Consider the following 112,601-nt stretch of genomic DNA (forward strand, 5'->3'; position numbering starts at 1 on the left):
GTTCCCGGTGATCACGTGGCTGCCGGCCAGCGGCCGGCACTACCCATCGCTAGGTTGGCCAATGTCGACGCCTACTGGGCGTACGGCGACCGGTCGGATTGCCGCTCGGTAGAGCCGGCCGCTGGCCGGCTTCCGCAGGGTGTTCCCAGTGATCACGTGGCTGCCGGCCAGCGGCCGGCACTACCCATCGCTAGGTTGGCCAATGTCGACGCCTACCGGGCGTACGGCGACCGGTCGGTTGCCGCTTGGTAGAGCCGGCCGCTGGCCGGCTTTCGCAGGGTGTCCCCGGTGATCGCGTGGTTGCCGGCCAGCGGCCGGCACTACCCATCGTCAGGTTGGCCAATGCCGACGCCTACCGGGTGTACGGCGACCGGTCGGATTGCCGCCTGGTAGAGCCGGCCGCTGGCCGGCTTCGTTGCCGGCCAGCGGCCGGCACTACCCACCGTTGGGTTGGCTGCGTCACGCCACCGGCAACCACAAGGTTGCACGCAATCCCGGCTGTGCATTCTCCAGCGCCAGGCGCCCGCCATAACTGGCGGCGATGTCCCCCACGATCGCCAACCCCAATCCACTGCTGCCCTCGCGCTCATCCAGCCGCACGCCGCGCTGGGTGACCTGTTCCAGGGCGTCTGCAGCCAGGCCGGGACCGTCGTCGCGCACTTCGATGCGTAGCTGCCCTTCGCTGGTTTCCGCTTCGACAGTGACCTGCTGTTGCGCCCAGCGCCCGGCGTTGTCCAACAGGTTGCCCAGCATCTCCTCCAGATCCGCACTGGCACCGGCGAATTGCAACGCCGGGTCGATGCCTTCCGCCGTGAACGCAATGCTGCGCTCGCCATGCACGCGTGCCATCAATTGGCACAGCGCCTGCGCGACAGCGGCCACGTCGGCGCGCTGGCGATGGTCGGCGGCCAGTCCTGCAGCCAGGTAACGGTCGACACTGGCCTGCATGCGTGCGCTCTGCTCGCGCACGGTGGCGCGCCAGTGCGTACCGTCGCCGTCGGCCTCGGTGGCCAATACGCTCAGTGGTGTCTTCAGCGCATGCGCCAGATCCTGTGCACTGGTGCGCGCACGCGCGACCATGCGCTGCTGGTGGTCCAGCAGCGCGTTGAGTTCTTCACCCAGCGGTGCGACCTCCGCGCCCAGTCCCTGCGTATCGATGCGCTGCGCATCGCCGCGCCGTACCTGTTCCAGCTGCGCACCGAGGCGATGCAGCGGGCGCAGGCCGAAGCGCACCTGGCTGCCCAGCACCGCCAGCCACGCCGCGACCAGCAGGCCCAGGGCGATGGCGGTGCGCTTGCGGAACGCGGCGACATCGGCATCCAGCGCGCTGCGATCGGTGGCGACCACGGCTACGAACGGTTCGCTGGCGCGTGGCAGGCGCACCTGCTGCACGCGTGCGCGCAGGGATTGCTGCAACGGTCCGGGCAGGTTGCGCGTGGCCGGACCGGCAGCCGGTGTCGGTAGGCATTCATCCCACAGCGAGCGTGACTGCAGCAGCACGCGGCCATCGGCACCGGCGATCTGCCAGTAGGCACCGGAGAACACGCGCTGGAAGCGTGCGTCATTGGGTTCCTGGCGCAGGCGCAGCTGCCCGTCCGCATCCACTTCGGCCTGTGCCAGCAGGGTCAGCATGTCCTGCTGCAGTTCGTGGTCGAGGCGGTCGCGCGCACTGCGCTTGAACAGCTCGCCCAACAGCGCGCTGGCCAGCAGCGAGACCAGCAGCAGGCCGACGCCGCCGGCCAGCAGCAGGCGCCGTCGCAGCGACGGTTGCCGCTTCATGGCGCGGCCAGCCGCCAGCCCTGGCCGCGCACGGTCTGGATCAGGTCGATGCCGAGCTTGCGGCGAACTCGTCCGAGCAGCACGTCCAAGGCGTTGGAGTCCGGGTCATGGCCGCCGTCGAACACCTGTTCGCCCAAGCGGTCGCGGCCGATCACCTGCCCACTGTGGTGGATGAAATAGCTGAGCAGACGGAACTCCTGCGGGCTGAGGGGCAGCGCCTGCCCATCCAGTTCAAAGCGGCCGGCATTGACGTCCAGCTGCAGCGGGCCGCAGTGCAGGCGCGGGCTGGCGTGGCCATGGCTGCGGCGGATCAGGGCGCGCAGGCGCAGCACCAGTTCGTCGGCCTGGAATGGCTTGGTGAGGTAATCGTCGGCACCGGCGTCGAAGCCGGCCAGTTTGTCGTGCCAGCGCCCGCGCGCGGTCAGTACCAGCACCGGAAAGCTGCGGCCATTGCCGCGCCAGCGCTCGATCACGCTCAGTCCGTCCAGCCCGGGCAGACCGAGGTCGACGATGGCGGCCTGCAGGTCTTCGATCTGGCCGATCTCCTCGGCCTGGCGACCATCGGCAACCACCTCCACCACATAACCAGCCTGCTCCAGCAGCGGCACCAACCGTTGTGCCAGTGCGGCATCGTCTTCGGCCAACAGGATGCGCATCAGTCGTCGAGCTCCGTCTTCAGCAGCTTTCCGCTGCGCGCATCATAGTCCAGCTCCACCACCACGCCGTCGCCGCGCAGGATCTCCACTTCGTAGACGCCGTCGTCCAGCTCCACTTCCAGCAGCTGGCCCGGGTAGCGCTTGAGCGCATCGCGCACCACGCTTTCCAGCGGCACGTAGCGGCCCTGCTGCACGGCGCGGCGCGCGACCTGCTGCGCCGGGTCCTGCACGGGCGCGGCGGCGGTCGGGGCGTTGGCCAGGGCCAGCAGCAGGGGCAGGGTGGCGAGCATGCGGGTACGTAAGGAAAGAGGGGTACAGGCGCGAGTGTGGCGCGGATGACTAACAGCCGGCTAACAGCCACGGCTAAGGCGCTGTTAGCCGTGGCATGCATCGTGGCGTTGCCGGGATGGTCCGGCCACGAATACGAACAGGAGAACCCCCATGTTGAAGTCGCTCACCCTCGCCACCGTTGCCCTGCTGGCCATTGCACCGGCCGCACAGGCCGCACCGCTGGGCATGGCCCAGGTCGAACAGACCCTGCGCAAAGCCGGCTACACCCAGATCCACGAGATCGAACGCGATGACGGCCTGTGGGAGGCCGACGTGAGCCGTGCCGATGGCCGCTTCAGCGAGGTCTACGTGGACCCGAAGACCGGCGAGATCTTCGATGAGCACAGCGGCCGTACGCTGCTGACCACCGAGCAGGTACTGGCACGCGCACAGGCGCATGGCCTGCGCGAGATCCATTCGCTGGAGCGCGACGGGGCGACCTGGTCGCTGGAAGCCCGCAATGCCCGCAACCAGAAGGTGGAAGTGCGCCTGAGCGGCTACGACGGCCGCATCCTGCACAGCGAGCGCGATGGCTGGCTGGATTGATTCGCGCGCGGGAAGGGGCCGGCCGCAGGCCGGCACGGCACATGCAAGGTCGACACCTACCAAGCGTACGCAGCGGTAGCAGCCGACCTTGGTCGGCCCAGGCCTGGCGCGGGGCTTACCAGCCGTACGGCGGCGGGTAATCCCAGCCCGGGCCGCGGCCGTAGTAGCCGCCATACGGGCCGAAGAAGCCCGGGCCCTTGCCCTCACTCACGTGGATGTTGAGGTTGACCCCATGGGTCTTGCCCTCATCGGTGGTGTAGTTCTTGCTCAGGTTCAGCGTGGCCGCGTTGTAGTGGCTGTTGCCACCGTTCTTCGAATAGCCGATGCCGGTGGTGAAGCTGCCGGACACCTTGACCTTGTCGTCGGTCACGTCGGCGATCTTCGCATCGTCGTGTACGCGCGGGCCGCTCTTGTCACCGTAATAGGTGCCGGGCGGGTCCTGCTGCAGGGCCGGGTCGTTGAGGTAGCGCATCGGCGCCTGCGGCAGCGTCAGGTCCAGGCCAGCGGCCTGCGGCGCAGTGGCGCCAGCGGCGGACTGGGCCAGCACGGTTCCCGGCAGGGCCAGGCACAGCAGCAGGGTCAGGGGGCGGATCATGACGGCGCTCCAGCGGACAGGTGGCCACGCAACACGCGGCGGTACAGGCCGACGCTAGCAGGGGTTGCTTGAATGATGCCTGTCGGCGCCGGATTGGGGTAGAGCCGGCCGCGGCCGGCTGCAGGTCACAACCGCCCGAACCCGAACAGCCCTTCCAGCGCATGCCTGCGCCGCTCGATCCGGGCCCGCAGCAGCTGGGCGCCGATCATCGAATAAGTGATGCCGTTGCCGCCGTAGGCCATGGCGAAATGGACCCGCGGCCCCCACTGCGCGTGCGGGCCGAAGAAGGGCAGGCCGTCGGCGGTTTCGGCGAAGGTGCCGGCCCAGGAAAAGGCGGGCACCGGGTCCAGGCGCGGGAACCAGTGCAGGAGCTGATCCATCAGCTTGTCGGCCTTGCGCTGCACGCGCCGGTCGCGCCGCGCCGGGATATCGATGGCGTCGTCCAGGCCACCCACCAGCAGGCGGCGGTCACCGGTGACGCGCAGGTACAGGTACGGGCGTGCGCTCTCCCACACCATCGCGCGCTGCAGCCGGCCCAGTACGTCCGCATCGATCGGATCGGTGATGAAGGCATAGCTGCTGCGGTTGCGCGCGACCCGCTGTTCCAGCCAGCGCTGGTTGGCGTAGCCCATGGCCAGGACCACGTGGCGGGCACGGACCGTGGCGCCGGCCTCGGTCATCGCGGTTACGCCCTGAGCGCCGGGCTTGAGCGTGTGCAGCACGGTGCGGTCGTGCACGTGGCCACCGCGGCGACGCAGCCGCTGGAGCAGGCCGTAGGTGAGGCGGTAGGGGTCGACCCGGGCCGCCTGGCGGGTCAGCAGGGCGCCGCCCGCATCCACGTCGAAGCGTTCGCGCAGCGCCTCCCGGTCCAGCCAGCGGGCGTCCAGTCCGATATCACGGCGCGCAGCACCCTCGGCCATCAGGCGCGGCACGTCGCGCCGCCGGCTGGCCAGGTACAGGCTGTCCATCTGCCGGAAATCCACGTCCTTCAGCCCACGCGCCACTTCACCCAGTGCCGGGATTGCATCGGCACAGGCCAGGTAGGCCAGGGCGGCAGCGTCCTTGCCATAGCGCTGGGCCAGTTCCAGCAGGTGGGTGTCGATCTCGTACTGCAGCAGCGCGGTGCTCGCGGCCGTGCTGCCCCAGCCGATGTCGCGCTGCTCGATCACGGCCACCTCGTGGCCGTGGTGGGACAGCGCGTCGGCGATCAGCGCACCGGTGATGCCGCCACCGACCACCAGCACGTCGCAGCGCAGATCCTGCTCCAGCGGGGGAAAGGCCTGCAGCAGCCCGTTGCGTACCGCCCACCAGGGGTAGCCACTTTTCAGGTCCATGCGACAGGTGCTCAGGCGGTGGGGTGGCCGGTGTGCGGGGTCTGGATCAGTTCGGACAGATCGAAGCCCTGCAGGCGCGCTGCGGCCAGATAATGGTCCTGCACGGTCGCATCCAGGCGCGGCTCGCGCGCCAGCAGCCACAGGTACTTGCGGTCCGGGCTGCCGACCAGCGACACGCTGTAGTCCGGGGCGACCTGGATCACCCAGTAGTCGCCCTTGGCGAACGGCAGCCAGCGCAGGCCCTTGGGCAGGAAGCTGACCTCCAGCCGCGCGCTGTCGTTGTCGACGGCACAGGCCTCGCCGGTAGCTTCTTCGATCTCGCCATCCATGCGGCAGCGGTTGGTGACGCCGACATTGCCGTTGTCGAGCAGGGTGTAGTGCGCCGATACGTCGGTGCAGCCTTCCGGCTCGTGGCGCATCGGCAGGCGTGCGATCTCGTACCAGGTGCCCAGGTAGCGCGGCAGCTTGAGGTCGGCGACGGTCTTCAGCGGCGGGTGGTCGGTCATCGGCAGTCGGGGCGGGGGTGGGCCTCCACGATGCCGATGGCCCTGCCATGGGCGGGTGAAGCCGGGGCGATGGCCACGTCCAGAACGTTGCGTCGCCCCGGCGGCGTGCACGTTGTCACCGGCGCGGCGGTATCCTGCCGCCAGCGCCGTGTTTCCCTGATCCAACCGAGGTGGAGGTGCCGATGTACCAGGTGATCCTGTTGAAGAGTGAATCCGCGTTCGCGCGCGAACAGTGGCCGCAGGTCGATGACCTGGTCGACTACGAGGGCGTCAGCTACAGCCTGCGTGCCGGCCCGCGCCAGCCATTGCCGACCGATCATGACTGGCATCCGGTGGCGGTGTATGCGCCCGATGAGATCACCGAGGAGGAGTTCCAGGACTGGTATGCGCTGCAACAGCCGACGGTGGAAGAGCTGCGCCTGAAGTACTGAGGACTGCCGATGGGGCGGTCGAGCGGCCCGAGGCCGCTGCTGCCGCGCATCCGTCCTTTACCGCCTCTGCCGTATAGTCGCGCGCAGGCGCGGTGGTCCGCGCGAACCGGTGTGTCTGGCGTGTCTTTCTTCCTGCGATCGATCCGTGCACGGGGGCCCTGGTGGGTCCTGCTGCTGTGCACTGCCTTCCTGCTGTCCGCACCCGTACTGGCGCAGGATGAGGACCCTACGCCGAAGCAGCAGCTGGCGGACATCGATGCGAGCCTGAAGGACGTCGAGCGCAAGCGTGGCGATGCGGAAGCCACCGAGACACTGGCGATGCTGTCCGAGAATGCCTCGCAGGCACGGCGCGACGCCGAGGCGCTGGAAAAGGCACTGCAGCCACAGCTGGACCGCCTCAACGAGCAGTTGGTGCAGCTGGGCACGCCGGCCGAGGGGGCCACTGAGCCGCCGGAGCTGGCGGCGCAACGGCGCAGCCTCACCAAGCAACGCGACGGCCTGGCCGCTTCGGTGGTGCAGGCCAAGGCCACTGCCGTGCGCGCGCAGCAGTTGGCCACCGATATCGAGCAGCAGCGCACCGCGCAACGTACTGAAGAGCTGGGCCAGAAGGTCGCCTCGCCGCTGTCGCCGGCGTTGTGGAGCAAGGTGGCCGAGCGCCTGCCGATCGATATCGCCCGCGTTGCGCCGTTGGCCCAGCAGGGACGCGATGCGCTGGCCGCCGGCATCCGCAGCCATGGATGGGGCACGCCGCTGCTGGGCCTGCTGGCTGCGCTGGTGATGATGTTCCCGCTGCGGCTGTGGCTGCGCGCGCTGGGGCGGCGGTTTGCCGCGTCCGAGCGCGCCCCTGACGGCCGCCTGCGCCGCTCCGGCCTGGCCATGTGGCTGTTGCTGGTGGGCACGCTGCTGCCGGGCTATGCCGTGGTGGTGCTGATGGCGGCACTGGATGCCATCGACGGGATCGCGCCACGGTTGCAGGTGGTGGCGGACGGCCTGGAGACCGCCACCTTCCGCGCGGCCTTCATTGCCGCGCTCAGTGCCTGCATGCTGGTGCCCAAGCGCCCGTCATGGCGGCTGTTGAACCTGGATGACACCGCCGCGCTGAAGCTGCGCAAGTACGCCTGGGGCGCGGCGGCGCTGGCCTGGCTGAGTACGGTGCTGGTCGCGCTCGATCAGGCCACGCGCACCAGCGACGTCACCACCGTTGCGCTGGACGGCCTGATTGCCCTGACCTACCTCGGCCTGATCATGGCCATGCTGGTGACCCTGGCGCGCCTGCACCGCCGGCAGACCGCCGAGGCCGAAGCCAAGCTGGAGGCGCAGGCCGACGGCCTCGGGGCAAGCACGCCGGTGCGGCGCAGCAGCTGGCTGGTGCTGGCGCGGGTGGCGGGCAACATCGCGGTGGTGGCGGCCATCGTCGCGACCCTGCTGGGCTACCTGAATCTTGCCAAGTTCGTGAACCAGCAGCTGATCGGCGGCAGCATCGTGGTGCTGGCCGCGACCCTGCTGTTCAAGTTCGTCGATGACCTGAGCACCTGGATGCTCAACGCCGACAGCAAGGTCGGCCAGACCATCCTGCTCAGCACCGGCCTGAGCGTGTCGCGGCTGGAACAGGCCGGCGTGCTGCTGTCGGCCGCGCTGCGCACGATCGTGGTGCTGCTGGCACTGCTGGCGCTGGTGGCGCCGTTCGGCAACATCGGTGCGGTGGTCGAGCGCTTCTTTTCGCTGTTCACCTCGGGATTCGATGTCGGTGGCACCAAACTGGAGCCAGTGCGGATCGTGCTGGCGGTGCTGGTGCTGCTGGCCGGCCTGGCCATCACCCAGCTGGTCCAGCGCTGGCTGACCGACACCTACCTGCCCAAGACCGAGCTGGACCTGGGTGCACGCAATTCGGTGAGTACCGTTGCCCGTTACGTGGGCATCATCATCGCGGTGATCTGGGCGCTGTCGGCCATGGGCCTGCAGCTGAGCAAGCTCGCGTTGCTGGTCAGCGCGCTGTCGGTGGGTATTGGTTTCGGCCTGCAGGTGATCACCCAGAACTTCGTCTCCGGCCTGATCCTGCTGGCCGAGCGGCCGGTGAAGATCGGTGATTGGGTGAAGCTGGGCGACCAGGAGGGCGACATCCGCCGCATCAGCCTGCGTTCGACCGAGATCCAGGTGGGCGACAAGTCGACGTTGATCGTGCCCAACTCCGAGCTGGTCACCAAGACCGTGCGCAACATGACGATGGGCAACAACCAGGGCCGCATCCAGATCCAGTTCGCGGTGCCGCCCAGTACCGATGTCGGCTCCCTGCGCGAGGCGCTGCTGGAGGCCTACGGCGCACATACCAATGTGCTGAAGCAGCCCGCGCCGACGGTGTACATCGACAGCATCGGCGGGGGCCAGATCACCATCAACAGCTTCGCCTACGTGGCCAGCCCGCGACAGGTCTATGCCACCCGCAGCGATCTGTACTTCAGCCTGCTGCAGATCCTGGCCGAGCGGAACATCCCGTTGTCGACGCCGACCGATATCCACATCACCCGCGACCCGCAGTAGTGCCGGCCGCTGGCCGGCAAGCTCAGCAGCAACAGTGTGCTGGGGTCAGATCCGTTTGCCTCCGGAAAACGGATCTGACCCCACGAGCATCCGGCAGATCGCGGAACGCTGTCGAGGGCGGGGTGGGTCCGGAGCGTGCCGGCCAGCGGCCGGCACTACCGCGGGTGCAGGGCGCAGCCCTGCCAGGAACCCTTACCCCCGTGGTCGGCTGCGCGACGGCACCAGGGCGAACGTATCCACTGCCAGCTTCTCGGCATGGTTCAGCCACGCGCGGATTTCCAGATCATCCACTTCGTGGTCCAGCCCGAAGGAGACGTTGATCTTGCCGTTGGCATCAGGCTGCACCCACTGCTGGGCCAGCACCACCTTGCGCTGCGAGGACACCGCTTCGATCCAGAAACCACGATCCGGGCGCGTGCTCGCCACCAGCTGCAGCATGTACTGGCCGGCGCGGGTGCGGCGCCCCTTCTGGGTAATCATGTGCGCCTGGCGCACGCTCGGGCGCGGGCCCTGGAATGCATCAAGCGGTGCATCCACCGCGATGCCACCGCGCAGGTCGTCGTCGCGGTACAGCTTGATGCCGTTGTCGCGGTTGACGAGCAGCGCACACCAGTCGCCGTCGGCCGAGCCGTCCTCGAACGCGGTGCAGCGATCAACATAGGCCAGCGTGTTGTCCGGATCCGCGTCATCGAACTGGCGCGAGGTATTTTCCAGATATACCGACTTCAGCCCCCAGTCCTTGTCGTACTCCAGCAGCACCGGTGGCTGCACGTGCTGCAGGCCAACCACGACCTGGTCATCGCCATCGATCTTCAGTTCGCGGGTCGGTTCGCCCAGCCACAGCGAACGGGCGAACGCCAGGTACTGCGGGTAGTCGCGGCCGCCGTCGCGGCGCGCGGCCACGCTGGCACTCGGCGCGCGCGTTTCATCCAGCAGCGAGCGGCCAAAGCCCATGGTCCGCAGTTTCGGGTCCAGCAGGCTGAGCAGGGTGGCGCCGGAATCCAGTGTCGAACCGTCGTCCACCGCCAGCTGGCGCGGCGCCACGCCCTCGCCGAGGAACAGCAGCAGGTTCTCGCGCTTCTGCTTGGCCAGCACGTGGCTGAGGTCGTTGGGCATCGCCAGGTGGTCGGAGGCGATCACGATCAGCGTGTCCTTGCCATACGGACTGGCCTGGATGCGCTCGACCAGCTGCGAGATCAGCCGGTCGGTGCACTTGAGTGCATTGAGCAGGCCGATGTTGCCGTAGCCGCTCTGGTAGCGCTCGCCCTTGCACGATACCGGCAGGTGTCCCGCCGGATGGTGGGTGTCCATGGTCAGCGTGGTCAGCATGAACGGAGAACCGGCACGCGAGAGCTGCTCGAAGCGCTGGTAGGCGGTATCGAGCAGCACGTCGTCGTGCACGCCCCAGGCCGAGTAGTGGATGCGGCCGATCTTCTTCTGCTGCTTGAACCACGCCAGGTCATGCACTTCGTCGAAGCCATGGCTGGCCAGGAACTGGCCCTTGCCGGCGAACTGGCCGTTGGCGCCGCCCAGATAATGGTTGGTGTAGCCCTGTTGCTTCAGGTAGTCGCCCAGGCACACCGCCTTGGGCAGGAAACTGCCCATGCGGTCCATGCTGTTTTCATCGCCCTGCGAAGTGGTCAGCGGCACGCCGCACATCGATGAGACCAGGCCGGCGATGGTCCAGCCACTGCCTTCGGCCGAGGCCAGGCCCCGCACATCCAGCGACTGGCTGGCGAGGCGGTGGAGGTTGGGCATCAGCCCGGGAAACACGGCTTCGTCCAGGTAGGTGCGTTCCAGGCTTTCACCGTAGATCCAGACGATGTTGCGCGGGTGCTGCAGCGGCTGCGTCGGCACCTGGTACTCGGGGGCGATGCGGGCGAAATCGACCGGGCGCAGCTGCTGGTAGAGGCGCTGGCCATCGCGGGCCAGTGGGCTGATCAGGATCGTTGCGATCCAGACAACGGCGAAGCCGGCAAACCAGCCGCCACCGTGGCCCGGCCGGCGCCAGCGCTTCACCCGCGTGGCAAACAGCGGCAGCAGCGAGACCAGCGCAAGCACCACGAAGCCGGCGATGTAGCCCTTGAAGTCTGCGATACCGGCGCCTTCCATGTCGGCGCCGAGGTGGTACAGGGTGGCGGCGTTGAGCCCGTCACCGGACAGCTTGTCGATCAGCCACCACGCGCTGAGCAGGAGCAGCAGCAGCGAAAACGCACCGGCCTTCCACCACACCCACCGGTCGGAGGCGAGGAACAACCAGCACAGCAGCAACAACGACAGCAGCAGTATCCAGAGCATAGGCAGCTTCGGCAGTGACGGGGTGGTGGTGATGGACGTCGTACCGACGCGTGTCCATCCGACCGGCGCTGCCGCAAGCACATGCAGATGACAGGCCGATGACCCGATAGTGCATGCACGAACCTGACTGAAATGTTTGTTGAAATGACGCGCGCGCAATGGCGCTCACAAGGTAAAACGAGCGTGAAATGCTGCGTTGGATTGCATTAAAAAACGCATGAATACGGCTGTTTCGCCAATACACTAGCGGTGCCCGCGCTCCTCGCGTGCGCGTGCACGACGATCAAACAGCAATGCACTGGTCACGATGCCCAGGCCCAGCACCACGCCGATCATCAGCAGCACCAGCGCGATGAGGGGATAGCCGAACAGGTGCCAGCCCGTGTCGATCTTCATCATCAGCGCGGCGGCCATGATCAGTGCTGCGCTGATGATGCCGGCCGCCACGCGGTTGGCGATCTTCTGCAGGTTTTCCATCAGCCGTGATTCTTCCAGCCCGGTCACCTTCATCTGCAGGCGGTTCTCGGCCAGCAGCGCCATGATGTCCGACAGCTTGCGGGGGCCATCGCGCAGCAGCTGCTGCATTTCCATCGCTTCGCTGGCGATGTTGGCCGCGGACAGCGACTTCTTCAGGCGCGCGCGCATCACGTGCTGCAGCTGGCGCTCGACGATGCGGCGGGTATCCAGCTCCGGTGCCAGCAGCCGGCACACCGTTTCCAGGTTGAGCAGTGCTTTGCCCAGCAGGCTCAATTCCGGCGGGGTGCGCAGGCCGCAGGCCGTGGCGATGCGCACCATGTCCAGCACCACGCGGCCTTCGGAGAAGCTGCCACTGGCCGCATAGCGCGCGATCAGCTGGCCGGTTTCGCGCAGGTAGCGCTCTTCATCGAAGGCCTCCAGCCGCGTGCTGATGCTGATCAGGTCATCGGCCACTTCCTCGCCACGGCCGTCGACCGCCGCGAACAGGATCTTCAGCAGACGCTCGCGCAGGCGCGGTGGCATGTGCGCGACCATGCCCAGGTCGAAGATCGCCAGCCGGCCATCGGGCATCACCCGCAGGTTGCCCGGGTGCGGGTCTGCATGGATCTCGCCATGCACGAAGATCTGGTCCAGGTAGCCGCGGATCAGCGCGGCCGCCAACGGGTCCATGTCCTGCTCGGTGCGGCGTACGCCGGAGATCGCATCCACGCGCACGCCGGTGGCAAGCTCCATCGTCAGCACGCGCTGGCTGCTGTAGTCCCAGATCGGCTGCGGCACCCACAGCCGGCGGAACGGCCGCAGGTGCCGTCCGAAGCGCGCCAGGTTTTCGGCCTCGGCGTGGTAATCCAGCTCCTGCATCAGGGTCTTGGCGAACTCGTTGAGCCAGTCGCGCAACCGCACGCGGCGGCCGACCTGGGTCAAGTGGTCGGCGGCCAGCGCGAAGCTGCGCAGTGCCTCCAGGTCCGAGCGCAGCTGCGCGGCCACTTCGGGCTTCTGCACTTTCACCGCCACCTGGCGGCCATCGTGCAGCACCGCGCGATGCACCTGCGCGATCGACGCACAGCCCAACGGCTCGGGATCGAACGAGGCAAACAGCTTGTTCACCCCTACGCCCAGTTCCTGCTCGATGATCGCGTGGATGCGCTCGACGGGGATTGGCGCCACCTTCTCCTGCATGCGCTCCAGCGCCGTGGCGAACTCCACCGGCACCATGTCCGGCCGCGTGGACAGCATCTGGCCCAGCTTGACGAAGGTCGGCCCCAGGGCTTCCAGGTCGCTGACGAACTGCTCCGGATTGCCGTCGGCGGGCACGTCGGCCTGGCTGCTTGCCGCATCCAGGTTCATGCCCGAGAACACGCCCGAGTGGCGATAGCGCATCAGCAGGCGCAGGATCTGGCTGCGCCGGTTCATGCCCTTGACCAGCGGGGGATTGCCATTGGCGGCGGACGGATTGCTCAAGCGGGACTCCCATGCGACGAAGACAGGTAGCGCCAGCCGTTGGCCGGCAATGTCCGAAACTGTGCGGCAGCCGGCCAGCGGCAGGTACTACCGGGTTTCCCAGTGTCGCCGGGCGGCGGTGGGCATGCGGTGAATCCGGCGTCTTCCGCAGTCCACACCGGATCGGTCAGAATCCGCTCATCCCCTTTCTTGGACGCCCCATGGCCGGTGCCAGCCTGTTCGCCCTGCTCGACGACATCGCCACCCTGCTCGACGATGTCTCGGTCCTGACCAAGGTCGCGGCGAAAAAGACCGCCGGCGTGCTCGGCGACGATCTGGCGCTGAACGCGCAGCAGGTCACCGGGGTCAATGCCAACCGCGAACTGCCGGTGGTGTGGGCGGTGGCCAAGGGCTCGCTGCTCAACAAGGTGATCCTGGTGCCGGCGGCACTGGCGATCAGTGCGCTGGAAGCCTGGCTGCACGGCCGTGGCTGGAACGTGCCGCTGATCGTGCCGCTGATGATGATCGGCGGTGCTTTCCTGTGCTTTGAGGGCGTGGAGAAGCTGGCGCATCGTTTCCTGCATTCCTCCGAGGACGATGCCGAGCGCCTGGCCGAGCGGCGCAAGGCGCTGGCCGACGCGCAGGTGGACATGGTCGCGTGGGAGAAGGACAAGGTGAAGGGCGCGATCCGCACCGACTTCATCCTGTCGGCCGAGATCATCGTGCTGACCCTGGGCGTGGTCGCCACCGCTCCGTTCACCAACCAGGTGATCACCCTGGCCGTGGTGGCGCTGGCGATGACGGTGTTCGTCTACGGACTGGTGGCCGGCATCGTCAAGCTCGACGACGTCGGCCTGTACCTGTCGCGCAAAGGCGGCGCCATCGCCGCCTTCGGTCGTGGTCTGGTGGCCTCGGCACCGTGGCTGATGAAGTTCCTGTCGGTGGCCGGCACCATCGCCATGTTCCTGGTCGGCGGCGGCATCCTGGTCCACAACGTGCCGGCGCTGCACCACGCGGTGCAGGCGCTGGGCGGCCAGGGCCAGTGGGGCTGGCTGGTCAGTGCGGTCGGCAACATGGTGGTGGGCATCATCGCCGGTGCCATCGTGCTGGCGGCAGTGACCGGCTTCCAGAAGCTGCGCGGTAAGTAAGCCCGTGGACCCTCGGGGTCAGATGCCTTTTCCGTTGGGAAAGGGATCTGGCTCCATTCCACGATCACCCTGCCTGCACGCGGTTCTTGCCCTGTCGCTTGGCCGCATACAACGCGTCATCCGCACGCCGCAGCAGGGCCTCGGCATCATCGCCGGGCTGCCATTGCGACAGGCCGGCGCTGAAGTGCACCGGCACGCGGCGGTCCTGCACGGTCAGCACGCGATGGGCCAGCGAGCGCTGCAGGCGCTGCACGGTGGCCATGCTGTCGGCCGCCTGGGTTTCCGGCAGTACCAGCACGAACTCGTCGCCGCCCAGCCGTGCGATGCCATCGGTCGCCCGCAGCAGCAGCTTGCACACGGCCACCAGGTGCTGCAGCAGCGCGTCGCCACCGGCATGGCCGTGTGCATCGTTGGTCTGGTGGAAATCGTCCAGGTCGATCACCGCCACGCCCAGGGGGGCGTTGTTGCGTGCGGCACGGGCCAGCTCGCGCTGCAGCAGTTCATCCAGGCCACGGCGGTTCAGCGCCTGGGTCAGTGGATCGATGCGCGCCAGGTCACCCGCAGCCCGCAGCTCCTGCTCCAGCTCGGCAATGCGCTGCTCTGCACGTTCCACCTCCAGCCGCGCGTTGGCCAGATGATCGCGGGCCTGTGCGGCCTGCTGCTGCACCTTGCCGGTGTCGCGCATCACGTCCTGCAGCAGCTGGTTGAGGTCGGCGATGCTGCGTGCCTCGCGCAGCTGCAGCGCGTAGCTGCCGATGCGGTCATGGTATTCGCCGGTACTGGTGGCCATGCCATCCATGCGCTCGATGAACTCGCCCATCAACCCGCGCATGGCCGCCTTCGAATCGTCGATGCCCTGGCGCAGCAGGCCCTGCTTGTAGATCACTTCGCGCAGTTCGGCGCGGGTGCGCTCGACCGCTTCGGCTTCCAACGGCCCGTCCAGCAGTTGCTGTACTGCGGCGATCTGGCCCTGCAGCCAGCTGCGGTCATCCAGCAGCTCGCTCACGTTCTCCAGCAGCAGCGCGAACAGCTCCAGCAGCAGCGCCTGCTGCTCCTGCCAGCTCTCGGCGCGCACGCCGACCTGGTGGCCAAGCTCGCGCACCCCCTGCTCGATCGGCTCCAGGGCGGTACCCGGTTGCCACTGGCGCAGGCGCACGGCCAGCGCCTGTGCCTGCTCGCGCAGGTCCGGGTCATGCTGCAGCAGCGCCACCACCGCGCCGCCCAACAGCAGCCGCAGCTGCTCGGACAGGCGCAGGCTTTCCGGCTGCCCGTCCGGGGAATGCTGCTCGATGGTGCGGATGTACTTGTCGATCAGCTGCCGCATCGCGCGCCCGTAACGCGGCCAATCGGCACTGGCCTGCGCCGATTGCAGGCGGTCACCCATGTCGCCCAGTTCGCCGGGCAGGGTGGCCATGCCGTTGGCGAACGCGGCCAGCAGGGGCTCCGGCGCGTCGGCCCCGGCGAACAGCTGCTGCAGCGCCACGCCACCGCCGCCCTGCAGCACCACACGATCACCCCGGCCGTCGTCCGCCGCCGCGCGCACGCGTGCCGGCGGCCCAAGGCCGGTGCCGGGTGCAGGGCGGGGATCGGGCTGGTCCGTCATCGAGCGAATCCTGGGGCTGGCAGGGTCTGGTTCCAGCATATCGGCGCGGCCGCCGAGGGCTTGAACGGCTAGGATGGGCGACAGGATGCCGTAGTGGAGGTGGGGATGCGCGTGATGCTGCTGGGGGCGACCGGCCTGGTCGGTGGGCAGGTCCTGCCGATGTTGCTGGATGACCCGCGCTGCCGCGCCGTCGTGGCGCCCACCCGACGGCCGCTGGCGCTGCGTGATCCGAAGCTGCACGCGCCGGTGCTGCAGTTCGATGCGCTGCCCGATGCACCGGCGTGGGCCCGCGTGGACGCGGTGATCTGCGCGCTGGGCAGTACCCTGGCCCAGGCCGGCAGCCGGGAAGCCTTCCGTCGCATCGACCACGGCTACCCGATGGCGTTTGCCCGTCTTGCCCGGGCCGAGGGCGCCCGCGCCTTCGCACTGAATTCCGCCGCCGGTGCCAATCCGCAGTCACTGATCTTCTACAGCCGGGTCAAGGGCGAGCTGGAACGTGATCTGCGTGCGCTGGGTTTTGCCTCTTTGACCCTGGTCCGGCCGGGCTTGATCGGCGGCGAACGCAACGAAGTCCGGCGCGGAGAGCGATGGGCGCTGTCGGTGCTGGGCGCGCTGGGACCAGTGCTGCCGCGGTCATGGCGGATCAATCCGGCGGGTGAGATCGCCCGGGCGCTGGTCGAGGCCGCACTGGCCCCGCATCCGGGCGAACACGTGGTGGCATCCCGCGCGCTGGTCGGCTGATGTCGCGTGCGCTCCGCCTGAACCAGCTGCAGCAGCTGCTGCGCCGCCATCGGCGACCAGTGGCGGGGCAGGCGCTGGCCGATGCGCTGGGTATCAGCCTGCGCACGCTGTACCGCGATATCGAAACCCTGCGCGAGCAGGGCGCCGACCTGCGCGGCGAGGCCGGCGTCGGTTACCTGCTGGCCCCCAGCGATACCCTGCCGCCGATGACCCTGCCACCGGCCGAGATCGACGCGCTGGTGCTGGGACTGCGTTGGGTCGCGGCGCGCACCGAGCCGGCGCTGGCCGAGGCTGCACGTGACGCCCTGGCGCGCATCGCGCACGTATTGCCCGTGGCGCGCCGCGAGGCCCTGCGTGACAGCGGCCTGCGCGTTGGCCCATCGCGTGCTGCGGCCAAGGTGCCGGCTGCACGCCTGCAGGCCGTGCGCGAAGCCGTGGGTGCGCAGCAGCGCCTGCAGTTCGGCTACCAGGACGCGCAGGGCCAGCGCAGCGAACGGATCGTCTGGCCGTTCGCGCTGGGCTACTTCGATGAAGTGCCGATGCTGGCGGCCTGGTGTGAGCGCCGCGAGGATTTCCGCCACTTCCGGCTGGACCGCATCCGCCAGGTGCGGGTGCTGGAGGAGCACTATCGGGTGCCGCGTGCCACCCTGCTGCGGCGCTGGCAGAAGGCACAGGGCATCGCGCCGGACTGGCTGGATCGTTCGTAGCATCGGGCCCGCTCGACTGCTTCTGCGTTCAGCTTCCTGCCTCTGGGGGAGGGCGGCCTTCGCACTTTGCTCCTGGTAGGGGTCGAGCTTGCTCGGCCGCCTTTGATCTTCGCGAGCAGCAGTCGAGCACGCTCGACGCTGCTGACAGAATCTGCCAGCAGGGCCGTACCACCATGATCGCTCCCAACAACGGAGCTTCCCCATGTTCAAGCCCAGCACCCTACTGCAGTACGTGCGCGACGTTACCGCCAGCGCCACTTTCTACAGCGGCATCCTCGGCAAGCCGCCGGTGGAGCAGTCGCCCGGCTTTGCCCTGTTCCTGCTCGGCGATGGCGCCGCACTCGGCCTGTGGCAACGCGATGACGTGCAACCGCCGGTGTCCGCGCAGGCCGGTGCCGCCGAACTGGCGATGGTTGTGCCCAACCCGGAGGTCGTGCAGCAGCTGCACGATGCGTGGCGTGCACTCGGCGTGGAGATCCTGCAGGCGCCGGTGACATTGGAATTCGGCCACACTTTCGTCGGGGCAGACCCGGATGGGCACCGCCTGCGTGTGTACAGCCGCGCCGAGGGCATGGTCGCGCGCGATTGATCGCATGCATTCTGTAGAGCGGGCATAAAAAAACGCCGGGCAATGCCCGGCGTTCGTGTTTCACAGGTGGTGGCCGATCAGCTGGCCAGCGCCAGGTCGTCCATCATCGCGCGCAGGAAGCGGGCGGCTTCACCGCCGGTGGCTGCGCGGTGGTCGAAGGTGACCGACAGCGGGATCACCTTGTGCGCTTCCACGCCGCCCATCACCGGGGTCATCTGGTGGCGGGCACGGCCGGCACCGACGATGGCCACGCACGGCGGCACCACGACCGGGGTCGCGTAGCGGCCGGCGAACATGCCGAAGTTGGACAGCGAGATGGTGTAGCCGCTCAGTTCCGAGGCGGCGATCGAACGCGATTCCACCTGCTCGCGCAGGCGGTTGACGCCTTCGCGGATGCCGCGTGCATCGAGCATGTCGGCATTGCGCAGGGCCGGCACGAACAGGCCGTCGTCGGTGTCCACGGCGATGCCGATGTCCACCTGCGCGTGCAGGGTGCGGGTCAGTGCTTCGCCGTCGAACCAGGCGTTCATCGCCGGCACCTTCTGTGCGGCAACGACGATGGCGCGCACCAGGCGGGCGGTGACGTCGTTGCCGGGCAGCCAGGCGTGGATGTCGGCGTCGTCGTTCAGCGTGGTCGGCACGACCTTGCTGTGCGCATCGGCCATCACGCGGGCCATGTTGCGGCGCACGCCCTTCAGCGGTTCCGGCTGGCCCTTGGCGACCACGCCCGGCGGCTGGGTGCGCATCGGCTTGCCGGCGGCAGACAGCGGGGTACGGGCTTCGCTCTGCACCGGGGCGGACACCTGCGCGGGGACCGGCGCGGCATACGCGGCGGCGGCAACCGGCGCCGGAGCAGCGCCGAGCTTGGCGGTGCCGTTGGCGGCGGCCTGCTTGACGTCGGTCATGGTCACCGCGCCATCGGTGCCGGTGGCGGCCACGCGGCTCAGGTCCACGCCCAGCTTGCGCGCCATCGCACGCACGGCCGGCACGGCCTTGACGCCACCGACGGCCAGCGCCTGTTCGGCATGCACGGCATTGGAGCTCTGCATGGCGCCGACCACGGTGCCGGCGTCATCACGCTCGGCCGCGGCGGGCTTGGCGTCCTCGGCGGCAACCGGAGCGGCCGCAGCCGGCAGCGGCGGCGGGGTCGGTGCGGCCGTCGGCGCGGCCGGTGCTGCGTGGCCATGGCTGTGGCCGGTGTCCTGGCCATCGGCGCGCTGCGGCAGGTTCGGGTCCAGCTCGAAGCTGGCCAGCACCGAGCCGGTCGGGATGATGTCGCCGGCACCGCCGGACAGCTTCAGCACCTTGCCGGAGAACGGCGAGGGCACTTCCACCACGGCCTTGGCGGTCTCCATCGAGACCAGCGGCTCGTCCAGCTTGATCACATCGCCTTCCTTGACGAACCACTCGACGATGGTCGCGTCCGGCAGGCCTTCGCCCAGGTCGGGCAGGTTGAAGTTCTTGATCTGGCTCATTTGCAGTTCTCTTCCAGCAGTTCCAGTTCGCGGGCCGGCAGCCAACCCGTCGCGCCATTGGCGCGCTCGGACCACCACCACCCGCCGTGTTCGTGATGAAGCTTCACCATCTCGCCGCTTTCCACATCCAGCTCGCGGGCGTCGTAGTCGCACAGGGCTTCGGCGCGACCCTCGTCCAGCAGCTGCAACCAGGCGATGGGCGCCCATCCAGCGCGCCCATCGTTGGTGCGTACCCAGGCAAACGCCGGCCATTCCTCGTCACGGACACCTACTTCGACGATCTGGCCGGTGTGGAACCGGAGCGGGTTGGGATACTGGCTGCGGTAAGCCCCCAGAAGGCGGGCCCGCATGTCAGCCGGCCGCCACCGCGCGCTTGGCCGCAGCCACGATCCGCTCGACGCTCGGCAGGTACTTCATTTCCAGGCGGAACAGCGGAATGTGGGTGTCGTAGCCAGTGACGCGCTCGACCGGGGCCAGCAGGTCGTAGATCGATTCCTCGGCCAGGCGCGCGGCGATCTCGGCGCCGAAGCCCGCCGTCTTCGGGGCCTCCTGCACGATCACGCAGCGGCCGGTCTTGGCCACCGACTCGGCAATGGTGGCGAAGTCCAGCGGACGCAGCGTGGCCACGTCGATGACTTCGGCACTGATGCCTTCGCCGGCCAGCTTGTCGGCCGCTTCCAGCGCTTCCTTCACCTGCGCGCCCCAGGTCACCAGGGTCACGTCGGTGCCGTCGCGCAGCACGAAGCAGACGTCCAGCGGCAGGGCTTCACCGTCGTTGACGACCACTTCCTTGTACTGGCGGTAGATGCGCTTGGGCTCCATGTAGATCACCGGATCCGGTTCGCGGATCGCGGCCAGCAGCAGGCCGTAGGCGCGCTGCGGCGACGACGGCAGCACCACGCGCAGGCCCGGCACGTTGGTGAAGATCGCCTCGTTGGCTTCGCTGTGGTGTTCCGGCGCGCGGATGCCGCCGCCCCACGGCACGCGCAGCACCATCGGGCAGTGCAGGCGGCCACGGGTGCGGTAGCGCAGGCGCGCGGCGTGGCAGACGATATGGTCGACCATCGGGTACATGAAGCCGTCGAACTGGGCTTCGGCCACCGGCTTCATTCCCTGTGCGGCCAGGCCGATGGTCAGGCCGGCGATGGTGGTCTCGTCCAGCGGGGTGTCGAGGATGCGGTCCGAGCCGAAGCGCTGCTGCAGACCGGCGGTGGCGCGGAACACGCCGCCGTTGACGCCCACGTCTTCGCCCAGCACCAGCACCGACGGGTCATGTTCCAGCTCCCAGGCCAGCGCTTGGGTGATGGCTTCGATGAGGGTGATCGGGGTGGTGGTCATGCTGTCATCTCCGCGCGCGACAGCAGCGCTGTCGGCGGCGTTGGTGTGCGCGCCGGGCGCGTTGTTCTTGATCTCATCCATGGCGCTTCTCCAGGGCGATCGCCTGGGCACGCTGGGCCAGCAGGTCCGGCGGCGGATCGGCATACAGGAAGTCGAACATCGCCTCGACCGGCTGCACCGGCGTATTGAGGTACAGGTTCACTTCCTCGTCCACGCGCGCGCCGCACTCGGCGGTCCAGGTGGCTTCTTCTTCCTCGCTCCACACGCCGGCGTTGATCAGGTACTTGCGCAGGCGCAGCATCGGCTCGCGCTGCCAGGCATCCTTCACTTCGGCGTCGTCGCGGTAGCGGCGCGCGTCGTCGGCGGTGGTGTGGTCGGACAGGCGGTAGGTCATCAGTTCCAGCACCGTGCCACCGTCGCCGGCCAGCGCACGCTCGCGCGCCTGCTCCATCGCCGCCAGCACGGCGATCAGGTCGTTGCCGTCCACCTGCAGGCAGTGCAGGCCGCCGGCCAGGCCCTTCTGTGCCAGCGTCTCGGCACCGGTCTGGGCCGAACGCGGGACCGAGATGGCCCAGCCGTTGTTGACGATGCACAGGATCAGCGGGAGCTTGTAGGCGCCGGCCGAATTCAGTGCCGCGTAGAAGTCGGTCTTGGAGCTGCCGCCATCGCCACACACGGCCACGGCGATCTGCGGTTCCTTGTTGAGCTTGAACTTCAGCGCGGCACCGGCGGCATGCAGGCACTGGGTGGAAATCGGCACGCAGAACGGGAAGTCCTTGGCCGCGTTGCCGCCGTAATCGTTGCCGCGTTCGTCGCCGCCCCAGTACATCAGCACGTCGTGCGGGCGCACGCCCCGCATGAACATCGCGCCATACTCGCGGTACGAAGGCGCGAACACGTCGTCCTTCTGCATCGCCGCGCCGATGCCCACGTGCGCGGCTTCATGGCCCAGGCAGGCGGCATAGGTGCCCAGCTTGCCGGTGCGCTGCAGCGCGATGGACTTGCTGTCGAACGTGCGTACGAACAGCATCTGCTTGAACAGCGGTACCAGGACCTTGGGGTCGCGCAGCGACGCGGGCAGGTCATCGCGGACGAGCTTGCCGTCCGCGTCCAGATACTGCAGGTATTCGATCTTGAATTCAGCGGCAACCGTCATTGCGTACTGCACCTTCGACAGAGAAGTTACAAATGATATGAATCGCCATGTTAAGGAACGCGTACGGAATAGCCTTCCTGCGCCGCAACACGGCAACGCCCTGTTTTACCCCTGCCGGCGGGTGGGGGGCCAATAACAACAACGTATTCAGTCGTTGCTGCAAAGCATCAGAATACGCCTCTGGCTGACCGCCGGCGCAACGGCCCGATCGGTTCCACGCGCAGGCCCCGCATCGGCCAATGCTCCACGGGGCACCGCACGCCCCGGTATGGACGGCGCGGCTGCCCGCGCGGCTGGCAACGCGCTACCCTTGCCGCCCCCGATCTGGCCGCACCCATGTCCGTCGACAACAACCAACGCGATCTCGAAGCCGGCATCCACACCGACCTGCAGGGCCGCCTGACCTATGGTGGTTACCTGCGGCTGGACCAGCTGCTCAGCGCGCAGCAGCCGTTGTCCAGTCCGCCGCATCACGACGAGATGCTCTTCATCATCCAGCACCAGACCTCGGAGCTGTGGCTGAAGCTGCTGGGCCACGAACTGCGTGCGGCGATCGGCTTCCTGCAGCGCGATGAGGTGTGGCAGTGCCGCAAGGTGCTGGCCCGCAGCAAGCAGGTGCTGCGCCAGCTCACCGAGCAATGGTCGGTGCTGGAAACGCTGACCCCGTCCGAGTACATGGGCTTCCGCGACGTGCTGGGCCCGTCCTCGGGCTTCCAGTCGCTGCAGTACCGCTACATCGAGTTCCTGCTGGGCAACAAGAACGCGCAGATGCTGCAGGTGTTCGAGCACGATCCGGCCGGGCAGGCGCAGCTGCGCACCGTGCTGGAGGCACCGAGCCTGTACGAGGAGTTCCTGAAGTACCTGGCGCGCTTCGGTCATGCCGTCCCGGCGGTGTACGAGGCCCATGACTGGACCCAGCCGCATGTGGCCGACGACGCCCTGCAGCCGGTCTTCGAGCGCATCTACCAGGACACCGACCGCTACTGGCGCGAGTACGCGCTGTGCGAGGACCTGGTGGACCTGGAGACCGCCTTCCAGCTGTGGCGATTCCGGCACATGCGCACGGTGATGCGGGTGATCGGCTTCAAGCGCGGCACCGGCGGCTCGTCCGGCGTAGGCTTCCTGGCCAAGGCGCTGGAGCTGACCTTCTTCCCCGAACTGTTCCAGGTACGCACCAGCCTGCAGGCCGCGCCCCCCTCAGCGCTGGGCTGATCCCCATTCAGCTTGGCGCCGGCCGCTGGCTGGATCGTTTCAGATGCAAGTTCAGCGAGCAGGCCGGCACCTGCCTCAAACGGCGTGTATTTGACGTGAACGCCAGAAGTCGGTGATCCTCGCGCGTTGCTCCAACTGCACAGCGGACGTGCTCGTCATCCACCGAACCAGGAAATCCGCATGAGCCTAAACGCCACTGCGAACACCCCAGAGCCGGCGCTGCCGGACTTCAAGACCACGCTGGGCCACCCGCGCCCGTTGTGGATGCTGTTCATGACCGAGTTCTGGGAGCGCTTTGCGTTCTATGGCATCCGCTGGGCCTTGGTGCTGTACATCGTCGCCCAGTTCTACAACGGCAGCGCTGCCGGTGAAGGCGACGCCAGCCGCATCTATGGCGCCTACCTGGCCCTGGTGTACGCCGCGGCGATCTTCGGTGGCTACGTGGCTGACCGGGTCCTGGGCTACCAGCGCTCGATCCTGACCGGCGCGATCATCATGGCCGCCGGCCTGTTCATGATCTCGCTGCCGCAGGAGCACATCTTCAAGCTAGGCCTGGCCACGATCATCGTCGGCAACGGCCTGTTCAAGCCGAACATCTCGACCATGGTCGGCAAGCTGTACGGCCTGAAGGACGAGCGCCGCGACTCGGGCTTCACCATCTTCTACATGGGCATCAACATCGGCGCGATGATCGCCCCGGTGCTGACCGAGTACCTGGCCCGCAAGGTGTTCGGTACCGATGCGATGCCGTCCTACAAGGTCGTGTTCATCGCTTCGGGCGTGGGCATGCTGATCTCGCTGGTGTGGTTCTACATCGGTCGTGCCGGCCTGAAGGGCATCGGCGCGCCGCCGGCCGGCGCTGAAGGCTTCGGCCGCATCATCATGGTGCTCGCCGGTGCCGTGGTCGCCATCCCGGTGGCGTACTTCCTGCTGGCCACCGGCGCCACCGCGCTGGCCTGGATCCTGGGCGCGATGTTCACCGCCCTGGCCGTGCTGCTGCTGGTCGAGGGCGTCCGCGAGGGCAAGGTGCAGCGCGACCGCGTGATCGCCATGCTGATCATCTTCGCCTTCAACGTGATGTTCTGGATGTTCTTCGAACAGGCCGGCAGCTCGTTCACCTTCCTGGCCGAGAACATCGTCAACCGCCAGTTCGGCAGCTGGACCTTCCCCACTGCATGGTTCCAGTCGGTCAACTCGGTGGCGATCATCACCCTGGCGCCGGTCATCGCCTGGATCTGGGTGGCCATGGGCCGTGCCAATCCGTCCATTCCGCGCAAGTTCGGCCTGGGCCTGCTGTTCAACGGCGCCGCCTTCGCCCTGCTGATGTTCGCCCTGTCGCAGATGGTCGTGGACGGCAAGATTCCGTTCTGGACCCTGTTCATGGTCTACGTCATCCAGTCGGTCGGTGAGCTGTGCCTGTCGCCGATCGGCCTGTCGATGGTGACCAAGCTGGCCCCGGTGCGCCTGGTCGGCTTCGGCATGGGTGGCTGGTTCCTGTCCACCGGCATCGGCAACAACCTGTCGGGCATCTTCGCTGGCGTGGTCAGTGGTGAAGGCGGCATGACGGTCGAGTCGGCCCTGAAGGGGTATACCTTCGGGTTCTGGGCCCTGATCGGCTCCGGCGTGGTGCTGTTCCTGATCGCCCCGCTGATCAACAAGCTGATGCACGGCGTCAAATGATGATGAGAGGGTAGAAGGCATGCGTAGCAAGCTCGGTACTGCGGTAGTGGTGGTCTGTGCGGCGCTGATCGGCGCCTGTTCGCAATCGCAACCGCCTGCCGCCGCCGAGCCCACGCAGCCGCTGGATACCCGCCCCACCGAGCCACCGGTCGCTGACCCCAGCGAACCGGTGGCCTCGGGCAATACCCCGGTGGCGGCGGACATCGCCGCCATCGCCGGGCTCGGCGCGCAGTTCGACCCGGCGCGCGACCCCGCCGATGACCTGGCCACCGCCAAGGTGGAAGCCCAGCGCGGCAAGAAGCGCATCCTGCTCGAGGTCGGCAACGCCGCCTGTGAGCGCTGCCGGGCGCTGGACGACGTGGTGGAAGGCAACGGCGACCTGCGTCGCTTCCGCGATGCCCACTACGTGTGGGTGAAGGTCAACGCCAGCGACGAGCAGCCCAACAGCGCCTTCCTTGCCCAGTTTCCGGTGATGGAGCGCGACTACCCGCACCTGCTGGTGCTGGACGCCGATGGCGGCCTGCTGGTGTCGCAGGCCACTGCTGAGCTGCGCAAGGGCGAAGCCTTCCAGCCCGCGCGGGTGGACGCCTTCCTCAAGCAGTGGGCACCGGACAAACCGGAGTAGGGTAGTGCCGGCCGCTGGCCGGCAGCTGCGGTAGGGGTCGACCGTGGGTCGGCACTGAGGCGCATCCACGCCTTGCGCGGATCTACTGCGCGCCCCGTCACACTCTCTGAATCCGTGTCTCAACTTCACCGTGAGCACGCCGTTACCGGCAAGGACCTCAGTCGACGCCCCGTCGACGCAACCTACCGGAACGCCCATGCACAGCGACCACGCCGAACGATTGCCCGACCCTGCCGGTGCGCTGGCCGACGGTGGGGCAGGCGAAGGTGTGACCCTGCCCGCGCAGGAGGCCCTGCTGGATGACGCCGGTACCGGCGAGGACAGCGTCGACCTGGCACCGCCACGCCACCGCCTGCCGCAGATCGCGCTGCCCGGCAACGTGGTGCTGAAGGGCGCGGTGCAGAAACTGGTCGAACAGAAGGCGCGCCTTGATGCGCTGGCCGCCGAAGGCCAGCTGGCGGGGTTGCTGCCGCCCGAATGGCAAGGCCATGGCGCGCGCGCGATCGAGCTGTCCACATTCATCCAGGGCGTGCTGCCCTTCCTGCAGACCGGCGAGCGTGGCGAGACCGCCCCCGCGCGACTGCCGGTGCGCCACGTACTGGGCGATGACAGCCGCTGGGGCCTGGAAGATGTTGCCGAACCCAAGTCGCTGGCCTGGTACCTGGCCAGTGACGAGCGCGCCACGGCCGGCAGCAAGGACGTCGCCGAGGCGTATCTGGTGGGCGCATTGGGCCTGGCGTGGATGCAGGAAGGCCGCAGCCGCCCCGGCTTCCTGCGCGCGATGGGCCAGGAGAGCCTGGCAGCGCGGGTGACCATGCTCGGCTACCCGCCGGCCAACGAACTGGCGCTGTACAGCGTCACCGCGCACGGCCAGCCGCAGATCTGGTGCGTGCACGGACGCCGCCGCATGCGTCCGCTGGTGGCGCCGTGGTTGAGCGTGCCGCTGCTTACCGCCTACGGCGTGCCGGCGCCGGTGGCGTGGCCGTCCAGCTTCCCGCCGGTGGAGGCGGTGGCCGAGCTGCTGGCGACCGCCCGCCTGGGGCGCGCGCTGCCGGAGGTGGACCTGGCCAAGGCGGTGGCGAAGATCGCCGAGGACGCCGCCTCCGACGCCTGGCAGCCGGTCAGCCTGCTGCAGCTCAACACCTGGTCGCCGCGCTGGCACTTCTTCCTGGGTACCTTCGTCGGCCTGCCTTCGTTGCTGTTGGTGGCGGCGGCGCTGGCGCTGCCGGGGGTGGTCGAAGCAGCCACGGTGGCCGCTTCGCTGGGCTTCGCTGGTGGTGCCATCGCGGCGCTCGCGGTGCCGTGGATCCATGCCCGCCGCAAGCACCTGAGCTGAAGCATGAACGCCATCCGCGCGTGGCGTGGATCTACGGGAGGCCGGGCGCCGCGGTCTGCAGCTGTTGCCGCGCCCGCTCCATGGCAGTCTGTAATCTTCGCTTCAGGACCTCACGGGAGGGCAGCGTGGTCAGGTACTCCGCAACATGGATGCCTGAGCGATCCAGCTCCAGCAGTTCAATCTGGCCCGCCTTCTTCCCTGTACAGAGGATGATGCCCAACGGCGCCTGCTCGCCGTCCTCACGTTCGTAGCGGTCCAGCCAGCGCAGATAGAGTTCCATTTGTCCCTTGTAGGCCGGCTTGAACTCGCCGATCTTCAACTCGATGGCAATGAGTCTTCGCAGGCGCCGGTTGTAGAACAGCAGGTCCAGGTGGAAGTCATCGCAGTCGATCTGGATGCGCTTCTGGCGGGCGACGAAACTGAAGCCGGTACCAAGTTCAAGCAGGAAGCCCTGCATCTCGCGAAGGATCGCGGTTTCAAGGTCCTGCTCGTCCCAGCTGTCCTTGAGGCCAAGAAAGTCCAGTACGTAGGGATCACGCAGTACCAGCCCTGGAGACAGCTGCTGGTTGCCGCGCAGTGCCGCCAACTCTTCGGCGATGGTCTGCTCTGGCTGGCTGGAGAGTGCCGTGCGCTCATACAGCATCGAATCGATGCGCTGGCGCAGCGTGCGTACACTCCAGCCCTCGGTGGCGGCCATCTGGGCATAGAAATCGCGCTTGAGTGGATCCGCCAGTGGGATCAGCGCGATGAAATGGGTCCAGCTCAATTGTCGTATCAGCGATACGACAATCTGCTCGTCTGCAAATGCGATGGAGAACTGCACCATCCGGCGCAGGCTCTTCTCACCGAAGGACGTGCCGAACTCGGCAGACAGCGCCTTGGCGATCCGGGTGAAGAGAGCCTCGCCGTAACGCGCACGCTGCCCCGCCATCTGGTCAACATGGATGCGACGACCGATTCGCCAGTACAGCAGCGTCAACTCGGCGTTGATGGACCTGTGCATCCTGCTGCGCGCTGCGCGGATCAGCTCTCTGAGATCGGCCAGCAAATCCTGGCCATGCGGCGACGTTGAACGCGAGTCATCCATGACGGGGCCGTTCGATGTGGATGGCCGGGCTGATGCCCGTTGAACGCGTACCGTCCGGCCGCACGCACCGACAGTCCAATAAGAGAACTCATTGGATCAGCCCGTTTCGATACACCAGCTTCGCGGAAACGGGTCGTATCGGGCCAATGCGGAAATGCCGACGGGCGAGGGCGACACTTCATGACGGATTCCGCGGGAAGTGAATGCGTGCAATGTCATCGCTTGTGGTCGGCCCACAGCCCGTACAAGAGCGGGTCCCGGCGGATCAAAGGGGGGCGGACGACAATCGCCCAGCCACTGTTCCGCTGCCGGCCAGGGTCGGCACCCGCGCCCTGGTGCCCAAAGCGACTTAATCCCCTCCGTCCCCTTTTTTCTTTCAGACCCCTTGGCCCATCCGCTCCAGGCCTTCGCCGGCCAGGCGCAGTATCAGCTTCTCCAGCACCTGCTCTTCCTCCTCGCTCAGCACCGACATCAGCTTGCGGGTGATCTCGATCACCATCGGTGCGATGGTCTCGTAGACCTCGAAGCCGGCCGCCGACAGCGCCAGCACCGAGCGGCGGCGGTCGTCGCCGTGGGTCTCGCGCTTGATGAAGCCGCGCTCCAGCAGGCGGGCCACGGCGCGGCTGACCGCCACCTTGTCCATTGCCGTGCGGTCGGAGACCTCGCTGGCCGAGGAACCCGGGTACAGCGCCAGGATGGTGATGACCCGCCATTCGGGAATCGCCAGACCGTAACGATCACCGTATAGCTTGGCGATGTTGCCGCTGACCCGGTTGGACAGCACGCTCAGCCGGTAGGGCAGGAACTGTTCCAGGTCGAGCAGGACGTGCGAGGCACGCAGGCGGGTCGAGGCGGGATCGGCGGGGCTCATGTTGCGGTGCACCTTGCTGGTGGTTTCAAGTGTAACTATAAGGGGTGGGTCCAGACCCTGCATTCTCGCCGGGTCCCAACCTGCCCGCACCTGGTTTGTACCGATGCGGTACCGATTCGGAGCCACGCCATGAATACCGCAGTCCCGACCGCCTCGCATCCCAACCCCGGCATGCAGGTCACCACCTTCGAGAACCCGATGGGCATCGACGGCTTCGAGTTCGTCGAATTCGCCGCCCCCGCCGGCCGAGGCCAGGAGCTGCACGCGTACTTCCGGAAGATGGGCTTCAGCGCGGTGCTCAAGCACAAGCAGCGTCCGATTACCGTCTATCGCCAGGGCGACGTCAACTTCCTGGTCAATGAAGACCCCGATTCGTTCGCCGCCGACTTCGCCGAAAAGCACGGCCCCTGTGCCTGTGGCTTCGCCATCCGCTTCAAGAAGCCGGGCCAGGAGGTCTACCAGACCGCCCTGGGCAACGGCGCCGAAGCCATCGCCTTCAAGCCGGACAGCAAGGCGGTCAGCGCACCGGTCATCAAGGGCATCGGCGACTGCATGCTGTACCTGGTCGACCGCTATGGCGCGGCCGGCAGCATCTACGACGGCGACTACGAGCCGATCGCCGGTGCCGACCTGCACCCGTTCGGCTTCGGCCTGACCTTCATCGACCACCTGACCCACAACCTGTATTTCGGCAACATGCAGCAGTGGTCGGACTACTACGAACGCCTGTTCAACTTCCGCGAGATCCGCTACTTCGACATCAAGGGCCTGAAGACCGGCCTGGTGTCCAAGGCGATGACCGCGCCGGACGGCATCGTGCGCATCCCGCTGAACGAATCGTCCGACCCGAAGAGCCAGATCAACGAGTACCTGGACGCATACAAGGGCGAGGGCATCCAGCACATCGCCTGCTTCACCGAGAACATCTACGAGACCGTCGAAGCGATGCGCGCGCAGGGCGTGGATTTCCTCGACACGCCGGAAACCTACTTCGATGTGATCGACCAGCGCGTGCCGAACCACGGTGAAGACGTGGCGCGCCTGGCCAAGAACAAGATCCTGATCGATGCCGATCCGGAAACCCACCAGCGCAAGCTGCTGCAGATCTTCACCCAGAACTGCATCGGCCCGATCTTCTTCGAGATCATCCAGCGCAAGGGCAACGAAGGCTTCGGCGAAGGCAACTTCACCGCGCTGTTCGAGAGCATCGAGCGCGACCAGATCCGCCGCGGCGTGCTGTAAGGTCTGCAGGCACTGCCGGCTTCCCGCCGGCAGTGCCTGTCCGAATGCTTGTGCCGGCCGCTGGCCGGCCATTTCTGGAGCCCCCATGTCCCCCGCCATCACCGCCCGTGGCTACCAGTCCGGTTTCGGCAACGAGTTCGCCACCGAGGCCATCGCCGGCGCGCTGCCGGTCGGGCAGAACTCACCGCAGAAGGTGGCCCACGGCCTGTACGCCGAACAGCTGACCGGCACCGCCTTCACCGCGCCGCGCGGAAGCAACCGCCGCAGCTGGCTGTACCGGATCCGTCCGGCGGTAACCCATGGCGAGTTCACCCCGTTCGCGCAGTCGCAACTGCAGTGCGATTTCGGCGCACAGCCGGCTTCGCCGAACCAGCTGCGCTGGAGCCCGCTGCCGCTGCCGGAACTGCCGACCGACTTCGTCGAGGGCCTGTACACCATGGGCGGCAACGGCTCGCCCGACGCGCATGCCGGTGTAGGCATCCATCTCTACGCTGCCAACCGCGACATGGTCGGCCGTTACTTCTACAACGCCGATGGCGAGATGCTGATCGTGCCGCAGCTGGGCGCGCTGCGCCTGCTGACCGAACTGGGCGTGATCGAGATCGAGCCGCAGCAGATCGCGGTGATCCCGCGCGGCGTGCGCTTCCGCGTTGAACTGCCCGACGGGCCGAGCCGCGGCTACCTCTGCGAGAACTACGGTGCGCTGCTGAAGCTGCCCGACCTTGGCCCGATCGGTTCCAATGGCCTGGCCAACCCGCGCGACTTCGAAACCCCGCACGCGGCGTTCGAGGATGTGGATGGCGATTTCGAGCTGATCGCCAAGTTCGAGGGCCGCCTGTGGCGTGCGCCGATCGACCATTCGCCACTGGACGTGGTGGCCTGGCACGGCAATTACGCGCCGTACCGCTACGACCTGCGCCGCTTCAACACCATTGGCTCGATCAGCTACGACCACCCGGATCCGTCGATCTTCCTGGTGCTGCATTCGCCCAGCGACACGCCGGGAACCAGCAACATGGACTTTGCGATCTTCCCGCCGCGCTGGCTGGTGGCACAGAACACGTTCCGCCCGCCGTGGTTCCACCGCAATATCGCCAGCGAATTCATGGGCCTGGTGCACGGTGCCTACGATGCCAAGGCCGAAGGCTTCGTGCCAGGCGGGGCATCGCTGCACAACTGCATGAGCGGCCACGGTCCGGACGCACCGACCTTCGACAAGGCGTCCAATGCGGATCTGTCCAAGGCCGATGTGATCAAGGACACCATGGCCTTCATGTTCGAAACCCGCGCGGTGATCCGCCCGACCGCACAGGCGCTGGCTGCCGGCCACCGCCAGGGCGATTACCAGCAGTGCTGGAACGGCCTGCGCAACAACTTCCGCTGACCCGAAAAAGGGGACGGAGGGGATTAAGCCGCAATCAGCACACGTGTGCCTGAAACGACTTAATCCCCTCCGTCCCCTTTTTCTTCAGACGACCTCGGCGAACGCGTTGCAATGCTCCAGCGGCAGCGCTTCCAGCAGGCGTTGCCGCACGCGCTGGCAATAGCCTTCCGAGGCCAGCCCGGGCAGCGTCCGCATCGCAGACTGCAGTACCTGCAGGACATCGCTCTCGGCCCGGGCCTGTTGCAGTTCGCGGAACAGGGCCGCTGCCTGTGGGTGGCGCTGCATCTCCAGGATCCCCAGCACGTAGATGCGCGCGGCCACCAGCGAGCGGCGGCGTTCGCTGCCGGTTGCGGGTGCAGCCGGTGCCGCAGCCGGCGTGGTGGGCGCCGATGCTGCCGTGGCTGCGGGTGGTGGCGGTGCGGCGGTCCCGGTGCTCAGGTAACCGGCCTGCACCAGCTGGATGACCATGGCCGCCGCGTCCTGGCCGATCAGGCCGGTCAGGTCGGCCAGGGTGCGCTGGCCGTCGCACAGGATCAACAACCGGCGCTGGCGCATGTCCAGCGGCGCGCGATGGGCCTGCAGCGCGGTTCGGGCGAGATCGGTCTTGCGCGGTTGCATGGAAGGGACAGCCAAGTCGGTGCACGCCGAGCCTGAACGAAGGCGATGAAACGGCGATGACAATGCAGCGCCTGCACGCGCGCTGCGCTAGCGTGCAGCTACCTTCGTGCCAGGGAACCGCACCGATGAAGCACCTCCCGATTGCTGGTCTGTTGCTCCTTTCGCTTGCCGCCTGCAGTGGTGGCCCCGACAAGCAAGGCGCCGCCGGCAGCGGCAGCGACACCCCGGCAGAAACCGCCTCGGCGACCGGGCCGGCCCAGTCGACCGATCCCGACCTGGCGGCCCGCCCGGCGAACGATCTCCGCAAGGACAGCCCGGCGCGCCTGGATGGCTTCGGCGGCGCCGCGCTGGGCGCCGGCATCGCCGAGGTCCGCAGCGGCTTCGGCACGCCGCTGCAGGGACTGGGCACCGACGCCAGTGGCAAGCCCTTGCCGGCCGACGACAGCAACGACGGCTGCTACTTCCTGCGTCCGCAGGGCGCCGAAGACCCTCGCCTGATGATCGAGGCACGCAAGCTGGTGCGCTACGACGTGCGCAGCGCGGCGATCATCGCTCCGGGCGGCGGCAAGGTCGGCATGACCCTGGGCGAGCTGCAGGTGCTGTACCCCGAGCGCGCGGACGTCGGTCCTGACAAGTACGACGAGAAAGCGCAGCACCTGCGCGTGCGGCCGGCGCAGGAGGGCGGGGCGGTCATCGACTTCGCACTCGGCGCTGATGGGCGGGTCAGTGCCTGGCGCGTCGGCAAGACCCCGCAGGTCGATTACGCCGAAGGCTGTGGCTGATCCTTGATCCACCGCCCAGCCATGCGCTCGGGCCACGCGTAGAATCGCGCCACCACTGCTGGGGGAGTGCTCGATGATCGCCATTGCCATTGCCTGGTTCCTGCTTGGCCTGCTGCTGCTGGCCCTGGGCGGGGACTCCATCGTCAAGGCCGTGTCCGGCCTGGCCCAGCGTTTCGGGGCCAGCCCGTTCACCGCTGGATTGCTGCTGCTCGGGGTGGCCACCTCGCTGCCGGAACTGGCGGTCAACGCACGCGCGCTGGCGGTGGGCCAGCCAGAGCTGGCGCTGGGCAATGCGGTCGGCAGCAGCATCGTCAACCTGGGCCTGACCCTGGCCGTGGCCGCCATCGCCGCGCCCCTGCTGCTGCGCGCGCGCCTGCAGACCGTGCTGTGGTGGTCGCTGCTGGTGGCCGGCGTGCTGCTGGTCCTGTTCGGGCTGGATGGCCGCCTGGTGCGCTGGGAGGGCGGCATGCTGGTGGCGGGCTTCATCGTCATGCAGGTGCTGCTGCTGCGCCGCGGCCGCAGCGAGAGCGAGGAGGTGCAGGCCGCCATCGCCGAGTCCGCCTTGAGCCGCACCAGCCTGCCGTTGAACGTGCTGCGGGTGCTGATCGCTGCGCTGACCCTGTACTGGGGCGCACGACTGGTGGTGGGGGCGGCCGCCGATTTCGCGGTCGCACTGGGCTGGACGCCGCTGCTGGTCGGCCTGCTGCCGGTGGCGATCGGCACCGCGCTGCCGGAAGTGGCCGCGGCGATCGCCGCCGCCCGTCGCGGGCACGGCGACATGGTGCTCGGCCACGTGCTGGGCTCCAGCGTGGTCAACCTGCTGCTGGTGGTCGGCGCGATGGCGCTGTTGCAGCCGTTGGCGTTGCCGGCCTCGTTCGTGCGCCTGGAACTTCCGGCGCTGCTGGCCTTCGCGCTGGTGCTGTACCCGATGCTGCGCGGCGACCTGAAGATCAGCCGCAGCGAAGGCGGCATCCTGCTGGCCGCATTCGTCGGCTGGTTCGTGCTGGAACTGCTGCTGGTAGGCGCGGCATGAGGTAGTGCCGGCCGCTGGCCGGCGACCTCATCGCCTCTGACGGACCCCTTGCCACTGCCGGCCAGCGGCCGGCACTACCGGTTCTGCGGAGTGTCTTCTTCCCGCGCCGGTTCCGGCGGCGGCAGCTGCTCTTCGGCGGCACGCTCGTTGCCGGGCAGGCTGGGGCGGGTCTCCATCAGCAGCGACAGCGCGGCCTTGGCCATCATGTGCGCGCTGATCGGTGCGGTGATGAACAGGAACACGGTAATCAGCAGTTCGCGCGGTTGCGGGTCCTGGCCGAGGAAGATGTGGTAGCACACCGAGCACACCAGCACGCAGCCCACGCCCAGCGTGCTGGCCTTGGTCGGCGCGTGCAGGCGCTTGAAGAAGGTGGACAGCTTCACCAGGCCCAATGCGCCGACCAGGATGAAGAAGCAGCCGAACAGCAGCAGGATCGACAGGCCGATCTGGATCGCGGTGATCATTCGACGATGTCCCGGCGCAGCACGAACTTGCTCAGCACCACGGTGCTGCCGAAGCCGAGCATGGCGATGATCAGGGCCGCCTCGAAATAGATCGGCGAGTTGAGGTACATGCCGAACAGCATCAGCTCGGCGATCGCGGTCACCGACAAGGTGTCCAGGGCGAGAATGCGGTCGGGCACGGTCGGCCCGCGCAGCAGGCGCCAGGTGGCCAGCAGCATGGCCAGGCCGACCACGTGCATGCACACCACCAGGGTGGTCTGGATGACTTCAAAACCGGTCATGGGAAGATCTCCATCAACGGCGCCTCGTAACGGCGCTTGATCGTATCGATCAGGTCCTGGGGGTCCTCCAGGTGCAGCACGTGCACCAGCAGGAACCTGCGGTCGTCGCTGAGCGCGGCCGAGACCGTGCCCGGGGTCAGGGTGATCATGCTGGTCAGCGCGGCGATGCCATGGATGTTGGCGATGTCCAGCGGCAGCCAGATGAAACCCGGGTGGATGTTCTTTTCCGGGCCCAGCACCTGCAGGGCGACGCGGATGTTGGACATCAGGATGTCCCACAGGGTCACGCACACCAGCTTGGGCAGCGGCCGCAGCGTACCGATGCGCGCGAACTCGCGGTCCAGGCGCGCGGCGAACAGCGGCACCACCACGCCCAGCAGCAGCCCCAGCACGATCTGGCCGAGGGTGAAGCTGTCGGACATCAGCAGCCAGAACGCCACCACCATGATGCTGAGCATCGGCGAGGGGATCAGGCGGCGGAACAGGGAGCGCTGGGCAGTCATGGCTGGCGGATCTCCGGCGTGGTCGCGCGCAGCTGCTGCACGTACTCGCTGGGTTGCAGCAGCTGTGCGGCGGTGGCGTCGGTGTAGCGCATCAACGGTGCAGCGGCCAGCGTCATCCCGATGCCGTAGACCAGCAACAGGCAGGCGGCGTAGAGCTCCACCCGGCGCAGGGGAGCCTTGCGCGGCTTCGGTGCCTCCGGGTCGACCGGCGGCACGCGCCAGAACAGGCGGATGCCGCCGCGGGTCAGGCCCATGATCACCAGCAGGCTGCTGACCAGCACGGCGGTCCAGACCGGCCCGGTGTACTGCGCCGGCATGCCGGCCAGCAGCGCGGCCTTGGCCAGGAAGCCGGACAGCGGCGGCAGGCCGGCCACCGACACTGCCCCGATCAGGAACAGCACCGCTGGGGTTTCCTTGCCCGGCATCGGTGCCACTACTTCCTTGCGGTCGCTGGCACCGCCGCGACGACGGCGGATCAGGTCGGCGATCAGGAACAGCGCGGCGGCGACGAAGCTGCTGTGCGGCAGGTAGTACAGGCCCGCCGAGAGAACCTGCGGCGTGCCCACCGAGAAGGCGATGAACAGCGTGGCCGCCGACACGATCACCAGGTACGAGATCAGGACGCGCAGGCGGGTCGCGGCCAGTGCACCCAGGCCACCGAGCACCAGCGTCGCCACGCCGGCCCACAGCAGCCAGTCGCGGGCATAGCCGGCCATCGCGCCTGCGTCATCGCCGAACCACAGCATCTGGATGCGCAGCACCGAGTACAGGCCGACCTTGGTCATGATCGCAAACAGCGCGGCGACCGCCGCCGGCGCGCGCGAATAGGCTTCCGGCAGCCACAGGTAGAGCGGCATCAGTGCGGCCTTGGCGCAGAACACCAGCAGCAACAGGCCCATCGTCGCCTTCACCAGGGTCAGCTGTGCCGGCGGTACCTGCGCGATGCGCTGCGACAGCTCGGCCATGTTCAGCGAACCCAGGGTGGCGTACAGCAGGCCCAGCGCGATCAGGAACAGGGTCGAGGCGGTGACGTTGAACACCACGTAGTGCAGGCCGATGCGCATGCGCAGGCCACGACCGCCGCTGAGCAGCAGGCCGTAGGAGGCGATCAGCATCACCTCGAAGAACACGAACAGGTTGAAGATGTCGCCGGTCAGGAACGCCCCGTTGAGGCCGACCAGTTGGAACTGGAACAACGCGTGGAAGTGCGGGGCGCGGCGGTCCCAGCCGGAACAGGCATGCAGCAGGCAGGGGATGGCCAGCAGCAGGGTGGTCAGCAGCATCCACGCCGACAGCCGGTCGGCCACCAGTGCGATGCCCAGCCGCGACGGCCAGTCGCCGAGCAGGTAGACGTTGATCTCGCCGCCGGCGGTGGTGGCAAACAGCAGGCCCACCGCCAGCGCCAGCGCCGACAGCGCGGTCCAGGCCACCGCGCGCTGCACCCGGGGGCCATAGCGGCGGTGTTCGACGAACAGCGACAGTGCGGCACCCAGCAGCGGAATCAGGATCGGCAGGATCACCAGATGGTTCATGCGCGGTCCTCGCCCTGGCGCGGCGGCGCGCGTTCATCCTGCAGGTCGTCGTCCGGCTCGTGGGCGTCCACATGGTCGCTGTGGTTGTCGCTGCGGCTGCGCATGGCCAGCACGATGCTCACCGCGGTCATCGCGAAGGCGATCACGATCGCGGTCAGCACCAGCGCCTGCGGCAGCGGGTCGGTGTAGTTGCCGAGGTGGCTGTCCACGCCTTCCTGCAGCACCGGCGCCTTGCCCAGCACCACCCGGCCACCGGCGAAGATCAGCAGGTTGGTCGCATAGGACAGGAAGGTCATGCCGAGGATCACATCGAAGCTGCGCGCACGCAGCAGCAGGTAGATGCCGATGGCGGTCAGCACGCCGATCGCGGTGGCCAGGGCCAGTTCCATCAGTGCATCTCCCCGGTGCGTGCCGAACGGCGTTGCAGGTCGATCTCGCCCTTGCGGGCAGTGCGGGTACGCGACGGCTTGATCGTGCCCATCATCGACAGCATCAGCATGGCGCCGCCGAACACCACCAGGTAGACGCCGATGTCAAAACCAATCGCGCTGGCCAGCGGCACCTCGCCGATCAGCGGCAGGTGCAGGTCGAGATGGCCGCTGGTCAGGAACGGCACGCCGAACAGCATCGAGGCGCTGCCGCTGAGCAGGGCGATCAGCAGGCCCATGCCGATGCAACGGATGTAGTCGAAGCCGAAGCGCGACTCCACCGACGCGGTGCCCTGGATCACATACTGGATCAGCAGCGGCACCGCCAGCACCAGGCCGGCGATGAAGCCACCGCCCGGTGCGTTGTGGCCGCGCAGGAACAGGAAGATCGACACGGTCAGGGTCAGCGGGAACATGATCTGGGCCAGGTCGGCCGGCACCGGCAGCTTGATCGGCGGGCCGGGCATGATCTGCTCCGGTGCCATCCGCGTACGCCGCAGCAGCGCATGCACCACCAGCGCGGCGATGCCGAACACGGTGATCTCGCCGAAGGTATCGAAGCCGCGGAAGTCCACCAGGATCACGTTGACCACGTTCTGGCCGTAGGCCTCGGGCAGCGCCCGGGCGAGCAGCTCGCCGGCCATGGTGTTCGGCGGCAGGGTCATCGCGGAGTAGGCCAGCGCGCCAAGCCCGGCACCGGCGATGATCGCGATCACCGCATCGCGGCGCTTGCGCCAGCGCGGCCGCTCCGGCCCGGACTGCGCCGGCAGGTAGTTCATGCCCAGCAGCATCAGCACCAGCGTCACCATCTCCACCAGCAGCTGGGTCAGGGCCAGGTCGGGCGCGGACAGGAACACGAAGGTCAGCGCCACCATCAGGCCGACGCCGCCGACCAGCAGCACTGCCAGCAGGCGCTGCTTGTAGATGCGCAGGGTAGCCACCGCGCAGGCCATCATCACCAGCCACAGCGCCCAGCCCAGCAGCGGGATCGGCTGTGGCCTGGTCCAGTCCGGCGAGGCGGGGTTGGCCACGAACGGCGCGGCGGCGGCCACGATCGCCACCAGCACCAGGCCCAGCAGCATGCGCTGCAGGCTGCCGTTGGCGATGCCGTTGGTCAGCCGCATGGCCAGTGCGGAGATCGCGTCCAGCTGCGCATGGAACACATTGCGGCCCGTGCTGACGTTGGTCACGGCGTGCAGGTTGATCAGCTTGCGCAGGCCGAAGTACAGGGCCACGCCGCCGACCACGCCGATCGCACTCATCGCCAGCGGCAGGTTGAAGCCGTGCCATACCGCCAGGCTGTACTCGGGCATGGCGTCGCCGAGGATCGAGGCCGCAGCGGCGTGCAGCACCGGCGCTACGGTCAGTGCCGGTGCCACGCCCACCGCGATGCAGATCACCACCAGCAGTTCCACCGGCACCTTCATCCAGCGCGGCGGTTCGTGGGGCACGCGGTCCAGGTCGTGCGGGCCGGGGCCGAAGAAGGTGTCGTGCACGAAGCGCAGGCTGTACGCCACCCCGAATACGCCAGCCAGCAGCGCAGCGATCGACACCGCCGTGCGCATGATTCCCGGGCCCCCGGCCGTGATCGCTTCGGCGAACAGCATTTCCTTTGACAGGAAGCCATTGAGCAGGGGGATGCCAGCCATCGCCAGCGAGGCGATGATCGCCAGCGCGCTGGTGAACGGCATCAGCCTGCGCAGCCCGCCCAGCTTGCGCATGTCGCGGGTACCGGTCTCGTGGTCGATGATGCCGGCGGCCATGAACAGCGAGGCCTTGAAGGTGGCGTGGTTGAGGATATGGAACACACCGGCCACTACCGCCATCGGCGTGGACAGGCCGAACAGCAGGGTGATCAGGCCCAGGTGCGAGATCGTCGAATAGGCCAGCAGGCCCTTCAGGTCGTGCTGGAAGATCGCGTTCCAGGCACCGATCAGCAGCGTGAGCGCACCGATGCCGCTGACCGTGTAGAAGAACAGGTCGCTGCCGGCCAGCACCGGGTGCAGGCGCGCCAGCAGGAAGACGCCGGCCTTCACCATGGTGGCCGAGTGCAGGTAGGCCGAGACCGGGGTCGGCGCGGCCATCGCGTGTGGCAGCCAGAAGTGGAACGGGAACTGCGCGCTCTTGGTGAAGATGCCGGCCAGCACCAGCAACAGTGCGTACGGATAGAGCGCGCTGGCGCGGATCTGCTCGCCAGCGGCCAGCACCACGTCCAGGTCGAAGCTGCCGACGATGCGGCCGATCAGCAGCACGCCACCGAGCAGGGCCAGGCCGCCGCCGCCGGTGATCACCAGCGCCATGCGTGCGCCTTCGCGCGCGTCCTGGCGGTGCGACCAGAAGCCGATCAGCAGGAACGAGCTGATGCTGGTCATTTCCCAGAAGATCATCAGCAGCAGCAGGTTGCCCGACAGCACCATGCCCAGCATGGCACCCATGAACAGCAGCAGGTAGCAGTAGAAGCGGTGCGCGTTGTCCTGCTGGCTCAGGTAGTAGCGCGCATACAGCACCACCAGCGCGCCGATGCCGAGCACCAGACCGGCGAACATCCAGGCCAGCCCGTCCAGTCGCAGGGTGAAGTCCAGGCCGATCTGCGGCAGCCACGGCACCAGCGTGCGGACCACCTGGCCGTCGAGCACCGACGGGGTCAGCCAGCCGAGGATGGCCAGCCCGCCCAACGGCGCCAGTGCCGCCAGCCAGGCAGCAGTGGAGCGCGAACTACGGGGGAAGGCCGCAACGGCCGCTGCCATCAGGAACGGCAGGGCCAGCAGCAGGGGCAGGCTGGGGAGCATGCAGGGAATCCATGATTCACGAGCAGGTCAGGGAGGATAACAGGCTGCGAAATGTCGCCGAAACCCATCGAACGGCGATCAACTGCATGTAACGTCCGCTGATTCATTTTTTTCGCGGCGCAGCATCGCGTTCCTGTTGCTCCTCCCCGCTTGCCCTCGGGGGACACCCTACGCCCACGCAGGGAGACCGCAGGCCCTGTCGCACAGGGGCTGCCGCCAACGGGCGAGAGGTGGGGAGCGAGTCACTGGCGCAGGCTGGCAGGGCCGCCGTGGAGCGTGGGTGACGGAATCCGCCCGTTCAGGAAACGACGGCCACTGTCGGCCACCGCAAGGTCAGTAGCGCCAGTCGAGCTTGCGGTAGAGCTTGGCCATCACCCAGGCCGGGCCGATCAGCAGGTAGGTCAGGTCAGTCAGGAAGCTGGGCTTGCGGCCCTCGAACTTGTGGCCGATGAACTGCGCGATCCAGGCCACCACGAACACCCCTGCCGCCAGCCAGCGCAGCCCCTGCAGGCCGATCTCGGCCTCCAGCAGGCGGCACAGGCAGCCGAACACGAAGAACTGGATGAGCATGCCGATGCCCAGCGGGCGCGACAGCTTGTTGTAGAAGCACCAGGCACTGAACATCGCCAACGCCGACCAGATGCCGTACTGGAACCAGGTGATCAGCGGTGGCAGGCACCACAGCAGGGCCACCACCGACCACAGGATCGCCGGCACCGCCACCACGTGGATGCGCTGGTTGATCACATTGCGGTGGTCGTCGGAGTAGCTGGCGAAATAGCGGTCGATCGGCCGCGCAAGCTGGGTGGATGTCTGCATGCTGCGTCGCTTCCTCGGACAACGGTAGTGCCGGCCGCTGGCCGGCACTCCAGAGCATAGCCGAGTTCGCGAGGTTGCCGGCCAGCGGCCGGCACTACCCCGGGCAACCGGCAGTAGAGCCCGGCCATGCCTGGCTGCAGGTATTCGCTGAGGTTGCCGGCCAGCGGCCGGCACTACCGCGTTCAGAACGCCCCCCGCCTTTCCGGCCGGGGGGCGCAGGGGATCAGTCGACGCTGATCCCGGCCAGGCGCTGCAGCGCTTCGGCGTACTTGGCGCGGGTGCGCTCGATGATCTCGGCCGGGATGGTCGGGCCCGGGGCGGTCTTGCCCCAGTCCAGCGTCTCCAGGTAATCGCGCACGAACTGCTTGTCGTAGCTCGGCGGGCTGGTGCCCACTTCGTACTCGTCGGCCGGCCAGTAACGCGAGGAATCCGGCGTCAGCATCTCGTCCATGATGTACAGGCGGCCATCGGCGTCGGTACCGAACTCGAACTTGGTGTCGGCCAGGAGGATGCCGCGTTCGCGGGCGTAATCGGCGGCGAACTTGTAGATGCGCAGGGTGGCGTCGCGCACGCGCTCGGCCAGTTCCGCACCGACCTGCTTCACCATCGCATCGAAATCGATGTTCTCGTCGTGGTCGCCGACGGCGGCCTTGGTCGACGGGGTGAAGATCGGCTCGGGCAGCTGCTCGGCCTGGCGCAGGCCATCGGGCAGGTCGATGCCGCTGACCTTGCCGGTGCGCTGGTAGTCCTTCCAGCCGCTGCCGATCAGGTAGCCGCGCGCGATCGCTTCCACCGGCACCGGCTTCAGCTTGCGGGTGACCACCGCGCGCCGGGCGTACAGGGCCGGGTCCACGCCCTCGGGCAGCACGCTGGCCACGTCGATGCCGGTCAGGTGGTTGGGCATCAGGTGCGCGGTCTTGGCGAACCAGAAGTTGGAGACCTGGCAGAGCATCTCGCCCTTGCCCGGGATCGGGTCGGGCAGCACGACATCGAACGCAGACAGGCGATCGGTGGCCACCATCAGCAGGTAATCGCCCGGCGGGGTTCCGGCTGGCAGCCGCTCGCGCGGGATATCGAACACATCACGCACCTTGCCGCGATGGCGCAAGGGCAGGCCGGGGAGATCGGATTGCAACAGCGTGGTTGGCACGGGCACTCCTGGGGCGTTGTCGATACGGCTGCTGCCCAACGGACCCGGCGGGCCCGCTGACCAGCGGGCGGCCTAGTGTAAAGCGGTCCGGGCCCGCTGTGACGTAAAATGAGCGTCCATTTCGTCGGTCCACCCCGGAGCGCCATGCGCTGGTACGGAAAACTGCTCGGATTCATCGCCGGCGCCCTGCTGTTCCGGCCCAATCCGCTGTTCGGCGCCGTGGTGGGGCTGCTGATCGGCCACGCCTTCGACTCGGACTGGTTCCGCCTGAACAAGGAGAACCCGTACCGGGAGCTGGGGCTGACCTCCGAGGCCACCGATGCCGAGATCGAGCGCGCCTACCGCAAGCTGATCTCCCAGTACCACCCCGACAAGCTTGGCGGCGCCGCCCCGGAGCTGCAGCAGCAGGCCGAGCAGAAGTCGCGGCGGATCAATGCCGCCTACGACCGCATCAAGACCCTGCGCAAGCGCTGACCCCTTTCCCCTCGTTGCAAGGCCTGGCCATGTCCCACTGCCTCATCGCCCCCTCCATCCTGTCCGCCAACTTCGCCCGCCTCGGCGAGGAAGTCGACAACGTCCTCGCCGCTGGCGCGGACTGGGTCCACTTCGACGTGATGGACAACCACTACGTGCCGAACCTGACCATCGGCCCGATGGTCTGCCAGGCGCTGCGCAAGCACGGCGTGACCGCACCGATCGACGTGCACCTGATGGTCGAGCCGGTGGACCGCATCATTCCGGACTTCGCCGAGGCCGGTGCCACCTACATCAGCTTCCATCCGGAGGCGAGCCGCCACGTGCACCGCACCATCCAGCTGATCCGCTCGCTGGGCTGCAAGCCGGGCATCGTGCTCAATCCGGCCACGCCGGTGGACATCCTCGACTGGGTGCTGGAGGACCTGGACCTGGTGCTGCTGATGTCGGTCAATCCGGGCTTCGGCGGCCAGGCCTTCATCCCCTCGGCGCTGGACAAGCTGAAGGTCGTGCGCAAGATGATCGACGCCAGCGGCAAGGACATCCGCCTGGAGATCGACGGTGGCGTGAAGGCCGACAACATCGGCCAGATCGCTGCCGCTGGCGCCGATACCTTCGTCGCCGGTTCGGCCATCTTCAATGCCAAGACCAGCTACCAGGACGTGATCGCGCAGATGCGCGCCAACGTTGCCGCGGCGCGGGGCTGAACCATGAGCACGGTGGCCGTGTTGAACATCCGCCCGGCCACCGTGGCCGATGCCGGTCTGATCCTGCATTTCATCCGCGAGCTGGCCATTTACGAGAAGGCCGAGCACTCGGTGCAGACCGATGAGATCGGCATCGCCGAGAGCCTGTTCGGACCCGATGCCACGGCGCGCGCCCTGATCTGCGAAGCCGGTGGCGAGGCCATCGGTTACGCCGTGTATTTCTACAACTACTCGACCTGGCTGGGCCGCAAGGGCATCTACCTGGAAGACCTGTATGTCAGCCAGGAAAAGCGTGGCGCGGGCGCTGGCAAGGCGCTGCTGAAGTACATCGCCCGCCAGGCCGTGGCCGAAGGCTGCGGCCGCTTCGAGTGGTCGGTGCTGGACTGGAACACCCCGGCCATCGCGTTCTACACCGCTGCCGGCGCGAAGCCGCAGGACGAGTGGACCGTGTACCGGCTGCAGGGCCAGGCGCTGCACGATTTCGCCAACGGGTGAGATGACGTGCATCCACGCACGGCGTGGATCTACGGCCGGGCAAAAAAAAGCCACGCCCATCACGGGCGTGGCTTCGCTGCATGCGTGGGAGGCTGATCCTGCCTCCATCCGTCGTCCCTGCTATGGACTTCCATTCTCCGGGCCGGCAATGACATCTGCATGACATCGCGGTTGCGGTGCCGCGTCGGCTCCCCTGCACCATCATCCACGCATGGCGTGGATCTACGGCTCCCAAGCGTTGGCGTTCACTGGCAGCGAACGCGCGATTGCTAGCCTGTGCCCCCCCTCTCCTGGAAGCTCTGCATGACCACCCCGCGCTGGCGCCTGATCCTCAATGGAAAATCCGCTGGCAACGAGGAGCTGCGCGATGCCGTCGGCCACTGGCGCGGGCAGGGCGTGCAGCTGGACGTACGGGTGACCTGGGAGGACGGTGACGCCGAGCGCTACGTTGCCGAAGCCATCGACCATGGCGTGGACGTGATCGTGGCCGCCGGTGGCGACGGCACGCTCAGTGCGGTGGCCGAAACCCTGGCCCATCGCGATGAACCGGCGCAGGCGCTGCCTTCGCTGGCGCTGATCCCGATGGGGACCGCCAACGATTTCGCCACGGCTGCCGGCATCCCGACCGGGCCCCAGGAGGCCTTCGCCCTGATCGGCCAGGCACCGCCGCATGCCATCGACCTGTTGCGCGTGGATGCCGATGGCACGCCCTGGTGGTGCGCCAACCTCGCCAGTGGTGGCTTCGGCACGCAGGTGACGGTGGAGACCGATGCCGGCTTGAAGAAGATGCTGGGTGGGCTGGCCTACGTGATCACCGGCATCGCCAAGCTGGGCCGCATCGAGCCGATCACCGCGCGCCTGTCCGGCCCGGATTTCGCTTGGGAAGGCGACTTCATCGCGCTCGGCATCGGCAATGGCCGCCAGGCCGGCGGTGGCCAGCAGCTGTGCCCGCAGGCCCTGATCGACGACGGGCTGCTGGATGTCACCGTGCTGCCAGAGCTGGAAGGGGAGGTCACCGCGACCCTCGGCCAGATGCTGAAGTCGGGCACGCAGGCCGCACTCGAACAATTGGCCACGCGCGCGAGGCTGCCGTGGCTGCAGGTGCAAGCCGAGCGGCCGCTGACGCTCAACCTGGACGGCGAGCCGGTGCAGGCGCGCCAGTTCCGCATCGCGTGCGTGCCGGGCAGGGTGCGGATGCACCTGCCGGTCGGTTGCCCGTTGCTGGCGGGGCAGGGGGGGTAGAGTCGACTGTCAGTCGACTGCTTTTCGTTCCGAGGGCATAAAACCCCGCGCGACGCGCACAAGTCGACCAACAGTCGACTCTACCGGTCCGCGTCGTCGGTTCCCGTGGCCGGCCCCGCCCGTCCCGTGGTTCAGTTTCCCAGGGTTCCCCTGCCGACCAAGCTGCGATACAGTCAAGGGGTGTCCAGCCTGACGACCCCGCATACCCTTTCTTCCGCACGCCGTTGGTGGCGATGGTGGCCCGTTGCCGTCGTCCGCCCCCATAACGCTGTGTCCCGGAAGGAAAGTCGTCTTGAACTCGCACGCTCAGTTTCAGCAGCAGGCCGCTGAAGGCCACACCCATATTCCCGTCGTCCGTGAAGTGCTGTCCGACCTGGACACGCCGCTCTCGGTCTATCTGAAGCTCGCCGACGGCCCCAATACCTACCTGTTTGAATCCGTCGAAGGCGGCGAGCGCTTTGGTCGTTACTCGATCATCGGGCTGCCGGCGCGGCGCGTGTACGCCTTCCATGGCCACACGCTGACCGTGCGCGAAGACGGCCAGGTGGTGGACACCCGCGAGGTGGCCGACCCGTTTGCCGAAGTCGAGGCGCTACGCAGCGCCCACTCGGTGCCGAAGCTGGACGGCCTGCCGGGCTTCACCGGTGGCCTGGTCGGCTGGTTCGGTTTCGAGTGCATTGGCTACATCGAGCCGCGCCTGGCCTCGCCGGCGGGCCGCGATGAACTGGGCACCCCGGACATCCTGCTGCTGGACTCCAACGAGCTGGCGGTGTTCGACAATCTGAAGGGCCGGCTGTACCTGATCGTGCACGCCGACCCGCGCGTCGACGGTGCCTTCGAACAGGCCCAGGCGCGCCTGGATGCCCTGACGGCGAAGCTGCGTGCACCGGGTGCCGGCTATCCGGCGCCGCTCAACAGCGACGTGCTGGACGAATCGGATTTCGTCTCCGGGTTTACCCGCGAAGGGTTCGTCGATGCGGTCCAGCGCAGCAAGGAATACATCCGCGCCGGCGACATCTTCCAGGTGGTGCTGAGCCAGCGCCTGAGCGTGCCGTTCAAGGCGCGCCCGGTGGATGTGTACCGTGCGCTGCGTGCATTGAATCCGTCGCCGTACATGTACTTCCTCGATGTTGGCGACCTGCAGGTGGTTGGTTCCTCGCCGGAAATCCTGGTGCGTCTGCAGGATGGCGAAGTCACCGTGCGGCCGATTGCCGGCACCCGTCCGCGCGGTGCCACCGTCGAGCAGGACCTGGCGCTGGAAGCCGAGCTGCTGGCCGACCCGAAGGAACGCGCCGAGCACCTGATGCTGATCGACCTCGGCCGCAACGATGCCGGGCGCGTGTCCCGGGCCGGTACCGTGGAAGTGGGCGAGCAGTTCGTGATCGAACGCTACAGCCACGTCATGCACATCGTCAGCGAAGTCACCGGGCAGCTGCAGCCGGGGCTGAGCTATGCCGACGTGCTGCGTGCCACCTTCCCGGCCGGCACGGTCAGCGGCGCGCCGAAGATCCGCGCGCTGGAAGTGATCCGCGAGCTGGAACCGATCAAGCGCAATGTCTACGCCGGCAGCATCGGCTACATCGGCTGGCACGGCGATGCCGATACCGCGATCGCGATCCGCACCGCGGTGATCAAGGATGGCCGCCTGTACGTGCAGGCCGGTGCCGGCATCGTCTACGACTCGGACCCGGACAAGGAATGGGACGAGACGATGAACAAGGGCCGCGCGCTGTTCCGTGCCGTCGCCCAGGCTGCCAAGGGCCTGTGAGCCTCCCCGTGCCGTGGCCTGCGCCGCGGCACCTCCTGCTGTTCCCATTCAAGACAAGGAGTACCGCATGAAGCTGCTGAGCGCATTGCTGTGGTCGTCGCTGCTGGCCACGATGGCCCCGTCTGCGTGGGCGCAGGCCAATACCATCCCCTCGCAGCCGCACCTGCTGGTGAAGGGGCAGGGCACCCGCACGGTGATGCCGGACCGGTTCGGCCTGCAGTTGAACATCGAAGAGACCGACATGGATGCCGATGCGGCGCGCCGCCGCGTGCAGGGCAACGTGGCCCGCGTGCTGGCGCTGTTCAAGCAGCACAAGGCGGTGGAGGGCAGCGTGCGTGCGGACAACCTGCGGATCGGCCCGGCGACGCGCTACGAGCAGAACCGGCAGGTCTTCATCGGTACCCGCGTGTCGCGCCAGCTGCGCGCCAGCTTTGCCAGCGTGAAGGCGATGCAGGACGTCCTGGGTGCGTTGAAGGCCAACGAGAACGTGCAGGTCAGCAGCATGGCGCCGACCTACTCGGGCGAAGCGGCGTTGCGGCGCGAACTCAAGGGCGAGGCCGCAGCCCAGACCCGCCAGTCCGCGCAGGGCCTGGCCAAGGCCTACGGCACGCGGCTGCGCGGTCTGTACAGCATCTCCGACGTGGCGCCGAACTTCGCCTACGGCATCCAGGCCGGGCAATGGCCGCAGCCGGGCGAAGACGGCGGGGATCTCGACAGGATCTCGGTGACCGGCAGCTACGCGCCCGCCTCGGCGCCTGCGCCCGCTGAGCCCGAATCCGTTGAAGCCGGCCCCATCACCTACACCGAAAACGTATACGCCATTTTCCTGATAAGCGACGGAACCTGACCATGTTGTGGATGATCGACAACTACGACAGCTTCACCTACAACCTCGTGCAGTACCTGCAGACGCTGGGCGCCGAAGTGAAGGTGGTGCGCAATGATGCGATGAGCGTGGATGAGATCGCCGCGCAGAAACCCGAGCGCATCGTCATCTCGCCTGGCCCGTGCACGCCCAACGAAGCGGGCGTGTCGCTGGAATTGATCCAGCGCCTGGGCCCGACCACGCCGATCCTCGGCGTGTGCCTGGGCCATCAGGGCATCGGCCAGGTCTACGGCGGCACCGTCATCCGTGCCGGCAACATCATGCACGGCAAGACCTCGCCGATCCGCCATGAAGGCAAGGGCGTGTTCGCCGGCCTGCCCGACCGCTACCAGGCCACCCGCTACCACTCGCTGGTGGTGGACAAGAACAGCCTGCCCGATGTGCTGGAAGTGACCGCCTGGACCGAGAACGAGGACGGCTCGATCGAAGAGATCATGGGCCTGCGCCACCGCCAGTTCCCGGTGGAAGGCGTGCAGTTCCATCCCGAATCCATCCTCACCGAACACGGCCACGCGCTGCTGCGCAATTTCCTGCAGCGTCCGGCGGCCTGATCCAAGGAGCATTCCCATGAGCTTCTCCCCCCAGGAAGCCCTGCATCGCACCATCGAGCACCGCGAAATCTTCTTCGACGAAATGGTCGACCTGATGCGGCAGATCATGCGCGGCGACGTGTCGCCGATGATGACCGCGGCGATCCTCACCGGCCTGCGCGTGAAGAAGGAGACTGTGGACGAGATCGCCGCGGCGGCCACCGTGATGCGTGAATTCGCCCGGCCAGTGCCGGTGGCCGATACCTCCAACCTGGTTGATATCGTCGGTACCGGTGGCGATGGCTCGCACACCTTCAACATCTCCACCTGCTCGATGTTCGTGGCCGCTGCCGCCGGTGCGCGCGTGGCCAAGCACGGCAACCGCAGCGTGTCTTCCAAGTCCGGCAGTGCCGACGCGCTGGAAGCGCTGGGCGCGGTGATCGAACTGCAGCCGGACCAGGTGGCCGCCGCCATCGACCGGACCGGCATCGGCTTCATGTTCGCGCCGATCCATCACCCCTCGATGAAGGTGGTCGCGCCGGTACGCCGCGAAATGGGCGTGCGCACCATCTTCAACATCCTTGGCCCGCTGACCAATCCGGCCAGCGCGCCGTCGGTACTGATGGGCGTGTTCCATCCCGATCTGGTGGGCATCCAGGCCCGCGTGCTGCGCGAGCTGGGCACCGAGCGCGCCATGGTGGTCTGGGGCCGCGACAACATGGACGAGATCTCGCTGGGCGCCGGCACCCTGGTCGGCGAGCTGCGCGACGGCAAGGTGCGTGAGTACGAGATCCACCCGGAGGACTTCGGCATCGCCATGTCGGCCAGCCGCAACCTGCGCGTGGACGGCCCGGAGCAGTCCATCCAGATGCTGCGCGCCGTGCTGGACAATGCGTCCGGCCCGGCGCTGGACATCGTTGCGTTGAATGCCGGCGCCGCCCTGTACGTGGCCGGCGTGGCCAGCGACATCGGCGATGGCCTGGCCCGCGCCCGTGCCGCCATTGCCAACGGCAGCGCCCGCCAGCGCCTGCAGCAGTACGTGGAAACCACCCGCGCGCTGGTTGCCTGAGCGCGCGGTTCAGCCTGACCCCGTCGATGGCCGATAATGGCCGTCCTCACCGCCCCCCGCACCGACCCGAAGACGATGAGCGACATCCTGCAGACGATCCTGGCCCGCAAGGCCGAAGAAGTGGCCCAGCGCCGCGCCCAGCGCCCGCTCGAGGCGCTGCAGGCCGCCGTGGCCAGCGCCCCGCCGGTACGTGGCTTCGTGCGCGCGTTGCAGGCGGCGGTGGCCAACGGCGACCCGGCGGTGATCGCCGAGGTGAAGAAGGCCAGCCCGTCCAAGGGCGTCATCCGCCCGGACTTCCGCCCGGCCGACATCGCCGTCAGCTACGAGTTCGGCGGTGCCAGCTGCCTGTCGGTGCTGACCGACGTGGATTTCTTCCAGGGCGCCGACGCCTACCTGCAGCAGGCGCGCGAGGCCTGCACGCTGCCGGTGCTGCGCAAGGACTTCGTGATCGACGCCTACCAGGTGTACGAGGCACGCGTGCTGGGCGCCGACTGCATCCTGCTGATCGTGGCCGCGCTGGACGACACCCAGCTGGCCACGTTGTCCGAACTGGCGTTGTCGCTGGGCATGGACGTGCTGGTGGAAGTGCACGACATCGATGAACTGGAGCGCGCCCTGCAGGTGCCGGCGCCGATGATCGGCATCAACAACCGCAACCTGCGCACGTTCGAGGTGTCGCTGCAGACCACGCTGGACATGCAGCAGGCCGTGCCGCGTGACCGCCTGCTGGTCACCGAGAGCGGCATCCTCGGCCCGCAGGATGTCGCGCTGATGCGCGATGCCGGGATCCATGCCTTCCTGGTCGGCGAGGCCTTCATGCGCGTGGAAGAGCCGGGCGAGGGCCTGCGTCAGCTATTCTTCGCGGCATGACAACGCACTATCCAACGCCGCGCGAGGATGCGCCGCTGGTGGTCTTCGACTTCGACCACACTCTCTACGACGGCGATTCGGGCACCCACCTGTTCGCCTCGCTGATCAAGCGCAACCCGTTGCGCATGCTGGCGGCGCTGCTGGTCACGCCGATCGCCGGGCCGATGGTGGCGATGCTGCCGACCCGCCGTGCGGGCATCTCGGTCTATGTGTGGATCGGCAGCTTCGGCCTGCACCGTGCCCGCGACTTCAACAAGGTGATCGACGCCTACGTGCTGCGCAACCAGGCGCAGATGCGCGCCAAGCTGCTGCCGCAGGCGCTGGAGGTGTTCGCCGCGCACCGTGCCAAGGGCGACCGCGTGGTGGTCGCCACCGGCGCGCCGCCGGAACTGGCACGCGCCATCCTGGCCTTCGTGGCCCATCAGGACGTGCCGGTGATCGGCACCGAGGTCGGCCCGCGGCTGGGCGGCGTCGGCCCGACCCGACACTGCCACAACGAAGAAAAGATGCGCATGCTGCGCGAGCGCGGCTATGGCGACATCGATATCGCCTATTCCGACAGTACCGCCGACCTGCCGCTGCTGCTGGCGGCCAAGGCGCCGGTGGTGGTGAACCCGAAGCCGGGCCGGGTGGCGTTCTTCCGCCGCGTGCTGCCGGCCGGCACCCGCATCCTCAACTGGGGTTGCGTGGACCGGGGCGGCGACAAGGCGTAGCCCGGGGCCAGATCCCGTCGGGGGCCTGACCCCATCGCACGATGACGGATCTGCCGGCCAGCGGCCGGCACTACCCTCCTCCGTCGCGGTTGTGCCGGCCGCTGGCCGGCAAACGCTCAATGCCCCAGGTACCCGTACACCGCGTGCCCGACCTGGAACAGGCTGATCCCCAGCACCAGCACGCCGACGGCCACCAGCACCCAGCGCTCTTGCACCCGCTTGACCAGGATGGCCGCCACCGGCGCGGCCATCATGCCGCCGATCAGCAGGCCGGCGACGATCTGCAGGTGCTGCACCCCCATCGACAGCAGGAAGGTCGCCGACACCGTCAGCGTGACCACGAACTCCGCTGCATTGACCGTACCGATCGTGGTACGCGCCTGGCCACCACGGGCGAGCAGGGTGGACGTGGCGATCGGCCCCCAGCCGCCACCGCCGCTGGCGTCGAGCAGGCCCGCGAAGAAGCCCAGCACCGGTACCCGGCGGATCTCGCCCTTGGGCATCCAGCGTCCGGCCGCGCGGGCCAGGATGATGATCGCCAGCACCAGCAGGTACAGGTAGATCAGTGGCCGGATGATCTCGCCCGGAATCTGCGTGAGCACGTACGCGCCCACGGCACCGCCCACCGCGCCAGGCAGGGCCAGGCGCAGGAACAGGCGTTTATCGACATTTCCGGCTGCGAGGTGCGACACACCCGAGGCACCAGTGGTGAACACTTCGGCGGTGTGGATGCTCGCGCTGACCTGCGCCGGCGGCAGGCCCATGCTCAGCATCACCGACGAGGACACCAGGCCGAAGGCCATGCCCAGCGCACCGTCGACCAGCTGTGCGCCCAGGCCGATGAGGATGAACCACCAGAATTCGCTGCTCAGCTCCATGTCCCGAGCCTAGCGCGCGAAGGAGTGCGGACCAAGGTCCGCACCCACCGGGTGCTCAACGGTCAACGGGTGCCGTACAGCACCACGGTCTTGCCGCGGGCATGCAGCAGGCCGTCGGTCTGCAGCTTCTTCAGCACGCGGCCGGCCATTTCGCGCGAGCAGCCGACCAGGCGCGCCAGTTCCTGGCGCGAGACGCGCAGCTGGCTGCCCTGCGGGTGGCTCATTGCTTCCGGTTCCTGCGCCAGGTCGTGCAGGGTGCGCACGATCCGGTCGGTGACGTCCAGGAATGCCAGTCGGCTGGCCTTGCGGCTGGTGTCGAGCAGGCGCTTGGAGATCTGCTGGCCCAGCGCGTACAGCAGGCGCGGGGCATCGGCCGACAGCGGGCCGAGGAACAGCTGATGCAGGCGCTCGTAGCTGATTTCAGCCAGCTCGCAGGCGGTGCGGGTCCGCAGGATCACCTCGCGGCGGTCCGATTCAACGAACAGGCCCATCTCGCCGACGAACTCGCCGGCACCGAAGTAGCCCAGCACAAGCTCGCGGTCGTCATCTTCCTCGGCCATGATCGAAACCGAGCCGCTGATGACGTAATACAGGGTTCCCGCCGGGTCACCGGGTCGGAAGACGTCGGTACGGGTGGGATATCGCCGCCTGTGGCTGTGCGCCAGGAAACGATCGATTGTGGCGATATCCAGGGCCAGTGGACTGCTAGCTAGGCGCACGGTTGACACGATAGGGGCGCTCCCTCTGCGCATGAACGGATTCACGGGGTCGATAGCGGAGCTTAACCAGCGCAATTGTTAAGGGCAAACAGTGTGCCAGAACTCTTGCGTCTTCACGTTCCCCCCGGGGGCAGTTTGCCCCATAATTCCCCCTTTCCCTTCTTACACAGGAATCGACCGCCGTGGTCAAGCCGTTGCCTCGCCTGAGGCTGCAGGGTTTCAACAACCTCACCAAGGCGCTGAGCTTCAACATCTATGACGTGTGTTACGCGCGCACCGAAGAGGAGCGTCAGCGTTACATTGAATACATCGATGAAGAGTACAACGCCGACAGGCTGACTCAAATCTTGACCGATGTCGCCGAGATCATCGGTGCCAACATCCTGAACGTGGCCCGCCAGGACTACGACCCGCAGGGTGCCTCGGTGACCATCCTGATCTCCGAAGAACCGGTGATCGACAAGAAGCTGGCCGGCAAGGAGCTGATCTCCGACGCGGTGGTCGCGCACATGGACAAGAGCCACATCACTGTCCATACCTACCCGGAAACCCATCCGCAGGAAGGCATCGCGACGTTCCGCGCGGACATCGACGTAGCCACCTGTGGCGTCATTTCCCCGCTGAAGGCCCTGAACTACCTGATCGAGAGCCTTGAGTCGGACATCGTGATCATGGATTACCGCGTCCGTGGCTTCACCCGCGATGTGAAGGGCAAGAAGCACTTCATCGACCACAAGATCAACTCGATCCAGAACTTCCTGGCCAAGAACATCAAGTCGCGTTACGAGATGTTCGACGTCAACGTCTACCAGGAGAACATCTTCCACACGAAGATGCACCTGAAGGACTTCGACCTGGATCAGTACCTGTTCGAGGAGAAGGCCAAGAACCTGTCGTTCAAGGAGCGCATGAAGATCGAAGCGCTGCTCAAGCGCGAGATCGAAGAGCTGTTCCACGGCCGGAACCTGTCCGAGTAAGCCCATGCGCGATGCCTGCAGGCATCGCCGCCCCAGGCGGGACGACCCGCCCCGTGGAACTGGTGTCGCACCTGCGATATTGTTCCACGGTGATGTACCGACCCACGGCCCGGTGTGAAAACACCGGGCCGTTTTGTTTTCCCAAGAAAGGTAAGGAGCCCCCACCCATGCCCTGGATCTACCTGCTGCTGGCCGGCCTGTTCGAGATCGGTTTCGCCCTCGGAATGAAGTACTCGGAAGGTTTCAGCAAACCCCTGCCCACCGTTGCCACGGTGGTGTCGGCCCTGATCAGCCTGTACCTGATGAGCCAGGCGATGAAGAGCATCCCGGTCGGCACCGCCTACGCGATCTGGACCGGCATCGGAGCCATGGGCGTGGCGGTGCTGGGCATCTACCTGTTCAACGACAGTGCGTCGCCGGCCCGCCTGGCCTGCGTGGGACTGATCGTGGCCGGCGTGATCGGCCTGAAGCTGGTCTCGCCGAACTGATCGATCGTGCCGGCCGCTGGCCGGCAGGCACGACCGGTCGGTCACAGCCGACCGCGTGTCGCGGCTACAGCCGGTAGGCAATGGTCTTCATCACCCTGGAGGCCAGGGCCATCGCGCCGGGGATCGGGAACGGCAGGCGGCGTGCGCCGGCCTGCTCGGCATGCTCCGCATGGCGCGCCTCGTCTTCCTTCATCACCTGGATGACCGCGCGGCTGCGCAGGTCGCCGGCCGGCAGGTCGACCAGGTGCTCGTCCAGATGGGCTTCCACCTGGCGCTCGGTCTCGACCACGAAGCCCAGGTTCCAGCCGTCGCCACGCAGCCCGGCCAGGGTGCCGATGGTGTAGCTGCCGGCGTACCACAGGGGGTTGAACAGGCTGGGACGGCTGTCCAGTTCGGCCAGCCGGGTGGCGCACCAGGCCAGGTGGTCGGTTTCTTCCTGGGCCGCTTCCAGCAGGTGGTCACGCGTGGCCGGGTCACGGGCCACGGCGGCCTGGCCGAAATACAGGCCCTGCGCGCAGACCTCGCCCACGTGGTTGATCCGCATCAGGCCAGCCGCGTGGCGGCGCTCGGCGCGATCCATGCCGGGCTCGCCGGTGTCCGTGGCGGGGTAGGGACGGGCCGCCGGCGGGTTGCCGAACACGGTGTCCAGGGCGCGCTGCGCCTCGGTCAGCAGGTGGTCCAGCGGGGTGGTCTGGCGGAGCACGGTCATGGCGGTACGCGGCGGGGCGGAAGACCCGTCGATTCTCGCCCGGCCCCGTCCCCCTGCCAACCCGCGGCGGGGCCGGCTTGCATCGCGGGCGTGATCTGCGTACAATCCCGCCTCTTGCGCTTCACCTTTCACAACGCGTGGCAGAGTTCCGGCGAGTCCTTCGCCGCAATGAGCCCGACCTAACCTAGAGTTCTTCATGAGCACTTTCACTGCCAAGAACGAGACCGTCCAGCGCGACTGGTACCTCGTCGACGCCGAGGGCAAGACCCTGGGCCGTCTCGCCACCGAGCTGGCCCGCCGTCTGCGTGGCAAGCACAAGCCGGTCTACACCCCGCACGTTGATACCGGCGACTACCTGGTCGTCATCAATGCAGAAAAGATTGCCGTCACCGGCAAGAAGCTGCAGGACAAGATGTATCACCGTTTCACCGGTTACATCGGCAACCTGAAGACCGAATCCCTGGCCCAGGCGCTGGAGCGCCACCCGGAGCGCGTGATCGAGATCGCCGTGAAGGGCATGCTGCCGAAGGGCCCGCTGGGTCGCCAGATGTACCGCAAGCTCAAGGTCTACGCCGGCACTGAGCATCCGCACGCCGCACAGCAGCCGCAGGTTCTGGATATCTAATCATGGCTATCACTCAAAACTACGGCACTGGCCGCCGCAAGTCCTCCACCGCTCGCGTGTTCCTGCGCAAGGGTTCGGGCAACATCACCGTCAATGGCCGTCCGCTGGACGAGTTCTTCGGTCGTGAGACCGCGCGCATGATCGTGCGCCAGCCGCTCGAGCTGACCAAGAACACCGAGAGCTTCGACATCCTGGTCACCGCCGCTGGCGGCGGCACCACCGGCCAGGCCGGTGCGATCCGCCTGGGCATCGCCCGTGCGCTGGTCGAGTACGACGAAAGCCTGAAGTCCGAGCTGCGCAAGGCTGGCTTCATGACCCGCGACGCCCGTGAGGTCGAGCGTAAGAAGGTCGGTCTGCACAAGGCCCGCCGCGCCACCCAGTTCTCCAAGCGCTGATCCACCGCGCCTGGTTGGGCCCCTTCGGGGGCCCGCTGGATGGAAAAGCAAAAGCCCGGCTTCGGCCGGGCTTTTGTCGTTTCGGGAGGATGCATTTCCGGGTTGCCGGCCAGCGGCCGGCACTACCCATGGTTGCGCATCTCGGAAGGGGTGGGGTCAGAGCCCTTTCCTTTGGAAAAGGATCCGCCCCGGGCCTCTCTCTGGAGGAGAGCCCCCTTGATGTTCAAGGGGGTGCGCCGACAGGCGCGGGGATAAGGTGGAATGCGCGACCAAGTTAAAAGCAAAAGGCCAGATCTTTCGATCTGGCCTTTTGCTTTTAATTTGGCTGCCCCGGATGGATTCGAACCACCGAATGCCTGAGTCAGAGTCAGGTGCCTTACCGCTTGGCGACGGGGCAAAACGTGCAACTATTTTCTCACTCTTCACGCTGAAAAACAACTTGAATTTCAGTGTGGTGGCTATGGGTGGACTCGAACCACCGACCCCAGCATTATGAGTGCTGTGCTCTAACCGGCTGAGCTACATAGCCTTGGTGAGCCCGCTATTCTGCGGATGTGTATGGCCCCTGTCAACACTTTTGTGCCGTGCTTGTGGGCCGACAGACGGCGTGGGATAGTCCCGACCAGTAGATTTTTTAGGAGTCCGCATCGTGATCGATCCGGACGGCTATCGACCGAACGTCGGCATCGTGCTGATGCGGCAGGACGGCCAGGTGTTCTGGGCACGACGCGTGCGCCGGGATGGTTGGCAGTTCCCGCAGGGCGGCATGAATACCGACGAGACGCCTGTCGAGGCCATGTATCGTGAACTGCAGGAAGAGACCGGCCTGCTGCCTGAGCATGTGGAAGTGCTCGGGGCGACACCCGGCTGGCTGCGCTACAAGCTGCCGGCACGGGCCATCCGCCGCAACGAGCGGCAGGTCTGCATCGGCCAGAAGCAGGTCTGGTTCCTGCTGCGCCTGACCGGCGACGAATCCCACGTGAAGCTGGACCACACCGACTCGCCCGAGTTCGACCACTGGCGCTGGGTCGATTTCTGGTACCCGGTGGAGCACGTGGTGATGTTCAAGCGCGGGGTCTATGCGCGCGCATTGCGACACCTGGCGCCGTTGGCGCGCGGGGTGGCCGGGCCGGGCGTCACCGCCATGCCCAAGAGCGCGGCCGAGGCCTGGATGCCCGGCCACACCGCCGGCCACGACCGGCCGCGCAAGCGCCCCCGAACCCGGGGCTATTGGCCGAAGAAGGCCACCGGCGACGGTCCGGCGAGCTGACAGCCTGAACGGTATCGAGAATGGTTCAGGTCTCTGATTGACAACCATTCTCGTTTCCATTGGAATAGCCAACAGGCCGCTCCTGGCCTGCCAGCCCGGTTCCCGCCTGTGTACGTCTGCATCTGCAACGGAGTCACCGACCACCAGATCCGCGAAGCCGCCAGCCATGGCGTCAGTACGGTGGCCGAACTGACCATGCGTACCGGATGTGGTGCCACCTGCGGTTCCTGCCTGGACATGGCCGGTGATCTGCTGGCCAAGGCGCGCGCGACCCATGACCTGCCGCTGCCGGTCCTCGGCCTGGCACAGGTCGCCTGAGCGGTTCTTTCGCGGCGCAGCGCTTTCGCATCCTTCACGCGCGGCCGCGCAGGCCAATGCGCACGATTCGCGTTCCTTCACCCCGATACGCAAGGCGTTAAAGTGCCTGCGTTTTCAGCGTGCAGGAGCATCCCCATGAAGGGCGACACCAAGGTCATCGAATTCCTCAACAAGGTCCTCTACAACGAGTTGACCGCGATCAACCAGTACTTCCTGCACGCCAAGATGCTGAAGAACTGGGGCATCAAGGAACTGGCCGAACACGAGTACAAGGAATCGATCGACGAGATGAAGCATGCCGACATGCTCGCCGACCGCATCCTGTTCCTCGAAGGCCTGCCGAACTTCCAGGCGCTGGGTAAGCTGCGCATCGGCGAAAACCCGACCGAGATCCTGCAGTGCGACCTGTCACTGGAACGCGATGGCGTGGTCACCCTGCGCGAGGCCGTCGCCCATGCCGATTCGGTCGGCGACTACGTCAGCCGCCAGCTGTTCGTGAAGATTCTCGATTCGGAAGAAGAGCACATCGACTGGCTGGAAACCCAGCTCGACCTGATCGAGCGCATCGGTGAGCCGAAGTACCTGCTGAGCAAGCTGGAAGAGTGAATCAGCCGGACTGGCCGGCGCGATGCTGTGCCAGGTAGCCGGTCAGCGCCACCCGTGCGCGGGCGAATTCGGCCACCAGCAGCGCCACCGCGACCGCGGGGCGCTGCAGGCTGCCACTCCGGGCTTCGTGCTCGATTCGCTGCGCAACCGCCGACAGCGACAGCGCGCCCACGTTCGCGCTCGATGATTTCAGGCTGTGCGCGAGCGCCTGCAGGCGCGGCTCATCACCGGCCTGCGCGGCCTGCTGCAGCTGCTGCACCATGACCGGTGCATCTTCCAGAAAGACCGTAACGATCTGGGTCGCAGCGTCGCCGATCACCGCGCGCAGTTCGTCCAGCACCCCGCGGTCGAGGACCGGTTGCGGCGTCGTGCCGACCGGGCCGTCATCGCCTTGGGGCGCCTGTTCCAGGCCGTCGCCAGCGACGTTGGCAGCCGCGCCTGCCGCTGCCGCCGGCTCTACGGAAGGCAGCGGCAACGAGGCCGCGTTCCGGCGACCCCAGCGCTGCAGCAGCGCGTGCAGCATGGCGCGGTCGATCGGCTTGGACAGGTAATCGTCCATCCCCGCCTGCAGGCAGCGCTCGCGGTCGCCGGCCATGGCGTTGGCGGTCATTGCGATGATCGGCAGTCGCGCACGACCGGTTTCTGCTTCTTCGGCACGCCAGTGGCGCGTGGCGGCGTAGCCGTCCAGCACCGGCATCTGGCAATCCATCAATACGACGTCCACCTCACCCTGGCGCAGGGCAAGCAGTGCCTGCTCGCCATCGGCCGCATTGCGGACCTCGCACTGGAACACGCGCAGCAGCTGCTCGGCCACCATCCGGTTGACCGTGTTGTCCTCCACCAGCAGCACGCGCAGATGCAGCGGCGGCAGCGAGGCCACCGGTTGCGCGTCGTCCGCGTTGGCCAGCAGTGCTGCGGGGCGCGCAGGGGTGACCGGTGCAGCCAGCAGCGCATGCACGGCGGCATCGTCGAAGTGCGTGGGCAGCTGGCGCTGGCGCGGTCGTTGCGCCGGTGCGTCATCCTGCAGCCAGAGCACCTGCAGTGTGTCGTCGTCACCGCGCTCGGCCAGTGCCTGCTGCAGCGTCGCCTCGCCGCTGCGGCGCGCGCGCGCGTCGACCAGCAGCCAGGCCGGTGCCGGTTGTCCGGGCCGTGGCGCCGCGCGCAGGCGTTCGACCACGGCGTCCAGCTGCGACAGCACCTGTACCTGCAGCCCATGGTGGGCCGCGATGCGCCCGATGCGGGCCTGCAGCGGCGCGTCGGCACTGAACAGCAGCAGCGGGGCCGGCGCCCGCGACATCGCGGGCAGGTCGCCCGGCACCTTCAGCAGCGGAATCTCGAACCAGAACGTAGCACCCTGGCCGGGCGTGGACTGCACGCCGATGCGGCCGTGCATCAGGTCGATGATGCGTTTGCAGATGGCCAGGCCCAGGCCGGTGCCGCCATAGATGCGGGTGGTCGAGGCGTCGGCCTGGCTGAAGGACTGGAACAGGCGCGCCTGCAGGGCTTCATCGATGCCGATGCCGGTATCGATGACCTCGAAGCGCAGCTGGTGCTGTGCGGCGCCTTCGCCCAGGCGCAGCACGCGCAGCTGCACGTGGCCGCGCGCGGTGAACTTGATCGCGTTGGCCAGCAGGTTGCTCAGGACCTGGCGCAGGCGTACCGGGTCGCCGCGCACCGGCAGGCGCACCGATGGATCAAGCTGCAGGGCCAGGGCCAGGCCCTTGGCATCGGCCGCGCGCTGCATCAGCTGGACGACGCCATCGAGCAGATCGCGCAGGTTGAAACTGGTGATCTCCAGTTCCAGCGCCTGTGCCTCCAGCCGTGAGTAATCGAGGATGTCGTCGACGATGCGCAGCAGCTGCTGCGAGCTGGCCGAGGCAGTGGCCAGCATCTGTCGCTGGTCTTCGCCCAGCGGCCCGCGCGCGATCAGCTCCAGCATCGGCAGGATGCCATTGAGCGGGGTGCGGATCTCGTGGCTCATCGTGGCCAGGAACTCGCCCTTGGCCAGCGCAGCCGCTTCGGCGGCCTGCTTGGCCTGCAGCAGCTGCTGCTCCAGCTGGCCCTGGCGTTCGGTGGTGCGGCGCAGCTGGTCGCGCTCGGCGGCGAGCGCGTCGTGGGCGCGCCGCAGCTGGGCCAGTGCCTGGGCGCGCGCGCGCAGGCGCAGGCCCACCACCAGCGCCGGGGCGGCTGCAGCGAGGGCAACCAGCAGCACGCCCCACAGCGGCACGTCAGAGCACCGCGTTGTGGAAGTCGAAGTTCAGGTCGCTGCCGGCCGACTGCACCATGTTGCCCTGGATGTAGTCCACGCCGCCGACCCACATCGCCGCGGCCGCCTGCGGATCCTCGATCTGCTGGCCGATGATCTTCAGTCCGGCGGCATGCGCCTGTTCGATCGCCTTGCGCAGTTCCTCGCGCGTGGCGGGGTTGGAATGGCTGCTGGAGAAGCGCGCGGCCATGCGCACGAACGACAGCGGCAGCTGGGTCAGCAGGGCGTCGGCGTCGCCGCCGGGTTCGAACTGGCTCAGGCAGAAGCGCACCCCGGCACTGGCCATGCGCTGGCAGAACTGCTGCAGCGGCACGGTGTGGATCAGCGCATCGGGCAAGCGCACGTCGATCACCAGCGCTGCGCCGGGCAGGTCGCGCTGCTGCAGCGATTCCAGCAGCCAGTCGGCGAAGGCATCGCGCTGCAGGGTGCGCAGCGACTGCGAGACGAACAGGTTCAGCGGCTGCGTCGCGTGTCGGTACAGATCCAGCAGCCCCAGCGCGTGGTCCATGACCTGCTGGTCCAGGTCGGCGATGCGGCCCGCTGCTTCCGCCGCCGGGATCACCTGGCCGGCGGCCAGCACCGTGCCATCGGCCTGGCGCAGGCGCAGCAGCAGCTGGTACTGCGCGGTGTTGCCACCGGCGACGGCGACGATCGGCTGGTAGGCCAGTTCCAGCTGGCCTTCCAGCAGGGCCAGATGCTCCTGTTCGGTGACCGCCTGGCGATGCACATGGCCCGCCACGCCGGCACTGAGCAGGCGGGCCTGCAGGGTGGTGCGCTCGACCGCCTCCAGCGCACTGTTGGCATCCTCGAAGCCCGGTGACAGGGGGGCATAGCCGACCACGCCGCGCAGGTGCACCGATTCGTCGTCGCGGATCACGAAGGCGCGTGCCGACAGCTGCTCGCGCAGGGAAGCGGCGATGCCCTCCAGCGCGTCCTCGTCGGCGTTGCGGGCCAGCAGCAGGAAACTGTTGTCGTTCAGGCGGGCCAGCAGGTGCGGATGCCCGGCCTCGGCCAGGCGCTGCCCGGCCTGCACCATCAGCCGTTCAAACGCGGCATAGCCATAGCGCTCGCGCAGGCCCAGCGCGCTGGCCACTTCGACGAAGAACACGCCGCCGCGGTCGCGGTGGGCAAGTGCGGTGTTGAGCTGCTGCAGCACGTGATGGCGCGTCGGCAGGCCGGTTTCCGGATTGCTGGTGGCCGGTGCGCCGCTGGCACCAGGCAGGGTCGCCGCCTGGGCGCGTGCGCGGCGGATGCGGTTGGCCACCGCGGCGATCAGGTGGCGGGGCCGGATCGGCTTGCTCAGGTAATCGTCGGCGCCGCTGTCGAGTACCTCGAACTGGCGCTCCGGATCCGGATCACCGCTGAGGAACACGATCGGCAGCAGCTGCAGGCCGGGCTGCTGGCGGATCAGTGCGGTCAGCCGCATGCCATCCAGCCCGGGCAGGTGCAGATCCATCAGGATCAGGTCGGGGCGGTGTTCCTTGATCGCCTGCAGCGCGCCATCGGCGTCGCTGTGCACGATCGCCTGCATGCCGGCGCCGTGCAGCACGCTCTGCGCGAACAGGGCCTGCGCACGATCGTCTTCGACGATCAGCACGCGGTAGGGCGAGTCCGATGACGGTGGGGCAAGATCGTTGTTGCCGGCTTCGGCCGCGGTGATCGGACCGGGCAGCGGCGGCGGTGCGCCGTTGGCCGGGGCAGGCACATCGGCCGCCACGGCGGGCGGGGCCGCAGCCATCGGTGCGGCAACCGCAGGCGGCGCCGCCTCCGGCGTCCAGCGTTGCCAATGATCGGCCGGAGGGGTTTCAGCGCGTCCCGGGCGGGCGCCCGCGGGGGATTCGTTTGCGGCCATCGGTGCTCCTGGTGTTCGCGTCCATTATGCGACAAGCCCGGTGCTCAGCCGCTGCCGGTGTGCCCGGGGGCTGATGCGGATGCACCGCGCGCCAGCCAGCGCACGCCCTTCCACAGTGCGCGCCAGACCAGCCACACCAGCAGTGCGCCGGCCAGGCTGCAGGCCAGCACCACCACCAGGGCGATCCACGGATGCGCCAACGCCAGTGCCAGCCCGCCGACCACCACGGTGTCTTCGGCAGCGGAGGCCACCCAGTTGCTGGCCGGTTCCGGTGAGGTGTTGAGCAGGGCGCGGGTGCCGGCCTTCAGGCCGTGGCTGGCCAGGGCGACGCCGGCACCGGCGGCGAGTGCGCCGGCGCCGAGCTGACCGTCGGGCGACAGGGTGGCCGCTGCGAGGAACGCGCCGGCCGGCACGCGTGCGAGCGTCTGCACCAGGTCCCAGACCGAGTCCACGCCGGGAATCTTGTCGGCGAAGAACTCGGCGATGGCCAGTGCTGCCGACGTGCCCAGCACCCACCAGGATTCGGTGGCCTGCAGGGCGGGCGGCAGCTCGACCCAGCCGAGCAGGCCGGCCAGGCCGACGCCGAACACGGTGAGGTAGACGCGGATTCCGGCCAGCCAGGCCAGCAGGATGCCGATCACGAACAGGTGGGCTTCGGTCATGGCGGTGCTCCGGCGACGGAACTGTGCAGGGGGCCACACTATCGACGATGGCGTGCCTGAACGCCACAGACCGTGGCCGGCCAGGGCGCAGGAAACCCCCTCGTCCTGTCATACACTAACCCGTCGTTTGCCACAGGGGCCGTACCGGTGTCGCCCTCGCGATACCCCGGAAACCACCCATGACCAACCGTCCTCCCATGCGCGTGCAGGTCCGCCTGCCCGGCGCGCCGCAACCGCCTGCCGACCGTCGCCGCCTGCTGGTGATCGGCGGCATCTGGCTGCTCAGCCTGGTGCTGGCGGTGCTTGGCGGCTGCTGGATGGCCACCCCGCGCGATGCCCAGGGCCAGCGCCTGCAGGCCGCCGAGAAGCGTGCCGAGACGCTGCAGGCGCAGTTGACCGAGCTGCGCCAGAAGCAGGCCACGCTGGAAGCCTCCGACCGCATCAGCCGCGCCGCCAACACCGAGGTGCAGTCCTCGCTGGCCGAACGCGATGAGGAAATCGCCGGGCTGCGCGCCGATGTCGCCTTCTACGAGCGACTGGTCGGCTCGACCAGCCAGCGCAAGGGCCTGAACACCCATTCGATCGAGTTCAGCCCGGAGGCGGCCGGCACCTGGCAGTACACCGCCGTGCTGACCCAGAACCTCAACCGCGGTGCCATCAGCCAGGGGCAGATGCGCTTCACCGTGGAAGGCGTGAAGAACGGCAAGCTGGCCACGATCAGCTGGGATGATCTGCACCAGCGCAGCAAGGTGCCGGGACAGGATTACTCGTTCCGGTACTTCCAGCAGCTCACCGGCAGCGTGATGCTGCCGGCTGACTTCACCCCGCAACGCGTGCGGGTGACATTGGGGAGTGGTACGGGGGGTACCACCCAGGTATTCGACTGGAAACAGGCCGGTGCGCCGGCCAGCAAAGGGGAGTAGGCAGATGTTCGGAAGCAGCAAATCCAACCGTGACGGCCAGCTGGTGGTGGATGCCCTGATCGGCAACCAGGTGGTGATCCGCGGTGACGTGGAATTCAGTGGGGGGCTGTATGTGGAAGGCCGCATCCACGGCAAGGTGATTGCCAGCGAAGGCGCCAGTGGTGCAACCCTGACGGTTGCCGAGCATGGCGTGATCGAGGGCGAGATCCGCGCGCAGGTGGTGGTCATCAGCGGCCGCCTGGACGGCGACGTGCATGCCACCGAGAAGGTCGAACTGACCCCGAGCGCACGGGTCAATGGCAATGTCCATTACCAGGTGGTGGAAATGAATGCGGGGGCCCAGCTGAACGGCCGCCTGATCCATGCCAGCGCACCGGTCGCGGCGCTGCCGGCACCGGACGGCGACGAGGCCAAGGGCGACAAGGGCGACACCGCCGCGCGGCGCAAGCTGGCCGAGGCGATGGCTTGAAAGCCGTCGCCGGCACCCCCATGCTGGCAGCATGAGTACGCTAGTCTCCCTGCCCGGCGCCACCCCGGTTGCCGCGCCCGATTACCAGTCACTGGAGCGTCCGCTGAACTTCACCGAGTCGGCGGCCGCCAAGGTCAAATCCCTGATCCAGGAAGAGGGCAACCCCGACCTGGCGCTGCGCGTGTACATCGAGGGCGGTGGCTGTTCGGGCTTCCAGTACGGGTTCGAGTTCGATGAGAACCGTGCCGAGGACGACCTGGCGGTGCAGACCAGCGGGGTGACCCTGCTGGTCGACCCGCTGAGCCTGCAGTACCTGATGGGGGCCGAGGTGGATTACACCGAGAGCCTGACCGGTGCGCAGTTCGTGATCCGCAACCCGAACGCGAAGACCACCTGCGGCTGCGGCAGCAGCTTCAGCATGTAGCAGATCCACGCCACGCGTGGATGCGCGGTGCCCGCGACCGCGCCTGTGGACCACACGGGCAAACTGCGCACAGTGCCGACCTTGCCACCCGCCTCGATTGGCGGCACGCTTGGCGGATGCCCAATACTCCTTCGCCGCTTTCCGGTTTTGCCTTCGTTGGCGAACCCCTGGAGCGCGCCGATGCCCTGCGCGAGGATGCCGATGCATTGGCGCGCCTGTGGCCGGGCGCGCGCATCCTCGTCCTCGATCAGGACGGCAGCGCCTTCACCGGCGATGATGACCAGCCGTTGGCGCTGACCGGCGCCGACATCGGTGGTGGCCCCGGTGCTGCGATCTTCCTTGGCCTGCGTGGGGAACAGGCGTGGTTCTCGGTCGAAGCCGCCAATGTCACGGTGAGCGCACCCAGACGCCTTGATCTGCGCCAGGCGGCCTTGCTGTGGTCGACGGCTGACGCGACCGCCTTCAGCTATGCCCGCGGCATGTCCTACTGGCACTCGCGCACCCGCTTCTGCGGTGTGTGCGGCGGTGCCGTGGCATTCGCCCGGGGCGGCTTCGTCGGCCGTTGCGCGCAGTGTTCCACCGAACATTACCCCCGCGTCGATCCGGCCGTGATTGTCGCGGTGGAAAACCAGGGGCGGTTGTTGCTGGGCCGGCAGTCGAACTGGGCCCCCCGTCGTTACTCGGTCCTGGCCGGCTTCGTCGAACCCGGCGAGACCTTCGAGCAGACCGTGGTGCGCGAAGTCCATGAGGAGAGCAAGGTGCGGGTAACCGCCTGTCAGTATCTCGGATCGCAACCATGGCCGTTCCCCGGCGCGCTGATGGTCGGCTTCCGTGCGCAGGCACTGGACGACCTGCCGACCGTGGATGGCGAGCTGGAGGATGCGCGCTGGTTCAGTGCCGACGAGGTTGGCGCTGCGCTGGCCCGTGATGTGGAAGATGACGGCGAGGGGATCCGCCTGTCGCCGCCGATCTCGATTTCGCGTGGGCTCATCGAGCACTGGTACCGCGAGCAGCAGGGCTGAGCCGGCGCTGCCGCCGGGCCGTGGTGGCCGCTGTATTGCCGCCACCTGAACACGGCCCGGGTTACAGTCCGGTTCACCGCTGAGGCGGCCGCTGCGACAGGTAAGGTAGCGGCGCCGAGCGTTCTGTTTCGTAGGGAGACCTGCCATGTTCACCACTCTGGCCGCCGTGCTGGTGGCGCTGGCCCTGGGCCATGTTGCCCCCGCCGCTGCCGCTTCGCTGCGCCGTTTCGACGGCTTCCGGCGCTGGCTGGGCTGGCTGGACGCGCACGGCGGCAAGGCATGGCAGGGACCGGCCGGTGTGGCGCTGGCGCTGCTGCCGCCGCTGTTGCTGATGGCGCTGCTGGCGTGGCTGCTGCGCGGGGTGCTGTTCGGCCTGCCGTCGCTGCTGCTGGGCGTGGCGGTGCTGGCCTGGTGCTGGGGGCCGCGCGACCTGGATCGCGATATCGAAGCCATCATCGATGCCGATGACGCGGCGACGCGGCAGGCGGCCGTGCGCAACCTGCAATCCGCCGGCGGCAGCCTGCGCGAGGACGTGCCATCGCTGGTCGAGGCGACCGTGCTCAATGCGCTGCGGCGGTGGTTCGCGGTGCTGTTCTGGTTCCTGTTGCTGGGCCCGGCCGGTGCGTTGGGCTACCGCTTGCTGGCGCTGATGGCGGAAAGCCCGATGCGTGCACGCGTGCCGGTGGAGCCGCTGGCACTGGCGCAGCGCCTGCTGGGCTGGATCGAGTGGCCGGTAGCGCAGCTGATGGCGTTCTCGATGGCGCTGGTGGGCAACTTCGATACGGCGTGGAAGGCGTGGCGCCAGGCCCATGGCGAGCGCCTGGCGGGCACCGTCGGTTTCCTGGGCGCGGTGGCGCGGGCCAGCGTCAACGCCGAGCTGCGCGAGGATGCGCACGATTACACCGAAGCCGGGCTGTTGCCGGTGTGGCAGCGGCTGCCGGACCTGCGTGATGCGATGAGCCTGGTGTGGCGGATGCTGCTGCTGTGGCTGGCGATTCTCGCCCTGCTGGTGATTGCAGGCTGGGTGACGTAGGTGTTTTGGCAGGGCTTGCAGCCCTGCACCTGCAGAGGCAACAGAGCAACAGCAACGGCAACCGCTGGATTGCTGCGGGTTGGCGGGGTGGGTCGGATGGCGGGGGACGCCGTGAATCCGTCCATGGAGGCTTGGTCGCCGCATCCATGCGGCTCACACCCCCGCCATCCGACCCGCCCCGCCTTCGACAGTTTTCCGCGCACGGACGTTCTCCAGAGCCGAGCCATGCTTGGCTCCGAGCGAGCGTAGCGAAGCGATCCGCTTCCGCTTTTGAACTTCTCTTTCTTTTCCGTGGTGGACGTGCACGGAAACTGTCCGTGGCCGGGCGGGTGGGCTGCGCAGGGGCGTGAGCCGCATGGATGCGGCGACCGAGCTTACATGGACGTACTTGCAGCGACCCCTGCGCAGCCCACCCGCCCGGCCAATCCCATGATCGACAAACGCCGCCCACCACGAGGGGCTACGCCGTTGGCTGGAAGCCTAGACCGGTGCCAGTGCGGTGAACGGTGCCCACGGCAGGTTGCGCAGCAGCGCATACCCGGGCAGCAGCCAGAGCCAGAACGTGGGATTGGCCAGTACCCGCATCAACGGGTCGAGCACGCGCGGGCGGATGCCGGCGGTGTTCAGCAGCATCAGCAACAGGAACGGCAGGCTGATGACCAGCAGCGGGTTCATCGCCATCGCGCCGGGCAGGTCGAAGTGGACCAGTGAATACAGGCAGCGGGTGCTGCCACAGCCCGGGCAGTACAGGCCGGTCAGCGCGTACAGCGGGCAGCTCGGCAACGGATTGCCGGCGACATAGGGATTGACGTTGCGCAGCACCAGCGCGGCACCGGCGGCCAGGCCGGTGGCGGCCAGCAGCGGTGCCCAGCGGGCCAGTCGGGATCGGGAGGGCAGTGCGGACATGCAGCAACGGATCCGGCGCAGGCGCCGGATCCGTCCACGCGGATCAGTAGCCGCTGTTGCTCATCGCACCCATGCCGCCGAGAGCGACGATCAGGATGCCGTACAGCACGCCGACCACGACGGCGGCGATGGCCGACCAGATGGCCCACTTCTTGGCCTTGGCCGAGGATTCCTGGGCACCGGCGATATCGCCAGCGGCCAGCTTGCCGTTGACCTGCGCGGCGTAGACGATCGACACGATGCCGGCCGGCAGGCAGCAGAACAGGGTGCTCAGGATGGCCCAGACCAGGTTGTTCGGGACCTGCGGAGTGGCGGTGTTCATGGGTTCAAGCTCCTTGATGGGTGGTGGTGGTGAATCATTGGTCGGAAAGAGCGCCCAGTACGGCCAAGCCGCCGAACAGCCCGAACCACAACAACAACAGGACCGGCAGGGCCACGGCCGAAGCCACCGCCCACCAGCCCGCCTTGCGCGACGCGCTGTAGGCCCCCGGCAGGTCGCCCGCCGCGCGGCGGCCATCGACCTGGGAGGCGTAGACGATCGACACCACGCCCAACGGCAGGCAGCAGAACAGCGTCGTCAGGATTGCCCAGACCAGATGGTTGGGGATGTAGACCGGACGGCTGAGCGGTGGCGGTTGATTCAAAGCGAGACTCCATTCCTTGGTGGCCGGCCCTGGTGCATTGGCCGAACCTCCCCCCTGTGGGTGCGTAATCTACCTCAACCTGCGCTGCATGTATGCGGTTACAGTCAGATACTGCCGTGTATGGCCCTTGACCGGGCGCGTCTGACGGCCCCTGCAATGAAACAGAGGCCGTCGTGGCAGGGGGAATGGGGCTGTTGCCTGGAAGGGTTACCGGCGGCCGCGCGGCCGATCAGGCGTGATCACCACGCAGGGCCCGCACCTGGGCCTCCAGCACCGGGGCGCTGGTGGTGTGGCCATCGACGGCCGGCGCCGCCACGACCTCGACCGTGGCACGGAAACGACGCGGCACCCGCATGCGGCCCAGCCGGCTGTCGCGCCGGCTCCACATGCTCGACCACATGCCACGCAGGGCCATCGGCACCACCGGCACCGGCCGTCGCTCGAGGATCTTCTCGACGCCGGACTTGAACGGTGCCATCTCTCCGTCGCGGGTCAGCGCACCTTCCGGGAAGATGCATACCAGCTCACCCTCGGCCAGCGCAGCGTCGATCTCGTCGAACGCGCGCTGCATCAGCGCCGGGTCCTCGCGCGCCCCGGCAATCGGGATCGCCTTGGCAGTCCGGAATATCCAGCGCATCACCGGGATGTTGAAGATCTTGTAGTACATGACGAAGCGCACTGGGCGCGGAATCGTCGCCGACAGGATCAGCGCGTCCATGTAGCTGACGTGGTTGCAGACCAGCAGTGCGGCACCTTCGTCCGGCACGTTGGCCTCGATGCCGTGCGGGCGCAGCCGGTACAGGGTGCGCACCATCAGCCAGCTGAGGAAGCGCATCAGGAATTCGGGGACGATGGTGAAGATGTAGATCGCCACCAGCGCGTTGGCGATGGCCAGCGCCAGGAACTGCTGCGGAATGGTCCAGTGCAGCAGCGTGTGCGCGGCCAGCGACAGCAGCGCCGCAGCGACGATGAAGCCCGAGTTCTGGATGTTCAACGCCGCGAACACGCGCGACATCTGCGCCTTCGGGGTGCGGCTCTGGATCAGCGCGAACAGGGGTACCACGAAGATGCCGGTGAACAGGCCGATGCCGATCAGGTCGATGACGATGCGCAGGCTGCCGGGCTGCTGCAGGAATGGCCCGATGGTCAGCCCGTGCACGGTCGCTTCGCCGCTGCGGGCGAAGTACAGGTCGAGCAGGAACGCGGTCATGCCAAACGCGCCCAGCGGCACCAGGCCGATTTCCACGGTACGGGCCGACAGCTTTTCGCACAGCAGCGAGCCGACGCCGGTGCCGACCGAGAACAGGGCCAGCGCGAAGATATACAGGGTCGGCTCGCCGCCCAGGTTGGTGACCGCGTAGGCCGGCAGCTGGGAGGTCAGTACGGTGCCGACGAACCAGAACCAGGACACGCCCAGGATCGAGTTGCGCACGGCCTTCTGCTGGCGCGCCATGCGCAGCACCGCCAGCGATTCCGGCAGCGGGTTCCAGTTGATCTTCAGGGTAGGGTCGCCGGCATCGACCTTCGGGATCAGGCGCGCGGCGATGTTGCCGCAGATCGCCAGTGCGATGATCGCGCACGCGGCCACCACCGTGCCGTGGCTGCCGGCCACGGTGAACACCAGGCCACCGACGATCATGCCGGAGAGGATCGACATCGAGGTGCCCATCTCGACCAGGCCGTTGCCGCCGGTCAGCTCTTCGGGCCTGAGCACCGAGGGCAGGACCGAATACTTCACCGGGCCGAACAGGGTCGACTGCATGCCGGTGCAGAACAGGGCGACCAGCAGCACCGGCAGGCTCTGGGTGAGGAAGCCGGTGGCCGCCAGCGACATGATCACGATCTCCATGGTGGTGGTGATCACGATCAGGCGCGATTTCTCCAGCTTGTCGGCGATCTGCCCGGCCAGTGCCGAGAACAGGAAATACGGCAGGATGAAGATGGCCGGCGCCAGGGTGGCGTACAACCCCAGTTCTTCCTCCGGCACGGCCATGAACAGCAGCATGCTGATGATCGCCTGCCGGTACACGTTGTCATTGAACGCACCGAGCGCCTGCACCACGAAGAACGGCAGGAAGCGGCGCTGGCGCAGCAGGGCGAACTGGTTGTGACCGGACATGGAACCTCCTTGACCGGCGCAGCCTAGCATTCCTGCCCGCGATCAGGTCAGACTGGTTACCGCCTCATTGGCCGCCGCCCGCACCTTCGGCAGCATCCGCAGGACCAGTGCCATCTGCGTACGGATCAGCTGCAGTTTCGGCGGCATCGCGTCCTCGATCTGCTCCAGCTCTGCGGCCACCGCGCGGTCAGCGTCGTTGTCATCCTCGGCGACCGGTTGCCGAGCGGCCAGCGCCGAGGCCAGCTGCTGCAGTGCCTTGCGCACGCGCTCGCCGGCCGCCAATGCCAGCGGATCGCCGGCATAGCTGTCCACCTGGTCGCGATGCGCGCCCAGTGCCGACAGATGACCGAGCAGGGTGTTGGACAGCGCCAGGAAACGGAAGCCGGCGTCCAGGTTGCGGCGGACATGGCCCGGCTCGCGCAGCATGTTCGACAGCGCGGTGGACAGCGCGGCATCGGCGTTGTGCATGTCTCGGCGCGCGATGCGGTAGGCAAGGTCGTCGCGCATGCCGCTGCGGTACTGGCCGAGCACTGAATCCAGGTAGCGGGCGGCGGTGTCCAGCACGCGCGCCAGCACCAGGTGCAGCTGGCGGCCCTGCCAGTCGGGCAGGATCAGGAACGCCGCCGCTGCGGCGATCGCGCAGCCCAGCACCGTATCGACCATGCGCGGCACGATCAGCACGAAGCCATCACCGATCAGGTTGAAACAGGTCAGGGCCATCACCGTGATGGCCGCCGACGCCACCAGGTAGCGGTCGGTGCGGGTGAAGAAGAACAGCAGCGTCGACAGCAGCGCGATCAGCAGCTGCACGTGCAGTTGCGGGAACAGCTGCAGCAGCGCCCAGGTCAGCACCAGGCCGGCCAGCGTGCCGACGATGCGCTGCGCCAGGCGCTGGCGGGTGGCGCCGAAGTTGGGCCGGCACACGAACACGATGGTCAGCAGCACCCACGAGCCGTTCTGCGCATTGAACAGGCGGATCGCGGCAAAGCCGGCGATCAGCGCCAGCGCCATGCGCAGGCCATGGCGGAACAGCACCGAGCCGGGCGTGAGCTGCTGGCGGATGCGCACGCCCATCTCGCGCAACGTGTGCGGGTTGCTGTCGCGCAGACGGGTGTCGACGTTGTCGAGGCTGGCTTCGGAACGCTCGGCATCCAGCAGCCGCCGTTCGATGCTGCGCAGGTTGTGCACCAGCAGGTCCAGTGAACCGAGCAGGCGCTGCCATTGCGGCCGCTGCTGGTCGCGCAGGTAGGCCAGCGCATCGGCCAGGTCACGCCCGGCCTGCTGGTTGCTTTCGCCGTACACGAACGGGCGGCGCAGGCGGATCGCTTCGCCCAGGCGCGCGCAGGCCTGGCCCTGCAGGTCGAGCAGGCGCTGGCAGCGGTACAGCACGTCGCTGTGGAAGAACGCGTCCACCAGCGCGCCATAGGGGTAGTGCGAGGAACTGGCGCGCTCGTGGAAATCCTGCGCCATGTAGTACAGGCGCAGGTACAGGCCGGAATTCACCCCCGGTCGGCCGGAGCGGCCGAAGCGGGCCAGGATCGCGGTCTTGGCCTCGTTCAACGCACCGACCACACGGCGGTTCTGTTCGGCCAGGTCGAGCTGGCGGCGTTGCAGGTCGGCTTCGCGCACCGGTTCGAACAGCGCGGCCTTCAGTTGCAGGTAGCGGCCCAGTTCCTGGTACAGCCGCGCAACGCGCTCACGCACCGGCCGGTTGGCGAACAGCGCGGTCCACAGGATCGACAACAGGCCGTACCAGACCGCACCGGCCAGCAGGTGGCTGACCGCGTCCAGCGCACTGTGCAGGTCGCTGGCACCGTGCTGCTCCAGGCCGATCATGGTGTAGATCGCCAGCGTCACCGTGGCCTGGGCAATGGAAGCGTAGCGCTCGCCGAGCGCGCCAAGCAGGGTCAGGCCGAAGGTGGACAGTGCCAGCGCGCCGATGAAGACCCACGGCCACGGGAACAGCCAGATCACCGAGGCCGCAGCGAGGCAGAAGCACAGCAGCGACAGCATCACGGCCTTGGTCCGGCCCCACCAGTTGTCGTCGGTTTCCGCGATGGCACTGGCGATGATGCCGAGGAACACGCCCGGCAGGGCAGTCAGCGCATCGAACTGCCAGCACACAGCAACCGCGGTGGCCAGCGCGATGAACACGCGCAGGCCATAGCTGGCCTTTTCGTGGGCCCAGAGGCGGCTGAGGCGGGATTGTGGGGCAGGCATGCAGGCTCAGTGGACGGATCTGCCGCCATTATTGCGGCCTGCGCGTGAAATATGGAGTGCGGCTCAGCGGTCTGCACCCACGGTAGTGCCGGCCGCTGGCCGGCAGCTTGGCGGCACGGTGCATCGGCAAAGCCGGCCAGCGGCCGGCTCTACCAAAGCGATGTGCGTTGCGCGCGCCTGCGCACGCAACGTGCGGGCCAACGGTCCGCACCCAGTCCGTTCCCACGGTAGTGCCGGCCGCTGGCCGGCAGCTTGGCTGCACGGCGCATCGGCAAAGCCGGCCAGCGGCCGGCTCTACCAGAGCTATGCGCGTTGCGCGCGGTTGCGCACGCGACGTGCGGGCCAACGGTCCGCACCCACGGTAGTGCCGGCCGCTGGCCGGCAGCTTGGCTGCACGGTGCATCGGCAAAGCCGGCCAGCGGCCGGCGCTACCAGAGCTATGCGCGTTGCGCGCGCTTGAGCAGCTTCGCTTCGCGCTTGCGTGCGCGACGGGCGCGCAAGCGCTCGACCAGGCACGAGAAGATCACGTACAGCGCCGGCGTACTGAGCAGGGTCAGGCTCTGCGAGAACAGCAGGCCGCCGATCATCGCGATGCCCAGCGGGCGGCGCAGTTCTGATCCTTCGCCCAGGCCGATCGCCAGCGGCACGGCGGCCAGGATCGCGACCATCGTGGTCATCATGATCGGGCGGAAGCGGACGATGCTGGCTTCGCGTGCAGCGTCGCGCGGCGCCAGCCCATGCTCGCGCTGCGCCACCAGGGCGAAGTCGATCATCATGATCGCGTTCTTCTTGACGATGCCGATCAGCAGCACCAGCGCGATCATCGAGATCACCGACAGCTCGGTGTTGGTGCCGAACAGCGCCAGCAGCGCGCCGACGCCGGCCGCAGGCAACGTGGACAGGATGGTGACCGGGTGGATCAGGCTCTCGTAGAGCATGCCCAGCACCAGGTACACGGTCAGGATCGCGGCCAGCACCAGAATCAGCATGTCGCTGGGATCGGAGTTGAAACCGAAGCCGGCGTCGTCGGCCAGGCGGATGTCACCGGGCATGCGCATGCCGGCCACGGTGGCATCGATGATCGCCTTGGCCTCACCCATGCTCACGTTGGGAGCCAGGTTGTAGCTCAGGTCCATCGTCGTGTACTGGTTCTCGTGGGTGATCTGCGACGGTGCCAGCCCGGGCATCTGGGTGGCCACCGCGGTGATCGGCACCATGTCGCCGTTGCGCGCGCGCACGTACACCTCATCCAGCGCCGCCGGTGTGGCGGTCTGCGAGGGCAGCGCATTGACCACCACGCTGTACTGGTTGATGTCCGAATAGATGGTCGAGATCTGGCGCTGGCCGAACGCGCCGTACAGCGCACCGTCGATGGCACCCACGGTGATGCCCAGGCGTGCGGCCTTGGCGCGATCGATCTGGATGTTCTGGCGCAGGCCGGCATTGTCCACGTCGGTGCCGACGTCGCGCAGCTTCGGGTTCTTCTTCAGTTCCGCCTGCAGTTTGGGCAGCCATTCCTGCAGTGCGGCCAGGTCGTTGCCCTGCAGGGAAATGCGGTACTGCGCACCCTGGCTGGCGCCGCCGCCGTCGTTGCTGGGCAGGTCCTGGATCGCGCGCAGGCGCAGCTGCAGGTCGGGGTAGCGGTCGGCCTTCGCACTCAGCCGTGCCAGGGCATGCGCGGTGGTTTCACGGCGGCCTTCCTTGCGCGATTTCAGCTCGATGTTGAACTGCGCGCTGGAGCCCTGGCGGCCACTGCCCAGGCGCACGCCCACCGTTTTCACCGCCGGGTCGGCCATCAGCATGTCGGTGATGCGGCGCTGGCGGGCAACCATGTCCTCGAAGGACACCGTGGCACTGGAGTTGGCACGGCCCCAGATGAGGCCGGTGTCCTGCGGCGGGAACGCGCCCTTCTTCACTGCGCCGAACAGGAACACGGTGACGCCGATCAGGATCAGCGGGGTCAGCGACAACAGCAGCGCGTGGCGCAGCGAGAAGTCGAGGAACACGGTGTAGATGCGCAGCATGCGCTCGTGGCCGGCGTCCAGCCAGCGGCCGAAACGCGACGGCGGCGCGCTGTGGTCGTGCGCACTGAGGAAGCGGCTGCACAGTGCCGGGGTCAACGTCAGCGAGACGATCATCGAGACCACGATGGCCGCCACCAGGGTGACGGTGAACTCGCGGAAGAACGCACCCATCATGCCGCTGGCGAACAGCAGCGGAATGAACACCGCCACCAGCGAGGCGGTGATCGAGACGATGGTGAAGCCGATCTCGCGCGCACCGGTCAACGCCGCCTGCATGCGCGGCATGCCCTCGTCGAGATGGCGCATGATGTTCTCGATCACCACGATCGCATCGTCGACCACGAAGCCGATCGCGATCACCAGCGCCAGCAGGCTCAGGTTGTTCAGGGTGAAGCCCATCACGTACATCACCAGCGCGGCACCGGCCAGCGACAGCGGCACGGTCACCGCGGCGATCAGCGTCGGTGCCAGCCGGCGCAGGAACAGCGCCATCGTCAGCACCACCATCGCCAGGCTGATCAGCAGGGTGATCTGCACTTCATGCAGCGACGAACGGATGGTCGGCGTACGGTCGAAGTACGGCGTCATCGTGGTGCCTGGCTGCAGGTAGTCGCGCAGGGTCGGGATCTGCGCCTTGACCCGGTCCACGGTCTCCACGATGTTGGCGCCGGCACGGGTGAACACGTACATCACCACCGCCGGTTTGTGGTCGAACCACGCGGCCTGGTAGGCATCCTGCTGGCCGTCGTAGACGTTGGCGACGTCCTTGAGGCGGATCACCCGGCCATCGCCCTGGGTCTTGACCACCAGGTCGGCGAAGTCGGCCGCACGCGCCACCGAATCGTTGGCGATGATCGCGGTGGTGGTGTTGCCGTCGCTGAGGAAGCCGGTGGGCGAGGTCACGTTGGCCGCACGCACCGCATTGCGCAGGTCATCGGCGGTCAGGCCCAGCGCGTTCATCAGGCGCAGGTTGACGTCCACGCGCACCGCTGGCGTCGAGGCACCGGCGATGTCGACCGAGGCGACGCCACTGATCTGGCGGATGCGCTGCGCCAGCAGCGAATCGGCGACGTTGTACAGCTCATCGGCCGACTGCGTCTGCGAGGTCAACGCGATGGCGATCACCGGGTCGTCGTTCGGGTTCGCCTTCTGGTACATCGGCGACCCCATGCCCGAGGGCAGGTCGGCCTGGGCCGAGTTGATCGCCGTCTGCACGTCCAGGGCGGCCGAGTCGATGTTGTGGCCGCTCTGGAAGATCATGAACACCAGCGAGCTGCCTTCCGAGCTCGACGAGCGCATGCGGTCGATGCCCGGCAGCTGGCCGAGGTGGCGTTCCAGCGGCGCGGTGACCGTGGACGCCATGGTCGCCGCATCGGCGCCGGACTGGCTGGCATGCACGAAGATCACCGGGATCTCGATGTTCGGCAATGCCGACACGCCCAGCCGCAGGTAGCAGATCAGGCCGACCATGAACAGGCCGATGGCCAGCAGCGCGGTGCCGATCGGGCGGCGGATGAAGGGGCCGGACAGGTTCATCGCGCGGCCCCCCGCAGCAGCGGGGCGTGGATCATGCCTGCGGCTCCTGCAGCGACCCGTCGCGCAGGGCGCGCTGTTCGCGGCGGCGCGCCAGCCACTCGGAGAAACGCTCCATGTACAGGTAGATCACCGGGGTGGTGTACAGGGTCACCAGCTGCGACAGCAGCAGGCCACCGACGATGGCGATGCCCAGCGGGCGGCGCAGCTCCGAGCCGATGCCGGTGCCCAGTGCCAGCGGCAGCGCGCCGAGCATGGCCGCGGCGGTGGTCATCATGATCGGGCGGAAGCGCAGCAGGCAGGCACGGCGGATCGCTTCGTGTGCGTTGGCGCCGGCGCGACGCGCCTCGATCGCGAAGTCCACCATCATGATGCCGTTCTTCTTGACGATGCCGATCAGCAGCACGATGCCGACGATGCCATCCACCGACAAGCTCAGGCCGCACACCATCAGCGCCAGCAGCGCGCCGACACCGGCCGGCGGCAGCGTGGAGATGATCGTGATCGGGTGGATGTAGCTCTCGTACAGCACGCCCAGCACGATGTAGATCACCACCAGCGAGGCCAGCAGCAGCCACACCACGTCGGTCTGGCTGCCGGTGAACTCGGCGGCCTTGCCGATGAACTCGGCATGCAGGTGGGTGGGCATGTCCAGGCTGTCCTTGGTTTCCTGGATCGCCCGCACTGCTTCGGACAGCGAATAGCCCGGTGCCACGTTGAACGACACGGTCACCGCCGGCAGCTGCTGCTGGTGGCTGACCACCAGCGGCGCACTGCTGACCTTGCCTTCGGCCAGCGCAGACAACGGGATGATGTTGCCGGCGCCGACGGTGATGCCGGTGTTCTGCGCGCCGATGCCGGTGGCGGTCGACGAGTTGGACGAGGTGACCTGTCCGAAGCTGGTGGCGTTGGTGCCGGTCAGCGCGCCGGCGCCGTTGGAGGCCACCGCCAGCTGCTCCATCAACGCGGTGCTGGTGCGGAACTCCGGCGCCACTTCCAGCACCACGCGATATTGGTTGAGCTCGGTGAAGATGGTGGAAATCTGGCGCTGGCCGAACGCATCGTAGAGCGTGTCGTCGATGGTCTGCATCGGCACGCCCAGCACGCTGGCCTTGTCGCGGTCGATGTTCAGCTCCAGGGCGCGGCCCTGGTTGGACAGGTTGTTGTCGACGTCAGCCAGTTCCGGGCGCTTGCGCAGCGCTTCGGTCAGGCGCGTGGCCTGGGTGGCCACCGTTGCCGAATCCACGTCCGACAGCGAGTACTGGTACTCGGTGGCGGCCACGCGGGTATCCAGGGTCACGTCCTGCACCGGCTTCAGGTACAGCGCCACGCCCGGGATCCCGGCCACCGCCTTCTGCAGGCGCGGCAGGATCTGCTCCAGGCCGTCGCGCTGGCTGCGCTCCTTCAGCACGATCGACAGCTGGCCCTGGTTGAGCGTGGGGTTCATGCTGCCGGCACCGATGAACGCCGACACGCCGGTCACGTCCGGATCCTGGCGCAGCGCTTCGGCGACCTGCCGGGTGCGCTGTTCCATCTGCGGGAAGGCGATGTTCTGGTCGGCCTGCACCACGCCGGTGATCAGGCCGGTGTCCTGTTCGGGCAGCAGGCCCTTGGGAATCAGCACATACAGCAGCACGGTCAGCACCAGCGCGCCGCCGGCCACGGCCAGGGTCAGGCGCTGGTGGCCCAGCACCCAGTCCAGGCTGTGCTCGTACAGGCCGACGGTGCGCGTCCACAGGTTCTGCTTGCCGGCCGCCGCTGCACGCTCATGCGCGTCCTCGCCTTCGGGCAGGGCGTCGGGCTTGAGCAGGTAGGCGCACATCATCGGGGTGAGCGTCAGCGAGATCAGCATCGACAGCACCACCGCGATGCTCAGCACCCAGGCGAACTCATGGAACAGGCGGCCGGTGACGCCGGGCATCAGCAGCAGCGGCAGGAACACGGCGACCAGCGAGACGGTCAGCGACAGCACGGTGAAGCCGATCTGGCGCGCACCGATCTCGGCCGCTTCCTTGCCGCTCTTGCCCTGCTCGATGTAGCGCACGATGTTCTCGATCATCACGATCGCATCGTCGACCACGAAGCCGGTGGCCACCACCAGCGCCATCAGCGAGAGGTTGTCCAGCGACATGCCGGCGAACGCCATCACCGCAAAGGTGCCGGCCAGCGACAACGGCACCGCCACCGAGGGGATGATGGTGGCCCACAGCCGGCGCAGGAACACGAAGATCACCGCTACCACCAGGCCGATGGTGAGGATCAGGGTGAACTGCACTTCATGCACCGAGGCGCGGATGGTCTCGGTACGGTCGTTGAAGATCTCCAGATGCACATCGGCCGGCAGCACGCCCTGCAATTGCGGCAGGATCGCGCGGATGCGCTCGACGGTCTGCACGATGTTGGCACCGGGCTGGCGCCTGACTTCCAGCAGCACCGCCGGCTTGCCATCGGCCCAGGCGGCGAGCTGGTCGTTCTCCACGCCATCCACCACCTCGGCCACGTCCGACAGCCGTACCGGGCGGCCGTTCTTGTAGCTGATGATGGTGTCGCGGTATTCGGCGGCGCTGGCCAGCTGGTCGTTGGTGCCGATGCTGTAGGACTGGGTCTTGCCGTTCAACGAACCCTTCGGCGCATTGACGTTGGCCTGGGTCAGCGCACTGCGCAGCTGCTCCAGGGTCAGGCCCATGTTCGATAGCTGCGCCGGGTTGACCTGGATGCGCACGGCCGGGCGGACGTTGCCGGCAATCGACACCAGGCCCACGCCCTGCACCTGCGACAGGCGCTGGGCCAGGATGGAGTCGGCGTAATTGTTGACGTCGCGCAGCGGGCGCGTGTCAGAGGTCAGTTTCAGGGTGACGATGGCCGCGTCGGCCGGGTTCACCCGGTTGTAGACCGGCTGGTAGGGCAGCGACGAGGGCAGGGTGGCCTGGCGGATCGCCGCCTGCACGTCCTGCGCGGCGATGTCGATGTCGCGGTCCATCGAGAACTGCAGGATGATCGTGGACAAGCCGGCCGACGAGTCGGAGGTCATCAGCTCCAGCCCGGAGATCTGCCCAAACTGGCGCTCCAGCGGGGTGGTGACCAGCGAAGCCATGGTGGTGGCATTGGCACCGGGGTACTGGGTGGTGACCACCAGGCTGGGTGCATCGATTTCCGGCAGCGCCGACACCGGCAGCTTGCGGTAACCCAGGATGCCCAGCAGCAACAGGCCCGCCATCAACAGCGAGGTGGCGATCGGGCGGCGGATGAAGATCGTCGAAAAGCCCACGGACTGATCCTTGCTGGCACTTCAATGTCGGCGCCGGCGGGTCTGCCGGCGCGAGGGAGATCAGTGGCCTGCGCTCAGCGCGGGCCACCACCGCGACGGCCACCGCCGCCCGCGTTCTTCTGTTCGGCCGCCTTCAGTTCGGCCTCGGTCGGTGCGGCCGGGGTCTCGCCCGGCTTCAGCGCGGTGACCTTGCTGCCCGGCTTCAGGCGGAACTGGCCCTCACTGACTACGCGCTCGCCGCCCTTCAGGCCTTCGGCGATCTGCACCTGGCTGTCGCCCACTTCCACGCCGCTGCGCACGGTCTGCATCTTCACCGTGTTGTCGCCCTGCACGACATAGACGTACTCGCCGTCCGGACCCCGCAGTACCGCCTGGGTAGGAATGACCACGCCGCTGGCGATCGTGCGCAGCTGCATGCGCACGTTGACGAACTGCCCCGGCCACAGGCCGTTGTCGGCATTGTCGAACACGGCACGCGCCTTGAACGTGCCGCTGTCCGCGCTGATCAGGTTGTCGACCACATCGAGCTTGCCGTCGCCGGACAGCACGTGCGAATCGGCGCGGTCCAGTGCGGCCACTGGCACGGTGCCGGCGGCCTGTGCCTGGCGCACGTCGCCGAGTTGGCGTTCGGGCAGGTTGAACAGCACGTGGATCGGGTGGATCTGGGTCAGCGTGACCAGTGCGGTGCCGGCGTTGACCACGTTGCCGGCATCGACCGCGCGGATGCCGGCGATGCCGGAGATCGGTGCGGTGACCTTGGTGTACTGCAGCTGCACCTGCGCCGAGCGCATGCTGGCCTCGTTGGCCGCCACCGCGCTTTCGTACTGTGCCACTTGGTTTCGTTGTGTATCCAGATCGGTCTTGGCGACGTACTGGCGATATTCCGGTGCGTTCGAGCGCTGGTAGTTGGAGCGCGCGGTGGCCAGCAGCGCCTCGTTCTGGCGCTTGGCCGCAGCGGCCTGGTCGTAGCTGGCCTGGGCGGTGCGCGGGTCGATCACCGCCAGCACGTCGCCCTGCTTCACTTCCTGGCCTTCGCGGAAATTCAGGCTCATCAGCTGGCCGCCGACCTGCGGGCTGACGGTCACGGTGTTCATCGCAGTCACCGTGCCCAGCGCGCTGGCGTACACCGGCACGTCCTGGCGCGTGGCATCGACCACGGTGACCGGCACCGGGCCGGCATCCGGGTCTTCGCCGCCCTGGCGCGCGCCCGCAGCGGGTTTTCCAGCCTTGTCCTTGCCGCCGCCGATGACGCGCAGGCCGACCACGGCCAGCACCAGCACTGCCACGACCAGCAGCACGATCTTCCAAACACGTGACATTACGAGGACTCCAAGAGGGCTGGACCGGGCGGAGCCCGGCGGGCAATGCGCAAAGCATACCTGTGCCACATCACGTTTCCTGCATGACGGATGGGACGGGCGCTAAGACCGGATCCGGCCGCGGAGGTTCCCGTGGCGGCGGTGTTGCCCTACATTCAGCTGGAACCCCCTGCCGTGGAGATTGTGATGCGCCGTTCGCTGCTGCTGTCCGCCCTGCTGCTGGCCCTGCCGGCCCTTGCCCACGCCCAGGACGGGCAGCGCCCGGAAGTGACCGCCGCCGCGCAGCGGCTGCAGGCCAAGGTGGTCGAATGGCGCCGCGATTTCCACCAGCATCCGGAGTTGTCCAACCGCGAGGCGCGCACCTCGGCCGAGGTGGCCAAGCGCCTGCGTGCGATGGGCCTGAAGCCGAAGACCGGCATTGCCCACCACGGCGTGGTGGCGATCATCGAAGGCGGCAAGCCCGGCCCGAAGATCGCGTTGCGCGCGGACATGGACGCCTTGCCGGTGACCGAGCAGACCGGCCTGCCGTTCGCCTCCAGGGCGACCGACCAGTACCGCGGGCAGACCGTGGGCGTGATGCATGCCTGCGGCCATGATGCGCATACCGCCACCCTGCTCGGCGTGGCCGAAGCGCTGGTGTCGATGAAAAAGGACCTGCCGGGCCAGGTGATGCTGATCTTCCAGCCGGCCGAAGAGGGGGCCCCGCCGCCGGAAGAGGGTGGCGCCGCACTCATGCTGAAGGAAGGCCTGTTTGCCGATTTCAGGCCGGAGGCGGTGTTCGGCCTGCACGTGTTCTCCAGCGTGCAGGCGGGGCAGATCGCCGTGCGCGGCGGCCCGTTGATGGCGGCCTCAGACCGTTTCGGCATCAAGGTGATCGGCCGCCAGACGCACGGCTCGGCGCCGTGGAACGGTGTTGATCCGATCGTCGCCACCGCCGACCTGGTGGGGACCGCGCAGACCATCGTCAGCCGCCGCGCCAACCTGTCCAAGCAGCCGGCCGTGCTGACCTTCGGCGCGATCAACGGCGGCATCCGCTACAACATCATTCCCGATGAAGTGGAGATGGTCGGCACCATCCGCACCTTCGACGAAGGCATGCGCCAGCAGATCTTCGCCGACCTGCGCAACGTGGCCGAACACACGGCGGCCGCGCATGGCGCCAAGGCGGTGACCGACATCTACGAATCGGAGGGCAACCCGGCCACGGTGAACGACCCGGCGCTGACCGCGAAGATGCTGCCGAGCCTGCAGGCGGTGGTGGGCAAGGACAATGTGTACGAGCCGCCGCTGCAGATGGGCGCGGAGGATTTCTCGCTGTACGCGAAGGAAGTGCCGGGGATGTTCTTCTTCGTCGGGTCCACCAGCGTGGGTATCGATCCGGCGACGGCGCCGGCCAACCATTCGCCGAAATTCCTGCTGGATGAGAAGGCGCTGGACGTCGGGTTGAGGGCGCTGCTGCAGGTAAGCCTGGATTACCTGCACGGTGCAGGCACCCCGGCGGGGTGAGGGTTTCCGGCAGGGCTGCGCCCTGGGTACGCGACATCGCATGCGCGCTGTCGCTCCCACGGTTCGCTGCGCGAACCGTGGGCCCCCCTTACCAGCTTCCAGACCCCTGCCGCTTCGCGGCCGCCCCCTGACTCAGGGGGCTTTCCTCCAGACCCGATCCCGTGGCTTGCCGGTAGATCCACGCCATGCGTGGATGGCAGACATCGCAAATGTCCGAAGGATCGGATTTTGATTCTCTGATCTTTCCCGTGGTGGTGGCCGCGCGCAGGGAACTGTCAGGGGGCGGGTGGGTAGGCGGGGCGGGGGTGTCCGCGGCATGGATGTCGCGGCCAAGCCCCCAGGGATGGATTTACGGCGTCCCCCGGCCCGCCTGCCCACCCGGCCAAGCCGATAGACCGCCTTTCGCGACCATCCAACACAACCACCACGGAGGGGCTCCGCCGTTGGCTGGCCCGGCCGAAGGCCCGCCCTCGCGCGATACAATGGCCCCCATGAACACCCCCCAGGATTCCAGCCTCGGTCGCGAGGTCAGTTACCCGTCGCAGTACGACCCCGGCCTGCTGTTTCCCATCCCGCGCAGCGGCGCCCGTGCCGAGATCGGCCTCGATGATGCCGCGCTGCCGTTCGTCGGCCACGACCGCTGGCATGCGTTCGAACTGAGCTGGCTCGACCCGCGCGGCAAGCCGCAGGTGGCCGTGGCCACCGTCCAGGTGCCCTGCACCTCGCCGCGGTTGATCGAGTCGAAGTCGTTCAAGCTGTACCTGAACTCCCTCAACAGCACCCGCATCGACAGCGCCGAGGCGCTGCGCTCGCGCATCGTGGCGGATCTGTCGGCCTGTGCCGGTGCGCCGGTCCAGGTCGAGTTCGGCCTGCCGGGCCTGCGTGAGACGCCGCTCGGTGAATCCATCGACGGGCTGGACGTGGAGATCGACTGCTACGGCCCGCCGCAGGCCGACTTCCTTGCCGCCGATGCGGGCGAGGTGGTGGAGGAGACCCTGGTTTCGGCGCTGCTGAAGTCCAACTGCCCGGTCACCGGCCAGCCGGACTGGGCCACGGTCAGCCTGCGTTACCGTGGGCCGAAGATCGACCGCGCCGGCCTGCTGCGCTATCTGGTCAGCTATCGCGAGCACGCCGAGTTCCACGAGCAGTGCGTCGAGCGGATCTTCAGCGAGGTGTCCGCGCGCTGCCAGCCGCACTGGCTGGAAGTGGAGGCCCGCTACACCCGCCGCGGTGGCCTGGACATCAATCCCTGGCGTGCCAGCCCGGGCATCACCGCCCCGGCCGCGACCTACCGCGAGCTGCGGCAGTAACCGCCGCAGGCGGCTGCTCGTTGCGCCGGGCCAGGCCCGGCGAGCACCGGCCAGCGGCCGGCACTACCATCGTTCGCAGGCGGTTACGGGTGGTGCCGGCCGCGGGCCGGCAATCGGCCCGGGCCCGATTCCCCTGGCACAGCCGGCCAGCGGCCGGCACTACCGGGCGTCCATTCCCCCGATTGTTCAGCCGCCCCCGGGGGCGGCTTCACATCTGCACCATCCCCATTTAACAACCGCCATGGCACCGTGCGAGCCACGTAGTCATGCAGACGGGAGTTGTGGATGAGTACCGAGAAGAAAGCCGATTTCTCCGGCGTCAGCAGCAGCGTCGACAGTACCGCCGAACAGGCACCGAAGGCGGACTTTTCCGGCGTCAGCGCCTCGGTGGACAGTACCGCCGACGTTGTCAGTGGCGGCACCTACACCGTGCAGAAGGGGGACTCGCTGTCGAAGATCGCCAAGCAGCATCTGGGCGACGCCAATGCCTGGAAGAAGATCTTCGAAGCCAACCGCGATGTGCTTGATGACCCGGACAAGATCTTCCCGGGCCAGACCCTGAAACTGCCGCCGAAGTAAGCCGGCGATCGACCGCCGTCCGACAATCCCTGGGAGGAACCCCGAATGATCAAGACCACCCCGCTCCAGACCGCCCTGATCGCCGCACTGCTGGGCAGCGTTGCCCTGGTCGGCTGCAAGAAGAAGGAAGAGTCGACCGACAGCACCGCCGCCCCGGCGGCCACTGCTCCGGCCGAGCCGGCAGCGCCGGCCCCGATGACCGGCGCGCCGCCGCCGATGGCCGAAGCCGCTGCGGTCAGCGTATCGGCCGTCACCGTTGGCAAGACTGCAGCCGCAGACAAGTCGGTTGCACCGGCGGCACTGTTCTCGCCGAAGGACGACATCATCGTCTCGGTCAAGACTGATGGCGCCGCCAACAACGTCAACGTCGGTGCCAAGCTGACGTTCCAGGATGGTCAGGTGGCCGGCGAGCAGAACGCGGCGCTGAACACCAGCGGCGCTGAAACCACCAACGTCACGTTCAAGAATGCAAAGGGCTGGCCGGTCGGCAAGTACCGCGCCGAGGTCATGGTCGATGGCAAGGCGGCCGGAACGCCGCAGGAGTTCGAGGTCAAGTAAGTCCTGCCGACTCTCTCCCGGCAGGGCTCACGATGGACGCAGCCGCGAGGCTGCGTCCTTTTTTATTGCGCCGAGCCCAGGCCTCACCCGCGCATGGCGTGGATCTACCGGGAATGTCATGCGGCGGCGCAAGCCCGAGCCGATGAATCACTGCGTTGCAGTACCGCCGCGTATGGCGCGGCTTTGCCCCGCGCGGCTGAAAACGCGACAATGCAGGGGTTTCCCCGCCGCGCGCCCATCCTGACGGCGACGGGGGAAGCGTGGGGCCCGGCCCCGCGCGCGACACGGTTGCACGTGGCCCGGCGCTGGCGCCGGCCTTCCCCTGAGCACTGCTACAGAGTCCAAGTCCCCCATGTCCAAGATTCTCTACACGCTGACCGACGAAGCCCCGTTCCTGGCCACCCAGTCGCTGCTGCCGATCGTTGACGCCTATACCGCCACTGCCGGCATCGTGGTGGAAACCCGTGACATCTCGCTGTCCGGCCGCATCCTGTCGCAGTTCCCGGAACTGCTGGCCGACGCGCAGAAGGTCAGTGACGACCTGGCCGAGCTGGGCCAGCTGGCGACCACCCCGGACGCCAACATCATCAAGCTGCCGAACATCTCCGCCTCGGTGCCGCAGCTGAAGGCGGCCATCAAGGAACTGCAGGACCAGGGCTATCCGCTGCCGGACTACCCGGAAACCCCGGCCGACGACCAGCAGCGCGACTACAAGGCGCGCTACGACAAGGTCAAGGGCAGCGCGGTGAATCCGGTGCTGCGCGAAGGCAACTCCGACCGCCGCGCACCGCTGTCGGTGAAGAACTACGCGCGCAAGCACCCGCACCGCATGGGCGCCTGGTCGGCCGATTCGAAGTCGCACGTCGCGCACATGGCCGCCGGTGATTTCTACGGCAGCGAGAAGTCGGCCACCCTGGCCAACGCCGGTTCGCTGAAGATCACCTTCCACGGCAACGACGGCAGCACCGTCGTGCTGAAGGAAAAGACGGCGGTCAAGGCCGGCGAGATCGTCGACGCCGCTGTGATGAGCCGCAAGGCACTGGCCGCGTTCATCGGCGAGCAGATTGCCGATGCCAAGGCCCAGGGCGTGCTGTTCTCGCTGCACCTGAAGGCGACCATGATGAAGGTCTCCGACCCGATCATGTTCGGCGTGGTCGTCGAAGAGTTCTACAAGGATGTGCTGGCCAAGCACGCCGACGCCATCAAGCAGGCCGGCTTCGATGCCAACAACGGCATCGGTGACCTGGTCGCACGCCTGCCTTCGCTGCCGGAGGCTACCCGCGCCGCCATCGAAGCCGATCTGAAGGCCGAGTACGCGCAGCGCCCGGCGCTGGCCATGGTCAACTCGGACAAGGGCATCACCAACCTGCACGTGCCGAGCGACGTCATCGTCGACGCCTCGATGCCGGCGATGATCCGCGACTCCGGCAAGATGTGGAATGCCGAAGGCAAGCTGCAGGACACCAAGGCCGTCATTCCGGACCGCTGCTACGCCGGCGTGTACCAGGCCGTCATCGACGACTGCAAGGCGCACGGTGCCTTCGATCCGGCCACCATGGGTTCGGTGCCGAATGTCGGCCTGATGGCGCAGAAGGCCGAAGAGTACGGCTCGCACGACAAGACCTTCCAGATCACCGCCGACGGCGTGGTCAAGGTCACCGACGATGCTGGCACCGTGGTGTTCGAGCATGCCGTCGAAGCCGGTGACATCTGGCGCATGTGCCAGACCAAGGACGCGCCGATCCAGGACTGGGTGAAGCTGGCCGTCGAGCGCGCCCGCCTGAGCAGCACCCCGGCCGTGTTCTGGCTGGATGCCGCCCGTGCCCACGACGCGCAGGTCATCGCCAAGGTCGAGCAGTACCTCAAGGACCACGACACTGCTGGTCTGGACATCCGCATCCTGCCGCCGGTGGAAGCCACCGCGTTCTCGCTGGACCGCATCCGCAAGGGCGAGGACACCATCTCGGTGACCGGCAACGTGCTGCGTGACTACCTGACCGACCTGTTCCCGATCATGGAGCTGGGCACCAGCGCCAAGATGCTGTCGATCGTGCCGCTGATGGCCGGTGGCGGCCTGTTCGAGACCGGCGCCGGTGGTTCGGCCCCGAAGCACGTGCAGCAGTTCGTCGAGGAAGACTACCTGCGCTGGGATTCGCTGGGTGAATTCCTGGCCCTGGCCGCGTCGCTGGAGCACCTGGGCAACCGCTACGACAACGCCGCCGCCCGTGTGCTGGCCAAGGCGCTGGACGAAGCCAACGGCCAGTTCCTGGACAACGACAAGTCGCCGTCGCGCAAGCTCGGCGGCATCGACAACCGTGGCAGCCACTTCTACATCGCGCTGTACTGGGCCCAGGCCCTGGCCGCGCAGGACGAAGACGCCGCCCTGAAGGCGCGCTTCGCCCCGTTGGCCAAGGCGCTGACCGACAACGAGCAGAAGATCGTCGAAGAGCTGATCGCGGTGCAGGGCAAAGCCGTGGACATCGGCGGCTACTACCGTCCGGACGTGGCCAAGGCCAGCAAGGCGATGCGCCCGAGCGCGACCTTCAATGCCGCGCTGGAGCAGTTGCGCGGCTGATCCATCGTCGTTCGGTGGTGACACTGGAACCCCGCGCTTCGGCGCGGGTTTCTTTTTTGGGCTTTGGGGGTCAGATCCCTTTGCCCTGCAAAGGGATCTGACCCCAGGCGATAAAACCGTGACATCCGTTGGTCGTCGGAAGGCCGTCAAAGGGGCATGAAACTTGCCCGCGATGGCCGTCGCAGAACCGATCAGCACGCCGCTGCAACCCCACTCAATCTGAGCAGTCGATCACGACGGCCTTCGTCGGCAATGGCCTAGCCTTGGCGACGCGAGACCACCGGGGAGGTGGTCACTCGGGGAACACGGATGGCACGCGTGCTGGTAGTGGGAACCGACATCCAGGGCGAGCAGGCGCTGCTGCAACGGCTGCGCGTGGCCTCGGCACTGCCGGATGGCCAGATCCGCCGCAGCCAGGACCTGGACGACTGCGACCTGCTGGTCATCCGCGATACCCCGGCGTTGCGCAACGCGGCGCAGCGCATGCGCCAGCAGCGTCCGCGCCTGCAGTGCTGGATCGAGGATATCGGCGGCCAGCTGCGTGACGGTGACGGACACCAGGACGTACTCGACGACGGTGCCATCGGCCGCGCGCTGCGCCGCATGCAATTGGCAGCGGAGCCCCAGGCCATGCACGCACCTGCACCGATCCGTCTGGCCGATGGTGCGCACGCCATCACCCGCCTGCTGCGCGAGCGGCTGCCTTTGAGGCAAGGGCAGGCATTGTTGAGCGATGCAGGCGAGCCTTTGCTGCTGATGGATCTGGAGCACGACCAGGCGGCGCTGTTGCAGGAACCGGCGAGTGCGCTGGTGGAGCGCCTGGCCGATGCGTTCGAGCGCCTGCAGATGGATGCGCTGACCCCTGCGCGCCTGCAGGCGCTGGCCGGTGACCGGCCCCGCCAGCCGCTGCGGCCGCTGTTGTGGCAATGGGCGCAGCGCAGCCGCCATTGGCAGGCACTGGATGAACGCCTGCGCGGTGCCTCGGTGAAGCTGCTGCGCTGGCCGGATTTCCGCGTGCTGGGACACGACCACGATGGTTTCCGCCTGTGCTCGCTGCTGCTCAAGCGTGCGTGCACGGTTGAAGAGTGCGCGATGCTGCTGGAACTGCCGGCGGCGGCGGTGCGCGACTTCATCCATGCCGCCTATCTGTGCGGTTACGCGCAGCTGCAGGCCGCCCCGGCGACGCCGACGATGGCCACCGACGGCAGCCGCGCCGACAGTGGATTGCTTGCCCGGCTGTGGCGGCACCTGCGCGGGAGCGAGCGCAATGCGTGAGCACAAGGTGGTCGTGCTGGGCGGCATGGGCAGCGGCAAGTCGACCCTGGTGCGCAGCATCGCTGCGGGCGCAGTGATCGATACCGACGTGGCCAACAGTGACCGCCTCGGTGCCGACAAGGCCTCCACCACCGTCGCGCTGGACTACGCAGACATCGACCTTCCCAACGGCGAGCGCCTGCGGCTGTACGGAACGCCCGGCCAGCAGCGCTTCGACTTCCTGTGGCCGATCCTGCTGCAGGGCGCGCGCGGCGCGGTGCTGCTGCTGGACGCGCGCCGCGCAGGCCTGGCCAGAGAGCTGGAGGACTACCTGCAGGTGCTGCAGCCGTTTGCATCGTCACTGGCACTGGTGGTGGCGGTCACCCACCTGGACCAGGCGCCGCAGGCGGCACTGGATGACTGGGCCAGCCGAGCCTGCCTGGACGACCAGCCACTGCCGCTGCTGGCCATCGATGCCCGTGACCGGGAACAGGGACTGCTGCTGATGGACGTACTGATGAGCGAAATGGAAGCGCACGCACTGGTGGCTGCGCATGGCTGACGGGCAGATGGCGGTATTGCCCGACGCCGGCCAGCGTGAGCGCCTGCAACCCCTGCTGCAGGACCTGCAGCAGCGGGTCGAAGGGGTACGGACCGTGGTCCTGGCCAGCGTTGATGGCTTCGCCCTGGTCAGCGCCGGAGCCGACGGGCGCGGTGAACGGCTGGCCGCGATGACCAGCGCGATGCTGGCGCTGGCCGCGGCGGTCGGGCGCGAACTGGTGCTGGGTGATCTGCAGACGCTGATGCTGGAAGCCTTGGGCGGCAAGGTGCTGATGCTGGCGATCCAGGCTGATGGGCGCGCGCCGTTGCTGCTGATGGCGGCCTGCGACCAGCGCAGCGTGATCGGGCAGGTGCTGTGGCAGAGCAGGGAATGTGGCCAGGCGATCCTGGCCGAACTCGGCGGATCGTGAGCCCGGCCGCAGGGGAACGAGGGGCTCGAACCAACTTCGACAAGGGGTGCGACGTGGCTGGATTGAATGAATCGTTGAACGCACTGATGGGTATCGACGGCGCGCAGGCCGTGGCGCTGGTCGACTACGAAAGCGGCATGCTGCTGGGCGAGGCCGGTGCCGGCATGGATATGGAAGTGGCTGCCGCCGGCAACACCGAAGTGATCCGGGCCAAGATGAAGACCGCCGCGTCGCTGAACCTCAACGACAGCATCGAAGACATCCTGATCTCGCTGGGCAAGGCGTACCACATCATGCGCCCGGTGGCGAAGAAGAAGGGCCTGTTCTTCTACATCGTGCTGGACCGTACCAAGTCCAACCTGGCATTGGCCCGGCGCAAGGTGCAGGACGTGGAGGCCGAACTGGCGATCTGAGCCGGTAGTGCCGGCCGCTGGCCGGCGTCTGCATCGATCCATCGACGGTCCAGGTGCTGCCGGCCAGCGGCCGGCACTACCTTCGCACTCGACGCCATTGCACACGCCCGCGTATGGTGAAGCCGGTCCTTCCGGGTGAGCCCTGCATGTCCGAGCCTGACATCGCTGCCGAGCTGGCGCCGCGCATCGCCGGCGCCATCCGCGATGGTTTCGAGCAGTACCATGCCCGCTTCGCGGCGATCACCGCCCGTGCACGGCAGCGCTTCGAGCAGCGTGACTGGGCGGGCGCGCGCCAGGATGCGGTCGAGCGCATCGCGTTGTATGACCTGTGCATCGCCGAGCAGATGGATGCACTGCGCCGCCTCGCCGGCGACGTGATCGGCGAGCGCGCGCTGTGGCTGCAGGTGCATGCGCAGTACAGCGCACTGCTGCGGGGACTGATCGACGCCGAACTGTACAAGACCTTCTACAACACGTTGTCGCGGCGCCTGTTTTCCATCCGTGGCGTGGATCCGGCGCTGGAGTTCATCGCCTTCGATGTCGAGCCATCCGACGCGATCACCCATCCGGTCGCCCGGCATACCTATGCCGTCTCGCCGACGCGGCCGGTGGAGGCCCTGCAGCGCGTGCTGGCCGACTACCGTTTCGACATTCCGTATGCGCACCAGCTGCGCTGCGCGGCGGCCATCGCCGTGCGCCTGCAGGACGATCTGGCGCACTGGGGCGATACGCCGGTGCGCAGCATCGAGCTGCTCGACACCGTGTTCTACCGGGAGCGCCGCGCCTACCTGGTCGGCCGGGTGTTCGGCGAACATCGCTTCTCGCCGTGCGTGATCGCACTGGTCAACGATGAGCGTGGCCTGCGTGCCGATGCAGTGCTGACCCGGCGTCGCGACGTTGCCCACCTGTTCGGCGTCTCGCGCAGCTACTTCCAGGCCAACCTCGCAACGGTGGGCGATGCGGTGGTATTCCTGCGCAGCCTGCTGCCGGGCAAGCCGATCGATGAACTCTACACGGTGCTGGGCCGTGCCAAGCAGGGCAAGACCGAGCGTTACCGCACCTTCTTCCGCCACTTCAACGAGCACCCGCAGGAGCGGCTGGTGCATGCCGAGGGCACGCCGGGCATGGTCATGGCGGTGTTCACCCTGCCCAGCTATCCGCTGGTGTTCAAGCTGATCCGCGACCGCTTCGCCTGGCCCAAGGCGATGTCGCGGCAGCAGGTGGAAGAGAAGTACGCGCTGGTGTTCAACCTCGACCGCGTCGGCCGCCTGCTCGATGCGCAGCCGTATCGCCACCTGCGCTTCCCGCGTGACCGTTTCGCACCGGCCTTGCTGGAAGAGCTGCTGCAGCAGTGCGCGCAGAGCGTGCGCGTGGATGGCGACGAGGTGGAAGTGGCACTGTGCTACGTACAGCGCCGCTTCCGGCCATTGAACCTGTACCTGCGCGAGCAGGGCGGCGAGGCCGTGCGCGCGGCGGTACTCGACTATGCGCAGGCGATCACCGACATGGCGCGCAACAACATCTTCCCCGGCGACATGCTGCCGAAGAACTTCGGCGTATCCCGGCATGGCCGGGCCGTGTTCTACGACTATGACGAGTTGTGCCTGGTCAGCGACTGCGTGTTCCGCGCCTGGCCGCAGCCACGTACGCCGGAGGACGCCATGGCCGACGAGCCCTGGTTCCATGTCGGTCCACGCGATGTGTTCCCGGAGCGCTTCGGCCCGTTCATGGGCCTGCCTGCCGGCGAACTGGCGGCCGTGCGGGAGCACTACCGGCACCTGTTCGACCCCGCTTGGTGGCAGGGCCTGCAGGCGCGCTTCGCCGACGGTGACTATCCGGATACGCCGCCCTACGCGGCGGCCCATCGCCTGGCCTGAACGGCGTGGCGTGGACCGCCAGCGGTGGACCGCCTGCCGGTCCCGCTCGGACTGCGGTACGCTCAGGGTTCACTTCATCACCATGGATCCGGCAATGATGCGCTCCCCCTTGTTCCTTGCCCTGGCCCTGGCGTTCGCCGCCGGTGCTCCCCTGCTGCCGGCCGACGCCGTGGCCCAGAACGCGCGCGCGGTGCGCGCCACTGCCGAGATGAGCATGGTGCTGTCGGGCAGCATCGAGGTGGCGGCCGATGGTTCGGTCCGCACGCTGGTCCTGGACCAGCGGGCCATGCTGGCACCAGGCATCGTGTCGTTCGTGGAAGGTGCCATCCGCGGCTGGCAGTTCGAGCCGACGCTGCAGGACGGCAAGCCGGTGGCCGCCCACGCCCCGTTGCGGGTGCGCCTGCGGGGCAAGGAGCAGGAGGACGGCAATTACCAGATCAGCATGACCAGTGTCGACTTCAGTGAATATGATCCGAAGGCTACCGATTCGGTGACCCGGAAGAGCCTGCCGCCACCGCGCTACCCCGAGGATGTCTACCGCATTGGCGGTCAGGGTGACGTGCTGCTGCTGGTCAAGGTGGCCCGCGACGGGACCGTGGCCGACGTCATTGCCGAACAGGTGAACATGACCATGGTCGCGCCGGAGCGGATCATGGCCAAGATGCGCGACCAGCTCGCCAAGGCCAGCATCAGCAGCGCACGCAAGTGGACCTTCGTCCCGCCGACCACCGGCGAGGACAGTACGCGGGACTTCTGGACCGTGCGCGTGCCGGTGAACTTCGCCCTGAACGGCAACACCGGCAGCAACGGCAACGCCCAGCCGGAACGCTACGGCCGCTGGCGTGTCTTCATTCCCGGCCCGCGCCAGGACGCACCGTGGCGCAAGCCGGATGCCGCCGAGCAGGCGGGCAGTGATCTGTTGCCGGCCGGCGGCGTGTACATGGTCGATGGCACCCAGCGCGGCCTGCGCCTGCTGACGCCGCTGGCCCAGCGCTGAGCCCGGCGTGCGTGAAGCGGTCGGCCTGGCCGGCCGCTTCTCAGTCCGCGTACGGGTAGACCACTACCCGGTTGCGGCCCTGTTCCTTGGCCATGTAAAGCGCCTTGTCAGCCAGCCGCAGCGCTTGTTCGGCATCGACATGGAAGCTGGGGAAGTGGGCCACGCCCAGTGACACGGTGATGGTCCCGACCGGTTCGAACGGATGATCGGCGATGTGCTGGCGCAGGCGCTCGCCGGCCTGGCGCGCCGAGTCGGTACTGATGCCCGGCAACAGCAGCAGGAATTCCTCGCCACCGGCGCGGCAGAGGAAGTCGCTGTCGCGCGAGTAGCGGCGCATCTGGTCGGCAATATGGACGATGGCCGCGTCGCCGACGTCGTGGCCATGGCTGTCGTTGATCGATTTGAAGCGATCGATGTCCAGCGCCAGGATCGCGAACGGAATGCCCTGCACCTGCAATGCCTCCAGTGCCTGCTGCAGGCCGCGGCGATTGAGCAGGCCGGTCAGCGGATCGGTGCGGCTGGCGCGGTTGAGCGTGCCGATGCGGTCCTGCAGCGCATTGAAACTGTGCAGTACCGCCTGCTTGAGCTGGGCGACCTCGAAGTACCACGCACGGATGCCGCTGACATGGTTGATCGCATTGCCGGTGTCCTCGCCGCCCTGCACGTTGCGCGCCAGCTGCCACAGCGGCATCGAAATGCGGCGCGCGAACCACCAGGTCACCAGCAGCGACAGCAGGCCGAGCGGAATCGCGTTCCAGATCACCGCGGTCATCAACCGCGACAACGGCTGCAACGTGGCCTCGGTCGGGCGCTGGGCGATGATGCCCCAGCCGGTGGCCGGCACCGGCGCATAGCCGGCCAGCATCGACACGCCCAGGTTGTTGCGCACCTGCTGGGCGCCGCGTTCACCGCGCACCACCGCCTTCACCGCCGGGTTGCCGACCACGTAGTCGCCGACCCGCTTGCCGTCGGCGTGATACAGCAGGCGGCCATGGCGATCGACCACGTACAGGTAGGAGCCATCGCGGTAATAGTGCTTGCCCAGCAGCGTATGCAGCGCGCTGCGCTGGCGCAGGTACAGGGTGCCGCTGACGTAGCCGCGGTAGCGACCCTGGCGGTCGAAGATCGGGTGCGACAGTGACACCAGCAGCTTGCCGGTGGTCGACTGGTACGGGTCGCTGATCATCGGCTGGCGTGCCGCCAGCGCGGCGTTGTTGCCGACACTGTGCAGCACCTCGCCCTGCAGCTGCAGGGTCTGCGGCGAGGTGGCGATCACCAGCCCATCCGCATCCACGACCAGCGAGGAATTGAAGCTGTTGGTCTGCAGCTGCAGTCGGCTGGCTTCATCCTGCGCCTGTGCCGGGTCCAGATCGCCCTGGCCCAGCCGGGTAGCGGCGTAGGCCAGCTCCTGCTGCGCGGCCAACAGGAAGTTCTGGGTGGTCTCGGCCAGCTTGGTGGCATAGACACGGTTGGCTTCCAGGGTATTGCCGACCAGCTGGTCGCGCTGCACCCGGTAGCTGGCCAGCAGGGTGTTGGCCAGCGCGATGATGGCGCTGAGCAGGGCCAGGGCGAGGATCAGCTTGCCCAGGTTGAGGCGGGGGGACAGCGTGCGCATGCGTCGGCGGATCCGGCAGGAGGCTGGACCCGACCGGTTCTCCGGAAGGGGCGACAGCGGGAATCGGTGGCCCTGCCCGCGGGGCCGGGCAGGGTAGTGGTCGAATTATCGCCAAAAGTCGGCGCCGGCAAAGTGAAGTGGGTCGCCCTGCAGACAAAAAAAAACCTGCCGCAGCGAGCGGCAGGTTTCTTCCGACGCAGTGCCGGGACTCAGCGCTTCATCGAACCGAAGAACTCGTCGTTGGACTTGGTGTTCTTCATCTTGTCGAGCAGGAACTCCATCGCGGCCATTTCATCCATCGGATGCAGCAGCTTGCGCAGGATCCAGATCTTCTGCAGCAGTTCTGGTTCGATCAGCAGGTCTTCGCGGCGGGTGCCGGAACGGTTGATGTCGATGGCCGGGAACACGCGCTTTTCAGCGATGCGGCGGCTCAGGTGCACTTCGCTGTTGCCGGTGCCCTTGAACTCTTCGTAGATCACCTCGTCCATCTTCGAGCCGGTATCGACCAGCGCGGTGGCGATGATGGTCAGGCTGCCGCCTTCCTCTACGTTGCGCGCGGCACCGAAGAAGCGCTTCGGGCGATGCAGGGCGTTGGCGTCCACGCCACCGGTCAGCACCTTGCCCGAGCTCGGCACCACGTTGTTGTAGGCGCGGGCCAGGCGGGTGATCGAGTCGAGCAGGATCACCACGTCCTTCTTGTGCTCGACCAGGCGCTTGGCGCGCTCGATGACCATTTCGGCCACCTGCACGTGGCGCGCGGCCGGCTCGTCGAAGGTCGAGCTGATGACCTCGCCGCGCACGGTGCGCTGCATTTCGGTCACTTCTTCCGGGCGCTCGTCGATCAGCAGCACGATCAGGTGCACGTCCGGATGGTTGGTGGTGATGGCGGTGGCGACCTGCTGCATCATCATGGTCTTGCCGGCCTTCGGCTGCGACACGATCAGCGAGCGCTGGCCCTTGCCCTGCGGTGCCATCAGATCGAGGATGCGGCCGGTGATGTCTTCCGACGAACCGTTGCCACGCTCCAGGGTGAAGCGGCGGCGCGGGAACAGCGCGGTCAGGTTCTCGAACAGCACCTTGTTCTTCGACGCTTCGATCGGCTCGCCGTTGATGGTGTCGACGATGTTCAGCGCGAAGTAGCGCTCGCCGTCCTTCGGGAAGCGGATGCGGCCGGAGATGTGGTCGCCGGTGCGCAGGTTGAAGCGGCGGATCTGGCTGGGCGAGATATAGGTGTCGTCCGGGCCGGCCAGGTAGCTGGCCTCGGCCGCGCGCAGGAAGCCGAAGCCGTCCGGCAGGATTTCCAGCACGCCGTCGGCGGCGACGCCGTCGCCGTGGCGGGTCAGCACCTTCAGCAGCGCGAAGATCACGTCCTGCTTGCGGGCACGGGCCACGCCTTCGGAGATCTGCAGCTGCTCGGCGATTTCCAGCAGCTTCTGCGCCGGCATGCGCTTGAGGTCGCTCAGCGAGTAGACCGGGAAGCCCTCGGGCACGTTGGCATGCGGGCGCGGCACGAACGGCTGCTGCTCGCCGCCATCGTTGGGCAGGCCATCGTCGCGGAAGCGGTTGTTGCGGTCACGGTCGCGGCGGTTGCGGAAGCGGTCGCGGCGGTTGCCCTGCCCCTGGCCCTGCTGACCCTGCTGACCGTTCTGGTTGTACGGGTTCTGGCCCTGGTTCTGGCCGCCCCCCTGGTGGTTCTGCTGGCGCGGCTGGCCGGATTCGCGACCCTCGCTGCCTTCGCCACCGCCACTGCTGGCAGGGGCCTCGGCGGCGGGCGCGCTCGGCGCGGGAGCTGCAGCCGGGGCCGGCGCTTCGGGCGCGGCGGCCAGCGGCAGGGTCGGCTGCGCCGGAGCGGCGCTGGTTTCGGCGGCTGCCGGGGCGGCGGCCTTGCTCACGCGGGGCTTGCGCACGCGCTTTTCGGCGGGCGCATCGGCGCTGCCGGTTTCGGAAGTGTTATCGGACAAGAGCGTTATTCCTCGCTTGAAGGTGCGAGCGCCCGGCTGGGGCGGCGAACGTTGGGAATGGGTCTGGAAGGAACTGCGTCCAGAGGGTGCGGCACGCGAACGCGGCCGGATATGCCGACACTATCATCGGCCCGCGGCGCCATGCAAGGGTCGCCGGGAACAGCATTCATCATGGGCGCGGGGCGCCCGCCGGCAGCCGCGCTCGGCGGCTGCCGGGAACCGGCAGGATCAGGCCAGGGCCTTGTCCAGCAGGCCGGCCAGCTGGGCCTTGCCCACCGCACCGATCTGCTCGCCGACCTTCTCGCCGTCCTTGAACACGACCAGGTACGGAATCGAACGCACGTGGTACTTGGCGGCCAGCGCGCGGTTGTGGTCGACATTGACCTTGGCGATCTTGGCGCGGCCCTGGTAGGCATCGGCCAGTTCGTCCAGCGCCGGGGCGATCATCTTGCACGGGCCACACCATTCGGCCCAGAAATCGACCAGCACCGGTTCCTTGGAATTCAGCACTGCGCTATCAAAGTCGGCATCGCCGACGTGTACAACCTTGTCGCTCATCTTGGTTTCTCGTCTTGGATTGCACCCGGCGATGCCGGAGGTGGGTGAACTGGGCCATGCCCGGTGGCGCGACCCTCGTCGTTGCCTCGCGGCGGACCGCCGCGGTGCGTTCGGCGGGATGCCTGGACGCTCACGGCCGGCAGTGTACCCCTATCGCAGGGCAGGGACAGGCGCCAGCTGGAACCCAGCGTATCGTGATCGCTTCGATGCCCGGTATGTGTCGGATTTCACTGTCCTCCTGTAGATGGGGCTGGCAGTGAACGACACCAGCGGCCCGGGCCGGGCCGTTCAAGTCCGGTGTGGCTGGGTGAAGGCCGTGCGTCTCCTGGTGTCGTGAGACCGTCCATTCCGGTTTGCCCGCCCGAGTGCGTTAAACTGGGGCATTGTGCGGCGCGCGGACCGGTGGTCCCAGCCTGCCAACCCGCCGCAGGGGCCGCAGTTTGCGACGGTGCCCCTAGACGATGAAGTGCCAGCCGCCCCACGGGCCGGCGGCCATACCAAGACGGACTCATGAGCGACAAACCGCTGACCGATTTGACCTTCTCCTCCTTCGAGCTGCATCCGGCCCTGCAGGCCGGCCTTGAAGGAGCCGGATTCACCCGCTGCACCCCGATCCAGGCGCTGACATTGCCGGTCGCGCTGCCCGGTGGTGATGTCGCCGGCCAGGCGCAGACCGGCACCGGCAAGACCCTGGCCTTCCTGGTCGCTGTCGTGAACCGCCTGCTGACCCGCCCGGCGCTGGCCGATCGCAAGCCGGAAGACCCGCGCGCGCTGATCCTCGCCCCGACCCGCGAACTGGCCATCCAGATCCACAAGGATGCGGTGAAGTTCGGTTCCGACCTGGGCCTGCGTTTCGCGCTGGTCTACGGCGGCGTGGATTACGACAAGCAGCGCGAGCTGCTGCAGCAGGGCGTGGACGTGATCATCGCCACCCCGGGCCGCCTGATCGACTACGTCAAGCAGCACAAGGTGGTGTCGCTGCACGCTTGCGAGATCTGCGTGCTGGACGAAGCCGACCGCATGTTCGATCTGGGCTTCATCAAGGACATCCGCTTCCTGCTGCGCCGCATGCCGGAACGCACCATCCGCCAGACCCTGCTGTTCAGCGCCACCCTCAGCCATCGCGTGCTGGAGCTGGCCTACGAGCACATGAACGAGCCGCAGAAGCTGGTGGTCGAAGCCGAGACCATCACCGCTGCCCGCGTCCGCCAGCGCATCTACTTCCCGGCCGACGACGAGAAGATCCCGCTGCTGCTGGGCCTGCTGTCGCGCAGCGAAGGCGCGCGCACCATGGTGTTCGTCAATACCAAGGTGTTCGTCGAGCGCGTCGCCCGTTCGCTGGAAAAGGCCGGCTACCGTGTCGGCGTGCTGTCCGGCGACGTGCCGCAGAAGAAGCGTGAGAGCCTGCTCAACCGCTTCCAGAAGGGCCAGCTGGAAATCCTGGTGGCTACCGACGTGGCTGCGCGCGGCCTGCACATCGACGGCATCAAGTACGTCTACAACTACGACCTGCCGTTCGACGCCGAAGACTACGTGCACCGCATCGGCCGCACCGCGCGCCTGGGCGAAGAGGGTGATGCGATCAGCTTCGCCTGCGAACGCTACGCCATGGGCCTGCCGGACATCGAGGCCTACATCGAGCAGAAGATTCCGTCCGAACCGGTCACCAAGGAACTGATGACGCCGCTGCCGCGCCCGGAACGTCCGGCCCCGGCGGCGGGCGAGGAAGGCGACGACAACGAAAGCGTCGGCCAGATCTTCCGCGAAGCGCGCGAAGCCCGCGCCGCCGAGGAAGAGCGTCGTGGCGGTGGCCGCAACGGCGGCCGTTCCGGCAGTGGCGGGGGGCGCGGTGGTCGCGACGGTGAGCGCAGCGGCGAACGCCGTTCGCGCGGCCCGCGCAAGCCGCGCGTGGAAGGCGAGCAGGGCGCTGCCGCCCCGGTCGCCGGTGCTGAAGGCGCCGCCGCTCCGGCCCCGCGTCCGCCGCGCCCGCCGCGCCCGCCGCGCGCCGAAGGCGCACCGGAAGGCGCCGTGGATGGCGAACACAAGCCGCGCAAGCGCCGTCGCCGTCGCCACGGCCGTCCGGTCGAGGGTGCCGAGGGTGTACAGGCCAACGCCGGCAACGGCGCCAGCCCGGTGACCCCGGTGCAGGTGGTGGCCAAGCCGGTGCGCACGGCCGCCGACACCGGTGACTCGTTCCTGACCCGCATCGGCCGCAAGATCCGCCGGATGCTGTCGGGCAGCTGATCGGCGCTGCCGATCAGCGGGTAGCACCCGACCGCTGGTCGGGTGGCTTTGAACGGTAGTGCCGGCCGCTGGCCGGCAGCCATGTGGGTTGCCGGCCAGCGGCCGGCACTACCGATCGTGTGACCGTCTCCACGACGTCGCGCCGCTCCTGCATAATCGGGGCATGAGTGTCCTGCGCTTCGACAATGTCAGCAAACAGTACGCCGGTGGCCACGAGGCGCTGACCGATGTCAGCTTCGAGGTTGCGCCAGGCGAGATGCTGTTCGTCACCGGCCATTCCGGTGCGGGCAAGAGCACCCTGCTCAAGTTGATCCATCTCGACGAGCGGCCGAGCCGCGGCGCGGTGGTGTTCGACGAGCGCAACCTGCTGAAGGTCCGCGGTGGCGACGTGCCCCGCCACCGACGCGCGGTCGGGGCGGTCTACCAGGACCACCGGCTGCTGATGGACCGCTCGATCGCCGAGAACGTCGCGCTGCCGCTGATCCTGCGCGGCACCCGCCGTGGTGACATCAGCAAGCGCGTGCGCTCGGTACTCGAACGGATGGGCCTGGGCCATCGCGAGAAGGCGTTGCCGTCCCAGCTGTCGGCCGGCGAACAGCAGCGCGTCGGCATCGCCCGCGCGATCGTCGGCGAGCCCAAGCTGCTGGTGGCCGATGAGCCGACCGGCAACCTCGACCCGACCCTGGCGGCGGAGATCATGGCCCTGTTCGCCGAGCTGCCCTCGCGGGGCACCAGCGTGCTGGTGGTCAGCCACGACCTGCCGCTGCTGCGCCGCATGCGCAAGCGCGTGCTGATCCTCGACCACGGCCGGCTGGTGGATGACATCTCGCCGCAGGACCTGGCGGAGTAACCATGGCGAAGAACGAAAACAGCGAAGCCACCGCCCCCTCGCGCGTGGGCGTCTGGTTCCAGCACCACGTGCACAGCGTGGTGTTCAGCCTGGGCCGCGCCTGCCGCAAGCCGTGGGCGACCCTGCTCACGGTGATGGTCATGGCGCTGGCGCTGGCCCTGCCGCTGGGCCTGTCGATCGCGCTGGACAACCTCAAGCAGTTCGCCGGCAGCGTGCAGCAGTCGCGCGACATCAATGTATTCCTGAAGGGCGACGTCGATGGACCCGGCGCGCTGCGCTTGGCCGGCCAGCTGCGCGACCGCGACGACGTGGCCGAAGTGAACGTGCGCACGCCCGAGCAGGGCCTGCAGGAACTGCGCGATGCCGGCCTCGGTGAGGCGATCGACGCGCTCAACGACAATCCGCTGCCCTCGCTGCTGGTGATCACCCCGGGCCAGGGCAAGGACGACGCACGTCTGGCGCGCGCGCTGGAAAGCCTGCCCGAGGCCGACCTGGTGCAGCACGATGCGCTGTGGCGCCAGCGCCTGGATGCCTGGCTGGCGTTCGGCGCGCGGCTGGTGCAGGTGCTGTCGGTGCTGCTCGGCGTGGGTGCCGCGCTGGTGGTCGGCAACACGGTGCGCCTGGACATCCAGGCCCGTCGCGAGGAGATCGGCGTGCTGCAGCTGCTGGGCGCCAGCGATGGCTTCATCCGTCGTCCCTTCCTGTACCTGGGCGCGTGGTACGGGCTGGGCGCCGGCGCGGTGGCGCTGGGCCTGATCGGGGCGGCCGGTGCCGCGCTGCGCGTGCCGCTGGCCGAACTCTCGCGCAGCTATGGCAGCCCGTTCGTGCTGCACGGCCTGGACCTGCTGCACGGTGGCCTGGTCCTGCTCGGCACGCTGCTGCTGGGCTGGCTGGGCGCCTGGCTGGTCACCGGCCACTTCCTCCGCCAGACCCGCCCGACCGACACCTGAGACCGGCATGCAACCGCAAGCGCTGAAGCACCTTGAAGGGCCCGCGACGCGGGTGATGGTGGTCGATGGTTCGAAGCTGGTCCGCAAGCTGATCGCCGACGTCCTGCAGCGCGACCTGCCGGGCGTGGAGGTGATCGGCTGCGACAGCATCGAAGACGCGCAGCAGGCGCTGGCGCAGGGCCCGGTGGACCTGGTGACGACCTCGCTGACCCTGCGCGATGGCGACGGCCTGGCGCTGGCGCGGATGGTGCGCGAAGCGGCCGGCCAGGCCTACGTGCCGGTGATCGTGGTCTCCGGCGACGCCCAGCAGCACCTGGAGCAGCGCCGTTTCACCGAGTACGTCACCGACTATTTCGACAAAGCGCTCGGCCATGAAGCGCTGGCGACCTTCATCCGGGGCTATGTACAGCCGCAGACCATTCCCGGCGCGACCATCCTCTACATCGAGGACAGCCGCGTGGTGGCCGAGGCGACCAAGCGCATGCTGGAACGCCAGCAGTTGAACGTGCTGCACGTGGTCAGCGCCGAGGAGGCATTCACCCTGCTCACTGCCGAGTCGCTGGGCCGCAGCCGCCACCGCATCGACCTGGTGCTGACCGACGTCACCCTGAAGGGCGAGCTGAGCGGCCGCGACGTGGTGCAGCGCGTGCGGGTGGACTTCGGCTACGGCAAGCGCCGCCTGCCCGTGCTGGTGATGACCGGCGACGGCAACCCCCACAACCAGACCGGGCTGCTGCAGTCCGGTGCCAACGACCTGGTGCTGAAGCCGATCGAAGAGCGGCTGCTGGTCACCAAGGTGCTGTTCCAGCTGCGCCTGGCCCGATTGAATGATGGACCCTTGTTGCGATGATCGATGAAGTAACCGACACCCCGACGATCCAGCTGGAACCGAGCTGGAAGCAGCACGTCGGCGAGTACCTGTTGCAGCCGCAGATGCGCGAGCTGTCGGCCTTCCTGCGCCAGCGCAAGGCCAGCGGTGCGGCGGTGTTCCCGCCCGGGCCGCAGATCTTCGCAGCGTTCGACGCCACACCGTTCGAGCAGGTGAAGGTGGTGATCCTCGGCCAGGACCCGTACCACGGGCGCGGCCAGGCCCATGGCCTGAGTTTCTCGGTACCGCCCGGCGTGCCGGTGCCGCCGTCGCTGCTGAACATCTACAAGGAGATCGAGACCGATCTCGGTATCCCGCGCCCGGACCACGGCTGCCTGATCCCGTGGGCGCAGCGCGGCGTGCTGCTGCTCAATGCCGTGCTGACGGTGGAAGAGGGCAAGGCCGGCGCGCACCAGGGCCGCGGCTGGGAAGGCTTCACCGATCACGTGGTGGATGTGCTCAACCGCGAGCGCGAAGGACTGGTGTTCATGCTCTGGGGTGCCTATGCGCAGCAGAAGGGCAAGGTGATCGACACCCGCCGCCATCGCGTGCTGAAGTCGCCGCATCCGTCGCCGCTGTCGGCCCATCGGGGCTTCCTCGGCTGTCGTCATTTCTCGATGGCCAACGAGTACCTGCAGCGCCACGGCCAGGCCCCGATCGACTGGACGCTGCCGCCGCGCTCGGCACTCTGAGTGTTGGCGGGCCGCTGGGCCTGAACACCGGGCAACGTCCCCGGGCCTGAATGGGCCTTCAGAACGGCCCGTTCAGCTCCGCTTGACTGGAATCGGCCGCTTTATGGCAGGTAATTGCTTGAATTCCAAGGGATTGTGAATCCCGAAAAGCGTGCTCGCCACTGTCATCAAATCGCGCTACGGTAGGGCTCTGTTTGGGACCAGTGTTGCATCAATAGGATGCTGGAACTTTTTCCTCCTTTAGCAGTCCAAATCCCGGACTGCTAAGATGGGTGCCTATGAGCCAGAACACCTCTACTGCCCTTGTGGCAAACAATCTCCCGATTCCCAGTGCGCTCGGTTCGCTGGACGCCTACATCGGTGCCGTGCACCAGATCCCGGTGCTGTCGGTCGATGACGAACAGGACCTGGCCCGTCGCTTCCGCGATGGCAACGATCTGGACGCCGCCCGCGAGCTGGTGCATTCGCACCTGCGCTTCGTGGTGCACGTGGCCCGCGGCTACAACGGCTACGGCCTCGCCCTGGGCGACCTGATCCAGGAAGGCAACATCGGCCTGATGAAGGCGGTCAAGCGCTTCGACCCGGACATGGGCGTGCGCCTGGTTTCCTTCGCGGTGCACTGGATCCGTGCCGAGATGCACGAGTTCATCCTGAAGAACTGGCGCATCGTGAAGGTCGCCACCACCAAGGCGCAGCGCAAGCTGTTCTTCAACCTGCGCAAGTCGAAGACGCGCCTGGGCTGGATGAACGCAGCGGAAGTGAGCGCGGTGGCCAAGGACCTGAACGTTTCCGAGCGCGAGGTCATGGAAATGGAGTCGCGCCTGTCCGGCCGCGATATCGGTTTCGATGCGCCGACCGACGAGGACAACGAACACGCACCGCCGTCGCCGGCTGCGTTCCTGGTCGCCGATGACGAAGACCCGTCGATGGCCTACGAGCGCGAGGACAGCGAAGACAACCAGATGCAGCTGCTGCGCGAAGGCCTGGCGGAACTGGATGCGCGTTCGCGTGACATCATCCGCCGCCGCTGGCTGGACGCCGACAGCAAGGTGACGCTGCAGGAACTGGCCGACGAGTACGGCGTGTCGGCCGAGCGCATCCGTCAGGTTGAAGCGAACGCGCTGAAGAAGATGAAGGCGCTGTTCACCGCGTAAGGCGGGATGGCGTTGAAGCAATGAAAAGGCCCGGCATTGCCGGGCCTTTTCTTTTCGGTGGCGTTCTCATCCATGCATGCCGTGGATCTACCAATGTCAGTAGAGCCACGCCCTGCGTGGCTGCGGCGCGGTCGTCACTCTTCGCGTGCGATCGCGCGCCAGCCAATGTCGTTGCGGTGGAACTCGTTGGCCCAGGTCACCTTGGCCACGCCGGCATAGGCATTGGCCTGCGCGTCGCGCACGCTGTCGCCCAGTGCGGCCACGCACAGCACGCGGCCGCCGGCACTGACCACCTGGCCCTGCGCATCCAATGCCGTACCGGCATGGAACACCTTGGCACTGGCCGGCACCTCGTCCAGGCCGGAAATCACCTCACCGGTGATCGGCGCTTCGGGGTACGGCCTGGCCGCCAGCACCACGCCCAGCGACGGGCGCGCATCCCACTGCGCTTCGACCTGGTCCAGCCGGCCATCGATGGCGGCTTCCACCAGTTCGACCAGGTCCGACTGCAGGCGCAGCATCACCGGCTGGGTTTCCGGGTCGCCGAAGCGCACGTTGAATTCGATCACCTTCGGTGCGCCGCTGGCGTCGATCATCAGGCCGGCATAGAGGAAGCCGGTGAAGGGAATCCCGTCGGCGATCATGCCCTGCACGGTGGGATTCACCACCTCGCGCATCACGCGTGCATGCACCTCCGGCGTCACCACCGGGGCTGGCGAGTAGGCGCCCATGCCGCCGGTATTCGGGCCGGTGTCGCCGTCGCCGACGCGCTTGTGGTCCTGCGAGGTGGCCATCGGCAATGCATGCACGCCGTCCACCATCGAAATGAAGCTGGCTTCCTCGCCGTCGAGGAATTCCTCGATGACCACGCGGGCGCCGGCATCGCCGAACGCGTTGCCGGAGAGCATGTCACGCACTGCATCTTCGGCTTCGGTCAGGCTCATCGCGACGATCACGCCCTTGCCAGCGGCCAGGCCATCGGCCTTGACCACGATCGGTGCGCCCTTCTCGCGTACATACGTCAGCGCGGCGTCCACGTCGGTGTGCACGGCATAGAACGCGGTGGGGATGTTGTGGCGCGCCAGGAAGTCCTTGGCGTAGGCCTTGCTGCCTTCCAGCTGCGCGGCGGCGGCGGTCGGCCCGAAGATGCGCAGGCCGGCGGCGCGGAAACGGTCGACCACGCCGGCCACCAGCGGTACTTCAGGGCCGACCACGGTCAGTGCCACGCCTTCAGCCTGGGCCAGCGCCAGCAGGCCGTCGATATCGGTGACCTTGACCGCCACGTTGCGGCACTTGCCTTCGCTGGCGGTGCCGGCATTGCCGGGCGCCACGATCACTTCAGTGACACGGGAGGACTGGGCCAGCTTCCATGCCAGGGCGTGTTCGCGGCCGCCAGAGCCGATGACGAGGATCTTCATGGGACAGGGTTCTCGGGTACGGAAGAGAAAAGCCGGGCAGAGCCCGGCTTCGTGATGCGGATCAGTGGCGGAAGTGGCGCACGCCGGTGAACACCATGGCCAGGCCATGTTCGTCGGCGGCGGCGATCACTTCGGCATCGCGCATCGAACCGCCCGGCTGGATGACCGCCTTGATGCCGGCGGCAGCGGCGGCATCGATGCCGTCGCGGAACGGGAAGAACGCATCGGAAGCCATCACCGAGCCCTCGACCACCAGGTTCGCATCGGCGGCCTTGATGCCGGCGATGCGGGCCGAGTACACGCGGCTCATCTGGCCGGCGCCGACACCGATGGTGCGGTTGTCCTTGGCATAGACAATCGCGTTGGACTTCACGAACTTGGCCACCTTCCAGGCGAACAGCAGGTCGGTGAACTGCCTGTCGGTCGGCGCCAGCTTGCTGACCACCTTCAGTTCGTCGCGGGTCATGCCGCGGTTGTCCGACGACTGCAGCAGCAGGCCCGAGCCGACGCGCTTGCTGTCGAAGTTGTTCAGGCCGTCGCCGTGCGGGATGCGCAGCACGCGCACGTTGGCCTTCTTCTGCGCGTATTCCAGCGCGGCCGGCTCGTAGTCCGGGGCGATCAGCACTTCGACGAACTGGCGGTCGAGGATCACCTTGGCGGTGGCCGCGTCCAGCGGCTTGTTGAAGGCGATGATGCCGCCGAAGGCGCTGGTCGGGTCGGTCGCGTAGGCCAGCTCGTAGGCATCGCCGTTGCCGGCACCGACGGCCACGCCGCACGGGTTGGCGTGCTTGACGATGACGCAGGCCGGCGCATCGAACTGGCGCACGCATTCCCACGCCGCATCGGCATCGGCCAGGTTGTTGTAGCTCAGCTCCTTGCCCTGCAGCTGCTGGAAGGTGGCCAGCGTGCCCGGCACCGGGTACAGGTCGCGGTAGAACGCGCCGCTCTGGTGCGGGTTCTCGCCGTAGCGCAGGTCCATCACCTTCACGAAGGTGGAGTTCATCTGCGCCGGGTACTCGGCACGGGCCGGCACGGCCGCGTCGGTGGCGGTGACTGCCGACAGGTAGTTGCTGATCGCGGCGTCGTACTGGGCGACGCGGTTGAACGCGGCCACCGAGAATGCGAAGCGGGTGGCGGCCGTCAGCTGGCCGTTGTTGGCCTCCAGCGAGGCCAGCAGCTCGGCGTACTGCGACGGGTCGGTGGCCACTGCCACGCGGGCGAAGTTCTTGGCCGCCGAGCGCAGCATCGCCGGGCCGCCGATGTCGATGTTCTCGACCGCGTCGGCCAGGGTGCAGTCGGCCTTGGCGGTGACCGATTCGAACGGGTACAGGTTCAGCACCAGCAGGTCGATGGCACCGATGCCGTGTTCGGCCATCACCGCGTCATCCAGGCCCGAACGGCCCAGCAGGCCGCCGTGCACCATCGGGTGCAGGGTCTTGACCCGGCCGTCCATCATTTCCGGGAAACCGGTGACCTCGGCCACGTCCTTCACGGCCAGGCCCGCATCGCGGATCGCCTTGGCGGTGCCGCCGGTGGACAGCAGCTCCACGCCGCGTGCCGCCAGCGCAGTGGCCAGCTCGACCAGACCGGTCTTGTCGGAAACGGAGAGGAGGGCCCGGCGGACGGGCAACAGATCAGCAGTCATGGGACAGAATCGGCAGCGGAGCGGGGCCGATATTGTAGGCGGTGGGGGCCGGTGGCGGGCGCTGATGGGGAAATTCAACCCGCATCGATGGCCTGTGGCCGCCTTCAGCACCGCCCGGCCGGGGGGCGGTCCGCAAGCAATTCGATGGGGCGCGCTGCCCCAATCGGGTAGGCTGTGCCGGAACTGCCAAGGATCAGCGGGTTCGGATCGTGTCGATCTATGCATTGAAAGGACGTTTTCAGGACCTGTTGCGTCCGGCCGTACGCGGCCTGTACCGCATGGGGATCACCGCCAATGCGGTGACCGTGGCCGCCGCCGTGGTCTCGCTGCTGGTGGCCGCCGCCGTCTGGTGCTACGCGCCGGCCCAGCCCCTGCTGTACCTGCTGCTGCCACTGTGGATGCTGCTGCGCATGGCGCTCAACGCCGTGGACGGCATGCTGGCCCGCGAGTTCGGCCAGCAGTCGCGGCTGGGCGCCTATCTGAACGAGCTGTGCGATGTGATTGCCGACGCGGCGCTGTACCTGAGCCTGCTCAGCGTGCCGGGCGTGCGCACCGAGGCGCTGTGGTTGCTGGCCTGGGCGGCGGCGCTGAGCGAGTACGCCGGTGTGCTGGGGCTGATGGTCGGTGCCAGCCGTCGCTATGACGGCCCGATGGGCAAGAGCGACCGCGCCTTCGCGATCGGTGTGCTGGGCCTGCTGCTGGCGTTCGAGTGGGTTGGCGCGATGACGGTCACTGGCGTGGCTGCGGCCCTGGCGGTGCTGTGCGTGCTGACGATGATCAACCGCGTCCGTCGCGGACTGCGGGAAGCGGCGGTTTCGCCGAATTAATCAAGCAGATACAAAAAGACAATCAGGAGATTGCATGCGTCAGGCGCAGGAACGGGAATTCCACAGCTTCGACCAGGTACCGCTGTTCTACCGGTACTGGGCGGGCTCCACCGCAACGCCGGCCACCCGGGCCATCGTGCTGCTGCACCGCGGGCATGAGCACTCCGGGCGGGTCACCCACCTGGTCGATGAGCTGGACCTGCCCGACACCGCCTTCTTCGCCTGGGATGCACGCGGCAATGGCCGCTCGCCGGGCGCGCGTGGCGATGCACCGGGCTTCCCGGCGCTGGTGCGCGACCTGGACAGCTTCATCGCGCACATCGGCGCCGAGCACGGTATCGCGGTGGAAGACATCGTGGTGATCGCGCAGAGCGTGGGCGCGGTGGTCGCCGCGACCTGGGTGCACGACTACGCCCCACGCCTGCGCGCGCTGGTGATGGCCTCGCCGGCGTTCAAGGTGAAGCTGTACGTACCGTTCGCGCGCCCGGGCCTGGCCTTGATGCAGAAGCTGCGCGGCAACTTCTTCGTCAACAGCTACGTCAAGCCGCAGTGGCTGACCCATGATCCGGCGCGGGTGGAAAGCTATCGCACCGACCCGCTGATCACCCGGCCGATCTCGGTGCGCGTGCTGCTGGGCCTGTATGAAGCGGCTGACCGCATCGTCGCCGATGCGCAGGCCATCAGCGTGCCGGTGCAGCTGCTGGTGTCCGGTTCCGACTTCGTGGTGCATCGCGGCCCGCAGGACCGCTTCTACGAGCGCCTGTCCAGCCCGATCAAGGAGCGCGTGCACCTGCCGGGCTTCTTCCACGACACGCTGGGTGAACGCGATCGGGCACCGGCACTGGCGCGCATCCGCAGCTTCATCCAGGCGCGTTTCGCCGAACCGTTGCGCGAGCTGTCACGGCGCGATGCGCACCGCCACGGGCCGACCTTCGAAGAGTCCGAGATCCTGGCCTGGCCACCGCAGCGCAACAGCCTGGCCGACCTGCGCTGGCGCGTGGTGCGTGGCGGCCTGCGTTTCGGTGGCCGGTTGTCCGAAGGCATCGCGCTGGGCCTGCAGACCGGTTTCGATTCGGGCAGCACGCTGGATTACATCTACCGCGACGAAGCACGCGGCAAGGGCCCGTTGGGGCGGATGATCGACCGCAACTACCTGGACGCGATCGGCTGGCGGGGCATTCGCGTGCGTGGCCAGCACCTGCAGGAACTGCTGCGCGACGCTGCACAGCGCCTGCGCGGGCAAGGCACGCCAGTGCGCGTGCTGGATGTCGCCGCCGGCCATGGCCGCTATGTGCTCGAAGCGCTGGGCCAGGGCGGGCAGCGCGCCGACCGCATCGTGCTGCGCGACTTCAGCGATCTGAACGTGGCCCAGGGCCAGGCGTTGATCGAGCGCCTGGGCGCGGCCGATATCGCGCGCTTCGAGCAGGGCGATGCGTTCGATCCGGCACAGCTGGCGAGGGTCGATCCGGCGCCGACGCTGGCGGTGGTCTCGGGCCTGTACGAACTGTTCCCCGACAACGACGCCGTGCTGCGCTCGCTGATGGGCATCGCCGCGACCGTTCCGGTGGGCGGCTACCTGGCCTATACCGGCCAGCCCTGGCACCCGCAGCTGGAATTCATCGCCCGTGCGTTGACCAGCCACCGCGGTGGCGCAGCGTGGGTGATGCGCCGCCGTACCCAGCAGGAGATGGACGAGCTGGTGCGCCTGGCCGGGTTCGAGAAGGTGGCGCAGCGTATCGACGACTTCGGCATCTTCACCGTGTCGCTGGCGCGCCGGACCGCGTGATGGCGACGCTCGCCGCATCCCCACTGGCCGCAGAAGGGCGCCCCTGGCGGCGCGCCCTGTTGTGGCTGGCGCTGCTGGGTCCGTTCTTCTTCGCCAGCTATGGCTTCGCCAACTGGATGGCCGGCCGCCACGCCACGCTGCCGGTGATGGCGTTCGCCTGGGAAACCCACATTCCGTTCGTACCGTGGACGATCGTGCCGTACTGGTCGATCGACCTGTTCTACGCGATCTCGTTCTTCCTGTGCCGGCAACGCCTGGAGCTGGACCGGCACGCGCTGCGGCTGCTCAGTGCGCAGGTCATCGCGGTGGCCTGCTTCCTGCTGTGGCCGCTGCGCTTCAGCTTCGAACGACCGGAGATCGGCGGTGTGTTCGGCTGGCTGTTCGATGTGCTGCTGGGCTTCGACAAGCCGTTCAACCAGGCACCGTCGCTGCACATCGTGCTGTTGATCGTGCTGTGGGTGAAGTTCGCGCAGTACCTGCACGGCGTGTGGCGCTGGGTGCTGCACATGTGGGCGCTGCTGATCGGCGTTTCGGTGCTGACCACGTTCCAGCATCATTTCATCGATATCCCGACCGGCCTGCTGGCCGGCTGGCTGTGCGTGTGGCTGTGGCCGGAGCAGGGCACGCCACCGTTGCGGGCCTGGCGCACCGTGCGGGATGGCAGACGTTGGCGATGGGCGGTGCTGTACCTGCTGGGCGCCGCCGTGCTGCTGGTGCCTGCGGTCCTGCTGCGCGGCATGGCGTTGTGGCTGCTGTGGCCGGTGGTGTCGCTGCTGCTGGTGGCGCTGGCCTATGCCGGGCTCGGTACGGCGGTGTTCCAGAAGCGCGCCGATGGCCGCCTGAGCATGGCGGCACGCTGGCTGCTGGCGCCGTACCTGGGCGCGGCCTGGATCAATTCGCGGCTGTGGACGCGGCGTGCGCCGCAGCCGGTGCCGGTGACGGACGGCGTGTGGCTGGGGCGTATTCCCTGCGCGGCGTTGCCAGCACTGCTGGTGGGCGTGGTCGATGCCTGTGCCGAGCTGTCCTGCCGCGCGCCGGGCGCGGCGTATGCCAGCGTGCCGATGCTGGACCTGGTGGTGCCCACGCCGCACCAGTTGCGCGAGGCGGCCGAGGCCATTGAGCGACTGCGGGTACAGGGGCCGCTGCTGGTGTGCTGCGCATTGGGTTACTCACGCAGTGCCGCCGGAGTTGCCGCCTGGCTGCTGCGCAGTGGGCGTGCCGCCGATGCCGAAGGGGCGGTGGCGATCGTGCGCGCTGCACGCCCCGGCATCGTGCTGGGCCCGGCACATCTGCGCGCCATTGCTGCTGCGGCGGGGGCCGGCGCATGAGTCCGGTGCCCGATCTGGCGACCATGCAGCTGTTGCTGCGCCAGGGACGGTGGCCGGCATCGCTGTCGCTGGGGCTGCTGCTGGCAGCGTTGCTGCTGCTGGGCGTTGAACCCGGGCTGGCGATGATCGCCGCCGGCCTGTTGCTGCTCAGCATTGCCGCGGGCATCGCACAGGCCTACCACGCATGGCGGGTCGGGCTGGACGCCGGCCTGCTGCAACTGCTGCGCGATGAGGGCCTGGACGGCGAAGCCGCTGCGCGCCGTACCGACCAGCTGCTGCACGACAGTGGCCTGCGCCGCGCATCGCCCGACGCGCCGCTGCGCGGGTGGGACCTGCGCTGGGCCGGCATGCGCCGCCTGCTGTTGCGGCAGTACCTGCTGACGGCCGTGCAGTTTGCACTGCTGCTAATTGCCGTGTTGTGGCCGCAGACGTGAACCGGAGGGGCCGATGTTCGCCGAACTGATTGCACGCGCCTGCAGTGGCGCGATCCATGTAGTGACCGGGGCACGCGCCCTGTGGATCGGCTGTGCGCCGTCCAGCGAGCGCCGCGTGTACTACGGCAACCACGCCAGCCATGGTGATTTCGTGCTGATCTGGTCGTCGATGCCACCGGCGTTGCGGCGCCAGGTGCGCCCGGTGGCTGCTGCCGAGTACTGGCAGCGCGACGGCCTGCGCCGCTACCTGATCGATGCGGTGTTCAACGGCGTGCTGGTCGAGCGCGAGGCCGGCCATCGCCAGCAGGATCCACTCCAGGCGCTGCGTGACGCGGTGGACGAAGACTGCTCGCTGATCCTGTTTCCGGAGGGCACCCGCAACGTGGGCGATGAACCACTGCTGCCGTTCAAGAGCGGCATCTACCACCTGGCGCGGCAACGGCCGGAGCTGGAGTTCGTGCCGGTGTGGATCGACAACCTGAAGCGGGTGATGCCCAAGGGCCGGTTCCTGCCGCTGCCGCTGCTGTGCACGGCCACCTTCGGCACGCCGCTGCGGCTGCAGGCCGACGAGGACAAGTCCGCATTCCTGGCCCGCAGCAGGCAGGCGCTGCTGGACCTGGCGCCGAATGGAGGTCGTGCATGAGTTTCGTGCTGGATGTATCTGGCGATCTGGCAACGCAGAGTGTCGGCCAGCAGACCGGCCTGCTGTTTGCCGGCGTAGGTGCGGTGCTGGTGCTGGCCACGCTGGTCGCCGAAACCCTGCGCTGGCGCCAGCGTGGGCGGCCCAGTGCAGTGATCACCAACCTGGTCTCGCGCATCCGTGCCTGGTGGGTGATGGCGCTCGTGGTCGGGTTGGCGCTGTTCTTCGGTCGTGCCGGGGTGATCGTACTGTTCGCGATCATTTCGCTGTTCGCGCTGCGCGAATTCATCACCCTGGCGCCGACGCGCTCGGGTGACTACTACGCGCTGCTGGCCGCGTTCTACATCGTGCTGCCGTGGCAGTACTACCTGGTGTGGATCGACTGGTACGGCATGTACACGCTGCTGATTCCGGTCTATGCATTCCTGTTCCTGCCGATCCTGTCGACCATCGGCGGCGATACCACGCACTATCTGGAGCGCACGGCGAAGGTGCAGTGGGGTTTGATGATCTGCGTGTTCTGCATCTCGCATGTGCCGCTGCTGCTGAACCTGCACGTGCCCGGCCATGACCCGTCGCGCAACGTGCTGCTGTTCGCCTTCCTGGTGATCGTGGTGCAGTCTTCGGACGTGCTGCAGTACATCTGGGGCAAGCTGCTGGGCCGGCACCTGATCGCACCGAAGCTGTCGCCGTCGAAGACGGTGGAGGGCTTCGTGGGCGGCGTGCTGAGCGCCAGCGCGCTGGGCGCGGCGTTGTGGTGGATCACCCCGTTCACCCCGCTGCAGGCGTTCGGCCTGTCGCTGCTGATCAACCTGATGGGGTTCTGGGGCGGCCTGGTGATGTCGGCGATCAAGCGCGATCGCGGCATCAAGGACTGGGGGCACATGATCGAGGGCCATGGCGGCATGCTCGACCGGCTGGATTCGGTGTGCTTCGCCGCGCCGGTGTTCTTCCACGTAGTGCGGTATTACTGGAAGGCGGGCGGCGGCGGCTGACGTCGCCGGGCTTCATCCACGCATGGCGTGGATCTACTGGACGGGTCGCGGGATCCGCCGGGGGGGCATCCACGCATGGCGTGGAACTACTGACGGGCCGGGGATCCGCCGGGGGGGCATCCACGCATGGCGTGGATCTACTGGACGGGCTGCGGGATCGCCGGGGGGGCATCCACGCATGGCGTGGATCTACTGACGGGCCGCGGGATTGCCGGGGATGCATCCACGCATGGCGTGGATGTACCGGTAGTGCCGGCCGCTGGCCGGCAACAGCAACAGCAACCTGCCATCGTTCATTGGGTTGCCGGCCAGCGGCCGGCACGGCCCACCCGCGCGCTTACGCGCTGATGCCGTATTCCTTCAGCTTCTTGCGCAAGGTCGCGCGGTGGATGCCCAGCATCGCTGCGGCGCGGCTCTGGTTGCCTTCGCAGTGGTTGAGCACTTCCACGAACAACGGGATCTCCATCTCGCGCAGCACGATCTCGTAGACATCGTCCGCGTCGCAGCCATCGAGGTCACGCAGGTAGCGGCGTACGGACTGGGCGACGTGTTCACGCAGCGGTGGCCGGGGAGCGCCACGACTGTTGTCAGGACGAGAGAGGACAGCGTTCAAGGGGGTTCCCGATCTGGTTGGCCCGTGCGCGCGGAGCGCG

104 protein-coding genes and 2 tRNA genes are annotated in these 112,601 nt (G+C 67.7%); 60 read left to right on the forward strand and 46 right to left on the reverse strand.

The genetic code is table 11. The features are described from left to right. Positions 1–459: 459 nt before the first annotated feature. From LRM18_RS07675 to LRM18_RS07685, 3 genes are read right to left on the reverse strand one after another with little or no spacing between them, the layout of a single operon-like run. Positions 460–1,779 (reverse strand): HAMP domain-containing sensor histidine kinase, encoded by a 1,320-nt coding sequence (locus tag LRM18_RS07675; RefSeq protein ID WP_270953145.1) that lies wholly within the window; start codon positions 1,777–1,779, stop codon positions 460–462. Beyond that, positions 1,776–2,435 carry a response regulator transcription factor gene (locus LRM18_RS07680; protein ID WP_053461613.1) on the reverse strand — a complete coding sequence of 220 codons (660 nt, stop codon included), beginning with the start codon at positions 2,433–2,435 and terminating at the stop codon, positions 1,776–1,778. Before LRM18_RS07680 ends, LRM18_RS07675 begins: the two co-directional genes overlap by 4 nt. Next, positions 2,435–2,725 (reverse strand): PepSY domain-containing protein, encoded by a 291-nt coding sequence (locus tag LRM18_RS07685; protein WP_057494342.1) that lies wholly within the window; start codon positions 2,723–2,725, stop codon positions 2,435–2,437. The genes LRM18_RS07680 and LRM18_RS07685 overlap by 1 nt, the downstream gene beginning before the upstream one ends. Before the next feature lie 151 nt (positions 2,726–2,876). Between LRM18_RS07685 and LRM18_RS07690 the strand changes: the two genes are divergently transcribed. Further along, positions 2,877–3,311 carry a PepSY domain-containing protein gene (locus tag LRM18_RS07690; protein WP_049461647.1) on the forward strand — a complete coding sequence of 145 codons (435 nt, stop codon included), beginning with the start codon at positions 2,877–2,879 and terminating at the stop codon, positions 3,309–3,311. 115 nt (positions 3,312–3,426) lie between these two features. Here the strand turns inward: LRM18_RS07690 and LRM18_RS07695 are convergent, their stop codons facing one another. From LRM18_RS07695 to LRM18_RS07705, 3 genes are all read right to left on the reverse strand, one after another. Next, positions 3,427–3,906, reverse strand: a complete 480-nt coding sequence (locus tag LRM18_RS07695) for a hypothetical protein (protein WP_014038776.1) — start codon at positions 3,904–3,906, stop codon at positions 3,427–3,429. A 125-nt stretch (positions 3,907–4,031) separates the two neighbouring features. Continuing rightward, positions 4,032–5,240 (reverse strand): FAD-dependent oxidoreductase, encoded by a 1,209-nt coding sequence (locus LRM18_RS07700; protein WP_270953166.1) that lies wholly within the window; start codon positions 5,238–5,240, stop codon positions 4,032–4,034. Between the two features lie 11 nt (positions 5,241–5,251). Beyond that, positions 5,252–5,746 carry a lipocalin family protein gene (locus LRM18_RS07705; protein WP_057494340.1) on the reverse strand — a complete coding sequence of 165 codons (495 nt, stop codon included), beginning with the start codon at positions 5,744–5,746 and terminating at the stop codon, positions 5,252–5,254. Between the two features lie 182 nt (positions 5,747–5,928). On the opposite strand from LRM18_RS07705, the gene LRM18_RS07710 reads away from it, so the two are divergent. Together LRM18_RS07710 and LRM18_RS07715 are read left to right on the forward strand one after the other, a co-directional pair. Continuing rightward, on the forward strand, positions 5,929–6,177 hold the full coding sequence (locus tag LRM18_RS07710; RefSeq protein WP_006474562.1) for a hypothetical protein: 249 nt from the start codon (positions 5,929–5,931) through the stop codon (positions 6,175–6,177). Between the two features lie 111 nt (positions 6,178–6,288). After that, the gene (locus tag LRM18_RS07715) at positions 6,289–8,715 is read left to right on the forward strand and encodes a DUF3772 domain-containing protein (protein ID WP_270953178.1); all 2,427 of its coding nucleotides are present in this window, start codon (positions 6,289–6,291) and stop codon (positions 8,713–8,715) included. Between the two features lie 192 nt (positions 8,716–8,907). Here the strand turns inward: LRM18_RS07715 and LRM18_RS07720 are convergent, their stop codons facing one another. Next, positions 8,908–11,013 (reverse strand): phosphoglycerol transferase I, encoded by a 2,106-nt coding sequence (locus LRM18_RS07720; RefSeq protein ID WP_049468071.1) that lies wholly within the window; start codon positions 11,011–11,013, stop codon positions 8,908–8,910. A gap of 243 nt (positions 11,014–11,256) precedes the next feature. Then, the gene (locus tag LRM18_RS07725) at positions 11,257–12,900 is read right to left on the reverse strand and encodes an AarF/UbiB family protein (protein WP_229302013.1); all 1,644 of its coding nucleotides are present in this window, start codon (positions 12,898–12,900) and stop codon (positions 11,257–11,259) included. A 248-nt stretch (positions 12,901–13,148) separates the two neighbouring features. Between LRM18_RS07725 and LRM18_RS07730 the strand changes: the two genes are divergently transcribed. Continuing rightward, positions 13,149–14,075, forward strand: coding sequence for a DUF808 domain-containing protein (locus LRM18_RS07730; protein WP_064239404.1), 927 nt, complete (start codon positions 13,149–13,151; stop codon positions 14,073–14,075). A 64-nt stretch (positions 14,076–14,139) separates the two neighbouring features. On the opposite strand, the gene LRM18_RS07735 is transcribed toward LRM18_RS07730, so the two are convergent. Next, positions 14,140–15,678: a GGDEF domain-containing protein gene (locus LRM18_RS07735; protein ID WP_149901747.1), complete on the reverse strand. Its 1,539-nt coding sequence runs from the start codon at positions 15,676–15,678 to the stop codon at positions 14,140–14,142. A 105-nt stretch (positions 15,679–15,783) separates the two neighbouring features. On the opposite strand from LRM18_RS07735, the gene LRM18_RS07740 reads away from it, so the two are divergent. The 3 genes from LRM18_RS07740 (at position 15,784) to LRM18_RS07750 (ending at position 17,715) form a co-directional block, all read left to right on the forward strand. Then, the gene (locus LRM18_RS07740; RefSeq protein ID WP_049468062.1) at positions 15,784–16,419 is read left to right on the forward strand and encodes an NAD(P)H-binding protein; all 636 of its coding nucleotides are present in this window, start codon (positions 15,784–15,786) and stop codon (positions 16,417–16,419) included. Then, positions 16,419–17,126, forward strand: a complete 708-nt coding sequence (locus tag LRM18_RS07745) for a YafY family protein (RefSeq protein ID WP_049468061.1) — start codon at positions 16,419–16,421, stop codon at positions 17,124–17,126. Before LRM18_RS07740 ends, LRM18_RS07745 begins: the two co-directional genes overlap by 1 nt. 202 nt (positions 17,127–17,328) lie before the next feature. Further along, positions 17,329–17,715, forward strand: a complete 387-nt coding sequence (locus LRM18_RS07750) for a VOC family protein (RefSeq protein WP_064239402.1) — start codon at positions 17,329–17,331, stop codon at positions 17,713–17,715. Positions 17,716–17,792: 77 nt separating this feature from the next. Here the strand turns inward: LRM18_RS07750 and LRM18_RS07755 are convergent, their stop codons facing one another. Genes LRM18_RS07755 through pdhA form a run of 4 tightly spaced genes read right to left on the reverse strand, consistent with a single transcriptional unit; the run spans position 17,793 to position 21,684 of the window. Beyond that, positions 17,793–19,190 carry a dihydrolipoamide acetyltransferase family protein gene (locus LRM18_RS07755; RefSeq protein ID WP_270953187.1) on the reverse strand — a complete coding sequence of 466 codons (1,398 nt, stop codon included), beginning with the start codon at positions 19,188–19,190 and terminating at the stop codon, positions 17,793–17,795. Next, a complete protein-coding gene (locus tag LRM18_RS07760; RefSeq protein ID WP_005411349.1) occupies positions 19,187–19,540 on the reverse strand; it encodes an SH3 domain-containing protein in 354 nt (117 codons plus the stop codon). The genes LRM18_RS07755 and LRM18_RS07760 overlap by 4 nt, the downstream gene beginning before the upstream one ends. Position 19,541: 1 nt before the next feature. Further along, positions 19,542–20,609 carry an alpha-ketoacid dehydrogenase subunit beta gene (locus LRM18_RS07765; RefSeq protein WP_049468055.1) on the reverse strand — a complete coding sequence of 356 codons (1,068 nt, stop codon included), beginning with the start codon at positions 20,607–20,609 and terminating at the stop codon, positions 19,542–19,544. Further along, positions 20,602–21,684 (reverse strand): pyruvate dehydrogenase (acetyl-transferring) E1 component subunit alpha, encoded by a 1,083-nt coding sequence (pdhA, locus tag LRM18_RS07770; protein ID WP_270953231.1) that lies wholly within the window; start codon positions 21,682–21,684, stop codon positions 20,602–20,604. The genes LRM18_RS07765 and pdhA overlap by 8 nt, the downstream gene beginning before the upstream one ends. Positions 21,685–22,020: 336 nt before the next feature. On the opposite strand from pdhA, the gene LRM18_RS07775 reads away from it, so the two are divergent. The 4 genes from LRM18_RS07775 to LRM18_RS07790 all read left to right on the forward strand — a co-directional run bounded on the left by LRM18_RS07775 (position 22,021) and on the right by LRM18_RS07790 (position 26,537). Beyond that, positions 22,021–22,896: a tryptophan 2,3-dioxygenase family protein gene (locus LRM18_RS07775; RefSeq protein WP_206631760.1), complete on the forward strand. Its 876-nt coding sequence runs from the start codon at positions 22,021–22,023 to the stop codon at positions 22,894–22,896. 180 nt (positions 22,897–23,076) lie between these two features. After that, entirely contained in the window at positions 23,077–24,576 is a 1,500-nt protein-coding gene (locus tag LRM18_RS07780; RefSeq protein WP_049468052.1) for an oligopeptide:H+ symporter, read from the forward strand. Between the two features lie 19 nt (positions 24,577–24,595). Then, the gene (locus LRM18_RS07785; RefSeq protein ID WP_064239400.1) at positions 24,596–25,201 is read left to right on the forward strand and encodes a thioredoxin family protein; all 606 of its coding nucleotides are present in this window, start codon (positions 24,596–24,598) and stop codon (positions 25,199–25,201) included. 196 nt (positions 25,202–25,397) lie between these two features. Then, positions 25,398–26,537 (forward strand): hypothetical protein, encoded by a 1,140-nt coding sequence (locus tag LRM18_RS07790; protein WP_064239399.1) that lies wholly within the window; start codon positions 25,398–25,400, stop codon positions 26,535–26,537. Positions 26,538–26,568: 31 nt separating this feature from the next. Here LRM18_RS07790 and LRM18_RS07795 read toward each other — a convergent pair whose 3' ends face one another. Then, the gene (locus tag LRM18_RS07795; protein WP_064239398.1) at positions 26,569–27,624 is read right to left on the reverse strand and encodes a PDDEXK nuclease domain-containing protein; all 1,056 of its coding nucleotides are present in this window, start codon (positions 27,622–27,624) and stop codon (positions 26,569–26,571) included. 376 nt (positions 27,625–28,000) lie between these two features. Beyond that, positions 28,001–28,495, reverse strand: a complete 495-nt coding sequence (locus LRM18_RS07800; RefSeq protein WP_053461595.1) for a MarR family winged helix-turn-helix transcriptional regulator — start codon at positions 28,493–28,495, stop codon at positions 28,001–28,003. Positions 28,496–28,624: 129 nt separating this feature from the next. On the opposite strand from LRM18_RS07800, the gene hppD reads away from it, so the two are divergent. Both hppD and hmgA read left to right on the forward strand, forming a co-directional pair. Continuing rightward, entirely contained in the window at positions 28,625–29,737 is a 1,113-nt protein-coding gene (hppD, locus tag LRM18_RS07805; protein WP_176422034.1) for a 4-hydroxyphenylpyruvate dioxygenase, read from the forward strand. Between the two features lie 85 nt (positions 29,738–29,822). After that, on the forward strand, positions 29,823–31,121 hold the full coding sequence (gene hmgA, locus LRM18_RS07810; RefSeq protein WP_049468044.1) for a homogentisate 1,2-dioxygenase: 1,299 nt from the start codon (positions 29,823–29,825) through the stop codon (positions 31,119–31,121). Positions 31,122–31,205: 84 nt separating this feature from the next. On the opposite strand, the gene LRM18_RS07815 is transcribed toward hmgA, so the two are convergent. After that, positions 31,206–31,739: a hypothetical protein gene (locus LRM18_RS07815; protein ID WP_270953243.1), complete on the reverse strand. Its 534-nt coding sequence runs from the start codon at positions 31,737–31,739 to the stop codon at positions 31,206–31,208. 125 nt (positions 31,740–31,864) lie between these two features. On the opposite strand from LRM18_RS07815, the gene LRM18_RS07820 reads away from it, so the two are divergent. Together LRM18_RS07820 and LRM18_RS07825 are read left to right on the forward strand one after the other, a co-directional pair. Continuing rightward, entirely contained in the window at positions 31,865–32,521 is a 657-nt protein-coding gene (locus tag LRM18_RS07820) for a hypothetical protein (protein WP_049468040.1), read from the forward strand. 73 nt (positions 32,522–32,594) lie between these two features. Continuing rightward, positions 32,595–33,554: a sodium:calcium antiporter gene (locus LRM18_RS07825; RefSeq protein WP_270953245.1), complete on the forward strand. Its 960-nt coding sequence runs from the start codon at positions 32,595–32,597 to the stop codon at positions 33,552–33,554. A 74-nt stretch (positions 33,555–33,628) separates the two neighbouring features. Here LRM18_RS07825 and LRM18_RS07830 read toward each other — a convergent pair whose 3' ends face one another. The 8 genes from LRM18_RS07830 to LRM18_RS07865 form a co-directional block, all read right to left on the reverse strand. Beyond that, positions 33,629–34,018 carry a Na+/H+ antiporter subunit G gene (locus tag LRM18_RS07830; protein WP_049468036.1) on the reverse strand — a complete coding sequence of 130 codons (390 nt, stop codon included), beginning with the start codon at positions 34,016–34,018 and terminating at the stop codon, positions 33,629–33,631. Next, a complete protein-coding gene (locus LRM18_RS07835; RefSeq protein WP_005411334.1) occupies positions 34,015–34,299 on the reverse strand; it encodes a K+/H+ antiporter subunit F in 285 nt (94 codons plus the stop codon). Before LRM18_RS07835 ends, LRM18_RS07830 begins: the two co-directional genes overlap by 4 nt. After that, positions 34,296–34,802: a Na+/H+ antiporter subunit E gene (locus tag LRM18_RS07840; RefSeq protein ID WP_049468035.1), complete on the reverse strand. Its 507-nt coding sequence runs from the start codon at positions 34,800–34,802 to the stop codon at positions 34,296–34,298. The genes LRM18_RS07835 and LRM18_RS07840 overlap by 4 nt, the downstream gene beginning before the upstream one ends. After that, positions 34,799–36,334, reverse strand: a complete 1,536-nt coding sequence (locus LRM18_RS07845; protein ID WP_270953257.1) for a monovalent cation/H+ antiporter subunit D — start codon at positions 36,332–36,334, stop codon at positions 34,799–34,801. The genes LRM18_RS07840 and LRM18_RS07845 overlap by 4 nt, the downstream gene beginning before the upstream one ends. Next, positions 36,331–36,723 carry a Na+/H+ antiporter subunit C gene (locus LRM18_RS07850; protein ID WP_049468031.1) on the reverse strand — a complete coding sequence of 131 codons (393 nt, stop codon included), beginning with the start codon at positions 36,721–36,723 and terminating at the stop codon, positions 36,331–36,333. Before LRM18_RS07850 ends, LRM18_RS07845 begins: the two co-directional genes overlap by 4 nt. Continuing rightward, on the reverse strand, positions 36,723–39,551 hold the full coding sequence (locus LRM18_RS07855) for a monovalent cation/H+ antiporter subunit A (RefSeq protein WP_049468029.1): 2,829 nt from the start codon (positions 39,549–39,551) through the stop codon (positions 36,723–36,725). Before LRM18_RS07855 ends, LRM18_RS07850 begins: the two co-directional genes overlap by 1 nt. Positions 39,552–39,884: 333 nt before the next feature. Next, positions 39,885–40,370 (reverse strand): Mpo1-like protein, encoded by a 486-nt coding sequence (locus LRM18_RS07860; RefSeq protein ID WP_130768255.1) that lies wholly within the window; start codon positions 40,368–40,370, stop codon positions 39,885–39,887. A 223-nt stretch (positions 40,371–40,593) separates the two neighbouring features. Next, on the reverse strand, positions 40,594–41,520 hold the full coding sequence (locus tag LRM18_RS07865; protein WP_049468023.1) for a phosphoribosylaminoimidazolesuccinocarboxamide synthase: 927 nt from the start codon (positions 41,518–41,520) through the stop codon (positions 40,594–40,596). Between the two features lie 144 nt (positions 41,521–41,664). Between LRM18_RS07865 and LRM18_RS07870 the strand changes: the two genes are divergently transcribed. The 10 genes from LRM18_RS07870 (at position 41,665) to LRM18_RS07915 (ending at position 50,274) form a co-directional block, all read left to right on the forward strand. Then, entirely contained in the window at positions 41,665–41,994 is a 330-nt protein-coding gene (locus LRM18_RS07870) for a DnaJ domain-containing protein (RefSeq protein ID WP_008265098.1), read from the forward strand. Between the two features lie 29 nt (positions 41,995–42,023). Continuing rightward, positions 42,024–42,701, forward strand: a complete 678-nt coding sequence (gene rpe, locus LRM18_RS07875; RefSeq protein ID WP_064239392.1) for a ribulose-phosphate 3-epimerase — start codon at positions 42,024–42,026, stop codon at positions 42,699–42,701. 12 nt (positions 42,702–42,713) lie between these two features. Next, positions 42,714–43,196 (forward strand): GNAT family N-acetyltransferase, encoded by a 483-nt coding sequence (locus LRM18_RS07880; protein ID WP_049468075.1) that lies wholly within the window; start codon positions 42,714–42,716, stop codon positions 43,194–43,196. A gap of 303 nt (positions 43,197–43,499) precedes the next feature. After that, positions 43,500–44,438, forward strand: a complete 939-nt coding sequence (gene yegS, locus LRM18_RS07885; protein WP_270953269.1) for a lipid kinase YegS — start codon at positions 43,500–43,502, stop codon at positions 44,436–44,438. 292 nt (positions 44,439–44,730) lie between these two features. Then, complete coding sequence (gene trpE / locus LRM18_RS07890) at positions 44,731–46,206, forward strand: anthranilate synthase component I (RefSeq protein ID WP_206631753.1); 1,476 nt, start codon at positions 44,731–44,733, stop codon at positions 46,204–46,206. A 67-nt stretch (positions 46,207–46,273) separates the two neighbouring features. After that, entirely contained in the window at positions 46,274–47,053 is a 780-nt protein-coding gene (locus LRM18_RS07895) for an SIMPL domain-containing protein (protein WP_049468014.1), read from the forward strand. 2 nt (positions 47,054–47,055) lie between these two features. Next, positions 47,056–47,643, forward strand: coding sequence for an aminodeoxychorismate/anthranilate synthase component II (locus LRM18_RS07900; protein WP_049468013.1), 588 nt, complete (start codon positions 47,056–47,058; stop codon positions 47,641–47,643). 16 nt (positions 47,644–47,659) lie between these two features. Continuing rightward, positions 47,660–48,691 carry an anthranilate phosphoribosyltransferase gene (gene trpD / locus LRM18_RS07905; protein WP_064239389.1) on the forward strand — a complete coding sequence of 344 codons (1,032 nt, stop codon included), beginning with the start codon at positions 47,660–47,662 and terminating at the stop codon, positions 48,689–48,691. Between the two features lie 75 nt (positions 48,692–48,766). Next, complete coding sequence (trpC, locus tag LRM18_RS07910; RefSeq protein WP_049432395.1) at positions 48,767–49,561, forward strand: indole-3-glycerol phosphate synthase TrpC; 795 nt, start codon at positions 48,767–48,769, stop codon at positions 49,559–49,561. Continuing rightward, positions 49,558–50,274, forward strand: a complete 717-nt coding sequence (locus tag LRM18_RS07915) for a haloacid dehalogenase-like hydrolase (protein ID WP_005419826.1) — start codon at positions 49,558–49,560, stop codon at positions 50,272–50,274. The genes trpC and LRM18_RS07915 overlap by 4 nt, the downstream gene beginning before the upstream one ends. Before the next feature lie 116 nt (positions 50,275–50,390). Here LRM18_RS07915 and LRM18_RS07920 read toward each other — a convergent pair whose 3' ends face one another. Together LRM18_RS07920 and crp are read right to left on the reverse strand one after the other, a co-directional pair. Further along, on the reverse strand, positions 50,391–51,152 hold the full coding sequence (locus LRM18_RS07920) for a sulfite exporter TauE/SafE family protein (protein ID WP_049468009.1): 762 nt from the start codon (positions 51,150–51,152) through the stop codon (positions 50,391–50,393). A 62-nt stretch (positions 51,153–51,214) separates the two neighbouring features. Continuing rightward, a complete protein-coding gene (gene crp, locus LRM18_RS07925; protein ID WP_010482649.1) occupies positions 51,215–51,904 on the reverse strand; it encodes a cAMP-activated global transcriptional regulator CRP in 690 nt (229 codons plus the stop codon). Positions 51,905–52,053: 149 nt separating this feature from the next. Between crp and speD the strand changes: the two genes are divergently transcribed. After that, positions 52,054–52,848 carry an adenosylmethionine decarboxylase gene (speD, locus tag LRM18_RS07930; protein ID WP_005411315.1) on the forward strand — a complete coding sequence of 265 codons (795 nt, stop codon included), beginning with the start codon at positions 52,054–52,056 and terminating at the stop codon, positions 52,846–52,848. A gap of 167 nt (positions 52,849–53,015) precedes the next feature. Then, positions 53,016–53,336 (forward strand): quaternary ammonium compound efflux SMR transporter SugE, encoded by a 321-nt coding sequence (sugE, locus tag LRM18_RS07935; RefSeq protein ID WP_005419816.1) that lies wholly within the window; start codon positions 53,016–53,018, stop codon positions 53,334–53,336. A 64-nt stretch (positions 53,337–53,400) separates the two neighbouring features. On the opposite strand, the gene coq7 is transcribed toward sugE, so the two are convergent. Continuing rightward, entirely contained in the window at positions 53,401–54,045 is a 645-nt protein-coding gene (gene coq7, locus LRM18_RS07940; RefSeq protein ID WP_057494323.1) for a 2-polyprenyl-3-methyl-6-methoxy-1,4-benzoquinone monooxygenase, read from the reverse strand. 196 nt (positions 54,046–54,241) lie between these two features. Between coq7 and rplM the strand changes: the two genes are divergently transcribed. Beyond that, complete coding sequence (gene rplM, locus LRM18_RS07945; RefSeq protein WP_005414692.1) at positions 54,242–54,670, forward strand: 50S ribosomal protein L13; 429 nt, start codon at positions 54,242–54,244, stop codon at positions 54,668–54,670. A 2-nt stretch (positions 54,671–54,672) separates the two neighbouring features. Beyond that, complete coding sequence (rpsI, locus tag LRM18_RS07950) at positions 54,673–55,065, forward strand: 30S ribosomal protein S9 (protein ID WP_019661502.1); 393 nt, start codon at positions 54,673–54,675, stop codon at positions 55,063–55,065. Between the two features lie 322 nt (positions 55,066–55,387). On the opposite strand, the gene LRM18_RS07955 is transcribed toward rpsI, so the two are convergent. Both LRM18_RS07955 and LRM18_RS07960 read right to left on the reverse strand, forming a co-directional pair. Further along, a tRNA-Gln gene (locus LRM18_RS07955) sits at positions 55,388–55,462 on the reverse strand. Positions 55,463–55,517: 55 nt separating this feature from the next. Then, positions 55,518–55,594 (reverse strand) — tRNA-Met (locus tag LRM18_RS07960). A 120-nt stretch (positions 55,595–55,714) separates the two neighbouring features. On the opposite strand from LRM18_RS07960, the gene LRM18_RS07965 reads away from it, so the two are divergent. From LRM18_RS07965 to bfr, 3 genes are all read left to right on the forward strand, one after another. Beyond that, on the forward strand, positions 55,715–56,335 hold the full coding sequence (locus LRM18_RS07965) for an RNA pyrophosphohydrolase (protein WP_033833578.1): 621 nt from the start codon (positions 55,715–55,717) through the stop codon (positions 56,333–56,335). A gap of 108 nt (positions 56,336–56,443) precedes the next feature. Further along, positions 56,444–56,653 (forward strand): bacterioferritin-associated ferredoxin, encoded by a 210-nt coding sequence (locus LRM18_RS07970; protein ID WP_005411309.1) that lies wholly within the window; start codon positions 56,444–56,446, stop codon positions 56,651–56,653. Positions 56,654–56,788: 135 nt separating this feature from the next. After that, the gene (gene bfr / locus LRM18_RS07975) at positions 56,789–57,259 is read left to right on the forward strand and encodes a bacterioferritin (protein WP_033833577.1); all 471 of its coding nucleotides are present in this window, start codon (positions 56,789–56,791) and stop codon (positions 57,257–57,259) included. A 1-nt stretch (position 57,260) separates the two neighbouring features. Here the strand turns inward: bfr and LRM18_RS07980 are convergent, their stop codons facing one another. From LRM18_RS07980 to LRM18_RS07990, 3 genes are read right to left on the reverse strand one after another with little or no spacing between them, the layout of a single operon-like run. Further along, positions 57,261–59,486, reverse strand: a complete 2,226-nt coding sequence (locus LRM18_RS07980; protein ID WP_270953317.1) for a hybrid sensor histidine kinase/response regulator — start codon at positions 59,484–59,486, stop codon at positions 57,261–57,263. Between the two features lies 1 nt (position 59,487). Continuing rightward, positions 59,488–61,377: an EAL domain-containing protein gene (locus LRM18_RS07985; protein WP_270953319.1), complete on the reverse strand. Its 1,890-nt coding sequence runs from the start codon at positions 61,375–61,377 to the stop codon at positions 59,488–59,490. A 44-nt stretch (positions 61,378–61,421) separates the two neighbouring features. After that, positions 61,422–62,039 carry a DUF4126 domain-containing protein gene (locus LRM18_RS07990; protein WP_053461578.1) on the reverse strand — a complete coding sequence of 206 codons (618 nt, stop codon included), beginning with the start codon at positions 62,037–62,039 and terminating at the stop codon, positions 61,422–61,424. A gap of 179 nt (positions 62,040–62,218) precedes the next feature. On the opposite strand from LRM18_RS07990, the gene LRM18_RS07995 reads away from it, so the two are divergent. From LRM18_RS07995 to ampE, 5 genes are all read left to right on the forward strand, one after another. Then, complete coding sequence (locus tag LRM18_RS07995; protein WP_005411304.1) at positions 62,219–62,962, forward strand: DUF6776 family protein; 744 nt, start codon at positions 62,219–62,221, stop codon at positions 62,960–62,962. Positions 62,963–62,966: 4 nt separating this feature from the next. Then, entirely contained in the window at positions 62,967–63,431 is a 465-nt protein-coding gene (locus LRM18_RS08000) for a polymer-forming cytoskeletal protein (RefSeq protein ID WP_049467999.1), read from the forward strand. Between the two features lie 31 nt (positions 63,432–63,462). Next, positions 63,463–63,855, forward strand: a complete 393-nt coding sequence (gene erpA, locus LRM18_RS08005; RefSeq protein WP_005419789.1) for an iron-sulfur cluster insertion protein ErpA — start codon at positions 63,463–63,465, stop codon at positions 63,853–63,855. A gap of 116 nt (positions 63,856–63,971) precedes the next feature. Next, the gene (gene nudC, locus LRM18_RS08010; protein WP_049467998.1) at positions 63,972–64,877 is read left to right on the forward strand and encodes an NAD(+) diphosphatase; all 906 of its coding nucleotides are present in this window, start codon (positions 63,972–63,974) and stop codon (positions 64,875–64,877) included. A gap of 145 nt (positions 64,878–65,022) precedes the next feature. After that, positions 65,023–65,910: a regulatory signaling modulator protein AmpE gene (ampE, locus tag LRM18_RS08015; RefSeq protein WP_064239385.1), complete on the forward strand. Its 888-nt coding sequence runs from the start codon at positions 65,023–65,025 to the stop codon at positions 65,908–65,910. Between the two features lie 480 nt (positions 65,911–66,390). Here the strand turns inward: ampE and LRM18_RS08020 are convergent, their stop codons facing one another. The 8 genes from LRM18_RS08020 to LRM18_RS08055 form a co-directional block, all read right to left on the reverse strand. Continuing rightward, positions 66,391–66,816, reverse strand: a complete 426-nt coding sequence (locus tag LRM18_RS08020; protein WP_049468614.1) for a DUF2752 domain-containing protein — start codon at positions 66,814–66,816, stop codon at positions 66,391–66,393. A 43-nt stretch (positions 66,817–66,859) separates the two neighbouring features. Next, the gene (locus LRM18_RS08025; RefSeq protein WP_005419785.1) at positions 66,860–67,138 is read right to left on the reverse strand and encodes a CD225/dispanin family protein; all 279 of its coding nucleotides are present in this window, start codon (positions 67,136–67,138) and stop codon (positions 66,860–66,862) included. Between the two features lie 34 nt (positions 67,139–67,172). Next, positions 67,173–67,460 carry a CD225/dispanin family protein gene (locus tag LRM18_RS08030; protein ID WP_005419784.1) on the reverse strand — a complete coding sequence of 96 codons (288 nt, stop codon included), beginning with the start codon at positions 67,458–67,460 and terminating at the stop codon, positions 67,173–67,175. Between the two features lie 229 nt (positions 67,461–67,689). Further along, on the reverse strand, positions 67,690–69,579 hold the full coding sequence (locus tag LRM18_RS08035; protein WP_053504873.1) for an MFS transporter: 1,890 nt from the start codon (positions 69,577–69,579) through the stop codon (positions 67,690–67,692). 42 nt (positions 69,580–69,621) lie between these two features. Next, a complete protein-coding gene (yccS, locus tag LRM18_RS08040; RefSeq protein ID WP_270953336.1) occupies positions 69,622–71,799 on the reverse strand; it encodes a YccS family putative transporter in 2,178 nt (725 codons plus the stop codon). Positions 71,800–72,236: 437 nt separating this feature from the next. After that, positions 72,237–75,359, reverse strand: coding sequence for an efflux RND transporter permease subunit (locus LRM18_RS08045; RefSeq protein WP_270953338.1), 3,123 nt, complete (start codon positions 75,357–75,359; stop codon positions 72,237–72,239). A gap of 31 nt (positions 75,360–75,390) precedes the next feature. After that, positions 75,391–78,624, reverse strand: a complete 3,234-nt coding sequence (locus tag LRM18_RS08050; protein ID WP_049466413.1) for an efflux RND transporter permease subunit — start codon at positions 78,622–78,624, stop codon at positions 75,391–75,393. Positions 78,625–78,698: 74 nt separating this feature from the next. Next, positions 78,699–79,943: an efflux RND transporter periplasmic adaptor subunit gene (locus LRM18_RS08055; RefSeq protein ID WP_049466411.1), complete on the reverse strand. Its 1,245-nt coding sequence runs from the start codon at positions 79,941–79,943 to the stop codon at positions 78,699–78,701. A gap of 186 nt (positions 79,944–80,129) precedes the next feature. Here LRM18_RS08055 and LRM18_RS08060 point away from each other — a divergent pair, with 186 nt between their 5' ends. From LRM18_RS08060 to LRM18_RS08110, 11 genes are all read left to right on the forward strand, one after another. After that, on the forward strand, positions 80,130–81,449 hold the full coding sequence (locus LRM18_RS08060) for a M20 family metallopeptidase (protein WP_103282175.1): 1,320 nt from the start codon (positions 80,130–80,132) through the stop codon (positions 81,447–81,449). 491 nt (positions 81,450–81,940) lie between these two features. Continuing rightward, positions 81,941–82,759 (forward strand): NADPH-dependent 7-cyano-7-deazaguanine reductase QueF, encoded by an 819-nt coding sequence (gene queF / locus LRM18_RS08065; protein ID WP_049467591.1) that lies wholly within the window; start codon positions 81,941–81,943, stop codon positions 82,757–82,759. A 285-nt stretch (positions 82,760–83,044) separates the two neighbouring features. After that, positions 83,045–83,338 (forward strand): LysM peptidoglycan-binding domain-containing protein, encoded by a 294-nt coding sequence (locus LRM18_RS08070; protein WP_049410686.1) that lies wholly within the window; start codon positions 83,045–83,047, stop codon positions 83,336–83,338. Between the two features lie 45 nt (positions 83,339–83,383). Next, positions 83,384–83,896, forward strand: coding sequence for a hypothetical protein (locus LRM18_RS08075; RefSeq protein WP_049467593.1), 513 nt, complete (start codon positions 83,384–83,386; stop codon positions 83,894–83,896). 352 nt (positions 83,897–84,248) lie between these two features. Then, a complete protein-coding gene (locus LRM18_RS08080) occupies positions 84,249–86,471 on the forward strand; it encodes an NADP-dependent isocitrate dehydrogenase (protein WP_049467594.1) in 2,223 nt (740 codons plus the stop codon). A gap of 309 nt (positions 86,472–86,780) precedes the next feature. Continuing rightward, a complete protein-coding gene (locus LRM18_RS08085; protein WP_270953348.1) occupies positions 86,781–87,746 on the forward strand; it encodes a hypothetical protein in 966 nt (321 codons plus the stop codon). Further along, complete coding sequence (locus tag LRM18_RS08090; protein WP_270953350.1) at positions 87,739–88,287, forward strand: ATP/GTP-binding protein; 549 nt, start codon at positions 87,739–87,741, stop codon at positions 88,285–88,287. Before LRM18_RS08085 ends, LRM18_RS08090 begins: the two co-directional genes overlap by 8 nt. After that, complete coding sequence (locus tag LRM18_RS08095; protein WP_049467600.1) at positions 88,280–88,696, forward strand: roadblock/LC7 domain-containing protein; 417 nt, start codon at positions 88,280–88,282, stop codon at positions 88,694–88,696. Before LRM18_RS08090 ends, LRM18_RS08095 begins: the two co-directional genes overlap by 8 nt. Positions 88,697–88,749: 53 nt before the next feature. Beyond that, positions 88,750–89,109: a hypothetical protein gene (locus tag LRM18_RS08100; protein ID WP_005419760.1), complete on the forward strand. Its 360-nt coding sequence runs from the start codon at positions 88,750–88,752 to the stop codon at positions 89,107–89,109. 146 nt (positions 89,110–89,255) lie between these two features. Beyond that, positions 89,256–90,986: a bifunctional isocitrate dehydrogenase kinase/phosphatase gene (gene aceK, locus LRM18_RS08105; protein ID WP_270953359.1), complete on the forward strand. Its 1,731-nt coding sequence runs from the start codon at positions 89,256–89,258 to the stop codon at positions 90,984–90,986. Between the two features lie 94 nt (positions 90,987–91,080). Beyond that, positions 91,081–91,983: a hypothetical protein gene (locus LRM18_RS08110; RefSeq protein ID WP_057495072.1), complete on the forward strand. Its 903-nt coding sequence runs from the start codon at positions 91,081–91,083 to the stop codon at positions 91,981–91,983. Positions 91,984–92,023: 40 nt separating this feature from the next. On the opposite strand, the gene LRM18_RS08115 is transcribed toward LRM18_RS08110, so the two are convergent. The 3 genes from LRM18_RS08115 to trxA all read right to left on the reverse strand — a co-directional run bounded on the left by LRM18_RS08115 (position 92,024) and on the right by trxA (position 96,117). Beyond that, a complete protein-coding gene (locus LRM18_RS08115) occupies positions 92,024–93,598 on the reverse strand; it encodes a sensor domain-containing diguanylate cyclase (protein WP_049467603.1) in 1,575 nt (524 codons plus the stop codon). Between the two features lie 209 nt (positions 93,599–93,807). Continuing rightward, a complete protein-coding gene (rho, locus tag LRM18_RS08120) occupies positions 93,808–95,559 on the reverse strand; it encodes a transcription termination factor Rho (protein WP_057495071.1) in 1,752 nt (583 codons plus the stop codon). Between the two features lie 228 nt (positions 95,560–95,787). Next, on the reverse strand, positions 95,788–96,117 hold the full coding sequence (trxA, locus tag LRM18_RS08125; RefSeq protein ID WP_005411275.1) for a thioredoxin: 330 nt from the start codon (positions 96,115–96,117) through the stop codon (positions 95,788–95,790). A gap of 510 nt (positions 96,118–96,627) precedes the next feature. Here trxA and rhlB point away from each other — a divergent pair. The 6 genes from rhlB to rpoH all read left to right on the forward strand — a co-directional run bounded on the left by rhlB (position 96,628) and on the right by rpoH (position 102,875). After that, positions 96,628–98,361 carry an ATP-dependent RNA helicase RhlB gene (gene rhlB / locus LRM18_RS08130; protein ID WP_270953382.1) on the forward strand — a complete coding sequence of 578 codons (1,734 nt, stop codon included), beginning with the start codon at positions 96,628–96,630 and terminating at the stop codon, positions 98,359–98,361. A gap of 163 nt (positions 98,362–98,524) precedes the next feature. Further along, positions 98,525–99,211, forward strand: coding sequence for a cell division ATP-binding protein FtsE (gene ftsE / locus LRM18_RS08135; protein WP_049424090.1), 687 nt, complete (start codon positions 98,525–98,527; stop codon positions 99,209–99,211). A 2-nt stretch (positions 99,212–99,213) separates the two neighbouring features. Beyond that, positions 99,214–100,161 (forward strand): permease-like cell division protein FtsX, encoded by a 948-nt coding sequence (ftsX, locus tag LRM18_RS08140; RefSeq protein ID WP_154331275.1) that lies wholly within the window; start codon positions 99,214–99,216, stop codon positions 100,159–100,161. A gap of 7 nt (positions 100,162–100,168) precedes the next feature. Further along, positions 100,169–101,011: a response regulator gene (locus LRM18_RS08145; RefSeq protein WP_049424094.1), complete on the forward strand. Its 843-nt coding sequence runs from the start codon at positions 100,169–100,171 to the stop codon at positions 101,009–101,011. After that, positions 101,008–101,721: a uracil-DNA glycosylase gene (gene ung, locus LRM18_RS08150; RefSeq protein ID WP_270953388.1), complete on the forward strand. Its 714-nt coding sequence runs from the start codon at positions 101,008–101,010 to the stop codon at positions 101,719–101,721. The genes LRM18_RS08145 and ung overlap by 4 nt, the downstream gene beginning before the upstream one ends. A 278-nt stretch (positions 101,722–101,999) precedes the next feature. Then, positions 102,000–102,875: an RNA polymerase sigma factor RpoH gene (gene rpoH, locus LRM18_RS08155; protein WP_005411269.1), complete on the forward strand. Its 876-nt coding sequence runs from the start codon at positions 102,000–102,002 to the stop codon at positions 102,873–102,875. Between the two features lie 134 nt (positions 102,876–103,009). On the opposite strand, the gene purD is transcribed toward rpoH, so the two are convergent. Then, positions 103,010–104,293, reverse strand: coding sequence for a phosphoribosylamine--glycine ligase (gene purD, locus LRM18_RS08160; RefSeq protein WP_270953394.1), 1,284 nt, complete (start codon positions 104,291–104,293; stop codon positions 103,010–103,012). Positions 104,294–104,354: 61 nt separating this feature from the next. After that, a complete protein-coding gene (purH, locus tag LRM18_RS08165) occupies positions 104,355–105,938 on the reverse strand; it encodes a bifunctional phosphoribosylaminoimidazolecarboxamide formyltransferase/IMP cyclohydrolase (protein ID WP_057495068.1) in 1,584 nt (527 codons plus the stop codon). A 209-nt stretch (positions 105,939–106,147) separates the two neighbouring features. Here purH and LRM18_RS08170 point away from each other — a divergent pair, with 209 nt between their 5' ends. The 6 genes from LRM18_RS08170 to LRM18_RS08195 are packed head-to-tail and all read left to right on the forward strand — an operon-like array spanning position 106,148 to position 111,948. Further along, the gene (locus LRM18_RS08170; protein WP_270953397.1) at positions 106,148–106,765 is read left to right on the forward strand and encodes a CDP-alcohol phosphatidyltransferase family protein; all 618 of its coding nucleotides are present in this window, start codon (positions 106,148–106,150) and stop codon (positions 106,763–106,765) included. A gap of 34 nt (positions 106,766–106,799) precedes the next feature. Next, a complete protein-coding gene (locus LRM18_RS08175; RefSeq protein ID WP_270953399.1) occupies positions 106,800–108,551 on the forward strand; it encodes a bifunctional alpha/beta hydrolase/class I SAM-dependent methyltransferase in 1,752 nt (583 codons plus the stop codon). Positions 108,552–108,574: 23 nt separating this feature from the next. Further along, positions 108,575–109,879: a phosphatase PAP2/dual specificity phosphatase family protein gene (locus LRM18_RS08180; RefSeq protein ID WP_195762757.1), complete on the forward strand. Its 1,305-nt coding sequence runs from the start codon at positions 108,575–108,577 to the stop codon at positions 109,877–109,879. Next, on the forward strand, positions 109,876–110,313 hold the full coding sequence (locus LRM18_RS08185) for a hypothetical protein (protein ID WP_270953401.1): 438 nt from the start codon (positions 109,876–109,878) through the stop codon (positions 110,311–110,313). The genes LRM18_RS08180 and LRM18_RS08185 overlap by 4 nt, the downstream gene beginning before the upstream one ends. A gap of 13 nt (positions 110,314–110,326) precedes the next feature. Next, positions 110,327–110,956, forward strand: coding sequence for a lysophospholipid acyltransferase family protein (locus LRM18_RS08190; protein WP_182068477.1), 630 nt, complete (start codon positions 110,327–110,329; stop codon positions 110,954–110,956). After that, positions 110,953–111,948 (forward strand): phosphatidate cytidylyltransferase, encoded by a 996-nt coding sequence (locus LRM18_RS08195; protein WP_182068478.1) that lies wholly within the window; start codon positions 110,953–110,955, stop codon positions 111,946–111,948. Before LRM18_RS08190 ends, LRM18_RS08195 begins: the two co-directional genes overlap by 4 nt. 337 nt (positions 111,949–112,285) lie before the next feature. Here the strand turns inward: LRM18_RS08195 and fis are convergent, their stop codons facing one another. Continuing rightward, positions 112,286–112,561 carry a DNA-binding transcriptional regulator Fis gene (gene fis / locus LRM18_RS08200; RefSeq protein ID WP_005419706.1) on the reverse strand — a complete coding sequence of 92 codons (276 nt, stop codon included), beginning with the start codon at positions 112,559–112,561 and terminating at the stop codon, positions 112,286–112,288. Positions 112,562–112,601: the final 40 nt, after the last annotated feature.

Source organism: Stenotrophomonas sp. PI_27, assembly GCF_027854495.1.
Lineage (GTDB): Bacteria > Pseudomonadota > Gammaproteobacteria > Xanthomonadales > Xanthomonadaceae > Stenotrophomonas > Stenotrophomonas pavanii.

What these genes read in the sequence shown, in the direction of transcription:
- LRM18_RS07675 (WP_270953145.1), bottom strand. Translation starts at nt 1,779, where the DNA reads ATGAAGCGGCAACCGTCGCTGCGACGGCGCCTGCTGCTGGCCGGCGGC.
- LRM18_RS07680 (WP_053461613.1), bottom strand. Translation starts at nt 2,435, where the DNA reads ATGCGCATCCTGTTGGCCGAAGACGATGCCGCACTGGCACAACGGTTG.
- LRM18_RS07685 (WP_057494342.1), bottom strand. Translation starts at nt 2,725, where the DNA reads ATGCTCGCCACCCTGCCCCTGCTGCTGGCCCTGGCCAACGCCCCGACC.
- LRM18_RS07690 (WP_049461647.1), top strand. Translation starts at nt 2,877, where the DNA reads ATGTTGAAGTCGCTCACCCTCGCCACCGTTGCCCTGCTGGCCATTGCA.
- LRM18_RS07695 (WP_014038776.1), bottom strand. Translation starts at nt 3,906, where the DNA reads ATGATCCGCCCCCTGACCCTGCTGCTGTGCCTGGCCCTGCCGGGAACC.
- LRM18_RS07700 (WP_270953166.1), bottom strand. Translation starts at nt 5,240, where the DNA reads ATGGACCTGAAAAGTGGCTACCCCTGGTGGGCGGTACGCAACGGGCTG.
- LRM18_RS07705 (WP_057494340.1), bottom strand. Translation starts at nt 5,746, where the DNA reads ATGACCGACCACCCGCCGCTGAAGACCGTCGCCGACCTCAAGCTGCCG.
- LRM18_RS07710 (WP_006474562.1), top strand. Translation starts at nt 5,929, where the DNA reads ATGTACCAGGTGATCCTGTTGAAGAGTGAATCCGCGTTCGCGCGCGAA.
- LRM18_RS07720 (WP_049468071.1), bottom strand. Translation starts at nt 11,013, where the DNA reads ATGCTCTGGATACTGCTGCTGTCGTTGTTGCTGCTGTGCTGGTTGTTC.
- LRM18_RS07725 (WP_229302013.1), bottom strand. Translation starts at nt 12,900, where the DNA reads ATGAACCGGCGCAGCCAGATCCTGCGCCTGCTGATGCGCTATCGCCAC.
- LRM18_RS07730 (WP_064239404.1), top strand. Translation starts at nt 13,149, where the DNA reads ATGGCCGGTGCCAGCCTGTTCGCCCTGCTCGACGACATCGCCACCCTG.
- LRM18_RS07735 (WP_149901747.1), bottom strand. Translation starts at nt 15,678, where the DNA reads ATGACGGACCAGCCCGATCCCCGCCCTGCACCCGGCACCGGCCTTGGG.
- LRM18_RS07740 (WP_049468062.1), top strand. Translation starts at nt 15,784, where the DNA reads ATGCGCGTGATGCTGCTGGGGGCGACCGGCCTGGTCGGTGGGCAGGTC.
- LRM18_RS07745 (WP_049468061.1), top strand. Translation starts at nt 16,419, where the DNA reads ATGTCGCGTGCGCTCCGCCTGAACCAGCTGCAGCAGCTGCTGCGCCGC.
- LRM18_RS07750 (WP_064239402.1), top strand. Translation starts at nt 17,329, where the DNA reads ATGTTCAAGCCCAGCACCCTACTGCAGTACGTGCGCGACGTTACCGCC.
- LRM18_RS07755 (WP_270953187.1), bottom strand. Translation starts at nt 19,190, where the DNA reads ATGAGCCAGATCAAGAACTTCAACCTGCCCGACCTGGGCGAAGGCCTG.
- LRM18_RS07760 (WP_005411349.1), bottom strand. Translation starts at nt 19,540, where the DNA reads ATGCGGGCCCGCCTTCTGGGGGCTTACCGCAGCCAGTATCCCAACCCG.
- LRM18_RS07765 (WP_049468055.1), bottom strand. Translation starts at nt 20,609, where the DNA reads ATGGATGAGATCAAGAACAACGCGCCCGGCGCGCACACCAACGCCGCC.
- pdhA (WP_270953231.1), bottom strand. Translation starts at nt 21,684, where the DNA reads ATGACGGTTGCCGCTGAATTCAAGATCGAATACCTGCAGTATCTGGAC.
- LRM18_RS07775 (WP_206631760.1), top strand. Translation starts at nt 22,021, where the DNA reads ATGTCCGTCGACAACAACCAACGCGATCTCGAAGCCGGCATCCACACC.
- LRM18_RS07780 (WP_049468052.1), top strand. Translation starts at nt 23,077, where the DNA reads ATGAGCCTAAACGCCACTGCGAACACCCCAGAGCCGGCGCTGCCGGAC.
- LRM18_RS07785 (WP_064239400.1), top strand. Translation starts at nt 24,596, where the DNA reads ATGCGTAGCAAGCTCGGTACTGCGGTAGTGGTGGTCTGTGCGGCGCTG.
- LRM18_RS07790 (WP_064239399.1), top strand. Translation starts at nt 25,398, where the DNA reads ATGCACAGCGACCACGCCGAACGATTGCCCGACCCTGCCGGTGCGCTG.
- LRM18_RS07795 (WP_064239398.1), bottom strand. Translation starts at nt 27,624, where the DNA reads ATGGATGACTCGCGTTCAACGTCGCCGCATGGCCAGGATTTGCTGGCC.
- LRM18_RS07800 (WP_053461595.1), bottom strand. Translation starts at nt 28,495, where the DNA reads ATGAGCCCCGCCGATCCCGCCTCGACCCGCCTGCGTGCCTCGCACGTC.
- hppD (WP_176422034.1), top strand. Translation starts at nt 28,625, where the DNA reads ATGAATACCGCAGTCCCGACCGCCTCGCATCCCAACCCCGGCATGCAG.
- hmgA (WP_049468044.1), top strand. Translation starts at nt 29,823, where the DNA reads ATGTCCCCCGCCATCACCGCCCGTGGCTACCAGTCCGGTTTCGGCAAC.
- LRM18_RS07815 (WP_270953243.1), bottom strand. Translation starts at nt 31,739, where the DNA reads ATGCAACCGCGCAAGACCGATCTCGCCCGAACCGCGCTGCAGGCCCAT.
- LRM18_RS07820 (WP_049468040.1), top strand. Translation starts at nt 31,865, where the DNA reads ATGAAGCACCTCCCGATTGCTGGTCTGTTGCTCCTTTCGCTTGCCGCC.
- LRM18_RS07825 (WP_270953245.1), top strand. Translation starts at nt 32,595, where the DNA reads ATGATCGCCATTGCCATTGCCTGGTTCCTGCTTGGCCTGCTGCTGCTG.
- LRM18_RS07830 (WP_049468036.1), bottom strand. Translation starts at nt 34,018, where the DNA reads ATGATCACCGCGATCCAGATCGGCCTGTCGATCCTGCTGCTGTTCGGC.
- LRM18_RS07835 (WP_005411334.1), bottom strand. Translation starts at nt 34,299, where the DNA reads ATGACCGGTTTTGAAGTCATCCAGACCACCCTGGTGGTGTGCATGCAC.
- LRM18_RS07840 (WP_049468035.1), bottom strand. Translation starts at nt 34,802, where the DNA reads ATGACTGCCCAGCGCTCCCTGTTCCGCCGCCTGATCCCCTCGCCGATG.
- LRM18_RS07845 (WP_270953257.1), bottom strand. Translation starts at nt 36,334, where the DNA reads ATGAACCATCTGGTGATCCTGCCGATCCTGATTCCGCTGCTGGGTGCC.
- LRM18_RS07850 (WP_049468031.1), bottom strand. Translation starts at nt 36,723, where the DNA reads ATGGAACTGGCCCTGGCCACCGCGATCGGCGTGCTGACCGCCATCGGC.
- LRM18_RS07855 (WP_049468029.1), bottom strand. Translation starts at nt 39,551, where the DNA reads ATGCTCCCCAGCCTGCCCCTGCTGCTGGCCCTGCCGTTCCTGATGGCA.
- LRM18_RS07860 (WP_130768255.1), bottom strand. Translation starts at nt 40,370, where the DNA reads ATGCAGACATCCACCCAGCTTGCGCGGCCGATCGACCGCTATTTCGCC.
- LRM18_RS07870 (WP_008265098.1), top strand. Translation starts at nt 41,665, where the DNA reads ATGCGCTGGTACGGAAAACTGCTCGGATTCATCGCCGGCGCCCTGCTG.
- rpe (WP_064239392.1), top strand. Translation starts at nt 42,024, where the DNA reads ATGTCCCACTGCCTCATCGCCCCCTCCATCCTGTCCGCCAACTTCGCC.
- yegS (WP_270953269.1), top strand. Translation starts at nt 43,500, where the DNA reads ATGACCACCCCGCGCTGGCGCCTGATCCTCAATGGAAAATCCGCTGGC.
- LRM18_RS07895 (WP_049468014.1), top strand. Translation starts at nt 46,274, where the DNA reads ATGAAGCTGCTGAGCGCATTGCTGTGGTCGTCGCTGCTGGCCACGATG.
- LRM18_RS07900 (WP_049468013.1), top strand. Translation starts at nt 47,056, where the DNA reads ATGTTGTGGATGATCGACAACTACGACAGCTTCACCTACAACCTCGTG.
- trpD (WP_064239389.1), top strand. Translation starts at nt 47,660, where the DNA reads ATGAGCTTCTCCCCCCAGGAAGCCCTGCATCGCACCATCGAGCACCGC.
- trpC (WP_049432395.1), top strand. Translation starts at nt 48,767, where the DNA reads ATGAGCGACATCCTGCAGACGATCCTGGCCCGCAAGGCCGAAGAAGTG.
- LRM18_RS07915 (WP_005419826.1), top strand. Translation starts at nt 49,558, where the DNA reads ATGACAACGCACTATCCAACGCCGCGCGAGGATGCGCCGCTGGTGGTC.
- LRM18_RS07920 (WP_049468009.1), bottom strand. Translation starts at nt 51,152, where the DNA reads ATGGAGCTGAGCAGCGAATTCTGGTGGTTCATCCTCATCGGCCTGGGC.
- crp (WP_010482649.1), bottom strand. Translation starts at nt 51,904, where the DNA reads ATGCGCAGAGGGAGCGCCCCTATCGTGTCAACCGTGCGCCTAGCTAGC.
- sugE (WP_005419816.1), top strand. Translation starts at nt 53,016, where the DNA reads ATGCCCTGGATCTACCTGCTGCTGGCCGGCCTGTTCGAGATCGGTTTC.
- coq7 (WP_057494323.1), bottom strand. Translation starts at nt 54,045, where the DNA reads ATGACCGTGCTCCGCCAGACCACCCCGCTGGACCACCTGCTGACCGAG.
- rplM (WP_005414692.1), top strand. Translation starts at nt 54,242, where the DNA reads ATGAGCACTTTCACTGCCAAGAACGAGACCGTCCAGCGCGACTGGTAC.
- rpsI (WP_019661502.1), top strand. Translation starts at nt 54,673, where the DNA reads ATGGCTATCACTCAAAACTACGGCACTGGCCGCCGCAAGTCCTCCACC.
- bfr (WP_033833577.1), top strand. Translation starts at nt 56,789, where the DNA reads ATGAAGGGCGACACCAAGGTCATCGAATTCCTCAACAAGGTCCTCTAC.
- LRM18_RS07985 (WP_270953319.1), bottom strand. Translation starts at nt 61,377, where the DNA reads ATGGCCGCAAACGAATCCCCCGCGGGCGCCCGCCCGGGACGCGCTGAA.
- LRM18_RS07990 (WP_053461578.1), bottom strand. Translation starts at nt 62,039, where the DNA reads ATGACCGAAGCCCACCTGTTCGTGATCGGCATCCTGCTGGCCTGGCTG.
- LRM18_RS07995 (WP_005411304.1), top strand. Translation starts at nt 62,219, where the DNA reads ATGACCAACCGTCCTCCCATGCGCGTGCAGGTCCGCCTGCCCGGCGCG.
- LRM18_RS08000 (WP_049467999.1), top strand. Translation starts at nt 62,967, where the DNA reads ATGTTCGGAAGCAGCAAATCCAACCGTGACGGCCAGCTGGTGGTGGAT.
- erpA (WP_005419789.1), top strand. Translation starts at nt 63,463, where the DNA reads ATGAGTACGCTAGTCTCCCTGCCCGGCGCCACCCCGGTTGCCGCGCCC.
- nudC (WP_049467998.1), top strand. Translation starts at nt 63,972, where the DNA reads ATGCCCAATACTCCTTCGCCGCTTTCCGGTTTTGCCTTCGTTGGCGAA.
- ampE (WP_064239385.1), top strand. Translation starts at nt 65,023, where the DNA reads ATGTTCACCACTCTGGCCGCCGTGCTGGTGGCGCTGGCCCTGGGCCAT.
- LRM18_RS08020 (WP_049468614.1), bottom strand. Translation starts at nt 66,816, where the DNA reads ATGTCCGCACTGCCCTCCCGATCCCGACTGGCCCGCTGGGCACCGCTG.
- LRM18_RS08025 (WP_005419785.1), bottom strand. Translation starts at nt 67,138, where the DNA reads ATGAACACCGCCACTCCGCAGGTCCCGAACAACCTGGTCTGGGCCATC.
- LRM18_RS08035 (WP_053504873.1), bottom strand. Translation starts at nt 69,579, where the DNA reads ATGTCCGGTCACAACCAGTTCGCCCTGCTGCGCCAGCGCCGCTTCCTG.
- yccS (WP_270953336.1), bottom strand. Translation starts at nt 71,799, where the DNA reads ATGCCTGCCCCACAATCCCGCCTCAGCCGCCTCTGGGCCCACGAAAAG.
- LRM18_RS08045 (WP_270953338.1), bottom strand. Translation starts at nt 75,359, where the DNA reads ATGAACCTGTCCGGCCCCTTCATCCGCCGCCCGATCGGCACCGCGCTG.
- LRM18_RS08055 (WP_049466411.1), bottom strand. Translation starts at nt 79,943, where the DNA reads ATGTCACGTGTTTGGAAGATCGTGCTGCTGGTCGTGGCAGTGCTGGTG.
- LRM18_RS08060 (WP_103282175.1), top strand. Translation starts at nt 80,130, where the DNA reads ATGCGCCGTTCGCTGCTGCTGTCCGCCCTGCTGCTGGCCCTGCCGGCC.
- queF (WP_049467591.1), top strand. Translation starts at nt 81,941, where the DNA reads ATGAACACCCCCCAGGATTCCAGCCTCGGTCGCGAGGTCAGTTACCCG.
- LRM18_RS08070 (WP_049410686.1), top strand. Translation starts at nt 83,045, where the DNA reads ATGAGTACCGAGAAGAAAGCCGATTTCTCCGGCGTCAGCAGCAGCGTC.
- LRM18_RS08075 (WP_049467593.1), top strand. Translation starts at nt 83,384, where the DNA reads ATGATCAAGACCACCCCGCTCCAGACCGCCCTGATCGCCGCACTGCTG.
- LRM18_RS08080 (WP_049467594.1), top strand. Translation starts at nt 84,249, where the DNA reads ATGTCCAAGATTCTCTACACGCTGACCGACGAAGCCCCGTTCCTGGCC.
- LRM18_RS08085 (WP_270953348.1), top strand. Translation starts at nt 86,781, where the DNA reads ATGGCACGCGTGCTGGTAGTGGGAACCGACATCCAGGGCGAGCAGGCG.
- LRM18_RS08090 (WP_270953350.1), top strand. Translation starts at nt 87,739, where the DNA reads ATGCGTGAGCACAAGGTGGTCGTGCTGGGCGGCATGGGCAGCGGCAAG.
- LRM18_RS08095 (WP_049467600.1), top strand. Translation starts at nt 88,280, where the DNA reads ATGGCTGACGGGCAGATGGCGGTATTGCCCGACGCCGGCCAGCGTGAG.
- aceK (WP_270953359.1), top strand. Translation starts at nt 89,256, where the DNA reads ATGTCCGAGCCTGACATCGCTGCCGAGCTGGCGCCGCGCATCGCCGGC.
- LRM18_RS08110 (WP_057495072.1), top strand. Translation starts at nt 91,081, where the DNA reads ATGATGCGCTCCCCCTTGTTCCTTGCCCTGGCCCTGGCGTTCGCCGCC.
- LRM18_RS08115 (WP_049467603.1), bottom strand. Translation starts at nt 93,598, where the DNA reads ATGCGCACGCTGTCCCCCCGCCTCAACCTGGGCAAGCTGATCCTCGCC.
- trxA (WP_005411275.1), bottom strand. Translation starts at nt 96,117, where the DNA reads ATGAGCGACAAGGTTGTACACGTCGGCGATGCCGACTTTGATAGCGCA.
- rhlB (WP_270953382.1), top strand. Translation starts at nt 96,628, where the DNA reads ATGAGCGACAAACCGCTGACCGATTTGACCTTCTCCTCCTTCGAGCTG.
- ftsE (WP_049424090.1), top strand. Translation starts at nt 98,525, where the DNA reads ATGAGTGTCCTGCGCTTCGACAATGTCAGCAAACAGTACGCCGGTGGC.
- ftsX (WP_154331275.1), top strand. Translation starts at nt 99,214, where the DNA reads ATGGCGAAGAACGAAAACAGCGAAGCCACCGCCCCCTCGCGCGTGGGC.
- LRM18_RS08145 (WP_049424094.1), top strand. Translation starts at nt 100,169, where the DNA reads ATGCAACCGCAAGCGCTGAAGCACCTTGAAGGGCCCGCGACGCGGGTG.
- ung (WP_270953388.1), top strand. Translation starts at nt 101,008, where the DNA reads ATGATCGATGAAGTAACCGACACCCCGACGATCCAGCTGGAACCGAGC.
- rpoH (WP_005411269.1), top strand. Translation starts at nt 102,000, where the DNA reads ATGAGCCAGAACACCTCTACTGCCCTTGTGGCAAACAATCTCCCGATT.
- purD (WP_270953394.1), bottom strand. Translation starts at nt 104,293, where the DNA reads ATGAAGATCCTCGTCATCGGCTCTGGCGGCCGCGAACACGCCCTGGCA.
- purH (WP_057495068.1), bottom strand. Translation starts at nt 105,938, where the DNA reads ATGACTGCTGATCTGTTGCCCGTCCGCCGGGCCCTCCTCTCCGTTTCC.
- LRM18_RS08175 (WP_270953399.1), top strand. Translation starts at nt 106,800, where the DNA reads ATGCGTCAGGCGCAGGAACGGGAATTCCACAGCTTCGACCAGGTACCG.
- LRM18_RS08185 (WP_270953401.1), top strand. Translation starts at nt 109,876, where the DNA reads ATGAGTCCGGTGCCCGATCTGGCGACCATGCAGCTGTTGCTGCGCCAG.
- LRM18_RS08190 (WP_182068477.1), top strand. Translation starts at nt 110,327, where the DNA reads ATGTTCGCCGAACTGATTGCACGCGCCTGCAGTGGCGCGATCCATGTA.
- LRM18_RS08195 (WP_182068478.1), top strand. Translation starts at nt 110,953, where the DNA reads ATGAGTTTCGTGCTGGATGTATCTGGCGATCTGGCAACGCAGAGTGTC.